Annotated in this window: 102 protein-coding genes and 1 tRNA gene (2 of these 103 only partly in view); 53 read left to right on the top strand and 50 right to left on the bottom strand. The window is 32.1% G+C overall.

What is annotated here, in order from left to right; all coding sequences use genetic code 11:
* From AB3G34_RS06475 to AB3G34_RS06465, 3 genes are all read right to left on the bottom strand, one after another.
* On the bottom strand, window positions 1-689 hold the 5' portion of the coding sequence (locus tag AB3G34_RS06475) for a potassium channel family protein (protein WP_367753189.1). Its footprint begins 22 nt before the window's first position; only the first 689 of its 711 coding nucleotides appear in the window; the start codon lies at window positions 687-689; its stop codon lies beyond the left edge, outside the window.
* A gap of 149 nt (window positions 690-838) precedes the next feature.
* Window positions 839-2,716, bottom strand: coding sequence for a glycoside hydrolase family 3 protein (locus AB3G34_RS06470; protein WP_369753837.1), 1,878 nt, complete (start codon window positions 2,714-2,716; stop codon window positions 839-841).
* Window positions 2,717-2,844: 128 nt separating this feature from the next.
* Entirely contained in the window at window positions 2,845-3,510 is a 666-nt protein-coding gene (locus AB3G34_RS06465; RefSeq protein ID WP_369753836.1) for a spermidine synthase, read from the bottom strand.
* Window positions 3,511-3,571: 61 nt separating this feature from the next.
* Here AB3G34_RS06465 and AB3G34_RS06460 point away from each other — a divergent pair, with 61 nt between their 5' ends.
* Window positions 3,572-4,123 carry a 1-acyl-sn-glycerol-3-phosphate acyltransferase gene (locus AB3G34_RS06460; RefSeq protein ID WP_369753835.1) on the top strand — a complete coding sequence of 184 codons (552 nt, stop codon included), beginning with the start codon at window positions 3,572-3,574 and terminating at the stop codon, window positions 4,121-4,123.
* A gap of 34 nt (window positions 4,124-4,157) precedes the next feature.
* Here AB3G34_RS06460 and AB3G34_RS06455 read toward each other — a convergent pair whose 3' ends face one another.
* On the bottom strand, window positions 4,158-4,607 hold the full coding sequence (locus tag AB3G34_RS06455; RefSeq protein ID WP_369753834.1) for a helix-turn-helix domain-containing protein: 450 nt from the start codon (window positions 4,605-4,607) through the stop codon (window positions 4,158-4,160).
* A gap of 310 nt (window positions 4,608-4,917) precedes the next feature.
* Between AB3G34_RS06455 and AB3G34_RS06450 the strand changes: the two genes are divergently transcribed.
* The 4 genes from AB3G34_RS06450 to AB3G34_RS06435 all read left to right on the top strand — a co-directional run bounded on the left by AB3G34_RS06450 (window position 4,918) and on the right by AB3G34_RS06435 (window position 9,842).
* Window positions 4,918-6,072: a M14 metallopeptidase family protein gene (locus tag AB3G34_RS06450; protein WP_369753833.1), complete on the top strand. Its 1,155-nt coding sequence runs from the start codon at window positions 4,918-4,920 to the stop codon at window positions 6,070-6,072.
* Window positions 6,073-6,149: 77 nt separating this feature from the next.
* Entirely contained in the window at window positions 6,150-6,629 is a 480-nt protein-coding gene (locus tag AB3G34_RS06445; protein WP_007139244.1) for an Lrp/AsnC family transcriptional regulator, read from the top strand.
* Between the two features lie 101 nt (window positions 6,630-6,730).
* Entirely contained in the window at window positions 6,731-9,316 is a 2,586-nt protein-coding gene (locus AB3G34_RS06440; RefSeq protein ID WP_367770014.1) for a phosphoenolpyruvate carboxylase, read from the top strand.
* Window positions 9,317-9,326: 10 nt separating this feature from the next.
* Window positions 9,327-9,842: a DinB family protein gene (locus AB3G34_RS06435; protein ID WP_369753832.1), complete on the top strand. Its 516-nt coding sequence runs from the start codon at window positions 9,327-9,329 to the stop codon at window positions 9,840-9,842.
* A 3-nt stretch (window positions 9,843-9,845) separates the two neighbouring features.
* On the opposite strand, the gene AB3G34_RS06430 is transcribed toward AB3G34_RS06435, so the two are convergent.
* The 7 genes from AB3G34_RS06430 to AB3G34_RS06400 all read right to left on the bottom strand — a co-directional run bounded on the left by AB3G34_RS06430 (window position 9,846) and on the right by AB3G34_RS06400 (window position 19,221).
* The gene (locus AB3G34_RS06430) at window positions 9,846-10,319 is read right to left on the bottom strand and encodes a DNA-deoxyinosine glycosylase (RefSeq protein WP_369753831.1); all 474 of its coding nucleotides are present in this window, start codon (window positions 10,317-10,319) and stop codon (window positions 9,846-9,848) included.
* A 7-nt stretch (window positions 10,320-10,326) separates the two neighbouring features.
* Window positions 10,327-12,441, bottom strand: coding sequence for a DNA helicase RecQ (recQ, locus tag AB3G34_RS06425; protein ID WP_369753830.1), 2,115 nt, complete (start codon window positions 12,439-12,441; stop codon window positions 10,327-10,329).
* A gap of 123 nt (window positions 12,442-12,564) precedes the next feature.
* Window positions 12,565-12,969, bottom strand: coding sequence for a DNA primase (locus tag AB3G34_RS06420; protein ID WP_369753829.1), 405 nt, complete (start codon window positions 12,967-12,969; stop codon window positions 12,565-12,567).
* A 9-nt stretch (window positions 12,970-12,978) separates the two neighbouring features.
* Window positions 12,979-13,950: a deoxyhypusine synthase family protein gene (locus tag AB3G34_RS06415; protein WP_367753167.1), complete on the bottom strand. Its 972-nt coding sequence runs from the start codon at window positions 13,948-13,950 to the stop codon at window positions 12,979-12,981.
* Window positions 13,951-14,045: 95 nt separating this feature from the next.
* The gene (locus AB3G34_RS06410; protein ID WP_367753165.1) at window positions 14,046-15,446 is read right to left on the bottom strand and encodes an arginine decarboxylase; all 1,401 of its coding nucleotides are present in this window, start codon (window positions 15,444-15,446) and stop codon (window positions 14,046-14,048) included.
* Window positions 15,447-15,734: 288 nt separating this feature from the next.
* A complete protein-coding gene (gene aroB / locus AB3G34_RS06405) occupies window positions 15,735-16,814 on the bottom strand; it encodes a 3-dehydroquinate synthase (RefSeq protein WP_369753828.1) in 1,080 nt (359 codons plus the stop codon).
* Between the two features lie 10 nt (window positions 16,815-16,824).
* Window positions 16,825-19,221, bottom strand: coding sequence for an O-antigen ligase family protein (locus AB3G34_RS06400; RefSeq protein WP_367770002.1), 2,397 nt, complete (start codon window positions 19,219-19,221; stop codon window positions 16,825-16,827).
* 163 nt (window positions 19,222-19,384) lie between these two features.
* Here AB3G34_RS06400 and AB3G34_RS06395 point away from each other — a divergent pair, with 163 nt between their 5' ends.
* Entirely contained in the window at window positions 19,385-20,554 is a 1,170-nt protein-coding gene (locus AB3G34_RS06395) for a proline dehydrogenase family protein (RefSeq protein ID WP_367769999.1), read from the top strand.
* A gap of 101 nt (window positions 20,555-20,655) precedes the next feature.
* On the opposite strand, the gene AB3G34_RS06390 is transcribed toward AB3G34_RS06395, so the two are convergent.
* Window positions 20,656-22,440, bottom strand: coding sequence for an ABC transporter ATP-binding protein (locus AB3G34_RS06390; RefSeq protein ID WP_367753158.1), 1,785 nt, complete (start codon window positions 22,438-22,440; stop codon window positions 20,656-20,658).
* A gap of 216 nt (window positions 22,441-22,656) precedes the next feature.
* Between AB3G34_RS06390 and AB3G34_RS06385 the strand changes: the two genes are divergently transcribed.
* Window positions 22,657-22,731, top strand: a tRNA-Val gene (locus tag AB3G34_RS06385).
* Between the two features lie 61 nt (window positions 22,732-22,792).
* On the opposite strand, the gene AB3G34_RS06380 is transcribed toward AB3G34_RS06385, so the two are convergent.
* Window positions 22,793-23,977 carry a PAS domain-containing sensor histidine kinase gene (locus tag AB3G34_RS06380; RefSeq protein WP_369753826.1) on the bottom strand — a complete coding sequence of 395 codons (1,185 nt, stop codon included), beginning with the start codon at window positions 23,975-23,977 and terminating at the stop codon, window positions 22,793-22,795.
* A gap of 151 nt (window positions 23,978-24,128) precedes the next feature.
* Window positions 24,129-25,478 (bottom strand): sigma-54-dependent transcriptional regulator, encoded by a 1,350-nt coding sequence (locus AB3G34_RS06375; protein WP_367769993.1) that lies wholly within the window; start codon window positions 25,476-25,478, stop codon window positions 24,129-24,131.
* Window positions 25,479-25,618: 140 nt separating this feature from the next.
* Here AB3G34_RS06375 and AB3G34_RS06370 point away from each other — a divergent pair, with 140 nt between their 5' ends.
* From AB3G34_RS06370 to AB3G34_RS06345, 6 genes are all read left to right on the top strand, one after another.
* A complete protein-coding gene (locus tag AB3G34_RS06370) occupies window positions 25,619-26,857 on the top strand; it encodes an efflux RND transporter periplasmic adaptor subunit (protein WP_369753825.1) in 1,239 nt (412 codons plus the stop codon).
* Window positions 26,858-26,918: 61 nt separating this feature from the next.
* Window positions 26,919-27,620 (top strand): ABC transporter ATP-binding protein, encoded by a 702-nt coding sequence (locus AB3G34_RS06365; protein ID WP_369753824.1) that lies wholly within the window; start codon window positions 26,919-26,921, stop codon window positions 27,618-27,620.
* 117 nt (window positions 27,621-27,737) lie between these two features.
* Window positions 27,738-30,161: an ABC transporter permease gene (locus tag AB3G34_RS06360; RefSeq protein WP_369753823.1), complete on the top strand. Its 2,424-nt coding sequence runs from the start codon at window positions 27,738-27,740 to the stop codon at window positions 30,159-30,161.
* Between the two features lie 2 nt (window positions 30,162-30,163).
* Window positions 30,164-32,605 (top strand): ABC transporter permease, encoded by a 2,442-nt coding sequence (locus tag AB3G34_RS06355; RefSeq protein ID WP_369753822.1) that lies wholly within the window; start codon window positions 30,164-30,166, stop codon window positions 32,603-32,605.
* Window positions 32,606-32,648: 43 nt separating this feature from the next.
* Window positions 32,649-35,066 (top strand): ABC transporter permease, encoded by a 2,418-nt coding sequence (locus AB3G34_RS06350; RefSeq protein WP_369753821.1) that lies wholly within the window; start codon window positions 32,649-32,651, stop codon window positions 35,064-35,066.
* Window positions 35,059-36,363: a TolC family protein gene (locus AB3G34_RS06345; protein ID WP_369753820.1), complete on the top strand. Its 1,305-nt coding sequence runs from the start codon at window positions 35,059-35,061 to the stop codon at window positions 36,361-36,363. Before AB3G34_RS06350 ends, AB3G34_RS06345 begins: the two co-directional genes overlap by 8 nt.
* A gap of 9 nt (window positions 36,364-36,372) precedes the next feature.
* Here the strand turns inward: AB3G34_RS06345 and AB3G34_RS06340 are convergent, their stop codons facing one another.
* The 6 genes from AB3G34_RS06340 to AB3G34_RS06315 all read right to left on the bottom strand — a co-directional run bounded on the left by AB3G34_RS06340 (window position 36,373) and on the right by AB3G34_RS06315 (window position 41,213).
* The gene (locus AB3G34_RS06340; protein ID WP_367753141.1) at window positions 36,373-37,305 is read right to left on the bottom strand and encodes a transglutaminase; all 933 of its coding nucleotides are present in this window, start codon (window positions 37,303-37,305) and stop codon (window positions 36,373-36,375) included.
* A gap of 21 nt (window positions 37,306-37,326) precedes the next feature.
* Window positions 37,327-38,178, bottom strand: coding sequence for a substrate-binding domain-containing protein (locus AB3G34_RS06335; RefSeq protein ID WP_369753819.1), 852 nt, complete (start codon window positions 38,176-38,178; stop codon window positions 37,327-37,329).
* Between the two features lies 1 nt (window position 38,179).
* Window positions 38,180-38,707: a GNAT family N-acetyltransferase gene (locus AB3G34_RS06330; RefSeq protein ID WP_369753818.1), complete on the bottom strand. Its 528-nt coding sequence runs from the start codon at window positions 38,705-38,707 to the stop codon at window positions 38,180-38,182.
* Between the two features lie 100 nt (window positions 38,708-38,807).
* Window positions 38,808-39,677: a nucleoside phosphorylase gene (locus tag AB3G34_RS06325; protein ID WP_369753817.1), complete on the bottom strand. Its 870-nt coding sequence runs from the start codon at window positions 39,675-39,677 to the stop codon at window positions 38,808-38,810.
* 67 nt (window positions 39,678-39,744) lie between these two features.
* Window positions 39,745-40,074, bottom strand: a complete 330-nt coding sequence (locus AB3G34_RS06320) for a translation initiation factor (RefSeq protein WP_367769964.1) — start codon at window positions 40,072-40,074, stop codon at window positions 39,745-39,747.
* 188 nt (window positions 40,075-40,262) lie between these two features.
* On the bottom strand, window positions 40,263-41,213 hold the full coding sequence (locus AB3G34_RS06315) for an isopenicillin N synthase family dioxygenase (protein WP_369753816.1): 951 nt from the start codon (window positions 41,211-41,213) through the stop codon (window positions 40,263-40,265).
* 174 nt (window positions 41,214-41,387) lie between these two features.
* On the opposite strand from AB3G34_RS06315, the gene AB3G34_RS06310 reads away from it, so the two are divergent.
* Window positions 41,388-43,364, top strand: a complete 1,977-nt coding sequence (locus tag AB3G34_RS06310; protein WP_369753815.1) for a thiamine pyrophosphate-dependent enzyme — start codon at window positions 41,388-41,390, stop codon at window positions 43,362-43,364.
* 69 nt (window positions 43,365-43,433) lie between these two features.
* The gene (locus tag AB3G34_RS06305) at window positions 43,434-45,182 is read left to right on the top strand and encodes a DUF885 domain-containing protein (RefSeq protein WP_369753814.1); all 1,749 of its coding nucleotides are present in this window, start codon (window positions 43,434-43,436) and stop codon (window positions 45,180-45,182) included.
* Between the two features lie 33 nt (window positions 45,183-45,215).
* Here the strand turns inward: AB3G34_RS06305 and AB3G34_RS06300 are convergent, their stop codons facing one another.
* Together AB3G34_RS06300 and AB3G34_RS06295 are read right to left on the bottom strand one after the other, a co-directional pair.
* Window positions 45,216-45,356, bottom strand: a complete 141-nt coding sequence (locus AB3G34_RS06300) for a hypothetical protein (protein ID WP_369754114.1) — start codon at window positions 45,354-45,356, stop codon at window positions 45,216-45,218.
* Between the two features lie 94 nt (window positions 45,357-45,450).
* Window positions 45,451-46,344: a LysR family transcriptional regulator gene (locus AB3G34_RS06295; protein ID WP_369753813.1), complete on the bottom strand. Its 894-nt coding sequence runs from the start codon at window positions 46,342-46,344 to the stop codon at window positions 45,451-45,453.
* Window positions 46,345-46,440: 96 nt separating this feature from the next.
* On the opposite strand from AB3G34_RS06295, the gene AB3G34_RS06290 reads away from it, so the two are divergent.
* Together AB3G34_RS06290 and AB3G34_RS06285 are read left to right on the top strand one after the other, a co-directional pair.
* Complete coding sequence (locus AB3G34_RS06290) at window positions 46,441-47,034, top strand: NAD(P)H-dependent oxidoreductase (RefSeq protein ID WP_369753812.1); 594 nt, start codon at window positions 46,441-46,443, stop codon at window positions 47,032-47,034.
* Between the two features lie 2 nt (window positions 47,035-47,036).
* Window positions 47,037-47,327, top strand: coding sequence for a putative quinol monooxygenase (locus AB3G34_RS06285; protein WP_369753811.1), 291 nt, complete (start codon window positions 47,037-47,039; stop codon window positions 47,325-47,327).
* A gap of 72 nt (window positions 47,328-47,399) precedes the next feature.
* Here the strand turns inward: AB3G34_RS06285 and AB3G34_RS06280 are convergent, their stop codons facing one another.
* Window positions 47,400-48,944 carry a hypothetical protein gene (locus AB3G34_RS06280; protein WP_367753122.1) on the bottom strand — a complete coding sequence of 515 codons (1,545 nt, stop codon included), beginning with the start codon at window positions 48,942-48,944 and terminating at the stop codon, window positions 47,400-47,402.
* Window positions 48,945-49,098: 154 nt separating this feature from the next.
* Here AB3G34_RS06280 and AB3G34_RS06275 point away from each other — a divergent pair, with 154 nt between their 5' ends.
* The 14 genes from AB3G34_RS06275 (at window position 49,099) to AB3G34_RS06210 (ending at window position 64,892) form a co-directional block, all read left to right on the top strand.
* Window positions 49,099-50,274, top strand: coding sequence for a 2-isopropylmalate synthase (locus AB3G34_RS06275; protein ID WP_369753810.1), 1,176 nt, complete (start codon window positions 49,099-49,101; stop codon window positions 50,272-50,274).
* A 23-nt stretch (window positions 50,275-50,297) separates the two neighbouring features.
* On the top strand, window positions 50,298-51,413 hold the full coding sequence (gene leuB, locus AB3G34_RS06270; RefSeq protein WP_369754082.1) for a 3-isopropylmalate dehydrogenase: 1,116 nt from the start codon (window positions 50,298-50,300) through the stop codon (window positions 51,411-51,413).
* A gap of 46 nt (window positions 51,414-51,459) precedes the next feature.
* Entirely contained in the window at window positions 51,460-53,133 is a 1,674-nt protein-coding gene (gene ilvD / locus AB3G34_RS06265; protein ID WP_367753118.1) for a dihydroxy-acid dehydratase, read from the top strand.
* A gap of 72 nt (window positions 53,134-53,205) precedes the next feature.
* Window positions 53,206-54,900: a biosynthetic-type acetolactate synthase large subunit gene (gene ilvB / locus AB3G34_RS06260; protein ID WP_367753116.1), complete on the top strand. Its 1,695-nt coding sequence runs from the start codon at window positions 53,206-53,208 to the stop codon at window positions 54,898-54,900.
* A gap of 4 nt (window positions 54,901-54,904) precedes the next feature.
* Window positions 54,905-55,432, top strand: coding sequence for an acetolactate synthase small subunit (ilvN, locus tag AB3G34_RS06255; protein ID WP_367753114.1), 528 nt, complete (start codon window positions 54,905-54,907; stop codon window positions 55,430-55,432).
* A gap of 10 nt (window positions 55,433-55,442) precedes the next feature.
* Complete coding sequence (gene ilvC / locus AB3G34_RS06250) at window positions 55,443-56,915, top strand: ketol-acid reductoisomerase (protein ID WP_367769946.1); 1,473 nt, start codon at window positions 55,443-55,445, stop codon at window positions 56,913-56,915.
* Window positions 56,916-57,440: 525 nt separating this feature from the next.
* The gene (gene acs, locus AB3G34_RS06245; protein ID WP_367769943.1) at window positions 57,441-59,348 is read left to right on the top strand and encodes an acetate--CoA ligase; all 1,908 of its coding nucleotides are present in this window, start codon (window positions 57,441-57,443) and stop codon (window positions 59,346-59,348) included.
* 110 nt (window positions 59,349-59,458) lie between these two features.
* The gene (locus tag AB3G34_RS06240) at window positions 59,459-60,583 is read left to right on the top strand and encodes an NAD(P)/FAD-dependent oxidoreductase (RefSeq protein WP_367769939.1); all 1,125 of its coding nucleotides are present in this window, start codon (window positions 59,459-59,461) and stop codon (window positions 60,581-60,583) included.
* A gap of 8 nt (window positions 60,584-60,591) precedes the next feature.
* Window positions 60,592-61,305, top strand: coding sequence for a methyltransferase domain-containing protein (locus AB3G34_RS06235; RefSeq protein WP_367769936.1), 714 nt, complete (start codon window positions 60,592-60,594; stop codon window positions 61,303-61,305).
* Entirely contained in the window at window positions 61,302-62,354 is a 1,053-nt protein-coding gene (locus AB3G34_RS06230; protein ID WP_367769934.1) for a type III polyketide synthase, read from the top strand. Before AB3G34_RS06235 ends, AB3G34_RS06230 begins: the two co-directional genes overlap by 4 nt.
* A gap of 23 nt (window positions 62,355-62,377) precedes the next feature.
* The gene (locus tag AB3G34_RS06225; RefSeq protein ID WP_367769931.1) at window positions 62,378-62,806 is read left to right on the top strand and encodes a 3-hydroxyacyl-ACP dehydratase FabZ family protein; all 429 of its coding nucleotides are present in this window, start codon (window positions 62,378-62,380) and stop codon (window positions 62,804-62,806) included.
* A gap of 69 nt (window positions 62,807-62,875) precedes the next feature.
* Window positions 62,876-64,150 carry a beta-ketoacyl synthase gene (locus AB3G34_RS06220; RefSeq protein WP_369753809.1) on the top strand — a complete coding sequence of 425 codons (1,275 nt, stop codon included), beginning with the start codon at window positions 62,876-62,878 and terminating at the stop codon, window positions 64,148-64,150.
* An 11-nt stretch (window positions 64,151-64,161) separates the two neighbouring features.
* Complete coding sequence (locus AB3G34_RS06215; protein WP_369753808.1) at window positions 64,162-64,416, top strand: acyl carrier protein; 255 nt, start codon at window positions 64,162-64,164, stop codon at window positions 64,414-64,416.
* Complete coding sequence (locus AB3G34_RS06210; protein ID WP_367769925.1) at window positions 64,413-64,892, top strand: 4'-phosphopantetheinyl transferase superfamily protein; 480 nt, start codon at window positions 64,413-64,415, stop codon at window positions 64,890-64,892. The genes AB3G34_RS06215 and AB3G34_RS06210 overlap by 4 nt, the downstream gene beginning before the upstream one ends.
* 6 nt (window positions 64,893-64,898) lie before the next feature.
* On the opposite strand, the gene AB3G34_RS06205 is transcribed toward AB3G34_RS06210, so the two are convergent.
* The 7 genes from AB3G34_RS06205 to AB3G34_RS06175 form a co-directional block, all read right to left on the bottom strand.
* Window positions 64,899-65,495, bottom strand: coding sequence for a PolC-type DNA polymerase III (locus AB3G34_RS06205; RefSeq protein ID WP_369753807.1), 597 nt, complete (start codon window positions 65,493-65,495; stop codon window positions 64,899-64,901).
* A gap of 2 nt (window positions 65,496-65,497) precedes the next feature.
* A complete protein-coding gene (locus AB3G34_RS06200; RefSeq protein ID WP_367769919.1) occupies window positions 65,498-67,414 on the bottom strand; it encodes a DUF294 nucleotidyltransferase-like domain-containing protein in 1,917 nt (638 codons plus the stop codon).
* A 536-nt stretch (window positions 67,415-67,950) separates the two neighbouring features.
* Window positions 67,951-69,318 carry an NAD-dependent succinate-semialdehyde dehydrogenase gene (locus tag AB3G34_RS06195; RefSeq protein WP_369753805.1) on the bottom strand — a complete coding sequence of 456 codons (1,368 nt, stop codon included), beginning with the start codon at window positions 69,316-69,318 and terminating at the stop codon, window positions 67,951-67,953.
* Window positions 69,319-69,504: 186 nt separating this feature from the next.
* Window positions 69,505-70,830: an L-fucose:H+ symporter permease gene (gene fucP / locus AB3G34_RS06190; RefSeq protein WP_369753804.1), complete on the bottom strand. Its 1,326-nt coding sequence runs from the start codon at window positions 70,828-70,830 to the stop codon at window positions 69,505-69,507.
* A 16-nt stretch (window positions 70,831-70,846) separates the two neighbouring features.
* Entirely contained in the window at window positions 70,847-71,779 is a 933-nt protein-coding gene (locus tag AB3G34_RS06185; protein WP_367769910.1) for a carbohydrate kinase family protein, read from the bottom strand.
* A 29-nt stretch (window positions 71,780-71,808) separates the two neighbouring features.
* Window positions 71,809-72,672: a sugar phosphate isomerase/epimerase family protein gene (locus AB3G34_RS06180; protein ID WP_367769908.1), complete on the bottom strand. Its 864-nt coding sequence runs from the start codon at window positions 72,670-72,672 to the stop codon at window positions 71,809-71,811.
* Between the two features lie 32 nt (window positions 72,673-72,704).
* Entirely contained in the window at window positions 72,705-74,087 is a 1,383-nt protein-coding gene (locus AB3G34_RS06175) for a carbohydrate porin (RefSeq protein ID WP_369753803.1), read from the bottom strand.
* Between the two features lie 401 nt (window positions 74,088-74,488).
* On the opposite strand from AB3G34_RS06175, the gene AB3G34_RS06170 reads away from it, so the two are divergent.
* On the top strand, window positions 74,489-75,226 hold the full coding sequence (locus tag AB3G34_RS06170) for an NUDIX hydrolase (RefSeq protein WP_367769902.1): 738 nt from the start codon (window positions 74,489-74,491) through the stop codon (window positions 75,224-75,226).
* An 87-nt stretch (window positions 75,227-75,313) separates the two neighbouring features.
* A complete protein-coding gene (locus tag AB3G34_RS06165; RefSeq protein ID WP_369753802.1) occupies window positions 75,314-76,543 on the top strand; it encodes a multidrug effflux MFS transporter in 1,230 nt (409 codons plus the stop codon).
* 8 nt (window positions 76,544-76,551) lie between these two features.
* Here the strand turns inward: AB3G34_RS06165 and AB3G34_RS06160 are convergent, their stop codons facing one another.
* The 4 genes from AB3G34_RS06160 to AB3G34_RS06145 all read right to left on the bottom strand — a co-directional run bounded on the left by AB3G34_RS06160 (window position 76,552) and on the right by AB3G34_RS06145 (window position 81,566).
* Complete coding sequence (locus AB3G34_RS06160) at window positions 76,552-77,832, bottom strand: NAD(P)/FAD-dependent oxidoreductase (RefSeq protein WP_367769897.1); 1,281 nt, start codon at window positions 77,830-77,832, stop codon at window positions 76,552-76,554.
* 97 nt (window positions 77,833-77,929) lie between these two features.
* Entirely contained in the window at window positions 77,930-79,267 is a 1,338-nt protein-coding gene (locus tag AB3G34_RS06155; protein ID WP_369753801.1) for a DEAD/DEAH box helicase, read from the bottom strand.
* 131 nt (window positions 79,268-79,398) lie between these two features.
* The gene (locus tag AB3G34_RS06150; protein ID WP_367769893.1) at window positions 79,399-80,943 is read right to left on the bottom strand and encodes a DEAD/DEAH box helicase; all 1,545 of its coding nucleotides are present in this window, start codon (window positions 80,941-80,943) and stop codon (window positions 79,399-79,401) included.
* Window positions 80,944-81,038: 95 nt separating this feature from the next.
* Window positions 81,039-81,566, bottom strand: coding sequence for a DUF6155 family protein (locus AB3G34_RS06145; protein ID WP_367769890.1), 528 nt, complete (start codon window positions 81,564-81,566; stop codon window positions 81,039-81,041).
* A gap of 102 nt (window positions 81,567-81,668) precedes the next feature.
* On the opposite strand from AB3G34_RS06145, the gene AB3G34_RS06140 reads away from it, so the two are divergent.
* The 4 genes from AB3G34_RS06140 to AB3G34_RS06125 all read left to right on the top strand — a co-directional run bounded on the left by AB3G34_RS06140 (window position 81,669) and on the right by AB3G34_RS06125 (window position 84,002).
* On the top strand, window positions 81,669-81,953 hold the full coding sequence (locus AB3G34_RS06140) for a DUF3817 domain-containing protein (RefSeq protein ID WP_367769887.1): 285 nt from the start codon (window positions 81,669-81,671) through the stop codon (window positions 81,951-81,953).
* On the top strand, window positions 81,946-83,202 hold the full coding sequence (locus AB3G34_RS06135; protein WP_369753800.1) for a mechanosensitive ion channel family protein: 1,257 nt from the start codon (window positions 81,946-81,948) through the stop codon (window positions 83,200-83,202). Before AB3G34_RS06140 ends, AB3G34_RS06135 begins: the two co-directional genes overlap by 8 nt.
* Before the next feature lie 166 nt (window positions 83,203-83,368).
* Window positions 83,369-83,608: a hypothetical protein gene (locus tag AB3G34_RS06130; protein WP_367769882.1), complete on the top strand. Its 240-nt coding sequence runs from the start codon at window positions 83,369-83,371 to the stop codon at window positions 83,606-83,608.
* 1 nt (window position 83,609) lies between these two features.
* Window positions 83,610-84,002: an ACT domain-containing protein gene (locus AB3G34_RS06125; RefSeq protein ID WP_369753799.1), complete on the top strand. Its 393-nt coding sequence runs from the start codon at window positions 83,610-83,612 to the stop codon at window positions 84,000-84,002.
* 6 nt (window positions 84,003-84,008) lie between these two features.
* Here AB3G34_RS06125 and AB3G34_RS06120 read toward each other — a convergent pair whose 3' ends face one another.
* Window positions 84,009-84,392 carry an acyl-CoA thioesterase gene (locus AB3G34_RS06120; protein ID WP_367769876.1) on the bottom strand — a complete coding sequence of 128 codons (384 nt, stop codon included), beginning with the start codon at window positions 84,390-84,392 and terminating at the stop codon, window positions 84,009-84,011.
* 68 nt (window positions 84,393-84,460) lie between these two features.
* On the opposite strand from AB3G34_RS06120, the gene AB3G34_RS06115 reads away from it, so the two are divergent.
* From AB3G34_RS06115 to AB3G34_RS06045, 15 genes are all read left to right on the top strand, one after another.
* Window positions 84,461-84,856, top strand: coding sequence for a glyoxalase (locus tag AB3G34_RS06115; RefSeq protein ID WP_367769874.1), 396 nt, complete (start codon window positions 84,461-84,463; stop codon window positions 84,854-84,856).
* 212 nt (window positions 84,857-85,068) lie between these two features.
* Window positions 85,069-85,782, top strand: coding sequence for an esterase family protein (locus AB3G34_RS06110; protein WP_367769872.1), 714 nt, complete (start codon window positions 85,069-85,071; stop codon window positions 85,780-85,782).
* Window positions 85,783-85,823: 41 nt separating this feature from the next.
* Window positions 85,824-86,771, top strand: a complete 948-nt coding sequence (locus tag AB3G34_RS06105) for a RimK family alpha-L-glutamate ligase (protein WP_367753063.1) — start codon at window positions 85,824-85,826, stop codon at window positions 86,769-86,771.
* Window positions 86,772-86,880: 109 nt separating this feature from the next.
* Window positions 86,881-87,987: a carboxylate-amine ligase gene (locus AB3G34_RS06100; protein WP_367753061.1), complete on the top strand. Its 1,107-nt coding sequence runs from the start codon at window positions 86,881-86,883 to the stop codon at window positions 87,985-87,987.
* 42 nt (window positions 87,988-88,029) lie between these two features.
* Complete coding sequence (locus AB3G34_RS06095; RefSeq protein WP_369753797.1) at window positions 88,030-88,860, top strand: type 1 glutamine amidotransferase; 831 nt, start codon at window positions 88,030-88,032, stop codon at window positions 88,858-88,860.
* A gap of 14 nt (window positions 88,861-88,874) precedes the next feature.
* Window positions 88,875-90,068, top strand: a complete 1,194-nt coding sequence (locus tag AB3G34_RS06090; RefSeq protein WP_367769867.1) for a hypothetical protein — start codon at window positions 88,875-88,877, stop codon at window positions 90,066-90,068.
* Between the two features lie 489 nt (window positions 90,069-90,557).
* Window positions 90,558-91,118, top strand: a complete 561-nt coding sequence (locus AB3G34_RS06085; RefSeq protein ID WP_367769864.1) for a gluconate 2-dehydrogenase subunit 3 family protein — start codon at window positions 90,558-90,560, stop codon at window positions 91,116-91,118.
* Window positions 91,119-91,220: 102 nt separating this feature from the next.
* Window positions 91,221-92,924 (top strand): GMC oxidoreductase, encoded by a 1,704-nt coding sequence (locus AB3G34_RS06080; protein WP_367753053.1) that lies wholly within the window; start codon window positions 91,221-91,223, stop codon window positions 92,922-92,924.
* Window positions 92,925-92,932: 8 nt separating this feature from the next.
* Window positions 92,933-94,099: a Gfo/Idh/MocA family protein gene (locus AB3G34_RS06075; RefSeq protein WP_369753796.1), complete on the top strand. Its 1,167-nt coding sequence runs from the start codon at window positions 92,933-92,935 to the stop codon at window positions 94,097-94,099.
* A gap of 27 nt (window positions 94,100-94,126) precedes the next feature.
* Entirely contained in the window at window positions 94,127-95,179 is a 1,053-nt protein-coding gene (locus tag AB3G34_RS06070; protein WP_369753795.1) for a sugar phosphate isomerase/epimerase family protein, read from the top strand.
* 43 nt (window positions 95,180-95,222) lie between these two features.
* A complete protein-coding gene (locus tag AB3G34_RS06065; RefSeq protein ID WP_367769855.1) occupies window positions 95,223-96,692 on the top strand; it encodes a Gfo/Idh/MocA family protein in 1,470 nt (489 codons plus the stop codon).
* A 10-nt stretch (window positions 96,693-96,702) separates the two neighbouring features.
* Complete coding sequence (locus AB3G34_RS06060; protein WP_369753794.1) at window positions 96,703-97,386, top strand: DUF1080 domain-containing protein; 684 nt, start codon at window positions 96,703-96,705, stop codon at window positions 97,384-97,386.
* 61 nt (window positions 97,387-97,447) lie between these two features.
* Window positions 97,448-98,683 carry an MFS transporter gene (locus tag AB3G34_RS06055; protein WP_367769850.1) on the top strand — a complete coding sequence of 412 codons (1,236 nt, stop codon included), beginning with the start codon at window positions 97,448-97,450 and terminating at the stop codon, window positions 98,681-98,683.
* Between the two features lie 11 nt (window positions 98,684-98,694).
* Window positions 98,695-99,591: a hydroxypyruvate isomerase family protein gene (locus tag AB3G34_RS06050; RefSeq protein ID WP_367769848.1), complete on the top strand. Its 897-nt coding sequence runs from the start codon at window positions 98,695-98,697 to the stop codon at window positions 99,589-99,591.
* Window positions 99,592-99,609: 18 nt separating this feature from the next.
* Window positions 99,610-100,485, top strand: coding sequence for a sugar phosphate isomerase/epimerase family protein (locus AB3G34_RS06045; RefSeq protein ID WP_369753793.1), 876 nt, complete (start codon window positions 99,610-99,612; stop codon window positions 100,483-100,485).
* Between the two features lie 36 nt (window positions 100,486-100,521).
* On the opposite strand, the gene AB3G34_RS06040 is transcribed toward AB3G34_RS06045, so the two are convergent.
* On the bottom strand, window positions 100,522-101,520 hold the full coding sequence (locus tag AB3G34_RS06040) for a phytanoyl-CoA dioxygenase family protein (protein ID WP_369753792.1): 999 nt from the start codon (window positions 101,518-101,520) through the stop codon (window positions 100,522-100,524).
* 157 nt (window positions 101,521-101,677) lie between these two features.
* Between AB3G34_RS06040 and AB3G34_RS06035 the strand changes: the two genes are divergently transcribed.
* Window positions 101,678-102,514, top strand: a complete 837-nt coding sequence (locus AB3G34_RS06035) for an AraC family transcriptional regulator (RefSeq protein ID WP_369753791.1) — start codon at window positions 101,678-101,680, stop codon at window positions 102,512-102,514.
* A gap of 12 nt (window positions 102,515-102,526) precedes the next feature.
* On the opposite strand, the gene AB3G34_RS06030 is transcribed toward AB3G34_RS06035, so the two are convergent.
* The 14 genes from AB3G34_RS06030 to hisD all read right to left on the bottom strand — a co-directional run.
* Window positions 102,527-103,201 (bottom strand): DUF4240 domain-containing protein, encoded by a 675-nt coding sequence (locus tag AB3G34_RS06030; protein ID WP_367769836.1) that lies wholly within the window; start codon window positions 103,199-103,201, stop codon window positions 102,527-102,529.
* Between the two features lie 59 nt (window positions 103,202-103,260).
* On the bottom strand, window positions 103,261-104,916 hold the full coding sequence (locus tag AB3G34_RS06025) for a M1 family metallopeptidase (protein ID WP_369753789.1): 1,656 nt from the start codon (window positions 104,914-104,916) through the stop codon (window positions 103,261-103,263).
* A gap of 50 nt (window positions 104,917-104,966) precedes the next feature.
* Window positions 104,967-106,181, bottom strand: a complete 1,215-nt coding sequence (locus AB3G34_RS06020) for an acetyl-CoA carboxylase biotin carboxylase subunit family protein (RefSeq protein WP_369753788.1) — start codon at window positions 106,179-106,181, stop codon at window positions 104,967-104,969.
* 5 nt (window positions 106,182-106,186) lie between these two features.
* Window positions 106,187-107,617, bottom strand: a complete 1,431-nt coding sequence (locus tag AB3G34_RS06015; RefSeq protein ID WP_369753787.1) for a M17 family metallopeptidase — start codon at window positions 107,615-107,617, stop codon at window positions 106,187-106,189.
* Window positions 107,618-108,754, bottom strand: coding sequence for an alpha/beta hydrolase (locus tag AB3G34_RS06010; protein ID WP_367753028.1), 1,137 nt, complete (start codon window positions 108,752-108,754; stop codon window positions 107,618-107,620).
* 138 nt (window positions 108,755-108,892) lie between these two features.
* Window positions 108,893-109,492 (bottom strand): bifunctional phosphoribosyl-AMP cyclohydrolase/phosphoribosyl-ATP diphosphatase HisIE, encoded by a 600-nt coding sequence (hisIE, locus tag AB3G34_RS06005; RefSeq protein WP_369753785.1) that lies wholly within the window; start codon window positions 109,490-109,492, stop codon window positions 108,893-108,895.
* Between the two features lie 63 nt (window positions 109,493-109,555).
* Window positions 109,556-110,311: an imidazole glycerol phosphate synthase subunit HisF gene (hisF, locus tag AB3G34_RS06000; protein ID WP_369753784.1), complete on the bottom strand. Its 756-nt coding sequence runs from the start codon at window positions 110,309-110,311 to the stop codon at window positions 109,556-109,558.
* Between the two features lie 33 nt (window positions 110,312-110,344).
* Entirely contained in the window at window positions 110,345-110,704 is a 360-nt protein-coding gene (locus tag AB3G34_RS05995; RefSeq protein WP_369753783.1) for a four helix bundle protein, read from the bottom strand.
* Between the two features lie 16 nt (window positions 110,705-110,720).
* On the bottom strand, window positions 110,721-111,452 hold the full coding sequence (gene hisA, locus AB3G34_RS05990; RefSeq protein WP_367769816.1) for a 1-(5-phosphoribosyl)-5-[(5-phosphoribosylamino)methylideneamino]imidazole-4-carboxamide isomerase: 732 nt from the start codon (window positions 111,450-111,452) through the stop codon (window positions 110,721-110,723).
* A 96-nt stretch (window positions 111,453-111,548) separates the two neighbouring features.
* Window positions 111,549-112,136, bottom strand: a complete 588-nt coding sequence (gene hisH / locus AB3G34_RS05985) for an imidazole glycerol phosphate synthase subunit HisH (RefSeq protein ID WP_369753782.1) — start codon at window positions 112,134-112,136, stop codon at window positions 111,549-111,551.
* 78 nt (window positions 112,137-112,214) lie between these two features.
* A complete protein-coding gene (gene hisB, locus AB3G34_RS05980; RefSeq protein WP_369753780.1) occupies window positions 112,215-113,351 on the bottom strand; it encodes a bifunctional histidinol-phosphatase/imidazoleglycerol-phosphate dehydratase HisB in 1,137 nt (378 codons plus the stop codon).
* 187 nt (window positions 113,352-113,538) lie between these two features.
* Window positions 113,539-113,964, bottom strand: a complete 426-nt coding sequence (locus tag AB3G34_RS05975) for a DUF2846 domain-containing protein (protein ID WP_369753779.1) — start codon at window positions 113,962-113,964, stop codon at window positions 113,539-113,541.
* Window positions 113,965-113,993: 29 nt separating this feature from the next.
* Window positions 113,994-115,043, bottom strand: a complete 1,050-nt coding sequence (hisC, locus tag AB3G34_RS05970) for a histidinol-phosphate transaminase (RefSeq protein WP_369753778.1) — start codon at window positions 115,041-115,043, stop codon at window positions 113,994-113,996.
* A 103-nt stretch (window positions 115,044-115,146) separates the two neighbouring features.
* On the bottom strand, window positions 115,147-115,343 hold the final stretch of the coding sequence (gene hisD / locus AB3G34_RS05965; RefSeq protein WP_367769802.1) for a histidinol dehydrogenase. It continues 1,087 nt past the right edge of the window; only the last 197 of its 1,284 coding nucleotides appear in the window; the start codon falls outside the window, past its right edge — the gene reads right to left on this strand; its stop codon occupies window positions 115,147-115,149.

Genomic DNA, 115,343 nt, shown 5'->3' with positions numbered 1-115,343 from the left:
AAATACCCTTTAGACTTTATTTTAGTAGAGAAAAAATTCAAAAATAGTACTACATATAATAGTACCAAAAGAGATTGCATACTCACCAAAAACTTACCAAAGGTTTTAACAGGATAGTAGTCGCCAAATCCTATGGTTGATGATGTTACAGTACTAAAATAAATAGCATCAAACCAATGATGAAAAGGTCTATTTAAATAATTATCGCAAGTATATAAAACGGCAAAAGCAAATACCATTTCTAGATAATTAAAGAAAAGTAACAACATTGATCTTTTGTACGAACGCGGTTTTGAAAATAAATCGGAAGCAAAAATCAAGGTTGGTATATACAAAACGGTTTCTAGCATTACATAAACCATAATGCCAAGAAGTAACGGGTTCGTTTGCCATTCATTCATTAAAATAGTAAGAGGAAGTGCTACCTTAAGCAAAACATAAAAATCAACAGCCAAATCTTCATATTCAGCCCCTTTTTTAGAAACTAAATATTTGATATAAATACCAGGAAAAAACAATTGAGAGGAGGAAAGAAACAAGCGCACAATTTTTTCAATTCCATTGTCATCCTGATGGTCGTTGTTCCAGATTGCATTTATATTTTGAATTCGTTTTTGAATAGGATTAAATTTTGGTTTTCCCATTTTGGCTACATTTCCTAAAAGTAGTTTCCGTACCGTTTTTTTCATCCAAATTTAGTTTTACTGTTCCTACCGAAAGTACAAAATAATTAGTTTAGATTCCATCTTTAACGTGTTGAATTAAAATCAAAAAAAATGCTTCATATTTATAGAGAAGCATTTTTTAGAAACATAATTAACTAACAACAATTAAAAATCTAATAACTCAATCCAAAACCAAAATGGTATAAAGGATCTTTAGAGTCATAAGGCACATCTTCTTTTTGATTTCTTACCGCTTCCATCGAAGACGGAAGCTCAAAAGGTAATTTTCCTTCGGGTTTAGCATTTCCAAAAATCACATCCAATAAGGCTGCATCGCTAGCGCCATAATTTCCAAAAACACCTTTGGCTGCAGCATTAATCTCAGGAAAAACAGCAGGACGATCTAAGTAAATATCAACAATAGTAGGAACTGTTTTACAAAGTGTAATTACGTCTTCTAGGTCTTTTCCTTTAAAATCTAAATCTCCGTGATGAAACCCTTTGGCAAAAGGATTATCAGTTTCTAATGGTACCCATGGAGTATTCAAGCGTATAATAGCAACATCTGCTTGTTCAGGAAGTGCTACAATAAGTCCATATTTAGAAGCTATTTTAGGATCAATATTTTTTACATAAATCTTCAATTTTGCCACAGCAATTAACGGAAGTTTAATGTCATTTTTTAATAAAGTCATAGAACGACGTTGTGTTTCGTTACCTAATTTTCTAAAATCGGCACGACCTACAATTTGGGTTGCTTTTTCTACATCAACGTATGGATTATCAAATAAACCTAAAGTAAATTTTTGTCTCAACAAACGTCTGATAGATTGGTCAATACGAGACTCTTTTATTTGTCCTTCTTTAACTAATTCAACTATATATTGCGGGCAATTTTCTCCACCAAATTGATCACAACCAGCTTCAATTATTTTTTTTACCCGTTCTTTTTCACTAAGGTTTTCAACCCCCCAAGCACGTGCCGGCCATACAACAGGACCCATTTGAGTATCAGTAACTAAACCCCAATCAGTACAAACTACACCATCGTATTTGTATTTATCACGTAAAAGTCGTGTAATAATGTCTTTGTTATAAGAGAAACCTACATTCTCAGAAGTTTGTTCCATTGGCACACCATAATAAGGCATAATTGCAGCTGTATGTGCATCGAAAGCCGCTTCGAATGGAATTAAATGATAATTGAAATTATTACCTGGATATACTTGTCCTTTTTGATATTGAAAATGAGGATCAAGTCCTTCTTTTTGAGGACCTCCACCAGAAAAGTGCTTGGTCATAGTTGCTACACTGTTTACATCTAATTTGTTTCCTTGAAAACCCAAAATGTACGCTTTAATCATTCGAGCAGAAAGATTGGCATCTTCTCCAAAAGTCCCACTAACACGAGGCCAACGCGGTTCCGTTGCTAAATCAGCCATAGGATGTAACGCTTCACGAATTCCAACAGCTAGGTATTCTTGACGTGCAATATCACCAAACTTTTGCATTAATTGAGTGTCATTAATTGCTGCAAAACCAAGTTGTTCAGGCCATTGTGAAAATCCATTTGCTTCCATAGCGAAAACATTATTACTAAAATAATGACGAGGATCTGATGCAATTGTTACTGGAATTCCAAGACGAGTACCTTCGGCTACTTTTTGAATGGCATTGTAGCCCATAGCTATTTCTTTAACATTGGGTGCTTGCCAATAATTAAAGTGATTCATTTTTTTATTTTCAATCAATTCACGAGGAGAAGGAAGCCGAGCTGCCATACCAGTTGCACCTTCTTTTTTATCAATAGTACCATCGGTGTTAATTAGCGTTCCGTTAATAAACATCATCCCCGCTTTTTCTTCTATATTCATTAAAGAAATCAAATTACTGATTCTTTTTTCGATAGGAAGTTTTATATTTTCATAAGGATCCATTTTTCCGTTTTTGTTTAAATCACGGTATTTAGGTGGATCAATAAATGACATTAATGAAATACTAGATAAAACTGTTAATGTCAAAACAGATTTTTGAATATTTATTTTTTTCATGGCACAAATAATTGACTTTTGTAGTTATACTAATCTATATGTGTTAGTATGACGCAAAGTACATTTAATTATTATAATAACAAAAAAAATATTAATTTTTTTATGTATCAATAAAAAGAAAGCAAAACTTATATTAATTTCTCGATAACGATTAGTTCATTATGATTTTCAACCCTGGGAATGGATTTGATTTTAAAATGAATAGTATCAAATTCAGCAATGTATTTCTCATTTCTTACGTTATCTTTTTTGTTTAAAAGCATTGTGTTGAAAAGAGCAAATCCTTTACTGTTTAAGAGGAAACAGATTCTATCAATAAAAAAAGATTCAAATAAAAAATTAGGCATTGTAGTATCTTGGAAGATGTCAATAATAATCAAATCATATTTATTTTTTGTTTTTAATACAAATTCAAATGCATCATCAATAATTATTTCAAGTTGGTCAATTTTATCTAGGTTAAAATATTGATTAGCTATTTTAATTATATCTGAATCGATTTCTACTCCTGTTATTTTACCTTTATAATCTATTTCATCAACCAAAGTTTTAATTACACTACCTCCTGCTACACCAAGTACTAAAATATGTTTCATAGGTGTAATGTTATGAAATCCTATATTTTTTAAACCTAATCTTAAAATGCGCTGTAAACTGCCATAAGAGTAGTTTGTGTTTTTCGAATCTAAAACTAATTCTCCATTAGCCCATGTAACTTCTAGTGATTTGCTTAAGGGAGATTTTTTTGTATGAATTTTTATAGGAATAATATAACTCAATATTTTTTTCAGCATCAATTGCAGTTTTTATCTAAATTAGTTTAAAATTATATACTTTGCACAAAATTACGTAGGAATGAAGAAACAAATATATAAATGTATATTTTTCAAGCTTATGGGCTGGAGAATTGTTGGCAGTATAGATGCAAATATAAAAAAGTGTGTGATGATGGTAATGCCACATACAAGCGCACATGATTTTTACTTAGGGATATTCACAAGAGGAATAACTGGTTTAGATATGAATTGGGTAGGTAAGAAAGAATTATTTCGTTTTCCTTTTGGTTATTATTTTAGATATATGGGAGGGGAACCTTTAGACAGATCTGGAGGATTAAATAAAGTTGATTCAATTGCTGCTATTTTTGAAAGAAGAAAAACGTTTCGATTAGCAGTTGCTCCTGAAGGGACACGTAAAAAAGTAAGCGAACTTAGGACAGGTTTTTATTATATAGCTTTAAAAGCAAATGTTCCAATAATTCCAGTCACATTTGATTTTGGAAAAAAAGAAGTCAATTTAGGCTTACCATTGATGCCGACAGGAAATTTAGATGTAGATATCGAAATTCTAAAAAAACACTTTATTGGAGTAGAAGGGAAAAATCCAGAATATGGATTTAAAATGTAATTGATGCTTTTGCAATTTTCAAAATACAAATTATTTATTGGGGTTTGAAAATTTTAAAAGTTCCATCTTTAAAAAAAAACACGATTTTATCCACATCTCCAGAAATGATTTCACTTTCAACATTTGGGAGACTTTCTTTATCATTTTCATTTTGAGAAAATAAGTTTTCAGGAATTGAAGATGCTGCTGTTGGAGTAGTGTGATTTAATTTTAATTCAGGAGTTACACTATTTTCAACTACTAGATCTTTATCTCCATTTTTTGGAAAACTTCCTTTTCCATTTAAAATCCAATACAAATCTACATCAGGATAGACTTCTAAAATTTTCAAAATAAAATCAAGACTTGGTTTGTTTCTTCCTGAGAGAAGGTGGGATAGACTAGATCTCTGTACACCAATTTTATCTGCAAATGTGGAGGCATTAATACTATAATAATCAAGTATAATTTCTAAGCGTTTAACAAAATCTTCCGTGTTTACCATTGTAAATTCATGTTCTAATTAGTAGGATTACAAATGTAAATAAAAAAGAGCTAAAAGACAATATTACATATGTAAATAGTAATAAATTGTATTTTAAAAGCAAACTAATACATTATATAAGTTAGTATAAATTACTGATTATAAGTTTGTATAATTTAAATTTAACACAAGTGACAAATGTTAATTATAGACAATTAAATCAGGAATCAAACACCAACAAAGCTGTTTACAATTATAAAATAAAGGTGAATTCGCAAGTTTACTTTTGTAAAAATAAAGTTGTTTACTTTTGTAAATTAAATATTACACTATGGATTTAGAACAATTATTCGTTGAAAATAAAGAAGCATCTATTGAAGGTAGGTATCTGACTTTAGAATCAATTGAGCCTTTATTAAATAAATTAAATTCGAAAAACCAACTTTCTATTATAGGAAAATCGGTTCTTGAAAAACCAATTTATAAATACCAAATTGGAAATGGAGATACCAAAATATTTCTATGGTCTCAGATGCATGGAAACGAAAGTACCACTACAAAGGCATTATTTGATTTTCTTAACTTATTAAATAGCAGAACTGATCTTGCTGAAAAATTGCTTTCTACTTTTACTTTTTATGCCATACCGATTCTGAATCCTGATGGAGCAAAGTTGTATACACGTGTAAATGCAAATTCAATTGATTTAAATAGAGATTCCCAAGATCTTTCCCAACCAGAAAGTAGGGTGCTTAGAGAGGCGTTTTTGTCTTTTAAGCCTGACTATTGTTTTAATCTTCATGATCAACGTACAATTTTTGGCGTAAGTGACACGGGTAAAGTAGCTACAGTATCTTTTTTAGCACCATCTTATAATGAAGAACGAGATATAAATGACTCTCGACTTAAGGCAATTAATCTTATTGCAGGTATTAATTCTGTATTGCAACAATATATACCTAATCAAGTAGGGAGATTCGACGATTCTTTTAATATAAATTGCATTGGCGATACGTTTCAGTCATTAGGAGTTCCAACTTTGTTGTTTGAAGCTGGGCATTTTAGCAATGATTATAATAGAGAAGAAACTAGAAAATACATTTTCATAGCGTTACTTTCGAGTTTTACGATACTTTGCGAAAACGATATAGTTATCAATAGAATTAATAATTATTTGAACATTCCTCAAAATAAACCCGTTTTTTATGATTTTATATATAAAAATGTCAAAATAAATTATGATGGTATTGAAAAAATAACGAATTTTGCTGCACAATACAAAGAAGAATTAATTGAAAATAAAATTTATTTTAATGCTTATATTGTAGAAATTGGCGAGTTGAAAGGTTATTACGGTCATTTTGAGTATGATGCTAAAGGTGCAGCGTATAAAGATGATTTAGATAATTTTCCGAAATTAAATCAAAAAGCTGATTTTTATTTAGATAAAAGCTTGAAATTTGTTAACGGATTGATAAAAAAATAATATTTTTAGTCTTTTTGTTGTTTTTATGTATATTTTTATACTTTGTTATAGCGAGTAATAATATTAATTAAAGAAATATGAGTAAGTTCCGTTTAGATGAAGTAGATCATCAGATTTTGGATATGTTGATCGATAATACAAGAGTTCCTTTTACAGATATTGCAAAAAAATTGTTGATTTCTGCAGGAACAGTTCATGTTAGGGTAAAAAAGATGGAAGACGCTGGAATTATAATGGGGTCTTCATTAGTACTTGATTATGATAAATTAGGCTATTCTTTCATTGCTTATGTAGGTGTTTTTCTTAATAATACATCACAGACCAAGTTTGTTTTACAACGTATCAATGAAATTCCATTTGTTACAGTAGCTTCTGTGACTACGGGAAAATTTAATATATTTTGCAAAATTAGAGCAAAAGATACCAAGCATGCAAAAGATGTTATTTTTATGATTGATGATATTGATGGTGTTTACAGAACCGAAACTATGATTTCACTTGAAGAAAGTATCAATGATAAAAAACGCTTAATGCATACTATTTTTAAAAATATGTAATTAAACTTGAATGCTATATTTTAAATATAACCTCAAGTTAGTTCTTGGGGTTATTTTTTTATAACTATTTTCTATTAAACCAAACCAACTATAACAAAATTATGTATACACTACCTAAAATTGAACGTTTCAATCAAAATGTTCTTTCAAAATACAACATTTACAATAGTGTTTTTATCACTTTACCATTTGATTCTATTGATAATACAGGAGTTTTACTTCCTTTATTTACGGAAGTTTGTGAAACAGGTTTTAAAAAGCAAGAAACTCCTAAAGAGATAATTGAATTTTTCTCTCAAAAATATTTACATAGCTCAGTTGAAGCCGATAAAATTGACTTAATGTTTCGTTTTATCCAGTATATCGAGCGTCAAATTGTATTATTTGATGCAGTTGAAGATGCTGCTTTTCCTATTGTTAATAATATGGAAGGGAGAGGGTCTTTAAGAGATATTAAAGAAAAAGCAGATGCTAAGGGCAAGAAAGAAGAACTGATAGATTTCCTTGAAAATTTCAATGTAAGGACTGTTTTAACAGCGCATCCAACTCAGTTTTACCCTGGTTCTGTTTTGGGTATTATTAATGATTTAACAGAAGCTATTCGCGAAAATAAATTACTTAATATAAAACATTTATTAGCTCAATTGGGAAAAACTCCATTTATTAAAAATGAGAAACCAAATCCCTTTGATGAAGCGGTAAGTTTGATTTGGTATCTTGAGAATGTATTTTATAATACATCAGGAGATATGGTTCATTACCTTCAAAAAAATGTATTCCAAGGTACTTCAATTCAGAATCCATTAATTAAACTTGGTTTTTGGCCAGGTGGTGATCGTGATGGTAATCCTTATGTAACTACGGATATTACATTGAAAGTAGCGGAACGTTTAAGAACCTCAATTTTGAAGTGCTACTACATTGAAATGAGAAACTTAAAAAGGAAGCTAACATTCTTTAACGTAGATGTTTTAGTTACTGAACTGGAACAAAAGCTTTACCGTTCTGTATTCTATTCTAAAGGGGAGATTTACATTACTTTGGATGAATTTAAAGCGCAGTTAAATAAGATTAAAGCTATTATTATTGAACAACATCAATCTTTGTATTTAGATGAATTAGATGCGCTTCTTATTAAAGTTAATTTGTTCGGTTTCCATTTTGCTACATTAGATATCCGTCAAAACAGTAGAATTCATGATGCTGTATTTAAAGATGTATTTGATTTCTATTTAAAATCGGATACTTTAGTTTTTCCTGAAAATTATTACGATTTAACAGAAATAGAAAAATTTGATGTTTTATCTAATGTAAAAGGAGATTTGAATCCGAATGATTTTGAAAACGAAATTACAAGATCAACTATTGAATCTATTCAAGCAATCAAAGTGATTCAAGAAAATAACGGAGAATTTGGAGCTAATCGTTACATTATTAGTAACAATGAAAGCGCACTTAATGTAATGGAGACATTCGCTTTGATTCGTTTAAGTAATTGGGAAACTCCTACAGTAGATGTTGTTCCTTTGTTTGAATCAGTAGATGATTTACTTGACGCGCATAATGTAATGGAAAAATTATACACTAATCCAATGTATGCTAAACATCTTGTAGATAGAGGAATGAAGCAAACTATTATGCTTGGTTTTTCTGATGGAACCAAAGATGGAGGGTACTTAATGGCCAATTGGAGTATTTATCAGGCCAAAGAAGCGCTAACTGCTATCTCAAGACAGTACGGTGTAGATGTTATATTTTTTGATGGACGTGGCGGGCCTCCAGCGCGTGGTGGAGGAAAAACACATAAGTTTTACGCTTCATTGGGTCCAAATATTGAAAACAAAGAAATCCAAATTACAGTGCAAGGACAAACAATTAGTTCAAATTTTGGGACTTTAGATTCATGTCGTCATAATTTAGAAAACTTATTAAGTGCTGGTGTTACGAATCAAGTATTTAGTAAAAACAAAAATATTTTATCTAGTTCAGAAAAAGAGGTAATGGACCATCTGGCCAACTTAGGATATCAAAAATACCTGAGTTTTAAAAATCACCCAAAATTCATTCCGTATTTAGAGCAAATGAGTACGTTGAAATATTATGCTAAAACAAATATTGGAAGCCGACCTTCAAAAAGAAGTAAGTCTGCTCAACTAGATTTTGCTGATTTAAGAGCAATTCCTTTTGTTGGTTCTTGGAGTCAGCTGAAACAAAATGTCCCTGGATTTTACGGAGTAGGTACAGCTTTAAAACATTATGAAGATACAGATCAATGGGAAAAGGTTCAAGATTTATATGACAATTCATTATTTTTCAAAACATTATTGGAAAATAGTATGATGTCCTTGGCTAAGTCTTTCTTTCCGTTAACGGCATATATGAAAAAGGACCCTCAGTTTGGTGAATTTTGGCAAATAATCTATGATGAGTTTTTAGAAACTAAACGATTATTACTAAAAATTGCAGGTCATACTGAGTTAATGGAAAACTATCCTGATGGTAAAGCATCTATTCAAATAAGAGAACGTATTGTATTGCCATTGTTAACAATACAACAATATGCTCTACTTAGAATAAATGAATTAAATAAAGAAAGTGTTGTTGATGAAAAGCTAATTAAAGTGTACGAAAAAATTGTAACACGTTCGCTTTTTGGAAATACTAACGCAAGTAGAAACTCCGCTTAATTAAAAAAAAATGAAAACAGATCAATTGCCTGTAAATGAATATTCGGAATTTAATGCAACTTATATTAAAGCGGCAGGAAATGTAGATATGATTGAAGAATTGGAAATTTGCCTTCATGATTTTATTCGTTTTGTACAAAATATCCCAATGGATAAATTTGATTACAGATATGCAGAAGGAAAGTGGACTATCAAAGATATAATTCAACATATTATTGATACGGAACGAATTTTTGCCTATCGTGCTTTACGAATTTCCAGAAATGATAAAACACCGTTGCCAGGTTTTGAAGAAAATTATTACGTTGATAATACAAATGCTAATGAAAGAAACCTTCAAGGGTTGTTGACAGAAATGGCTGTAGTAAGACAGGCTACGTTGTCTTTGTTTAAAAGTTTTTCAGAGGAACAATTGCTGAGAACTGGTACAGCTTCTAATACATCTATTTCGGTTCGTGCGATAGCTTTTATTATTATTGGTCATCAAAAACACCATCAAAAAGTTTATCAAGAAAGATATTTATAGCTTTTAAAAACAAGTAGACCAGATTTCAAGCTTTTTTTCAAAAGACATTGTATTAGCAGGACTAGTGGAAGGCATCACATAATAAGTGATGCCTTTTATTTGTCCAAATTTTTTAAGAAAGTATTTGTGACTTTCTTTACCGTTAAAGATTATTTTAGTAATTGTTGGGTAATTTTTAAATAGTGTAAAAAAATCATTTTCTTTTTGATTTTTTATGTTAGTATCTAAACTTCCATTTCTTTCACAATTTTCTAGAACATCCCACAATCCAATTTTGTTATTCTGTAATAATTTTATTTTTTCTTCGAAAACAACAGAAATCGGCAAACTATCCAAAAGTGTGTACATTATTTTCCAAAAATGATTTCTTGGATGAGCATAATATTCTTGTTTTTCAAGAGATGCAATTCCAGGCATGGTTCCTAGAATTAAAATTTCAGTTTCAGAATTGATAAAAGGGGAGAATGAAGTTATCATACAGGTTTTACTTATTACGATTCTCTTTTTCGATGATTGTTAAAGCGAGTCTTATTTTATCGTAAGCAATTTTTTCTTCAAAAAAATCAAAATATGGTTTTAAGGTAGCTGGGCTTTCTAGTTTTGTCTTGGCTTGTTTTACAAGAATTACTTCTTCTTTAGATACAAATTGAAATAAATCAATATTTGCACCATCTAAGTATAATTTAGCAACGTGCGACATAATAGTTCCTAATCCTAGATTTCTTTTTAAAGCTATTTCATCAGGCGGTAACCCGCTTTGAAACAAGGCAAGCGTTTCTTTATAGGTGTTAGATTCTTTCTTTGTTTTTACCTCTTTGTTTTTATGGAAGTCAATGATAGCTTTTATAAATACATCACCATATTTTTCTAATTTTACTTTACCTACACCATCAATTGCAATAAGTTCTTCATCGCTCATGGGTCTTAAAGTTTCCATTTGGCGTAAAGCCGCATCACTAAAAATCACATAAGCAGGAACACTTTCGTTTTTTGAAATTTCGTATCGCAATTTTTTTAATTTTTCAAAAAGAGAATTCGTACTGAACTTTGTTTTTGGTTCATTGACTGCAATTTTTTCTGTATTTGCTTTTACAACTGTAGTTAATTGTACTTTATCACCTTCAAATAAAACCTCACGTGCCAAAGAGGTTAATCTAATTTTGTTTTGTTGATGAAAAGCTATTTCACAATAGCCTTGATTGATTAACTGAATAATGTATTGATTCCAGTCATACCAGGAAATATCACTACCGACGGCATACGTTTTTAAATTCTGATACTCTTTTTCGAAAATATAAGCATTTTTTGAACCTCTTAAAAAGTCAACTATAACGGGAAGTGGCTCTGACTCTTTTAATCGCATAATGGCTGATAATGCTTTTTGAGCGATAATCGTTCCGTCAAAAAATTCGGGTGGGTTTTTACAAATATCACAATTTCCACAATTTTCAGGTACGAGTTCCCCAAAATAGGAAAGCAATATTTTTCTTCGACAACTTAAAGCATCTGCGTATTGCTTCATTCTTTCCAGTTTTGCGAGTTGCACTTCGGCGTTTAAGCCTTGAGATGCAAATTTTTGTAATTGGATTACATCGCCGTAACTTTCGAATAAAATGGTTTCCGAAGGTAGTCCATCTCGTCCTGCACGTCCAATTTCTTGGTAGTACCCTTCAATATTTTTAGGTAGATTATAATGAATGACCCAGCGGACATTTGACTTATCGATTCCCATACCAAAAGCAATAGTTGCGCAAACTACTTGGCAATCATCATTTATGAATTCATCTTGCGTTTTTGATCGAATTGTGTTTTCTAAACCAGCATGATAGGCTTTAGCATTTATACCAACTTTTTGAAGTTTTTCGGCTAATTCCTCGGTTGTTTTTCGGCTTAAGCAGTAAATAATTCCTGATTCAGATGGCTTTTCGCTAATGAACTCAATAATTTGTTTGACTCTGTCTAGTGCTGGTCGAACTTCTAAACTCAAGTTTTTTCTATCGAAAGAGGATATGAATAACTTGGCATTATTTAGGTTTAATTGTGTGCTAATGTCTTTACGTGTAGCTTTATCTGCAGTCGCAGTTAAAGCTAAGATTGGAGTAGAAGGGAAGCGATTTTTTAAGTATCCTAAATTGGTATATGCTGGACGGAAATCATGTCCCCAAGAAGAAATACAGTGCGCTTCATCAATCGCAATTAAGCTAATGGTTATTTGACTAAATGCATTTTCTAAATACGATAAACTCTCAGGAGCTACATAAACAATTTTTACTTTGTTGTCTTTAAGATTCTGGATATGTAATTGTTGTTCTCCATCTGTTTGGCTACTATTGATGTAGCAAGCTTGAATTCCGTTAGTTTTTAAACTATCAACCTGATCTTTCATCAAGGCAATTAGCGGAGAAATAACTATTGTAATTCCTGTAAACAAAAGTGCGGGTAATTGAAAGCAAATAGATTTTCCGCCTCCAGTAGGCATAATTGCCAATGTGTCTTGACCGGAAATGATTGAATTAATAATTTTTTCCTGATTGGGTCTAAATTTTTCAAAACCAAAATTTTCTTTAAGTGTATCGTGTAGTATCTGTGATGTAATCATAATAATGAGTAAACAAGAATGTAATGAATTTAGTAATAATGGAATCTTACATTTGAATTAAATAGTATTCGATTAATAAAAAAAAAGGAACTCAAATAAGAGTTCCTTTTTTTTTATAATGAATTAATCTTCATCATCGTCATCGTCGTCTTCATCAGAATAATCTTTTTTATCTGAATCTTCGTCATCCTCATCGTCATCAGTTTCAGGTTTATCGACAGCGTCGTCATCATCATCATCATCATCGTCATCATCTAAATCAAGTCCTTTTATTGGGATGATTGGTTCGATTTCGTCATCGATTTCGTCATCTTCGTCATAATTTTCAATTCTATCAGCAAGTTTCATACTTACTTTAACTAAATAAATAGTGTCCTCAGTACGCACTTCTACAGCTTCAATTAATTCGTTTTTAGCATTTCTAAAACGAATTATATCGGAGTCATCATAACCATCAGGAAATCGTTCTACTAAAAGATTTAAGATTTCATTGGTCAATTTTGCGTAATCAACAATTACTCTTTTCATAATAATATTCTATAAGTCTAATAAATAAGCGAAAATTAAAGGCGCTACAATAGTAGCATCTGACTCAATAATGAACTTTGGAGTATTAATATCTAGTTTACCCCAAGTTATTTTTTCATTTGGTACAGCTCCTGAATAAGAACCGTAACTTGTTGTTGAATCTGAAATTTGGCAGAAATAACTCCAAAAAGGAATGTCATGCATTTCCATATCTTGATACAACATTGGTACTACGCAAATTGGAAAATCTCCTGCAATTCCACCACCAATTTGGAAAAAACCGATTCCTTTGGCACTGTTTTTTGGGTACCAGTCTGATAGATAGACCATATACTCAATTCCTGATTTCATTGTAGAAGCTTTTAAGTCTCCTTTTATTACGTAAGATGCAAAAATGTTCCCCATAGTACTGTCTTCCCAACCTGGTACAATAATAGGTAAATTTTTCTCAGCGGCAGCATACATCCAGCTGTCTTTTAAGTCAATTTCATAGTATTCTTCTAATACTCCTGAAAGTAACATTTTGTACATAAATTCGTGTGGGAAATATCTTTCTCCTTTGTCATCAGCATCTTTCCATATTTTATAAATATGTTTTTGTAAACGACGGAAAGCTTCATGTTCAGGGATACAAGTGTCAGTAACTCTATTTAATCCTCTTTCTAATAAGTCCCATTCGTCTTGTGGTGTCAAATCGCGGTAATTAGGTACTCTTTCATAATGTGAATGAGCTACTAAATTCATAACATCTTCCTCTAGGTTTGCTCCTGTACAAGAAATGATTTGTACTTTATCTTGTCGAATAATTTCAGCGAAGATTTTTCCAATTTCGGCTGTACTCATTGCACCCGCCATACTCACCATCATTTTGGCACCATTTGCTAATTGTTGTTCGTATGCCTTAGCAGCATCTACTAAAGATGCAGAATTGAAATGCAAATAATGTTTTTCTATAAACTGACTTATAGGTCCTTTACTCATTGTGTTGGTTTTAAATATTTAAAAATCAGATACTTGAAAAAAATGTAGTTATCCAAATATAAGAAATTTTTAAATTGACTAATTGTATTTAATATTTATTTTTTATCGTAACCTAAAATTTTTAAAACATCATCTGAAGTTTGTTGTTCTGAAAAAACTTCTGTTGCCAAAATTCCATTTTCATCCCTATCAATTAAAATATGTTTGGGTTGAGGGATAAGACAGTGATGTAAACCTCCGTACCCACCAATGGTTTCTTGATAAGCTCCAGTATTAAAGAAACCAATATATAATGGTTTTTCTTTATTGTATTTTGGTAAATAAATGGCATTCATGTTTTGTTCTGAATTGTAATAATCATCACTATCACATGTCAATCCACCTAGTAAAACTCTTTCATAAGTTTCATTCCAACGGTTAACCGCTAACATAATGAAACGTTTGTTAATTGCCCAAGTATCTGGAAGCGTAGTTATGAATGAAGAATCGATCATATTCCATTTTTCTCTATCATTTTGTTGTTTTTGATACAAAATTTGATAAATGGCACCACCACTTTCACCTACTGTAAACGAACCAAATTCAGTAAAAATATTTGGAACATCAACCTCGGCTTCATCACAAGCAATTTTAATTTGATTGATAATTTCATCAATCATATATTGATAATCGTATTCAAATGCCAATGAGTTTTTTATTGGAAAACCACCACCAATATTTAATCCGTCCAATGTTGGACATTCTTTCTTTAGGGCAATATAAACTTTTATACATTTTACTAATTCATTCCAATAATAGGCATTATCATTAATCCCTGTATTGATAAAAAAGTGCAACATTTTCAGTTCTAACTTATCGTTTTCTTGAATTTGTTTTTTATAAAAGTTCACAATATTTTTATAACCAATTCCTAGTCTAGAAGTATAAAACTCAAATTTTGGTTCTTCCTCTGCAGCAATACGAATTCCAATCTTAAATTTCCCTTTAATTTCCGCTTGAAGCAAATCTAATTCTTCAAAATTGTCAATAATAGGAATCGTATTTTTATGTCCGTTATTGATTAAACGGGCAATGTTTTCTATATATTGATCTCTCTTAAAACCATTACAAATAACATAGGTGCTTTTATTTATTTTACCATTTGCCATTAAATTTTCTACAATATTAATATCAAAGGCAGATGAAGTTTCAATATGAATATTGTTTTTAAAAGCTTCATTCATGATGAACTCAAAGTGAGAGCTTTTAGTACAATAGCAATAATAATATTTAGCCTCATATTTATTCTTTTCCATCGATTTACGAAACCAGCTTTTGGCTTTGTTGATGTTATTTGAAATTTGAGGTAAGTAGGTGAATTTTAATGGTGTTCCATATTGTTCCACCAATTTCATTAAATCGATATTATGAAACTGAAGATTATCTTTGTTTAAAGTAAATTCTTCTTGCGGGAAATAATAGGTTTGATTAATTAAGTCTGTATACTTTGTATTCATTTGTTTTTGAGTAAATTATGAGATTAAATTGAAACGAAATTAATCTATAATTCAAACTCTTATATTGGCATAAATGATTTGTAATTTTTCGTGATCAACTTTTAAATACTGAAATAGATCAAAACTAAAGTTTCCTTTAATAGAATTGAAACGCTTCAACATTCTTAAAAAAGAAATATTGTTTCCACTCCAATTTTTACTAAAATTTATTCTGTTTTGATTTGTTTTCATTGGGGCAAATGTAAAAAATAATTTATACGTAATGCAATCCTTTTTGGTAAAAAATAATTATGATTTATAATCATTAAATGCACTAAGAATTAATTCATTTTCAACAGATTGATTGATTTTGATTTTTCCAATTCCTTCTATTAAAGCAAACTGAATAGTTCCATACTCATTTTTTTTGTCATGAATGAGCAATTCTAGTATAGGTTCAATGTCATTTTCATGAAATTCAATGTCATCAAAGATCGCTTTAATGGCTGTTTTTATTTGGTTGTATTCTTCTAAGGTAACTAATTTTTTTACAAATGAGATATAACTTTCTAAAATCATCCCTACAGCAATTGCTTCTCCATGTAATAAAGTAGTTTTTTGTTCATTTTCCAAAAAATAACTTTCGATGGCATGCCCTAAAGTATGTCCAAAGTTTAGTGATTTTCTAAGGTTTTTCTCCGTTGGGTCTAATGTTACAATTTCATTTTTAATTTCAACAGAACGGTAAATTAATTCGTCTAAATCAGCATAATTAATAGCTTTTAAATCTAGGAATTGTTCCCAATATTTTTTGTCATAAATCAAACCGTGTTTTAACATTTCTGCGAGACCAGAACGCATTTCGTTTTGTGGAACCGTTTCTAGATAGGCTGTGTCAATAAGTACCATTATAGGTAAATTGAAAACCCCTATTTGGTTTTTAATATTTCCAAGATCAATACCGTTTTTACCTCCTACAGAGGCATCTACCATTGAAAGTAGCGTTGTAGGAACATTAATGAAATCAACACCTCTTTTAAAAGTAGAAGCGACAAACCCACCTAAGTCGGTAACAACACCACCACCAACGTTAATAACAAGACTTTTTCTATCTCCTCCTAGTTCAGTCAATACATTCCAAATTTGAACACAAGTGTCGATATTTTTATTGATCTCTCCATTTTCAAATTCAATTATTTCAATCGTTAAATCGGTTTCTAAATAAGGTAAGAATTTAGGCAAACAAAATTCATTAGTATTACTGTCAACTATAATGAATATGGTTGAATATTTACTTTGTTTTAAATGTAAGTTTAAAGCTTCGTACCCTTTTTCATTGAAATGAATGGGGTGATTGCTTGCTTCTATGGTTTTTAACGAATTCGGCATATTAATTAATTTAGTTACAATACTGGACTACTAATGCTGCAGCTCCAGGATAATTTTTGTTCTCTGCCAATTTTAAATTTTGACAGCCTTTTTCTCTATTTTTTGTGTTCAAATAAGACGCTCCAAGTAAAAACTCAGTTTTCCCATCAGTTAGAGTTGGCGAATTTAAGGTTTTTTCTAAATAAATTATGGCAGTTTTAAACTGATTTAACTTAAAATAACAAATTCCTATATTCTGTGTAATTATTATATTTTTCGGATCATCTAATAATGCTTTTTTATAATATACTATAGCTTTGTCATATTTAGATTCGGTCCCATATTGATTGGCAATAGTGATGTTATTAGGTTTAACGGCTTCATTTTTAACTGGTTTTGATGATATAGTATTAGTCCTTAATCCATCATTTTGAAATGATTTTTTTCGGTTCAATAACGTTGTGTCGTTAGGAAATACCAATAATCCTGAATCAATAAATTGGATTAATGCTTTGTTTGAATATTGTGATTGTGCCAATGCACTAGAGGTATTAATCCAAATATTTGGTTTTTGAATGTACTTTGTAAATTGATTGTGGATTTGCAAAATTGCAGCTGTATCTTTTTTAATTGTTTCTACCACTATTGCTGTTAAATAATAGTCTTCACTTCGAGGTCTAATTTCAAATGCTTTTTTTGCATAAATATAAGCGCTATCTGTATTACCTAATTCTTTATAGATTCTATATTTATACCATTCCGTACGTCCTGTATGAGGATTAATTCTTTGTGAATTATTGAAATATTTTAAAGCTTCTTCATACTTTTTTTCCTTTAAAGAATAAATTCCAGCTAATTCAATATAAGGTTCTGAAGTTGTTGCTACGTTTGGAAACAAAGGGATTCTGTTGGCTATTTCACTTGCTGTAAATTGATATTTTGTTTCCTCTTGACTCAAATCAATTCGAGTTTCGTTTTCTAATCGATAGGCTTTAAAAGAGCTATAAGAAAAGTATAATGTACTAGTGCTTAGTAATATTAGAGTAATAGTAACTATTTTCTTAAAGTGAAATTCTTTAATTGTAGCTATTGGATTTGCATTTAAGATTGTCAATGCTAGAAAAAAGCAAAAATTAATTTGCATAGTAGGCCTGTACAAAGGAAAATTAAATAAGGCGTCGATTCCATAACTGACCATTAATAACAAAGCAAGGGAAGCTATAATTTGTGCTTCTTTTTCCTTTTCATTAAAAATATTTTTTAGGTTTAATAACAGTCCAAAAATGAAAATAAATAAGTAGACAATTGAATTCAAAATTCCGGTTTCGGCAGCAATTTCAAGAAAATCATTGTGTGGATGAGCGGAAATTTGCAAATCATTTGTCTGAGTTTTTTCGTAAGCAATTGATTCAATTTTCCAATTTCCGAGTCCTATTCCTAAAACAGGATTTTTTTTGATGATTTCAAAAGCATTTCCCCAATAGGTTAACCTTGCATTTTTTGAAGCATCTTTTTCTTTTGAAGAACTAATTTGCAAAACACGATTTGTAACCGACTTATATCTGTCATTGTTATTGCTTTTTTCGAAAATAATATTCGCAACAAAAAAGGCAATAAGAAGAGGAAGAATAATACTTATGTAATTTATATAATTTTGCTTTTTTTGATTATTAATTTTTAGAAAAACTATAATAAAAAGAATAATTTCAACAAACAAACTAATATAAGAAGCTCTCGAAGCGGTTAAGAAAATTAGTATTGTTGCCAAAAACAAACTCAAAACCAAAAGCCATTTTTTCCATTTTGTGAAGTGCGTAATCGCTAATAGTATAAATGGGATTTTGCCTGCTAGACTTGCGGCAAAAATATTGATATTACCTGTATTTCCTTTCAACATGGATAAACCATTTGTAATATCAGTTGATTTGGATGTTCCTATAAAATCACTTAATGCTAAATATGCTTGTGCAAAAACACTAATTGCAACTAATAAAGCAATTTTGTAAATTAAATCAAAATTATTGTAAAGTAACACAGAGAGGTTTATAAATAAACTAAAAACGGTAATAATTTGCATAAAGTTGACAACCGCTAATGAAAAATTATTAGCAGAAACTAATGAAATACTACATAATACTAAGAAGCCGATATAAGTCTTAAAAAGGATACTTTTTTTAAATACTGCTGCTAATCCGTTTGAAATTAAATCTTGATTTTTATAAAAAAATAAGCTTGTAATTATATTGATGACAGAAAGATATAAAAATTGAGGGGCTATAATTTCGACACTTCCAAATTGTGGAAAAAAGTCAATAATTAAAAAACTTACAATAAATAGGAGTAAGATGGTTTCGTAATAAACTTTATTGTCTGTATTAAATTCAATGTTTTCCCGATTTTCAGAACTAGGTTTGATTGGCTTAGTCATTTACTGTTTTTTATATAAGTTTACGTTTTTCAAATTTATTGAATATTTTTTCTTGAAGTACTTATTTAGGAAAATTATCATAAAAAACAATTATGATTAATTTAATGAGAAATTGACAAAGAAAAATCAAACTATATCTATATTTGTGCAAAAATATCAGCATATGGAAAAAATATTCAATAATACACAAGTTGCCTTTTCATTAAAAAGCGATACCGAACTGGATAGAGCTTATTTTCTTTTCAAAATGATTGCAAATCAGCCTTTAGTACGCATAGGAACTGCAGTTACTAATTTTGCTTTAAAAGCAAATCTTCCTGTTGAAGGATTAATAAGAGCTACTGTTTTTGACCATTTTTGTGGTGGTGTAAATGAGGAAGACTGCCTTTCTGTTGTAGATAAAATGTATACAAAAGGAGTTTCTTCAGTATTGGATTATTCTGTTGAAGGAAAAGAGGAAGAGGATCAGTTTGATGCCGCTTTAAAAATGACCTTGAAAACAATTGATTTTGCTAAAGAACGTCAAGCTATTCCATTTGCAGTTTTTAAACCTACGGGTCTTGGTCGTTTTGAATTGTATGAAAAAATAGGGGAGAAGCTACCACTGACTCCTGATGAACAAGAGGAGTGGGATAGAGTAGTAGCTCGTTTTGATTTGGTTTGTAGTGAAGGACATAAAAAAGATGTTGCCTTATTAATTGATGCAGAGGAAAGTTGGATGCAAGATGCTGCTGATGCATTAGTGACTGAAATGATGCGTAAATACAATAAAGAAAAGGCTATTGTTTTCAATACATTGCAAATGTACCGTTGGGATCGATTGGATTATTTGATGAAATTAAAAGAGCAGGCGGATAAAGAAGGTTTTTTTATTGGAATGAAATTAGTTCGTGGTGCTTACATGGAAAAAGAAAATGTTCGTGCTGAAGAAAAAGAATATCCATCACCAATATGCGCCACAAAAGAAGCTTCGGATGTCAATTATGATGCTGCAGTACACTATATGATTAATCATTTAGATACCATGTCAATTTTTGCTGGAACTCATAATGAATCGAGTACGTATACGTTGATGGAACTAATGAACGAGAAAGGAATTAAGACAAATGACAATAGAGTTTGGTTTGGTCAACTTTATGGGATGAGTGATAATATCAGTTATAATCTCGCAGACCATGGTTATAATGTTGCCAAATATTTGCCTTTTGGACCTGTGAAAGATGTTATGCCGTATTTAATTCGTCGTGCTGAAGAGAATACTTCTGTGGCTGGACAAACGAGCCGCGAATTAGAGATGATAAAAGCGGAACGTAAAAGAAGAAAAGGAAAATAAATTATATTTCACTGTAGCTTTTTCATTTTAAAAACACACACCCAATTTTATAAAAAAAACCATTTGTTTTAGCAAATGGTTTTTTTTATCATCAATCTTAACTAAGAATTACTAAACTGTAAGTTACTTAAGTTTTTATATTTACCGTTTTCTAGAGAAATTAGTTCTAGGTGCGTTCCTTGTTCTGAGATGATTCCGTTATCAAGTACCAGAATTTGATTGGCACTACGAATAGTAGAAAGTCGGTGCGCAATAATGATGCTTGTTCTACCTTCCATTAATATTTCTAAAGCTTCTTGAACAAGCTTTTCACTTTCGCTGTCTAATGAAGAAGTGGCTTCATCAAGAATCAATATACTTGGATTTTTAAGTAAAGCTCTAGCAATAGCAATACGCTGTCTTTGACCACCGGAAAGTTTGATTCCTCTTTCTCCTACTAATGTTTCAAATTTCTCTGGGAAACCTTCGATAAAATTAAAAGCATTCGCTTGTTTAGCAGCTAATAGAATTTCATCTTCACTTGCATCAGGTTTTCCGTAGGCTATATTTTCTCTAATGGTTCCTCCAAATAATATGACATCTTGAGGAACAATACTCATATTTCCACGAAGATTTTCTAAATCGTAATCGTATATATTTTTACCGTCAATTATAATTTCGCCACTATCAATATCGTAAAAACGTAATAATAAGGAAGCAATAGTTGATTTACCTGTTCCACTAGGGCCAACAATAGCGATCTTTTGTCCAAATTCAGCAGTGAAATTAACATTTTTTAAAACATTTATTTCTTTTCTTGATGGATAACTGAAAGCCACATTTTTGAAGGTGACATTTCCTTTAATTTTGTTTTTTACAGCATTTTGTACGGAATTAATTTTTTCAGGAGTTTCCTCCAATAATTCAAACACACGCTCCGTGGCACCAATTGCTTTTTGTATTTGTGCATACAATTCAGCAATACCTCCAAAAGAAGCTCCTACAAAAGTAGAATAGAGGACAAATGAAATTAACTGTCCCACACTCATCTCGCCACTAATACTCAACCGAACACCAAACCATACTACGGCTACAATAGCACCAAACAAACAGAAAATTATAAATGAAGCAAAATACCCTCTATATTTTCCGCCTTTAATGGCTAATTTTACTACTTCTTTTATTTTTCCGTCATAACGGGCAATTTCATACCATTCATTGGCAAAAGCCTTAACAATACTAATACCTTGCATGGTTTCTTCAACAATCACCTGACTTTCGGCTACTTGATCTTGTACGTTTTTAGAAAATTTTCGAATAAACCGACCAAAAATTACTGCAGCAACAGCAACTAATGGTACTACTGATAACATCAATAAGGTTAGTTTAAAACTTTCAGTCGCCAATAGAGCAACACCACCTATTATTAAAATGAATTGCCTTAAAAACTCTGCAATAGTTGAAGTTAGCGTATCTTGAATTTGTGTGATATCTGAGCTAATTCTACTATTCAATTCCCCAACACGTTTTTGAGAAAAGAAAGACATCGGTAGTTTTACCAAATTACTGTATAAGGACAAACGAAGGTTAGCCAATGTATGTTCAGTGAAATTGATAAACAATGACAATCTAAAAAATGAAAATATAGATTGCATAAAAAGAATACCTATTAAAAATAGTGCAATGGTATTAGCTTGAGCGTTGTCTTTATTTTTCACACAATCAATTAACAATCCCATTAATTTTGGGAAAGCTAAGGCAGTTGCTCCAGTAAGAAGTAAAAAGACTAATCCAACATAAAATTTCCAACGATGGTTACCAGCATATCGAAATATAAGGGTTGCTTTATTGAGAGAACTTGCAGTAATTTTTGATTTGGGTAAATCATTTTCTTTGAACCTTGCCATTATATATTGTTTATGACACAAATGTAATACTATAGCGTTTCATTACAAAAAAATTGTAGCCTTAGAAAATAGTATTAATATGTTGTAATAGAGTACTAAAGGATTTATTGCTTATTTTTTATTCATTTATTTTTAAATTTTGCTTGCAAATACAAATTCTAGATGTATATTTGCACACGCAATAACGAATAAGAAATTATTCTAATTGTAAAAATAGGGCGATTAGCTCAGCTGGTTCAGAGCACCTCGTTTACACCGAGGGGGTCGGGGGTTCGAACCCCTCATCGCCCACAAAACTTCTCAAGAAATTGAGAAGTTTTTTTTTGCTTTAACGTTTGTCGAAAAATTATAATCAATCTGTAATAAGACAAATAACAAAAGTAGTTTTTTCTTCCTCATTTTTATAAGCTAGATAGCCACCATGAGATTCGATAATATTTTTGGATAAGGTTAATCCAATTCCAGCGCCTTCTTTTCTTGTAGTGAAAAAAGGGAGGAAAATTTTATTTTCTATTTCGGGTTCAATGCCTTTTCCATTGTCTGATATTGTTATGAATGTCCTGTTTTCTTTGGCTTCAGCCGAAATAAATATCCGTTTTTGTGCTATTTCTTTTAAGGCATAAATACAATTGGTCAATAGATTGATAAATACTTGTTCCATTTGTTTTGAATCTGCTTCTAACCAATGATTAATAGTAATAGTATTTACAACTTCAATTCCTTCTTTTATGAATAAAGGAGTCATAATTTCAAAACTATTTGCAATGAGTTGTTGCAGTCTTATCTGTTCCTTTTTAGGTGATGGCAACATGGCAAGTTTACGGTAACTTTCTACAAATTGTTGCAAATGGTCACTACGGCGTAACATCGTTGCTACACTGGTTTTCATGTCTTCAAGATCATCCGAAGAAATGCTTTCTTGTTGTACTAACTCGTGTAAATTTTGCGAAAGCGAGCGAATAGGCGTAATGGAGTTTAATAGTTCATGTGAAATGACTTTCATTAAGTTCCCCCAAGCTTCTTTTTCTTTTTTCTCCACTACATTCTGGATAGAATCCAGTAAAATGATGAAATAATCTTGGTTGTAAATTTCACTTCTAGAGGTTTGCAGAACAAAAGTTTGTGTGTCTTGCTGGTTTACCCGTATTTCTAGTGAAGTCTTGATTTCTTGAAAATGGTGCTCTTCAATAATTTCGCATAAAGAAGCTAATTGATTCTTGAGGTATTTCCATTTTGAGACTTTGGGTACACTAAAATGTTTAGAAAAATAGTCATTCATCAAAAAGATATCCCATTCATTTTCTTGCTTTTGCAGTATTATAATTCCTGTTTCAACCGTATTTAAAATGGAGCGGTAAACCATATCTTTCGATATTTGTTCCTTTTTATCTGATTTTAACTTTTCATACAACTCAAATAATTTGATATAATTGTTATGTGATTTATGTTTTGAAAAATCAGCTGTGAAATCATTTTGCAGAATGGAAGTAATGGTTCTGTCATAAATTGAAAAAGCATTTTTTATGTAAAAAAACATTTCAGTTAGGAGTAACAATATTAAGACAACCGTAAATAAAGACGTAAATATTAAATCATTATGCAGTAGCCAAATCAAAAAGACAGAACACGCAAGAATGATTAGAACACGCAGAAATAAGAGTTGATATGTTTTTGAAGATTGGAACATATTAATGAGTACTGATGTTATATTTTTCTAAACGACGGTATAAAGCAGCTCTTGACAAACCTAATTCCTCAGCGGCTTTAGAAATATTATTATCATTTTTCAGCAATACTTTTTCAACAGTTGCTTTTTCTATTGAAGAAAGTTGGACGTCTTCAGGACTATTTTCGTACTGAGTAATTTCGTATAAATCAAGATCAGAAACAGTTATTGTATTGTTTTCACAAAGAATAACGGCACGCTCAATTCGGTTTTCCATTTCACGAATGTTACCGTTCCAGGCGTGTTTCTGAATTTGTTCTATTACTTTAGAATTAAAAATAATTTCGTCACGTTGGTATTTTTTAATCATTTTCTGTAAAAGATAATTGGCTAGCGGAATTTTATCTTCATCACGTTCTCGCAAAGGTGGAAGTATGATTTCCATAGTATTGATGCGATAGTATAAATCTTCTCTAAAGTTTTTATCAGCGACTTCTTGTTTTAGATTTAAATTGGTAGCCGTAATAATACGCACATTCAACAGTCTTGCTTTTGATTCGCCTAAACGGGTTACGGTTTTAGTTTGAATAACTTGTAAAAGTTTCGACTGTAAATGCAAAGGAACATTCCCGATTTCATCTAAAAAGATAGTTCCGTTTTGAGCCATTTCAAAACGTCCAGCAGTATCCACTTTCGCATCTGTAAAAGCGCCTTTTGCATAACCAAAAAGTTCACTTTCGAAAATATTTGAATTTAAAGAACCCAAATCAACGTGAATGAACGGATTGATTTTTCGTTCTGATTGACTAAAGATATGATGTGATAACACAAATTTTCCTGTTCCATTTTCTCCTAAAATCAGAACGTTAGCATCTGTTTTAGCGACTTTATCAGCTACAGCATACGCTTTTTTGATAGCTTCAGAATTTCCAATGAAATAATCGGTATCCATTTCAATTGGAGTAGGTTTCTTTTTCTCTTTTCGGGATTTATCAACGGCTTGTTTTACTACTTCAAGTAGTTTTTGGTTTTCCCAAGGTTTCAAAATATAATCAAACGCCCCCGCTTTTAAGCCTTCAACTGCTGTTTCTACCTTACCAAAAGCAGTCATTAAAATCACAACTGTTTTTGGCGAAAGCGTTTTTATTTCTTTCAATAAATACAATCCTTCTTTACCATCTTCAAAACCAATTCGGTAATTCATGTCCAATAAAACAACGTCTATCGTATTTTTGGCTAATAATTCGACTACGTTTTTGGGATTACTGAGGGTATAAATGTCTTCAAAATGCTTTTTAAGTAGCATTTTTGAAGCAAAAAGGATGTCTTCTTGATCATCTATTACTAGAATTGCGGCGTTGGTTTTCTTCATTAGTGTTCGGTTTCGGACAAAAAGTGTTCGGATATGAACACTTCAAAAAATCAATTTAAAATAAAAACTTCAAAATAAGGGAGTTACAAAGTTTAACTTTTTGGCACGAAAATCTCTTTACGTTCAGCAAATTAGCAACAATGGACACCATTATTAAAAGTAAAAGTAACAAAAAAAAACAGCTATTAATCGCATTACCTATTATCTTAGTTTTAGGATATGTGGTCTTTACTTCCGTAACTAAGAAAAGAAGTTTGAATGTGAAGAAAAGCGAAATTAGCATAAAAACAGTCGAAAATGATTTTTTTGAAGATTTCATGTCTTTTCAAGCTAAGGCCGTTCCTATCAATTCGATGCTGATTAATATTATAGAAGGTGGAGCCGTTCAGGAAATATTTGTTGAAAACGGTGATTTTGTGACTAAAGGGCAATCATTAGCACGTTTGTACAATCCCAACTCAGAGTTGGCTTATATGCAGCAAGAAACAGCAATTATAGAGCAAATTAATAATTTGAATAAAGCAAAACTCGATTTACGTAATCAAGAACTAAATTTAGGAAAGGATTTGTTATCAATTGAACACGATTTTCAAGATGCTAAAAATTTGTATGATGTAAATAAGAATCTTTTCGAGCAAGAAATCCTTGCTAAGAGTGAATGGGAGAAAACGAAGGAAAATTTTCGTTTTCAAAAAGAACGAATGAACATTATAAAACAAAGTGTTAGTAAGGAAAGACAAGCCAATCAGGTTCAAATAGGACAACTCAATCAATCCATAGATTTCATGAATAAGAGTTTGGATATTTTAAGAACCAATAAAAAGAATTTCCTTGTTACAGCACCTATTTCCGGAAGACTTTCTTCTTTTGAACCGATTTTAGGAAAAACCTATGCACAAAATACAAGTATTGGTTTTATTGATGATCAAAAAGGATATAAACTGGTTGCTGATGTCGACGAATTTTATTTAGATCGCATTTCAGAAGGACAAAAAGGAACGGTAAGTTTTGATAATAAAGAGGTTGAGGTTAAAATAACAAAAGTGATTCCTGAGGTAAAAGGAGGAAGGTTTCAATTAGAATTAGACTTTGTATCTTCGGAAAAATTAGATTTAAAACAAGGGTTAAGTTTTGGAGTGAAATTAAATTTATCTGAAAAAACGAAAAGTTTAGTGCTTTCTAAAGGTAGCTTTAACGAAGATACTAGTGGAAAATGGATTTTTGTGGTCAAAGGAAATCAAGCGGAAAAGAGATCCATCAAATTAGGTCGAGAAAATCCGTTGTATTATGAAGTTTTAGACGGATTAAAAGCGGGTGAAAAAGTAATTACATCATCGTATAAAGATTATAAGCAAGTAGAAGTTTTGAATTTAGAATAGAGTAGGCGACAAATAGACAAGAATAAAAATAAAAACAAACATCAATCAAAAAACGAACAGTATGATTCAAATTAAAAACCTTTCAAAAGTATTTAGAACCGAAGAAGTAGAAACGATGGCATTGAGCGAAGTTTCATTAACCATTAACCAAGGTGATTTTGTGTCTATTATGGGGCCTTCGGGAAGCGGAAAATCAACATTGTTGAATATTGTAGGATTGCTGGATAGTGCATCTAGCGGCAGTTATCAGTTGCTCAACCAAGAGATGATTGGACTTAAAGAGAAAGAAAAATCGAAAGCAAGAAAAGAGAATATTGGTTTTATTTTTCAAAATTTCAACTTGATTGACGAATTATCAGTGTATGATAATATCGAATTGCCATTAATTTATAATAAAGTTCCTTCGTCTGACAGAAAACAAAAAGTAGAAGCAATTGCCAATAAATTAGGGATTTCGCATCGTTTGAAACATTTTCCGCAACAACTTTCAGGAGGTCAGCAACAACGTGTAGCAGTTGCCAGAGCTTTGATAAATGATCCAAAAATTATTCTTGCCGATGAACCTACAGGAAACTTAGATAGTAAAAACGGAAATGAAGTAATGGAATTGTTAACCGATTTACACGCAAACGGTGCTACAATTTTGATGGTGACACACTCTGATTATGATGCATCATTTTCTCAAAGAACGATTTTAATGAAAGATGGTGTTGTCTCTTCTGAAAAGCACAATCAAAGGAATGTAGATGTTTTTAAAGTATAATCATGATAACTATCCTAATTTCAATCATCACTTTTGTTTGTGAGTTGCTTTGCAAAATACTATTGTAAGTAGCTTAAAAACATATCATCAAATCAAAATCAATATAATCAAAATCACATGATAATCAACTGGATAAAAATATTTATTTATCATTTAAAGCAAAACAAACTGTTTTCTTTTCTCAACGTTTTAGGATTGAGTATTGGTATTGCAGGAGTGATTTTCGCTACTTTATACTGGAATGACGAGCAAAGTTATGATGCATGGAATCCTGACAAAGACAACGTTTTTTTGGTAGCTAATCAAATGAGCGAAAATTCATTTTGGGCATCGAGTTCAGCACCAATAGGAGCTGCAATAAAAGAGAAAAGTTCAGAAGTAGCATCGTATTGTTATTTAAGTGGAAATTATGAAAGCGATATAATTCGGTTTAAAAATAAAAAAGTGCAATCGAGTAAAATCGTATCAGCACAAAAGAATTTTTTTGAATTTTTTCCTTTTGAATTTGTAGAAGGAAGTCAAGAATCAGCATTGCCAGATGAAAATAGTATCAGTCTCTCAGAAGATTTAGCATTGCAGATTTTTGGAAAGGAAACTGCTCTAGGAAAAGAAGTTCTTTTTCAGAATAAAAAATTGATAGTAAGAAGCGTTTATAAAATGGATAAAAAATCTTCTTATAATCCTTCCTGTGTAGTCAATTTCATTGATTTAAGAATTAGAAAAACAATTGACCAATGGGGGAATTTTCAGTTTGTATTATTTCTTAAAGTTAAAAATCCGGATAAAGTTTCACTTATAGAAAATGATTTAAAGAAACTTTATTATGATAACATGACGGTTCGTTATGCAAAAGAAAATGGAATTACTCCAGCGCAATACATTGAAAAATATGGAACTACCAAACCCTTTTTAGAACCCTTATCTACTGTTCGACTACATACTAAAACTGGTGGATTAATTGAGGAAAATGGCAATTTTCAGTTTTTGATGATTATGGTTGGATTATCAGTTTTAATACTTCTTCTTTCAATTGTAAATTATATCAATTCTGCAACAGCAAATGCAATAAAACGTGCTAAAGAAGTTGGTGTAAGAAAAGTTATGGGCTCTTCAAAAAGTAATATAATCCAGCAATTTGTTTTTGAAACAGGAATACTATCGTTGTTTTCAATTTTATTTGCTCTTGTAATTGTTGAGCTGTCGTTACCTTATTATAATGATTTTTTAAATAAAACTATCATTGTACAAGGCAGTCAATTTTATGTACAACTTATTATAATATTTAGTATTACAGTTTGTTTGGCAGGAGTTTTTCCAGCAATATATGTTTCTAATTTTGAAACTTTAAAGGTGTTGAAAGGCAATTTTGGAAGAAGTAAAAGTGGCGTATGGTTACGAAACGGAATGTTGATTTTTCAATTTTCAATTGCAACCTTTTTCATCATCGGTTCCTATATTGTTTATCAGCAAATAGATTATATGAATAGAAAAGATTTAGGTTTTAAAGCCAATCAAATTTTAAGTATATCGTATCGTAATGTTTATGGAGAGGAGATAACAGATGATTTTAGATTTGACCGTTACTCAACAATCAAAAATGAATTATTACGCATTCCGGGGGTAAAACAAGTTGCATCAGCTGGCTTTGCTTTTGGAGGATCTGCAAAATCAACAATATCGTATCAATATAAAGATTTAAGTGTGGATGGAGACAATATTCCGATTGATTTTGGAATGTTAGAAATGATGCAAATAAAAATTGTAAAGGGGAGGTACTTGAGTCCAAAATTTGCTCAGGATACTATTAATACGATGTTAATAAATGAAACTGCCACTAGACTATTAAAAGAGAAAAACCCAATTGGAAAAAAGGTGAATTGGAATGGTAAAGAGATAACTATCGTTGGAGTTGTAAAGGATTTTAACATAGGTAATCCTAGCGAAGCGATTCCTCCAGTGTCATTGTTTCATTTTAAAACAAATTCATGGACAACGTTTGCCTTAAATAATATTTATGTTGATGCAGATTCAAAAACGATGGATAAAACGCTTGCGGATATTGAGAAGTTTTGGTTGAAGAAAGTCGATCCAGATTATCCATTTTCGTATGATTTTGTAGATAAAGAATATAAAAGGTCTTACAGCAGTTTTGTAAAACAAAAAAATATGTTCTCATTATTAAATGTTGTGGTTATCCTCATTGCACTTTTTGGATTGTTCTGTCTAGCTTCATTTTCAATAGAAAGACGTATGAAAGCAATCGCTATCCGAAAAACGCTTGGAGCCGAAACTACTATTTTACTTAAAGAATTATCCAAACAATACATTGTTTTCTGTGTTGTTGGCTTTCTAATTATACTTTTTCCAACTTATTATTTGCTCAATAAATGGTTAGAGAATTTCGCTTATCGAATTGACATTTCAATCTATCCATTTATTATTGGCTTTATTGCCTTATTGTCATTGACCCTACTTGTGGTTCTTTCTAGAGCCTATCAGGCGACAAGAGTAGATGTCTTGAAATATTTAAAATACGAATAATCATGCTAAAGAGTTGGATAAATATATTTTTAAATCAAACTAAAAACAACAAGCTTTTTACAGCTTTGAATATTTTAGGTTTGAGTATTGGAATTGCAGGATTAATTTTTGCAACCCTATACTGGAATGACGAGCATAGTTATAATCAATGGAATCCTGAAAAGGACAATGTTCATATGGTTATAAATACCCTGAACAATGAAAAATGGCCCTATACGGTTGCCGCTATCGGGCAATATCTAGACAACGATCCCAATATTGAAAGTTATAATTATAGCTATAATTGGTACGATTCAGACTTGTTTAGCTATAACGGTAAAAAGCGAAAAATTGAAAAAGCGTTTAATACTCAAAATAAGTTTTTTGACTATTTTCCTTTTCCATTCCTTTATGGAAATGCTAAAAATGCTCTGAAGGATGAATCCTCAATTGCTATTTCGGAGAAAATTTACAAAGCTTTTTTCAACAATGAAAATCCTGTAGGAAAGCAAATTAAATTTGGAAAAAACTACTACACTATAAGTGGTGTGTACCAAAATGAAATGAAAAGTTCATTTGCACCTGATGTGGTACTTACGGATAATTTTAAAAAAGTTATTACCCCAAATTTGGACAAATGGGAGCTTTTTAATTTTTGCTTACTCCTTAAGCTTAAAGATAATGCTAAAAAGGAAGTTGTTGAACGTAAGATAGAAAAGCTTTTTATTGATAACGTAATTACACAAGAAGCAAAAGAGGCCAATATTACTTTAGAACAACAAATAAAGGAACACGGAATTGTAGCCATACATTTAGAACCCTTGATAGATGCGCGCCTTAATTCGGTATTAAATGAAAATTGGGGATATCCAGAAGGAATAGGAAATTACCAATACTTAATGATAATGATAGGGTTGTCCATTCTGATAATGATTCTTTCCATTATTAACTATGTCAATTTAGCTACTGCAGGAGCCATTAAAAGAGCCAAGGAAGTCGGTATGCGAAAAGTATTGGGCGCAAGTAAAAGAAATATTATCGTCCAATTTATTTCTGAAACAATTGTAATTGTTATAGTATCTATTCTATTAGCATTAGTAATTGTTGAGATTTCTTTACCCTATTACAATGAATTTTTAGAGAAAGATTTGAAAATTTATGGAGGTGAATTTTATTTACAATTGATCTTTATTTTCGGAATTGTCGTTTTCCTTGGCGGATTTTTCCCTGCGCTTTATATCTCAAGTTTTGAAACGCAAAAAGTTTTAAAAGGAAACTTCAACAGAAGTAAAACAGGAATATGGTTACGCAACAGTATGTTGGTTTTTCAATTTGCTATCGCTGTTTTTTTTATTGTTGGTTCGACCATTGTTTATCAACAAGTAAATCATTTAACCAATAAAAATCTAGGTTTTAAAGGTGATCAAGTAATTGAAATTGATTATCTGAAAAAGTTTGATACACAATCTGAAGCAATTTATAAAAAAGAGTTTTTTCAGGATTATTTGAAGGCAAAAGAGCAATTGACCAGAATGAAAGGTGTTAATCAGGTAGCTACAGCAAATTTTTCTTTTGGAAATGGCGCGCGATCTTCACGAGATTATTTGTACCAAAATGCCAACATTCAAGGCTTGAATATGGCCGTTGATTTTGGGATGATGGAAATGATGAACATCAAACTAACAGAAGGACGATATTTGAGTACTAAATATGCTTCGGATACCATTAATAATGTAATGGTTAATGAAACGGCAGTAAAATTATTAGGGATTAAACAACCAATAGGAAAAGAAATTGTTTCTGGTGATGGAGATAAATTCAAAATAATAAGCGTTGTAAAAGATTTTAATTTAAGAGGGCCGCAAGAAAAAAACTCGCCAATGGTGTTCATGCATTTAAAGACAATGCCATTGATGTCACAAGGCGTAAATTCAATTTTTGTAAAAGTAAATACAGATAATATTGAAATCACGATGAGCGATATTGAGCAATTTTGGACTACTAAAGTCGATACCGAATATCCGTTTTCGTATGAGTTTGTAGATAAGAAATACGCACGTTCTTATAAGGAATATGTCAAACAAAAAAATCTCTTCTCGTTACTGAATCTTGTTGTTGTTCTTATTGCCATTTTCGGATTGTTTGCTTTAGCTTCTTTTTCAATGGAAAGACGATTAAGAGAAATTGCTATTCGAATAACCTTGGGTGCTGAAACTACTACTTTACTAAAAGAGTTGTCCAAACAGTATGTAGTTTTTTGTGCAATGGGTTTTATTATCGGAGTGGTTCCAGCCTACTTTCTGTTACAAAAATGGCTAGATAATTTTGCATATCGTATTGATATTCAGTTTTTACCTTTTGCGATTGCTTTTGTTTCTTTATTGTTTTTGACTTTAGTAGTTGTTTTAGCGAAAGCCTATCAAGTAACCAAACTGGATGTTTTAAAATACCTAAAATACGAATAATTAAAACCAATAAAAGTCATTTATAACTAACCAAACTTAAATAATGTTATTAAACTATATAAAAATATTCATCTATCATTTAAAGCAAAACAAACTGTTTTCATTTCTAAACGTTTTCGGATTAGCCATTGGTATTGCAGGATTAATTTTTGCATTACTGTATTGGAATGATGAGCATAGTTATGATGCTTGGAATCCTGAAAAGGACAATGTTTATGAGGTTTTAGTGCAAGTAACAGGAATGCCCGTTTTTTCAGATTGCGCTTATTTTCTAAAACCTATTTTAGAGAAGGATGCTAATGTAGAAAAGGTAGTTTATGCTGATAGCTGGTACCAAAAGGATAAAATTATCTATAAAGGCAAGAAAGAAACAGTTGATAAAATTATTAATGTTGAAGCTGATTTCTTTTCTCTTTTTCCATTTGAAATTATAAAAGGAGATGCTGTTTCGGCATTAAAAGATGGTTCTAGCATTGCTATTTCAGATGTAATGGCTAAACTAGTTTTTGGTGACGAAAATCCGATTGGTAAACAAATAACAATTTTGGATAAAATGTTGGCAGTGCGTGCTGTGTATCATATTCCAGGGAATTCTTCAATTGCTCCAGATGTTATAATGAATACAATGAAGCAGTATAAAAGTGAAAATTTAACAGGACCTTTTATATTCAAGTTACTTCTTAAAATTAAAGACCCGTCAAAAATTGAGAATACACGCAAAAATTTAGAGAAAATGTATAGCCAAGATTTTGTTCGAAGAATTGCCAAGGAAGCAGGTTTTAGTTTCGAAGAAATGACTAAGAAAATTGGACATTTTGATGTAGTTATTGAGCCACTTTCAAAAGCGAGATTACATTCTATTGCAGATGGATATCCAGAAGGCAGAGGTAATTATCAGTTTTTGTTGATTATGGTTGGGTTATCCGTTTTAATTCTCATTCTTTCGATTGTAAATTATATTAATTTGGCTACAGCCAATGCGGTTAAACGTGCGAAAGAAGTTGGTGTTCGTAAGGTTGTGGGTGCTTCAAAAAGTACTATTGTACTTCAATTTATTTTTGAAACTGCGCTAATAAGTTTGTTTTCGATTTTGCTAGCATTAGTTATTGTTGAGTTGACTTTGCCGTATTACAATGATTTTTTAAATAAGAGTTTACGAATAATTGGCAGTCAGTTTTATCTGCAATTAATTCTGATTTTCAGTATTACACTTTTTGTGGCAGGAATACTTCCAGCCGTTTATGTTGCTAATTTCGAAACTTTAAAAGTTCTGAAAGGTAATTTTGGAAGAAGTAAAAACGGAATCTGGTTACGTAACGGAATGTTGGTTTTCCAGTTTACCGTGGCTACCTTCTTTATTGTAGGTTCTTATATTGTGTATCAGCAAATCGATTATTTAAGCCATAAAGATTTAGGTTTTAAAGGAGATCAAGTGATTGCCGTATGTTTGAATTTTCCTAAGTCGGATTATGAAGTGGAAAAGGTAGGGCAAAATATCTACAATAAATACAGTACAATAAAACAAGAACTAGTTAAAATAAAAGGTGTCGAACAAGTTTCTACAGGATTGATTTCATTTGACGGTTCAGATGATTCATTAGGAGGTATATTGTACAATGATGAACTTTTTAAAGCACGAACAATTGCAGTTGATTTTGGTATATTCGAAATGATGAAAATAAAACTAGTAGAAGGAAGATCTCTTGATCCGAAACGCGCTTCGGATACTATTAGTTCTGTGTTGATTAATGAAACAGCACAAAAGTTGATGAATCTTAAAGATCCTATCGGAAAAGAAGTAATTATCAAAGAAAGAAAATTAAAAATCATAGGAGTTGTTAAAGATTTTAATTTATTAAGTCCTGAAGTTGAGGTGTCAGGGATGTTTTTTTATCATCTTAAAACGGTTGATATAGCTCAAAATATTAATAAAGTTTACATAAAACTAAAATCGGATAATATTGAAAGCACGATCGCTGATATTGAAAAATTATGGAGTAAAGTCGATACCGAATTTCCTTTTAAATATGATTTTGTAGACAAGCAATACGCCCGAACCTATGAATCCTACGTGAAGCAAAAGAATCTATTTTCCTTGCTGAATGTAGTTGTAATTCTAATTGCACTTTTCGGATTGTTCGCTTTGGCTTCGTATTCGATACAAAGGAGAATGAAAGAAATTGCTATCAGAAAAACCCTTGGAGCCGAAACCAATTTATTATTGAAAGAACTCTCTAAACAGTACATTTTGTATTGCATCATCGGTTTCGCAATCGCAGTATTTCCCGTTTATTATTTACTAAACAAATGGTTGGAGAACTTTGCTTTCAGAATTGATATTAGCCTATTCCCATTTGTGTTTGGATTTGTCATATTGCTACTTCTTACACTTTTGATAGTGCTTTCAAGAGCCTATCAAGCAACTAAAACAGATGTTTTAAAATATTTAAAATATGAATAAGAAACCATTTTTAACGTTAGCCCTTTTTTTAGTTTTTGCATTAGTAAGTGGTCAGGAAAATTCTTGGCCGCTTACCAAATGCATAGAAACGGCTTTGCAAAATAATATCGAAATAAAAATTAGATTACTCGAAGTAAAAAGGACTCAAAAGACACAAAACTCGGTTTTAAACCGCATGTTGCCGTCGGTTAATTTGTATGGAGAACAGAGTTATAATTTTGGTTCTACCATTGATCCTTCTACAAACGGAAGAGTAAGTTCGAACATTCAGAATGATAATTTTTATTTGAATGCTAAAACAAATCTGATTGATTTCAGTGCTTTTGCAAATGCTAAAAAAGATAAAATTAGTATTGAAATCGCAAAAGCAGAAAAAGAAGTCGTTGAAAACGAATATAAATTGCAGCTTTTAGAAAGTTATTATCAAGCACTTTATACGCAAGAATTATTGAAAATTCAGAAAGAACAATTGCATCAAGCTTCTTTCAATTTAGATCGAATTACTAAAGAAGTCGCAATAGGAAGCAAGCCTCAAAGTGATTTGTACGATATGCAATTGAGTTTTTCGGAAGAAGAAAATAGTTATATCACATCTCAACAATTGTACGGAATACAAAAACTGCAATTGTTTCAGTTAATGAATGTTTTAAATGTGGAAACAGAAACTGTTGTTCTGGAAGTCTATTTTGATGAAAACAATTCGGATGTTGTTGCAAACACGAATTATAATCCAAAAATTAAAAGAGCCGAGTTTCAGCACGAAAACAACTTAAAATTGATTAGTTTACAAAGAGCCAATAATTTACCAGTTCTTTCGGCTTATTACGGCTATTCAACTTTTTATTACAAAAACATCAAGGATGCAAATGGTTTAACAGATTCTTTTTCGAATCAATTGGCTGATAATAAAAGCCAGCAAGTGGGCATGCAATTAGCAATTCCAATTTTTAACGGATTCAGAAATAACAAAAGAATAATAGCTTCTAAAATTGAAAGTCAAAAATCAAAATTGGTTATCGAACAAGAAAAGCAAGAGTTGGATAAACAAGTTACACTAGAAGAAAAAAACAAAAGCAACTATTTGCAACTAGAAAAAAAGTTGAAAGAGAGACGAAAATATGCAAAAGCTTCGTTTACAACGATGCAAGCGAAATTTACAAATGGTAGAGTTGAAGCTATTGTTTATTCATCTGTAAAAAATCAATTTTTAAGAGCTGAATATGATGTGCTGAAAAACAATCTTCAAATTCAATATATCCACTTAAAAATTAATCTCTTGAAGAATAATGTTATTTAAACTAATCAACTAATTCAATGTCAACGCACCCAATATTTCTTCGGATAGGAAAGGTCCTCCTGGATATTTAGCAGTGTAGTCAAGGTTGAGCCATACTTGGCCCCGTTCATCAATATGGTAATGAAGCTGCTTTTTATAGCTTTCTTTTTTAAACAAAATATTTTTTATCAAATAATTTACGGTTTCTAAATCATTCATAGTCCCAATTAATATTTCGGGATAGATATGCCCTTTGGTATGAATCAATCTTGGTGTGCCACCAATAGCTCTTACAGCCGCAGCCATAAGAATGGAGTGGTCGTCACAATCACCTGAAAAGTAATCTAATGATTCACTGGCTGTAGCAATGTAATCGCCATCTTTTGGGTCACTTACATAGTTCCAGCGGCCATTTATTTCCTTAAAAACAGCAAAGCATTGTATAATCGTTCTATAATCAGAATATCCATTTACATTTTTAAAGTATTTTGATGTCGCCATGATGGCAAAATTACGAACTTTAGGATTTTTGTATTCTATTGCATTGATAATCTTTGATTTATTGGGAAATGGGAGGAGTTTAGAAATAATGATGTCTTGTGGATTTGGATTGTCTGACATGGTGTAAATCATCGAGTCATAATCCTCATAAACACTATTAAATCCATAGTTCCCTGAAGCAGTTCCATAAAATAAAACTAAAATATAGAGAAAAATGCATACGATAATTATGGTTCTTAACAATCTCAATATGAGTTGTATAAGAATGATAATGACTAAGAAAAGTAAAATTCGATCAATATTATAGGCCCAACTGAGTTCAATTAAATTCTGATGAGCAATTATAAATAGAGGAACAGCAATCAAAATATTTAAGACAAAAATAATTACATCATCCCAAGGCTTCTTAACCTTAAGTTTTTGTTTTATATTTTGTAAAGAAATATTTTTAATGTTTATCATAGCAACCACAAAGTGTAAAAACTAGATTGCTTTTACAATTTCATCAAAAGTACCTTTTTTATCAATGATTTTAAGTTGAAATAATTGATTTTGAATATTGTTTAACAAATTTTTTGGTAATGCGTCTTGAGACCATTCAGTTAAGGATAACCATTCTTGAATATCAGCCGTTTTTTGATGGTATTTTGTTGCCAAAGTTTTATCAATATTAGAGATGTTTTTAAACCCTTCAGTTTTTTTATTGATGACTTCGAGAATCGATTTAATAATTTCAGGTTGTTTTTCTAGAATTTCATCACGTACAGCAATAACGAAACAAGGCCAAGGAGTAGGGCAGTCTCCAACACTTCTAAAAACCCCTGAATCTACCAATGGTTTGGTCATAAACCGTTCCCACATAAAATAATTAGCAGCACCAGCTGTTAAAGCTTCAACAGCACCATCGATGGTATTGATGATTTCAAATTGTAAATCATTGGTTTTCCAACCTTGATTATTGGCATTTACATATGCCATTAGTTGTGAGCCAGAACCTAATCTTGAAATTGCTACTTTAGTATTCTCTAAATCAGAAACAGTTTTATATATAGAATTCGCAGCTACATGTATTCCCCAAATTAATGGTGATGCTACATAAACTTGAACAATTTTGGATGGATTTCCTGCAACAATATCTTTGACGATTCCTTCCGTTAAAATAACAGCAATATCGGTTTCTCCTGATCTAAGCATTTGACACATTTTACCAGTCCCTTCAGGAACATCTGTCCATTTTAAGTTAATGTTTTGAGCTTCAAATTCGCTGTTATCGATGGCTAAATGCCAAGGTAAATTGAAATGTTCTGGTACTCCAGCTATTTTTATTGTTGTCATTTTAATTGTTTTTTTTATTTAATTTGTACCAAACGCAAGAAATTCCATTCCAATCGAATTCATTTTTTAGTTGCATTCCTATTTTTTCAAGAATGCTACGAGAAGCGGCATTGTCAATATGAGCAGATGCATATATCGTTTTGATATTCATGGTGTTGAATCCATAGTCTAACCAAGCTTTGGCCGATTCATATGCATATCCTTTTCCCCAATACTGTTCTATAAATCGGTACCCAATTTCGTAAAAATTAACATGACCATTTTCGGGTTCTGTGATGTACTTAATTCCCGACCAACCAATAAATTGATTTGTCTCTTTCAGAATTACTGCATAACGACCAATTCCGTTTTCAAGGTATTGATTTCGAATATTCTCAATATATTTTCTACTTTCTTCAATTGAAACCACAGGATTATTACCTAGAAACTCATGTACCTTAGGATTCCTGTCTAAAGCGAACATTCCTTCAGCATCTGATGGGAGTAATTCTCTTAATATTAATCTCTCGGTTTCAATACAAATGTTCATGTGTACTCTTTTTTAGCCCTGATAGGAGCGATATCCTCTTGTGGTAGCGATAGCGGACACAAGAGATATAGCGGATAGCAGGTAATAGCTCCTAAATCAATTAAAATGTAGCGATTTTATCTAAAGTATAAGCAATCAATTCATCGACTGCTTTGTAAGGATCTTCGCTAAAAGTTCCCGAAGCGCGATTAGCAATTATAGCATTTAGCGATAGGGCATTGTGTCCTAAAAGCGCCGAAAGGCCATATATTGCAGCGGTTTCCATCTCTAAGTTGGTAATCCTATTTTCTTCAAATTTAAAATTATCCATTTTAGAATTTAGCTCTTCATCTTGAATGTTTAAACGCAATACACGTCCTTGCGGTCCATAGAAACCACCAGCTGTTGCTGTGATTCCTTTGTGTATTTTGTCGCTTTCAATTATTTTTTCTAATACCTCAGAACAGGCAATTACATACGGTTTTCCCTTGCGTAAATCCCAATTCGTATGACTTACAAAAGCATCTTCCATGGTTTTATTAGAAACTTCGTCAATCAAGTAGGAGCGGAGCATGTTGTCCAGACCTAAACCAAACTTAGACATCACAAAACTATCTACTGGAATATCTGCCTGTAAAGAACCCGAAGTCCCAATACGGATAATATTTAGTGTAGTTAAATGGTCTTTTGGTTTGCGCGTTTCTAAATCGATATTGACTAGGGCATCTAATTCGTTAATTACGATATCTATATTATCTGGACCGATTCCGGTTGACATTACAGTAATTCTTTTGCCTTTGAAAATACCAGTTTGGGTTTTGAATTCTCTTTTTTGGGTAGAAAATTCAATGCTGTCAAAAAACTGAGTAATTTTCTCTACCCGGTTTTGATCCCCTACAAAGATTATATCATGTGCGATATGTTCTGGTTTCAGATTCAAGTGATAGACACTTCCATCTGGATTTAATATTAATTCTGATGATTGTATCATTAAGATTTTTGTTTAAAGTTTACGGTTTCAAGTTGCTCAACTGAGCACTAAATTACTGAATCCTTTTTTAGCCCCCAACACGTTTTACTTTGAAGCCTTTTAATTTCAATATTTCCATTATTTTATCACGGTAATCTCCTTGAATAATGATAGAATCGTCTTTAAAAGTACCACCAACGCTCAGTTTTGTTTTAATTTCTTTAGCTAAGATTTTAAAATCCTCATCGGTTCCTTCGTAACCTTCGATTATTGTGGTGGCTTTGCCTTTTCTTTTTTCGAATTTACAAATCATTGGTTCTTTTTGAACATATAATTCATGTGGCACTTCTTCTATTTTTTCTTCTGGGCCAGGTTCGTGATTAGGGAAAAGGTTTTTTAATTGGTCTTGTAAGTCCATATTTTATTTTTTAATTGAAATTGGATAATTGAAGATTTAGAAAAATCTTTAAGGAATATAATTAATCCGCTTAAATCCGTTTAAAGCTGCGTTATCCGCGTTCTATTTCTTTTAATTTAATATTTATAAAAAGAAAAAAGACATTAAGTAAACTCAATGTCTTTTATTACTAGAAGTAAAATTAGGAATTATTTTTTGATTAATCCTAAATCTACTAAACGTTCGTATAGGTAATCACCAGCAGTAATATCTTCAAATTGTTTAGGATGTTCTGCATCAATACAGTTTTCTAAACAATTCAATGGCATATCACTTACAGGGTGCATAAAAAATGGCACCGAATATCTTGAAGTTCCCCATAATTCTCTAGGTGGATTCACCACTTGGTGAATGGTAGATTTCAATTTGTTATTCGTGTGACGTGACAACATATCACCTACATTTATTACTAATTCATCTGGTTCAGCAATGGCATCAATCCAATCTCCGTCGTGGTTTTGAACTTGAAGTCCTTTTCCTTGCGCTCCCATTAATAAGGTGATCAAGTTGATATCACCATGAGCAGCAGCGCGAATAGCATTTGCAGGTTCTGTAGTAATAGGTGGGTAATGAATAGGTCGTAAGATTGAATTTCCATCTTTGGCATAATTGTCAAAATAGAATTCGTCTAAACCCAATCGCAATGCTAATGCTCTCAAAACGTAAACTCCCGTTTTTTCCAGCATTTGATACGCTTCTTTACCTACAACATTAAATCGAGGTAATTCTTTTACTTCGACATTTTCAGGATATTCTGAAGCATATTTTGAATTTTCACTCACATACTGACCGAAATGCCAAAATTCTTTCAAATCTCCTTCTTTTCTTCCTTTTGCATGTTCTGTACCAAAAGAAACGTAACCACGCTGACCTCCAATACCTGGAATCTCATAACTGCGTTTCGTTTCTAAGGGTAAAGAGAAAAAATTTCTAATTTCACCATACAATTCTTCTACCAATTGATCATTTAAAAAATGACCTTTTAGTGCTACGAAGCCAATATCTTCAAATGCACTTCCGATTTCATTTACAAATTTTTGTTTACGTGTCGGGTCATCCGACAGGAAATCACGCAAGTCAACACTAGGAATGTTTTGCATACTTTAAAATATTTTTTAATAACTTAGAAGGCTTCAAAAGCCTAACTACCACAAAGGTATTGAATAATTTTAGAAAAGAATTTCAAAAGTTATAAACAAAATAAAATAATATAACAAATTTAATCAAAACTGTTATATTTTTCTATCTTTGAATTGCCTAATAAAACTATAAAAATGAACTTTGATAGACAAAACCTTACTGACGAAACCTTATTAGATTTATACAAAAGAATACTTAAACCACGACTTATTGAGGAGAAAATGCTTATTCTCATTCGTCAAGGAAAAGTATCTAAATGGTTTTCAGGAATTGGACAAGAAGCCATATCGGTAGGAGTTACTGCCGTTTTGGACCCTGATGAATACATTTTACCAATGCATCGAAATCTAGGTGTATTTACCGGTAGAAACATCCCTTTATATCGTTTATTCTCGCAATGGCAAGGAAAAGCAAATGGATTTACTAAAGGTAGGGATCGAAGTTTTCACTTTGGGACGCAACAATACAAGATTATTGGAATGATTTCCCATTTAGGGCCACAACTAGGAATTGCTGATGGAATCGCCTTAGCCAATAAACTAAAGAAAAACGGAAAAGTTACTGCCGTTTTTACAGGAGAAGGAGCAACCTCAGAAGGAGATTTTCATGAAGCTTTGAATATTGCTTCAGTTTGGGAATTACCCGTTCTATTTGTCATTGAAAACAATGGATACGGACTTTCGACTCCTACTAATGAGCAATACCGCTGTGAAAACCTGGCTGATAAAGGGATTGGATACGGCATGGAAAGTCATATTGTAGATGGGAATAATATACTTGAAGTGTATAATTTATTGTCTGAATTGAAAGCTTCCATGAAAATAAATCCACGTCCCATTTTGCTAGAATTCAAAACCTTTAGAATGAGAGGGCATGAAGAGGCAAGTGGAACTAAATATGTACCACAAGAATTAATGGATCATTGGGCAATTAAAGATCCTGTTGAAAATTACCGAAAATATTTAAAAGAAAATGGAATCCTAAATGATGATTTTGACGAAACTTTACGTTCCGAAATCAAGAAAGATATTGATGAAGGTTTGGCTTTGGCCAATGCTGAACCAGAAATAGAATATTCAGAAAGTGAAGAATTAAATGATATATACAAACCATTTGTATATGAGCAAATTAAACCTTCTGAACAAAAAGAAAAAATACGATTTATAGACGCGATTTCAAGCAGTTTAAAACAATCTATGGAGCGTCATGATAACTTGGTTATTATGGGGCAAGACATTGCTGAATATGGTGGAGCTTTTAAAATAACAGATGGATTTGTAGCACAGTTTGGAAAAGAACGCGTGATCAATACGCCTATTTGTGAAAGCGCTATAGTTTCGGCTGGAATGGGATTATCAATCAATGGACACAAAGCAATTGTAGAGATGCAATTTGCCGATTTTGTTTCGACTGGATTTAATCCAATTGTAAATTTGTTAGCTAAATCGCATTACCGCTGGTTAGAAAAAGCCGATGTTGTGGTGCGTATGCCATGTGGTGGTGGAACCCAAGCTGGACCATTTCACTCCCAAACGAATGAAGCTTGGTTTACTAAAACACCAGGATTGAAAGTGGTATATCCTGCTTTTCCTTATGATGCTAAGGGATTATTAAATTCTTCAATCAACGATCCAAATCCAGTTATGTTTTTTGAACACAAACAACTGTATCGTTCCGTTTACCAAGAAGTACCTACAGACTATTACACTCTGCCATTAGGGAAAGCTGCTTTATTGAAAGAAGGGAGTCAAGTAACTATCATTTCTTTTGGAGCTGCAGTCCACTGGGCTTTGGATACATTAGAAAAAAATCCATCTATTTCAGCTGATTTATTGGATCTAAGAACGCTACAACCACTGGATACTGAAGCTATTTTCAAATCAGTGAAGAAGACGGGAAGAGTCATTATTTATCAAGAGGATTCTATGTTTGGAGGTATTGCTAGTGATATTTCGGCAATGATAATGGAGGAATGTTTTAAATACTTGGATGCTCCTGTGAGGCGAGTAGCAAGTTTAGACACACCAATTCCGTTTACAAAAATACTGGAAGATCATTATTTGCCGAAAGGCCGATTCGAAAAAGAGTTAGTAGCGCTTTTAGCTTATTAATATTAGAATAAAAAATGCCGTTCATTGAACGGCATTTTTTATATCTTTATTTTTTTGAAATGACTTAATATGAAAAAAATACTTTTCCCAATTCTATCACTTCTTCTCGTGTTTTCCTGTAATAAAAAGCCAAAAACAACAGAAGGAATCAACTTAAATGAGAAATTCGAGCATTATAAAAAAGGATATGTAACCACTTTATGGGATGTTTATCCAGATTGGGCATCTAGTCAAGGGTATCATAAATTAGATAGCGTATTGGTCGCTTCAGATTCGGTTTACTTAAAAAAGCAGTTAGACTTTGCTCATTCACAACTAGATTCCATTCAAAATTATCCACTAGAAAATCTTTCAGATCCTAATATAATTGATTATTATATTATCAAAAATCAGCTACAAAGCACTATTTTTAAAATAGACAAACTTAAATCTTATCAATGGGATCCCTCTGAATACAATGTATGTAGTGCCTTTGCATCGATATTAAGTGGGAAATACGATTCATTGGAGTCTCGATTACATAATTTTAATTTAAAAATGAATGGAATTACGGCCTACTATGAAGCGGCCAAAATAAATATTAAAAATCCAACTTTAGAACATACAGCACTTGCCATTACTCAAAATCTAGGAGGAATTTCTATTTTTGAAAAGGATTTAAATACCGCTTTAAGCAAAAGCAAATTAGGAGATTCAGAGAAGAAAGAAATAAAAGACAAGGCTAAAGTAGCGGTTAACGCAATTGTTACCTATACGGATTGGTTGAAAGATTTAGATAATAAAACACCTCGTTCTTTTAGATTGGGAGCTGATTTGTACAAAGAGAAATTTGAATTAGACATTCAATCGAGTTATAAGGCGGATACCATTTTTAAAAAAGCAGTGGATCATAAAAAGGAGTTGCATCAAAAAATGTATGCTTTGGCCGACAAATTATGGGTAAAATACATGAAAGAAACTCCGAAGCCAACTGATAGTTTATTTCTTATAAAAACCGTAATAGATAAGATTTCGTTACAACATACTACACCTGCTAAGTTTCAGTCGGCTATAGAGAAGCAAATTCCAGAACTGATGGCTTTTGTAAAAGAAAAAGATTTACTTTATATAGATCCGTCAAAACCTTTACTAGTGCGCAAAGAACCGGCTTATATGGCTGGAGTTGCTGGCGCTTCCATTTCGGCACCAGGACCATATGATAAAAATGCAAATACCTATTACAATGTGGGAAGTATGTCTGGTTGGAGCGCTGATAAATCTGAAAGCTACTTAAGGGAATACAATGATTATGTATTGCAAATTCTAAACATTCATGAAGCCATTCCGGGGCATTATACGCAACTGGTCTATAGCAATCAATCCCCAAGTTTGATTAAATCTATTCTGGGTAATGGAGCTATGATTGAAGGTTGGGCTGTATATGCAGAACTGATGATGTTAGAAAATGGCTATAAAAACTCAGATGAAATGTGGTTGATGTATTACAAATGGAATTTAAGAACAACTTGTAATTTAATTTTGGACTATAGTGTACATACTAAAAACATGAGCAAGGAAGAAGCAATGCATTTGTTAGTAGTAGACGCTTTTCAACAACAAGCAGAAGCAGAAGGGAAGTGGAATCGTGTAAGTTTATCGCAAGTTCAATTATGTTCTTATTTTACAGGATATACTGAAATATATGAATTTAGGGAGATGCTAAAAAAAGAACAAGGAGCTCACTTTAATCTAAAAAATTTCCATGAAAAATTTCTGAGCTATGGCAGTTCTCCTGTAAAATTCATAAAAGAACTGATGCTAAAAGACCTTAAAAAATAACTCATTTATGATATGTAGGTAAGTTTTAGAATTCTAAAACTTACCTAAAATCCAATATAGAATTATAAATATAAGAATAGTTCCAAAGCAACCACCACCTAATTTCTTGGCACCATAGCCAGCTAAAATTGTTTTAAAAAAGCCATTCATATCTTTTAGTTTTAATGTTTTCATAAAATTAATAATTTATTGAATACAAAAAAGAAGAACAGTAAATATTGAAACAAATAGCTAAATTTATATAAAAGAAACAGGGAGTTATATTGGTTTATTCTAATTCCATAAAAATTTTCTTTATCAAATTAATCTCTTCTTCATAGATCGTTTTTTTTCGGGTAGCAAAGTATAGAATGTTTTTTAAAGGTGTTTTTCCTTCCCAGATAATCTTTACGGAACCATTTTCTATTTCTTTACGACACAGAAAATCGGGAACCACAGCCAATCCTTTACCACTGCTTAAACAACGGACTATCGAGTTTATGTTTGGAACAATATAATTTGGTCTAAAATCAGGGTATTTATTGAAATTTAACTGCCAAAAACGGCGTAAATGCTCCATGTCTCCAGTAGTTCCATACCATTTTTGTTGTTTTAGCCAAAGTTCCAAGTTTTCAATACTTTGATTTTGTTCAATTTCTTTGAATTCCTCGTTATCAATTTCATTTCCGCCTACAAGAACAATCGTTTCAGATGAAAATGCTTGGTATTCAATCGCATTTTTAATAACCATTTGGGGGGTAATTATTAAATCCAAAATTCCTTTTTCAAGATTTTCTACCATTTCAGGATATTCACCGAATTGGATTATAACATTAAAAGGTAGCGCTGAGATGTACTGCTCTAGTGTAATTTGAAATGTTTCAAAACACATTCCTACACTAATTGTTGGTGTGTTTTTTTCGGTACTTCTTTGAAAATTTTTTTCTGCTTCTTCGAGTTTTGTTAGCGCATCTATTATAAAATTATAAAGGACTTTTCCTTTTTCGGTAGGAATCATTTTTCTTCCAGTCCTGTCAAACAATTTGTAACCTACATAATTTTCAAGAGAACTTAAATGTAAGCTTACGCCAGGTTGCGAAATAAACAAAACTTCGGCTGCATGGGTCAAAGTTCCAGTTTTATATATTGCTTTAAAAGTACGGTACCATTCTAAATTGATCATATTCTATTATAATTATAATACAAAGGTATGAATTAAGTTATTTTTATAATAGTTATGACTGCTTTAAATTTGCATCATAAATTATTCAACAAAATTATGAGAAAAATATTTATAATCAATGGTGGTCAAAAATTTGGTCATTCAGGAGGTCGATTTAATGAAACAATTGCAAATGAAACGGCTTCGTTTTTTCAAAATCATTCGGATTTTGAAATAAGAACTACTAATATTAATGAGGAATATAATCCTGTAATCGAAGTTGAAAACTTTGTGTGGGCGGATGCTATTATATATCATACCCCAATATGGTGGTTTCAATTGCCACATGGTTTTAAAAAGTATATAGATGTTGTTTTTACCGCTGGACATGCCAAAGGAATTTATAGAAGTGATGGGCGATCATCAGAAAACCCAACAATAAACTACGGAACTGGTGGAATGCTTCATGGTAAAAAATACATGATAACTTCATCTTGGAATGCACCTAAAGAAGCCTTTACTTTGCTTGGAGAATTTTTTAATCAACAAAGTGTTGACGATGGAGTTTTATTTGGTTTTCATAGAATGAACGCTTTTACAGGAATGAAACCCTTACAAAGTATTCATTTTCATGATGTTGAAAAAAATGCCGATATTGAAAAAGATCTAAATTTGTATCAAAAACATTTAACTAAACTATTTTTAAATTAATTATGAAAATACATTTAACAGTACTACTTAAAAGTAAAGCAGAAAACATAGAAGAATTAAAAAGTAAATTGAAAGAATTGGTTATTCAATCAAATAAGGAAGTGGCTTGTTTGCAATATGATTTACATCAAAGTAAAAAAGATCCTTCAGTATTTATTTTTCATGAAATTTGGGAAGATCAGGACGGATTAGACATTCATAATAACCAAAGTTACATTAGAGATTTTTTTGCAATATCAAAAACACTTTTACAAGATACGCCTATTGTTCATAGTACTTCAAGGGTAGAGTAGGTAATTAAAAAAAAATAAAAAAGCACTTTTGAAACGTATTCAGAAGTGCTTTTTTCATGGAGAAATTTTTAATTAACGATTGATTAATTTGGCTTTTTCTTTCATAATATCAGCTATTTTTCTATTTTCAATTTTGCTTTCTAGCCAAGAAATAATATCTAAGTAGAGAAAGGCTCTTTTTTCATAAGTGTTTTTTTCCAATTCAATAAAACGTTCTCTCATTTTTATAAATTCCTTTTTAATATCACCTGGATATAATGAATTTAAATTCTTCAAAAATCGAATAATTTCTTTTTGCACTTCATGCAAATCATTCATTTTTAATAAGAATTTATAAGTTGATTTTAATTGAGTTTCTAAATTAAAGTCTTTACCCATTTCATAATGAACTATCAAATAAAGCAAACGCGCAAAGCACATCAAATCTTCACGCATGATAAGATTCTTATTGTTTATTATTTTTTCCAAATAGTAAATTGATTCTGCATACTTTTCTGTGCCAAAATAAATACAAGCAATTTTATAATAAAACATCATTTCGTGATGTTCATCAAGGTGTTCATTGTGAATTTGAATTTTTTCCAAAATCTCTGGAATTAAGTATTCACTTTCATCAAATGTACCTTCTAGAATATGATAGTTTAATTTATTATTATATAAATACAAAAAAGAAAGAGATGCAATATTGTCATTTACTGGAAAACGAGAATCATGAATTGTTTCTTCTAATAAATCAAGGTATTTTTTAAACTTTGATTTGTATTTCAACATGAAAAATGATTCTAATAAATAATGGTTTCCTTTTAGGAAAAAGACAGGATTTAAAAAAATCATATTGGGATTGTCGTAGAAAAGAGTTACCCATTTATAAGCATATTTATAACTGGCTAAAAAATCTTGAACTAAAAAACTACGCCATAGATTCGCATTGTAAAACCAATATTTTTCACGAAAGCCAAATTTGTTTTCATCAAATTTAGAAATGTGTTTATTAAAATAATCGTCTATATATTTGTATTCTTCATCACTTTTCACGTATCCAGTTTTAAGCATGATACCATAGAGTTGCAAAGATAAATTAGATAATTTACTGGATATAGTGTTGCGATAATTCAGTTCTTTGGCTTGAATTACTAATTCATCTGCACGTCCTTGAATACTTCGGGTGATATATTGGGATTCGATTAGTTTCTCAAATTCAACAATTTCAAAAGCCATGTATTTTTCATCATTTTCAATGGCTTGTTGTTTTGTTTTATCTAATATTTTTAGACTTTGTTTGTAAAGTCCTTTGTTGTAAAGAATTGCAGCGAAATCAATTTGCTCCCTTAATTGATAACGAATGTTTTGGCTAGGGATGTTCAGTCTAATGCTTACTAAAATTTGCTTATATAAATAGGACTTGAGATTTGATAATTGTACTTTTTTAATAATCCCACTTTTCAAAATAAGTTTCTCATCATAGACTTCAGATTTGTCTAAAATGTTAAATAATTCTATGAACTTTGTATTTGAACTCGTCTCAAGTCTGCTAGCAAATATCTTAAATTGTCTTTTTTCAGACTTTGAAAGGGATTTTATTAGTACAAATAAGAAATCTTTTTGATGGTTAGCCATTGTAAAATATAGAAGCTTAATTAGTTGTTTTTCAGTTACTTACAAAGTATTTGTATGCTTTATAAGCAGTATATTTCATTAAATTGAGTTTTATTTTAAAGTAATGAAATCTATTTTTGTTATCGAGATGTGAAATTACATTAAATAAATGAAAATGAATAGAGAGAAAGTTCAAATTTTTGATACCACTTTAAGAGATGGAGAACAAGTCCCTGGATGTAAATTAGACACCAATCAAAAACTAATTATAGCAAATAGATTAGATGAAATGGGTGTTGATATTATAGAAGCTGGGTTTCCTGTTTCAAGCCCAGGTGATTTTTTATCTGTTTCTGAAATCAGTAAAGTTGTTAAAAACGCTACTGTTTGTGGATTAACTAGAGCTGTTAAGAATGATATTGATGTTGCAGCAGCGGCTTTAAAATATGCAAAAAAACCTCGTATCCATACTGGTATTGGTACATCGAATTCACATATAATCCATAAACTCAATACAACAAGAGAAGATATTATTATAAGAGCAAAATTTGCAGTTTCTCATGCTAAATCATATGTAGAAGATGTTGAGTTTTACGCTGAGGATGCAGGTAGAACGGACAATGATTTCTTAGCTCGAGTCTGTGAGGAAGTGATTAAATCCGGTGCTACTGTATTGAATATTCCGGATACAACAGGATATTGCTTACCAGAAGAATATGGTGCTAAAATAAAATATTTAAGAGAGAATGTTAAAGGAATTGAAAATGTAATTCTGTCCTGTCATTGTCATAATGACTTGGGAATGGCAACAGCAAATTCTATTTCAGGAGCAATAAATGGAGCTAGACAAATTGAATGTACTATAAATGGAATTGGGGAAAGAGCTGGAAACACAGCACTTGAAGAAGTGGTAATGATTTTTAAACAACATCCTTACTTAAATTTATATACTGATATTGACACAAAACAATTAAACGAAATGAGTCGTTTAGTTTCTGAAAGTATGGGTATGATTGTTCAGCCGAATAAAGCGATTGTAGGAGCCAATGCTTTTGCTCACAGTTCTGGAATTCATCAAGATGGTGTGATTAAGAACAGAGCAACATATGAAATCATGGATCCACTTGAAGTTGGTGTAAATGAATCTTCAATTGTATTGACTGCCAGAAGTGGAAGAGCAGCATTAGCTTATAGAGCAAAAAAAGTAGGTTATGAACTTACTAAAGTGCAATTGGATATTATATATATCGAATTTTTAAAATTTGCTGATATTAAAAAAGAAGTTTTAGATGATGATATTCATCAAATTATTGAAGCGTGTAAAATACAAAGTGATTTAATCAGAAATTAATAATCTTTATACCTAATCATATGATAAAATTAAAAATAGCCGTATTAGCTGGTGATGGTATAGGACCAGAGGTAATTTTACAAGCCAAAAAGGCATTAGGTGCTATTGCTTTAGTATTTGGTCATGAATTCACTTTTGAAGATGCTTTAATTGGGGCCGTTGCTATTGAGAGAACTGGAAAACCATTACCAGATCAAACTTTAAATTTGTGTAAAAATACAGATTCAATTTTGTTTGGTGCCATTGGCGATCCTATGTATGATAATAATCCAGAATCTAAAATACGTCCTGAGCAAGGTTTATTAAAACTGCGTAAGGAATTGGGTTTATATGCGAATATTAGGCCTATAAAAGCATATCCAAAATTAATGGATGCATCTCCTATTAAAAAAGAAATTCTTCAGGGAACGGATTTTGTAATTTATAGAGAATTAAATGGAGGAATGTATTTTGGTGAAAAGAAAATAAATGAAGAGGGAACTTATGCTTCAGATTTGTGTGAATATAATGAAGATGAAATTTCGAAAATAACTCATTTAGCATTCAAATCAGCTCAAGAAAGACGCAAAAAAGTAACATTAGTTGATAAAGCTAACGTATTAGAAACGTCACGTTTATGGAGAAAAGTAGTTCAAAGAATTGCAAAAGAATATCCAGATGTAACTCTAGAGTTTTTATATGTTGATAATGCAGCAATGCAATTGATATTGAACCCGAGACAATTTGATGTATTACTAACTGATAATTTATTTGGTGATATATTATCTGATGAAGCTAGTGTAATTGCAGGTTCTAAGGGATTGATGTCATCTGCTTCAGTAGGTGAAAAATATTCGCTTTTTGAACCAATTCATGGAAGTTATAATGAAGCTAAAAATAAAAATTGTGCTAACCCAATTGCGTCAATATTATCAGCTGGTATGTTATTAGAACATTTTGGACTTATAAAAGAATCATTATCTGTTTTTGAAGCAGTAGAAAAAGCCATAGTTAATCAAATTGTAACAATTGATTTAAAAGTGGATTCTAAATTTGGTACTAATGAAGTGGGTGATTATATTGCAAACTACATACTTAGCAAAGGCGATTTATATTTTAAAATGGATAATGTAAATTTAGGGCAGTCAACAATTGTTTAGTCCTGAAAATTAAATTAAAAAATACTTATACAAATAGACATATAAAATGGAATTAAATAAATATAGTAAAACCATAACTCAAGATGAAACTCAACCGGCCTCACAAGCTATGTTGTATGGAATTGGTTTAACAGAAGAAGATTTAAAGAAAGCACAAGTTGGAATTGTTAGCATGGGTTACGAAGGAAATACCTGTAACATGCACTTAAATGATTTGGCTAAAGATATAAAAACGGGTGTTTGGGCAGCCGATTTAGTTGGTTTAATTTTTAACACTATTGGGGTAAGTGACGGTATCTCTAATGGTAATGAAGGTATGCGTTTTTCATTGGTTTCTAGAGATGTAATCGCTGATTCTATTGAAACAGTTATGGGAGCACAATGGTACGATGGTATGATAGCAGTTCCAGGTTGCGATAAAAATATGCCGGGCGCTTTAATGGCTATGGGTAGAGTAAATCGCCCTTCTATTATGGTTTACGGTGGATCAATTCATCCAGGAAAGTGGAAAGGAGAAGATTTGAATATTGTTTCGGCTTTTGAAGCATTAGGAAAAAAATTCAGCAACACCATTACACCAGAAGATTTTAAAGGAGTAATTCAAAATGCTTGTCCAGGTGCAGGTGCATGTGGTGGTATGTATACTGCAAACACGATGTCATCAGCAATAGAAGCTTTAGGAATGAGTTTGCCATATAGTTCTTCTAATCCTGCTTTGAGTCCAGAAAAGAAACAAGAATGTGCTGATGCTGGTCGCGCCATCAGAATATTATTAGAAAAAGATATTAAGCCTAGAGACATCATGACTCGTAAAGCATTTGAAAATGCTATTACAATTGTTGCTGTTTTAGGAGGTTCTACAAATGCGGTAATGCATTTAATTGCAATGGCGCATTCAGTTGATATTGAAATTACTTTAAAAGATTTCCAAGATATTAGTGATAAAACTCCATTGCTAGCTGATTTAAAACCAAGTGGTAAATATTTAATGGAAGACTTACATAATGTAGGTGGTGTTCCAGCAGTAATGAAATATTTATTGAAAGAAGGTTTCTTACATGGTGACTGTTTGACAGTAACAGGGAAAACTATAGCGGAGAATTTAGCATCAGTCCCTAATTTAAATGATGGTCAAGATGTAATACATGAAATTCATAAAGCATTAAAACCAACAGGAAATATTCAAATTTTATACGGAAATCTTGCAGAAGAGGGTTGTGTTGCCAAAATTAGTGGTAAAGAAGGAGAATATTTTGAAGGAACAGCGATAGTTTATGAAAATGAATTCGATGTAATTACAGGGGTACAAGCTGGAGAAGTTAAACCGGGTAATGTAGTCGTCATTAGGTATTGTGGTCCAAAAGGAGGCCCTGGAATGTCAGAAATGCTTAAACCAACATCAGCGATTATGGGAGCTGGTTTAGGAAGTTCAGTTGCTTTAATTACTGATGGTAGATTCTCTGGTGGTTCACATGGTTTTGTTGTAGGACATGTTACTCCCGAAGCTTTTGAGGGTGGAGGTATAGCTCTCGTCAAGGACGGTGATACTATTACTATCGATGCTGTGAAAAACACTATTAATCTAAAAATAACAGAGGATGAGTTTGCAGCTCGAAAAGCAAGTTGGGTTCAGCCTGCTTTAAAAGTGAATAAGGGAGTTTTACTGAAATATATACGATCAGTTTCAAGTGCATCTGAAGGATGTGTTACTGATAAATAATTTACAAAAAAAAAGTGGAATAGTTTGAATTTACTATCTCTCATTTCACTTCGAAAACAATATATATAACCAATGGGAACAAATAAAATATCAGGCGCCGAAGCCGTTATTAGATGCTTATTAGAAGAAGGAGTAGATTTGGTTTATGGTTACCCAGGTGGTGCTATAATGCCAGTTTATGACGAATTATATAAATTTAAAGATCAATTACATCACGTTTTAGTTCGTCATGAACAAGGTGCTACTCATGCTGCTCAAGGTTTTGCAAGAGCTACTGGAAAAGTGGGTGTTGCTATTGCAACTTCAGGACCAGGAGCGACAAACTTGGTAACAGGAATTGCCGATGCTCAAATTGATTCAACACCTATGGTGTGTATTACAGGTCAAGTTGGAAAACATTTATTGGGTTCAGATGCTTTTCAAGAAACAGATATTATTGGGATTTCGACTCCGGTAACTAAATGGAATTACCAAATTACTGAAGCCTCTGAGATTCCAGAAATCATGGCAAAAGCATTTTATATTGCTAGATCTGGGCGTCCAGGACCTGTTTTAATAGACATTACAAAAAATGCTCAATTCGATGAATTTGAATTCAGTTATAAAAAATGTACCGGAATTAGAAGTTATGTTGCTGTTCCAAAATTAAAATTAAAAAAAGTGGAAGCTGCTGCTGCTTTAATTAATAGTGCTAAAAAACCATTTATCGTTTTTGGTCAAGGAATTATTCTTGGTCAAGCCGAAGAGTTGTTAAAAGCATTTATTGAAAAATCAGGGATTCCTGCTGCTTGGACTATTCTAGGTCTTTCAGCTTTACCTACCGATCATGCATTGAATGTGGGTATGTTAGGAATGCATGGAAATTATGGTCCAAATGTATTGACTAACGAATGCGATGTTTTAATTGCTCTAGGGATGCGATTTGATGATCGTGTAACTGGAAATTTAGAAACGTATGCTAAACAAGCAAAAGTAATTCACTTTGATATTGATCCTGCTGAAATTGACAAAAATGTAAAAACTGAAGTAGCTGTTTTAGCTGATATCAAAGAATCTTTGGCTGCAATTCTACCTTTAATTGAAGAGAAAAAACATGAGTCTTGGCATAATGAATTCAAAAAATTATATCAAATAGAATTAGATACCGTAATCAATGATGAGTTAAAACCAAAGAAAGAAGGAATTTCTATGGGAGAAACTATTGAAATGATAAATAAACATTCTAAAGGAGATGCAATTATAGTTCCAGACGTAGGTCAGCATCAAATGTTTGCTTGTCGTTACGCTAAATTTAATAATTCTAAAAGTATTATTAATTCAGGTGGATTAGGAACAATGGGATTTGCACTACCTGCGGCAATTGGTGCTAAAATGGGAATGCCAGAACGTGAAGTAGTAGCAATTATAGGAGATGGTGGTTTTCAAATGACAATTCAAGAATTAGGAACTATTTTTCAAACGAAAGTTCCTGTGAAAATTGTAGTCTTGAACAATGAATTCTTAGGAATGGTTCGTCAATGGCAACAATTGTTCTTTGATAAAAGATATGCTTCTACAGAAATGATAAATCCTAATTTTATAGCTATTGCAGAAGGGTATTATATCAAAGCAAAAAAAGTAACTAAAAGAGAAGATTTAGATGCAGCTGTAGCCGAAATGATGGCTTCAAAAGAATCGTACTTCCTTGAAGTTATGGTAGAAAAAGAAAATAATGTATTCCCAATGATTCCAACAGGAGCTTCTGTTTCTGATATCAGATTAAGTTAATATTATGGAAAATCAAACATTCACTATTTCTGTTTATTCAGAAAATAACGTTGGGCTATTAAATAGAATATCAGGGATATTCTTAAAGCGCCATATTAATATATTGAGTTTAAATGTTTCAGAATCAGAAATTGAATCTGTATCTCGATTTATTATTGTAGTCAATACTACTGAAAAGTGGGTTCAGAATATTGTAGGTCAAATAGAGAAGCAAATTGAAGTTATTAAAGCATTTTATCACATTGATGAAGAAACTATTTTCTTAGAAAATGCTTTGTTTAAAATAGAATCTAGTTTATTATTTGACGAAAGACAAATTCAAAATATTATAAAAGATAGTAATTCTGAAATAGTTACAGTTTCAAGAGACTTTTTTGTGATTTCAAAATCAGGAAAACGTTCTGAAATTGAAGAGTTATATCAAAATTTAAAACCTTTCGGAATCATGCAGTTTGTGCGTTCAGGAAGAATATCGATTTCCAAAGAAAAAATGGAAATTTCAGCATTATTAGAAGAATTAAAACAAAAATAAAAATTAAAAAATGGCAAATTATTTCAATTCATTACCACTTAGATTACAATTAGAACAATTAGGCGTTTGCGAATTCATGGATCAATCAGAATTTGCTAATGGAATCGAAGCTTTAAAAGGTAAAAAAGTAGTTATTGTTGGTTGTGGAGCTCAAGGTTTAAATCAAGGTTTGAACATGAGAGATTCAGGTTTAGATATTTCATATGCATTACGTGCAGAAGCTATTGCTCAAAAAAGAGCTTCTTTCATGAATGCTGCTGATAACGGTTTTAACGTAGGGACATATGAAGAATTAATCCCAACTGCTGATTTAGTTTGTAATCTTACTCCAGATAAACAACATACTGCAGTTGTAACTGCTATCATGCCATTGATGAAACAAGGTTCCACTTTAGCCTATTCTCATGGTTTTAATATCGTAGAAGAAGGAATGCAAATTCGTAAAGACATTACGGTTATTATGTGTGCTCCAAAATGTCCAGGTTCAGAAGTGCGTGAAGAATATAAAAGAGGTTTTGGTGTTCCAACATTAATTGCTGTTCATCCTGAGAATGACCCAAACGGTTTTGGTTTAGATCAAGCTAAGGCTTATGCTGTTGCTACAGGTGGAAACAGAGCAGGAGTATTGCGTTCATCATTTGTAGCTGAAGTAAAATCAGACTTAATGGGAGAACAAACTATTCTATGTGGATTGTTACAAACGGGTTCTATTTTATGTTTTGATAAAATGGTAGCTGAAGGAATTGATGCAGGATATGCTTCAAAATTAATTCAGTACGGATGGGAAACAATTACTGAAGGATTGAAATATGGTGGAATTACAAACATGATGGATAGATTATCTAATCCAGCTAAAATTGCTGCTTTCAATGCGTCAGAAGAATTAAAAGATATTATGCGTCCATTGTTTCAAAAACACATGGATGATATTATCTCTGGTCACTTTTCTAAAACAATGATGGAAGACTGGGATAATGATGATAAAAACTTGTTAGCTTGGAGAGCAGCTACAGGAGATACAAACTTTGAAAAAACACCAGCTGGAGACATTGTAATCTCTGAACAAGAATACTATGATAATGGAGTATTAATGGTAGCAATGGTTAAAGCAGGAGTAGAATTAGCATTTGAGGCTATGACTGATTCAGGAATTATTGAAGAGTCTGCATATTATGAGTCATTACACGAAACTCCATTAATAGCTAATACTATTGCAAGAAAGAAATTATTCGAAATGAACCGTGTAATTTCTGATACAGCTGAGTACGGATGTTATTTATTTGATCACGCTTGTAAGCCATTAATAGCTGATTACGTAAAAAATGCACCATCTAACTTAGTGGGTCGCCCATTCAACGATGGAAACAACGGAGTTGATAACAAACAATTAATCGAAGTTAATAGCATAATTAGAAATCATCCAGTTGAAGAAGTAGGAGCTTGGTTAAGAGAATCAATGACGGCTATGAAAAAAATAGTATAGATTAAAATTAGGAATTGCCGCACATGAGGGTGTGTTGGGATTGGCACTGTATCATTTATTTTTCATGTATTTTGAATTAGTAAACAACTTATTAAAACTTAATGATCAATATGGTTGCTTATTACATTCACTTAACTGGTTTGATAATTAGTTAAGTGGAGTAATTCCTTTTTAATTAAAAAAATAAAGATTTAAATCAATTTAAAATTGATTGATTCAAAGATTATAGTAGCGAAAGTGGTGTATTATATTTAATTATTTTGAATAGTGGAATGTTATAAATGCAACATATTTTTGTATTATTAATTTAATTGTTACAATTATTGTTAATTAAAAAAAGGCGAAGTAAACTATTTACTTCGTCTTTTTTGCGTTTACTGTTTTATTGGAATTGTACAGTTTTTAAGGTATCTTTAAAAAAACACCTGTTTTAATTATTTATGTGTAATTTACCCTGATAATTAATCAAATAAAAAATTTTTGGAATAGAGTGAGATTTAATACTTTTATAAAAAAATATATCCCATGAGTTATTATAAGATCGAAAATTTAGAGCAATACTTCAAACATTATAACAAATCTGTTCGAGAACCCCGAAAATTTTGGGGTAAGATAGCGGAAGAGAATTTTACATGGTATCAACAATGGGATAAAGTTGTGGAATTTAATATGGCCGAAGCAGATATAAAATGGTTTACTGAAGCAAAGCTAAATATGACCAAAAATTGTATCGATAGACACCTAAATAAAAGAGGAGAAAAAACTGCTATAATTTTTGAACCCAATAACCCCGATGAAGAGGCATTGCACATAACCTATAATGAATTGCATCAACGTGTTTGTAAAATGGCAAATGTTTTGCGTGAACAAGGAATAAAAAAAGGGGATCGGGTTTGTATCTATTTACCAATGATTCCTGAATTAGCAGTTTCAGTTTTAGCTTGTGCAAGAATTGGTGCTATCCATTCAGTTATTTTTGCAGGATTTTCATCTTCTGCAGTAGCAAATAGAATAATTGATAGTGAAAGTAAAATGGTTATTACTTCTGATGGAGGTTACCGTGGAAATAAAACTATTGAATTAAAAGGAATAATTGATGAAGCATTAGAAAATTGTCCCTCTGTAGATACGGTATTGGTTGTTCAAAGAACAAATACTGAAATTAAAATGAAACAAGGTAGAGACATTTGGTTGCAACCCTTGTTGGATATTGCCTCTGATAATTGTGTTGCAGAAATAATGGATTCCGAAGATCCTTTATTTATTCTATATACTTCTGGTTCTACTGGAAAACCAAAAGGGATGGTCCATACAACCGCTGGTTATATGGTTCATACAGCCTATACTTTTAAAAATGTTTTTAATTACGAAGAAAATGATGTTTTTTGGTGTACAGCTGATATAGGTTGGATTACGGGACATTCTTACATCCTTTATGGACCACTTTTAAACGGTGCTACAACAGTTATTTTTGAAGGAATTCCATCTTATCCTGATTTTAGTCGCTATTGGGAAACAATAAAAAAACACAAAGTAACACAATTTTATACCGCTCCAACTGCCATTCGCTCTTTGGCAAAAGAGAGTCTAGAATACGTTCAAAAATATGATTTAGATACATTAAAAGTGATTGGTTCTGTCGGTGAACCCATAAACGAAGAAGCTTGGCATTGGTTTAATGATCATGTAGGTGGGAAACGTTGTCCTATCGTAGACACTTGGTGGCAAACTGAAACAGGCGGAATCATGATTTCTCCTTTGGCATTTGTTACTCCTACAAAACCAACCTATGCTACACTTCCATTACCAGGAATTCAGCCGGTATTAATGGATGACAAGCGAAATGAAATTGAAGGAAACCAAGTAGTTGGAAGTTTATGTATCAAGTTTCCATGGCCAGGAATTGCACGAACAATATGGGGTAATCATCAACGATATATAGACACTTATTTCTCGGAATACCCAGGTAATTTTTTCACTGGTGACGGTGCTTTACGTGATGAAGTAGGGTATTATAGAATTACAGGCCGTGTTGATGATGTAGTTATTGTTTCGGGACACAATCTAGGGACAGCTCCTATTGAAGATGCCATTAATGAGCATCCTGCAGTGGCAGAAAGTGCTATAGTAGGATTTCCACATGATGTAAAAGGGAATGCTTTATGTGGTTATGTTATTTTGAAAGAAACAGGAGAAATTAGAAATAAAGAAAACCTTTTCAAAGAAATCAATCAACACATTTCAGATCACGTAGGACCAATTGCCAAATTGGATAAAATACAATTTGTTTCTGGTTTGCCAAAAACTCGTTCTGGTAAAATTATGCGTCGAATTCTTAGAAAAATAGCTGCTGGTGATTTTACTAATTTCGGTGACACCTCTACATTATTAAATCCTGAAATTGTAGAAGAAATTATAAATGAAATAAAATAAAATATAGATTTTATTTTTTAAAATTATTAAAACTGTTTCAATATATGAAACAGTTTTTTTTATTTAATAAAAATTAGTATTTGCATGAAATAACCTAAATTAGCATGGATATGAAAACAAATTCTGCTGTAATTATTGTTGGTGGTGGATTAGCAGGGCTGACTGCTGCCATTCATTTGTCTAAAATAGGAGTAGAAGTTATCTTAGTTGAAAAAAATGAATATCCAAAACATAAAGTATGTGGCGAATACATTTCCAATGAAGTCTTACCCTATTTAAATTGGCTTGGTATAACTATTTCAGAATTGAATCCAACCGCGATCAATAAATTACAGTTTTCGACTTCCAGCGGAACTATGATTTCTTGTGAGTTACCGCTGGGAGGTTTTGGAATTAGCAGGTTTGCTTTAGATGAATTTTTATATAAAAAAGCAGTAGTAAATGGTTGCTTGGTTATTCAAGATAGTGTCCAAGATATTATTTTTAAAGAAAATCAATTTACAGTTTCGACAGTAAATAATACTATTTTAAAAGCAGATATTGTTATAGGGGCTTTTGGGAAACGATCCCTAATTGATCAAAAATTAAACAGGAATTTTATTCAAAAAAAATCTTCTTGGCTAGCCGTAAAAGGACATTATTTGGGTAGTTTTCGGGAGGACTTAGTAGGTTTACATAATTTTGAAGGAGGCTATTGTGGTGTTTCAAAAGTAGAAAATAATCAGATTAATATTTGTTATTTATGTAATTATGAAACATTTAAAAAATACAAAAACACCGAAGACTATCAAAATAATGTAATCGCAAAGAACCCTTTTTTAAAAAATATTTTTGGTACGAGTACCCTTCTTTTTGAGAAACCGCTAACGATAAGCCAAGTTTCATTTGATAAAAAAAAGGCAGTTGAAAATCATATTTTAATGATTGGAGATACTGCTGGGTTAATCCATCCTTTGTGTGGAAATGGAATGGCAATGGCTATTCATAGTGCAAAAATCGCATCTGAATTGGTTATTAAATATTTAACTAAAGAAATTAAATCTAGAGATGAATTAGAGCAAAAATATCTGAAGCAATGGACTACCAATTTTAAAGCAAGATTGAAAGCAGGGCGATTTTTATCTGCAATTTTGCAACAACAAAAACTATCTGATATGCTACTGCGTATATTAGTTGAATTTCCTTTTCTTTTAACCATAATTATTAAGAAAACTCATGGCAAACCTATTTTATAAATGAATAAATGTTTTTAAACACTAAGCACCGAACTGATAAGGAAGAGATAATGGATGATTTCACCATGGAAGGGGAAATTTTGCGTGAAGCATTAGATAAAATCGCAAAAATAAACCAGCTATTGGGCGGAAACACGCTAACTTTACTTGGAGTTGAAAAATTACTCTCTAGCCTTGTTACTGACAAAGAAATTACAATTGTAGATGTGGGGTGTGGCAATGGAGACATGTTACGAACATTGGCTCAATATGCTAAAAAAAACAATTTAAATTTTAAATTAATTGGTGTTGATGCTAATAATTTCACCATCAATCATGCAATCAATTTATCAGTTAATTATCCTAATATAAGTTTTATTTGTGAAGATATTTTTGGCGAAGTTTTTAATGAATTAAAATATGATATTGTTTTGTGCACTTTGACATTACATCATTTTAAAAAAGAAGAAATTGAAAAAATACTTCCTGTGTTTTATGCCAATGCTGATTTGGGAATCGTTATAAATGATTTACACAGAAGCAGAATTTCTTATAGATTATTTCAATTATTGTGTGCGACATTTCAATTAAATGAAATGTCAAGAGAAGATGGATTAATTTCAATACTAAGGGGTTTTAAAAAAGAAGACTTAATTGGATTTTCAAAAAAATTAAATTTCAGAAACTATACCATTCAGTGGAAATGGGCTTTTCGTTACCAATGGATAATTTTAAAAATATGAGTGTTAAAATACATACCGTTGCTAAGCAACTTCCAAAATATTCAAGAACAACGGAAGAAATTATACCATTTCTAGACAATTGGTTGACAGGACAAGACGAACGTTTTATTCGAAAAGTAAAAAAAATATTTGAAGGAGCAGCAGTTGATACCCGCTATTCAATTATGGATCCGATAGAGGTTTTTACTAAAACATCATTTGAGGAAAGAAATGATATCTATACTCGCGAAGTCATTGATCTAGGTGAAAAAGTACTCGAAAAAGCATTGTTGAAATCCAAGTGGAAACCAGAAGATTTAGATTATATCATTACGGTGAGTTGCACTGGAATTATGATACCGTCTCTCGATGCCTATTTAATTAATAAATTGAAACTGCGTCAAGATATTGTTCGGCTTCCTGTTACTGAAATGGGTTGTGCTGCAGGAATTTCGGGAATTATTTATGCCAAAAATTTTCTTCAGGCAAATCCCGGTAAAAGAGCAGCAGTTATTGCCGTGGAAAGTCCAACGGCTACTTTTCAATTGGATGATTTCTCTATGGCAAATATCGTAAGTGCTGCCATTTTTGGTGACGGTGCTGCTTGTGTGCTGCTTTCATCATTTGAAGAGGATGAGGGACCTGAAATTGTGGCGGAAGAAATGTATCATTTTTATAATAATGAACACATGATGGGGTTTAAGTTAACCAATTCAGGTTTGCAAATGGTATTGGATATTGAAGTTCCTAATACAATTGCTTCTCATTTTCCTGCAATCATTCATCCGTTTTTAGAAAAAAACAACTTAAAAATTGATGATATTAATCATTTAATATTTCATCCTGGAGGAAAAAAAATTGTGCAAACAGTGGAAGATTTATTCTCTAGCTTAGGCAAAAACATCGATGACACTAAAGAAGTACTGCGATTGTATGGAAACATGTCTAGCGCCACTGTATTGTATGTTTTGGAGCGATTTATGGATAATAAGCCAGCAAAAGGAGAAAAAGGATTAATGTTGAGTTTTGGCCCAGGGTTTTCGGCACAACGTGTTTTACTGCAATTTTAGAAAATTCATTAAAAGAATTAGTAATGACAAATCAGGAAATTATATCAAAATTGCCCTATTCAAATCCCTTTTTATTTGTAGACGAATTATCGTCTGTTAATGAAAATGGAGTAGAGGGTTGTTATACATTTGATGAAAATCTTGATTTTTACAAAGGGCATTTCAACAATTTTCCTGTTACTCCCGGTGTAATTTTAACGGAGGTTATGGCGCAAATAGGATTGGTTTGTTTAGGTGTTTTTTTATTAGACTTAAACTTTAATAAAAATACTTCAATTGCTTTAACTTCAAGTAATATAGAATTTTTAAAACCTGTTTTTCCTAAAGAAAAAGTCACCGTTATTTCAGAAAAAATATACTTTAGATTTGGAAAATTAAAATGCAAAGTAAAAATGAAGAATGAGAATGGAGACCTTGTTTGCATGGGAGAGATTGCCGGAATGATCACCTAATTGCCTAAGTAAATAATTATATAATGCAGTTTTTATAAAACTAAATAAAACGCTATAAATAGATATAAAATGAGTAGGAGAGTTGTCATTACGGGTCTTGGTGTTGTTGCTCCAAATGGAGTAGGACTTGAAGCGTTTACTCATGCCATCAAAAATGGAATTTCTGGAATCAAAAAAGATGCAGAATTAGAACGCCTACAATTTTCGTGTCAGATTTCTGGAAAACCGGAGATTACAACCGATTTGGCATTGAATTATTTTACAGAATTAGAATTGCGAAATTTTAATTCTTCAGGAATTTTATATGGTGTTATAGCGGGGATAGATGCATGGAAAGATGCTGGTTTAGAAATACAAACGAATGAAGATCCCGATTGGGATAGCGGTACTATTTTTGGAACTGGAACTTCTGGAATTGAAAAGTTTAGAGAAAGCATCTATAAAATTGATGATTTTCAGACTCGTAGATTAGGCAGTACTGCTGTTGCACAAACGATGAACAGTGGAATCAGTGCTTATCTAGGAGGAAAATTAGGCCTTGGAAACCAAGTAACAACTAATTCGTCGGCATGTACTACTGGGACTGAGAGCATCATGATGGCCTATGACCGAATAAAATCGGGTCAAGCAAAACGAATAGTTGCAGGAAGTACAAGTGATTCCGGACCCTATATTTGGGGAGGTTTTGACGCGATGCGTGTTTGCACTTTTAAACACAATGACAGCCCAGAAAAAGGATCGCGTCCAATGAGTGCTAGTGCTTCAGGTTTTGTTCCTGGCAGTGGAGCAGGAGCATTAGTGATAGAAGATTTAGAAACTGCTTTAACACGAGGTGCAAAAATTTATGCAGAAATAATAGGCGGGAATATTAATTCTGGTGGGCAACGTGGTTTAGGAACAATGACGGCTCCTAATCCAATAGCGGTTAAAAAATGCATTACAACAGCGATCAAAAATGCAGGAATTGAACCAAATGAAATTGATGCTTTAAATGGTCATTTGACGGCAACTTCTAAAGACAGTTTAGAAATTCAAAATTGGAGCGAAGCCTTAGGAAGAAATGGAGTAGATTTTCCTTATATAAACTCTTTAAAATCAATGGTTGGTCATTGTCTATCTGGAGCAGGAAGTATAGAAAGTGTAGCTACTGTTTTACAATTGCATCAAGGTTTTGTTTTTCCAAATATAAATTCTGAAGATTTACATCCTGAGATAATAGACCTAATTGATTCCTCCAGAATTCCACAACAATTAATAACTACTGAACTGAATGTAATTGCAAAAGCAAGTTTTGGATTTGGGGATGTTAATGGTTGTATCATTTTTAAAAAATACAAAACTTAAAAAAATTATATATGAACGAAGCAGCTATTTTAGAACAATTAAAAAAAATCATTATGCCTTTTGTAAACAATGAGAAAGCTTTTGATTCTTTTTCGGAAGAAACTGATTTTATAAAAGATTTGAATATCAATTCAGCTAATTTAGTCGATATTATTTTGGATGTAGAAGATGCATTTGACATTCAAATTGATAATGAATCCATGGAAAAAATGCTTGATGTAAAATCAACATTAGAAATTATTAGAACAAAATTATCAGAAAAATGATTGGTAATGACATCGTAGATTTGGCTTTAGCCCAAAAAGAAAGTAACTGGAAACGGCCTGGATTTTTGCAAAAAATATTTACGTTAAAGGAACAACTTTTGATACATAATGCCCAAAATTCGGAGAAAATGGTTTGGAATTTATGGAGTAGAAAAGAGGCAGCATATAAAATTTATAATCGCGAAACGGGTATCAGAGCCTATATTCCTACTCAATTAGAATGTATTTATGAGAATGCTACTTTGGGAAGAGTAATTTGTAAAGGGAATACTTATTATACAAAAACACAAATTATAGGGGATAAAATTCATACTATTGCCGTTGCCCAAAAGTTGTTTTTCAACCAGATTGTATATTTAGAACCGAACAATCAATTGGATAAAATAAATGGCATTCCTTTTTTTACTGATGAAGATATCATAAAACCCGTTTCAATAAGCCATCACGGGCGCTATAAAGCTATCATTTCACTATAAAACTGGTTACTTAATTTTAAGTCTTGATTTTAATTTTAAAAATAATAATGCAATTTTATAGGCATCTTCTGAAGAGGAAATTCGATCACTTTTTGGAATTTTATAAAAATGGGATAATTCATCCAAAGAAGATTTTTTATCAGTAATATCATGCAGTTTTCGATGCATAATATCAATGTCTAAGGCTTCATTTTTTAATCGGCCACAACCTAGTCTTTCTAACGCAACATTGATCATTTCTACATCAAAATCAATGTGATGTCCTACTAATACAGCATTCCCAATATATTCAATAAAGGATTTAATAGCATCAGATTCTCCTAATTTCGGCATTTTACTCTCAACAATAAACTCATTTGAAAGTTTGTTGTCATGAAAATATTTGTATTGTAATAATACATTTTCAAAGCTGTCCCCAATATGAACACTATCATCAATTACAGCGAAAGCACCAATTGTTAAAATCACATCATCATGTAAATTTAATCCAGAAGTTTCGGTAGAAAAAATCACATATCGATTTGATTTCTTAACAAACTTTGAAAGGTATGTTTTCCAAAATTCAGGAAATTCTTTATTGATATTTTTAATCCAGTCTAGCATATTTATGAAAATTGAGTCATTTGAAATGTGTCTTTAATCAAGTCCTCCAATTCTTTCATTGGAGCTAATGCATTTTTAAGTTTTTCTCTATCTGTTTTTGACAATTCTTCTAAGTTGATATACTGTCCAGAATTATCATTTTTCAAACCTTCTAATGCTCTAAATTTAGACAAAACTAAGAAAGCTTCGGCACATTCTAGATAAATTTCAGCATGTTTAGGATTGGTAATAGCTAATTGTTTAAAACGAATGTATGTATTATTAATTCCTTTGATATTATGACTTAATGTAAATAAACGGGCGCCATCAATTAGTGGCATTAATGCACGTGTCTTAATATCAAATTTATCTTTATTAGGACCTTCTTCTTCTACATTAAATTTCTTAAAAAAGGTCAATGGAGAATTGTTTCTTAAAGCATCATTCCCTAAAAAGTCATAAAATAAAACATTATTTTCAGCATTTTTATATACTACATTATTAATTGCATCTTCAATTTTTTGTTCGCCAAAAACAATTTCATAATCAAAAAATATACTGCTTAAATCACTACTGTTTTCGGCTGTAGTATTCATCCAACTGTTGTATTGTTTTGTCCAATCTGAAAGGGACTTACACCAAAGCATATTGCTAGCCATATGTCCATTTGGACACAATTGATATCCTACTTTTTCTAAAATTAAAGTAGCTTTTTTTGCTAAATTAAGGAAATAGTCTTTTACGGCTCTATATTTTTCAGGAGCAACATCTTCAAAAATTAAAATACTGTCCTGATCTGTGGGTAATAATTGCTCTTTTCTTCCTTGACTACCAATGCTTAACCAGGCAAAACGAGCAGGAGGGGAGCCCAAATCTAAAATTGATTGCTCCACAGCGCGTTTTAAAATAGCAAAATTGATTTCGCTGGCAATATTTGAAATATGCGTAAGTGGAATGTTTTTTTGAATCGATGTCTGAACAATGTCGTCCAGTCTTAATCTGATTTGTTTTAGTTCTTTAGCTGTTTGGGAACGTTTTATCTCTTTGATTAAAACCCCAGGATTATTGGCTTGGGCTACCACTAAATCATGTTCCGAAATCACTCCTTTTACAATTGATTTGTTTGAACCATCCAGTGTTACGCATAAATGAGTGACGTTATTTTTTAACATTAATAATTGTGCTTCTGCCAAGGATACATTTTCAAGAACCGTAATTACAGGGGATGACATTACTTTATCAACAGAAATAGTTATAGGATATCTTCCTGTAGCAATTTTAGATGACATATCCATATCAGTAACAATACCAATAGGAATATTATTTTCACAAATTACAGCATTATTGATTCTCATTTCAGCCATTAACTGAGCAACATCTTTGACAATATTGTATGGAGCAGTAATTAATGGAGAGCTGTTATAAGATAAAGTCTGGAAATATTGCATTTCAGACTGTTGTACTGAAGAGAAACTAGTATCAGAAATTAGGTTTCTATGTGCATTTTCCTTAGTATTTGTGCTTCTTGAATTGACTGCAAAATTCTCTAGTAAAAAATTTAAAACATCTGAATTATTAGCTACAAAAGGCCTAAAAACAGCTATCGGTATAGCGTAAACAATACTTTCTTCACGTGCTTTTGCCGTCATCATGTAGTTGTTTTTTGCAAAAAAAGGACGCAAACCAAAAATAGCACCTTCATGACATTTATTCAAAATTGTTTCTTCGGCATCGGCAATTACAGATAAATTAATTAAACCGGAAGCCACCACATAAAAACTATCATGTAAAGCTTCATCAATTTGAAATAAGGTTTTATTAATTTCTAAATTGACTACTCGAATATTTGCAGAAATCTCTGATAACTCTTGAAACGTGAGTGCATCAAATGGAGCGTATTCTTTTAAAAAATCAGCAATGTGTTCTGCAATTGAATTCATATTTTTTGAATAATTATATTTAGCAAAATTAATAAATTAATGATGCAAATAACAGCGTAAATCTAGGTTATATATTAAATTTTGTGAATTTGTACTTTGGTTTAATTTAATTAATGAATTATGTACTAAAAGGAGAAGACTAAGTCAAAATTGTACTTTTTAATTATATCAATTGGCACAAGTAGTTTTACTGAGGAATCTTGCAGAATGGGAAGTTTGTATATTTTCTATTTTACATAATATAAATTATAGTTCGTTTTACATTACCCATAAATAGTATAGGCTGCCACCAATTTGAATGATTCTAATTGTTTTATAGAACAATCCACTGCAGCAACTTAATTCTCTTCGTAAATTGCTTCATTTATTTTTTGATATTCCGTGCCATGTTCAATAAATTTTCAAATACGCGATTCTCAGCGATTGTATATTATTAGAATAAAATGTAAAACCGGAAATTTTAATTCTATATATTTATAAGGATTTAATTTCTATCAAAAAATTGATTACACCATACTGTTTAAAAAGGTATCACTTTAATTTATCCAAATCGTTTTGGTATTCACAAATTCACGAATTCCATACGCAGCAAGTTCTCTCCCATAGCCACTGTTTTTTATACCACCAAAGGGTAATCTTGGATCAGAAACAACTAATTTATTTACAAAACTACTTCCAGCCTCCAATTGCAATGCAAGCCTTTCCCCTCTTTCTTTATTGCCAGTAAACACACCCGATCCGAGACCAAAAACAGAATTGTTAGCTAATTCAACCGCATGAGCATCATCTTTTGCTCTTATTACAGATGCTACAGGACCAAATAACTCATTATCAAAACCTTCCATTCCTGGCTCTAAATCTGCCAAAATAGTGGCTGGATAATACGCTCCATTTCTATCTGGAATTTCACCACCTAATACCAATCGGCCTCCTTGAGCTACAGTTTTTAGAACTTGTTCGTGAAGTTGATCACGCAAGTCTGTTCTAGCCATCGGGCCGTAATACGTAGCTTCATCCGTAGGTTCGCCCATTTTTGCAGCTTTCATTTTCTTTGTGAATAAGGCTAGAAATTCATCATAGATTTCATCAAGGACAACAAATCTTTTAGCAGCAATACAGGTTTGTCCGTTATTTTGTAATCTTCCTAAAGTAGCCATATCAGTCGCTTCTTCCATGTCAACATCATCAAGAATAATATAGGCATCGCTACCTCCTAATTCCATCACTGTTTTCTTTAAATTTTGTCCAGCAATCGAAGCAACAGAACGACCTGCTGGTTCGCTTCCAGTAAGCGTCACAGCCATTATATTTTTGTCTTCAATAATATCTTTTACCAATTTTGAATCGATGTTTAAGTTGGTAAATGTACCTGTAGGAAATCCTGCTTTTACAAATGCATCTTCCAGCGCAAATGCACAACCTTGAACATTTGAGGCATGTTTTAAAACACCCGTATTTCCTGCCATCAAAGCTGGAACTGCAAATCGTATGACTTGATAAAATGGGAAATTCCAAGGCATAATAGCTAAAATTACACCGATGGGCTTAAAAGTAACATAACTCTTTGTAGCTTCAGTCTTTACGATTTCATCTGCCAATAGTCCTTTGGTATGATCCGCGTAGTAACGGCATACTAATGCACATTTTTCTATTTCTTTACGAGATTGACCAATTGTTTTACCCATTTCTCTAGTAGCTAATTGCGCATATTCTTCCTTATTTCCCTCTAGAATTGCAGCCAATTTATGCATCAATTGGGCGCGTTCTTCAAATTTTTTTTGCTTCCAACTATCGAATGTTTTTTTTGATTGGGTAATTTTTTCTTTAGCTTCATTTATTGTGATGCGATTATACTCCGCTATTTTTTCTCCAGTAGCTGGATTTATAGTTATAGTACTTACCATTATTTATATTTTTTGAGATTCCTTAATTATTATTCTAAACTAAAGTATAAAAATAAAGAAAAGCACTCCAAAAAAAGAGACTGTTATGATAATTAATTCCCAATTTTTGATGATACAAAACAAAAAACCCGAAATAGCCTTATAGTCTGTTTCGGGTTTTTAATTAGTAAATAAACGGATGAATTATTATGCCTTTTTTGATAATTGATACGTACTGTATCCGTAATGAGCCACTACAGCTAAACAAATTAGGGGTAGAATGAAAGAAAAATTCACTTCAGGAATGAATCCAAACAGTTTGATATCTGCAAATCCAGGACCTCCCATATCTAGCATAGATCCTTGTAAAACGGGCATCAAAGCACCACCAACAATGGCCATTACTAAACCTGCAGAACCAATTTTGGCCTCATCTCCCATATCTTTCAATGCAATTCCGTATATCGTTGGAAACATAATTGACATGAATATGGAAATACAAATTAGCGAAATTAATCCAGGCATTCCTTGTAGTACAATAGCGCCTGCTGCACAAATTACTCCTCCAATGCCAAATACCATCAATATTTTGGATGGGTTTAAAGTTTTCATTAAAGCCGTTCCAATCCATCGTCCCGATAAAAATAAAAGCATTGCAGCAATATTGTAATAGGTTGCTGTTAAATGTAATCCAAAGGTATGATTGATATTATCAACATATTGAAAAATAAATGTCCAACACATGATTTGCGCTCCAACGTAAAATGCTTGTGCTAAAACGCCGTGTTTGTAATTTTTATTGGCAAATAATTTTTTGAATGATTCCGCTACTGACATTTTATCTTCGTGAGCTGTGGTAGGCATTTTAGTAAAAATGATAATGATTAAGATGATCAAAACAAAAAGTCCTAAACCAATATAAGGAATACTGATTACACTCAAATCATTTTCACGAATACTAGCTAACTCAGTTGAAGATAAAGCATGATACGCTTCCTGGGTGTAATCATCAGATTTTATTTCTTTGATTACTAAAAACTGGGCCATAATTAATCCCGTTATAGCACCAATAGGATTGAAGGCTTGCGCTAAATTTAAACGTTGGGTTGCTGTTTCTTTATTACCCAGGAATAAGATTAATGGGTTTGAAGTGGTTTCAAGAAAAGCTAAACCACAGGTAATTACCCATAATGAAATAAGAAAAAAAGTATAGCTCTGGTAATGAGCTGCTGGATAGAATAAAAAAGCACCTGTTGCATAAAGGATTAGTCCTAATATGATACCTGATTTATAGCTGTATTTTCTAATGAATAATGCAGCTGGCAATGCCATAAAGAAATACCCAAAATAAAATGCAAATTGCACTAATGACGCCTGCGTATTAGAAAGTTCAGGCATTACTTTTTTGAAAGTAGAAACCATGGGAGTTGTCAAATCATTAGCAATTCCCCACAGCGCAAATAATATGGTTATAATTACAAATTGAAAAATTAATTCTTTACTTACTACGGGTATTTTTTTTGTTAAATTCATTGGTCGGTTTATATAGTTAATTGGTAGTTGATGTTTTAGCAAAACGGTTTACTTGCTCAAATCCAGACAAGAAAACATCAATTTCTGTTGGAGAAATTACAGGGTTTGCTCCTTCATTTTGAGCAACGATGGCTCCAATGGCACTAGCAAAATTAATAGCGTGTTGTGGATCTTCACCATTCAATAATTTAATAATTAAAGCGGCTAAGAATGAATCTCCTGAACCTACCGTATCTACTACATTCACCTTGAAACCACAGTTGTGATAAAATTTATTGTTGCAATACAAAACGGCTCCGTGTGATCCTAAAGTCACACAAATGGTTTTCGTATTGGTTTTCTTCGCAATGAATAAGATGTTTTGCTCTAATGATTTTTTATCTGATTGTAAGTCTTGACAAATTTCATTTAACTCATCATCGTTAAACTTAATAAAATCAGCTACTTGCAATAATTCTAAAACATTCGATTTAGTATAATGTGGCACCCTTAAATTGACATCAAAAACGCTATATTTGGCTACTTTTAATAATTCTTTTAAAGTATTATTGGATACAGAATCTCTTGAAGATAAACTTCCATAGACAAAAAAATCAGCACCTTCAACCAGTTGTGTACTTGTAGTTGAAACTTCGATTTTATCCCAAGCAGCAGGATAATTAATATCATAAGATGCATTTCCTTTTTCGTTCAAAATTACATTTACCACTCCCGTAGCATAATTTTCTTTTACTTGAACGCTTTCAGTATTTACTCCTACTCCATTCAAATAATCCACTACTATTATTCCATTGGCATCATTCCCAACGGCACTTATCATAGCGATTTCTCCACCTAGTGAGTTTAATCTTGAAGCAACATTTAATGGGGCTCCCCCAATTTTTTTGTGTTCCAAAAAAACATCAAAAAGTACTTCACCAAAACAAACTCCTTTTAGCCTTTTTTCCATTTTATTTATTTTTTATTTATTTTTATTTTTTATTGAATTAATTGATTTTCATTGTACCAGAGGGCTACTTTTTCTTTCATAAATAGCAGACTGCCTTTGGCAAGATCTTCTGAATTGTATTTTGAAGGCCTCCACAAAGAAGTAGGTCCTACTAAAGCAGTGATTTCTGATGAGAAATTTTCTAGAACTAATGGTCCTTGGTAATTGATTTTGGCTAATGCCTTAAAAAAATCATCCCAATGTACATTTCCTTCTCCTGTCATTCCACGATCGCTTTCGGTAATATGAACGTGTTTCAAGCGGTCACCTGCAACAATAATAGGATCGTAAAAATTCATTTCTTCTATGTTCATATGAAAAGTGTCCAAATGCAAACCAATATTAGTAGTATTGATTTCTTCAATCATTTGCAACACTTCATGAGCCGCAGTAAAGACATAGCTTTCGTAACGATTAATCGGTTCAATCGCTAACGTTATATTTTGCTTCTTGGCGTAAACTGCCAATTCAGTAAAAACTTGACGAATAATGACTTTTTCATCAACTGTACATTGTTTTCCTGTAAAGGTCCCAATGGCCGAATGTAAGACACCACCTAAAAAATCACCTTCCAGCTCCCCTACTTTATCCAATGCTTTTGTAATCAAAGCCAAAGCATTTTCTGGGTATAATGGAATATGGGAAGCTTTGGGCAGATTCAGAGACAAACGTCCTTGAATTCCATGTTCATCCAGTTGCTTCTTAGTTGCTATGGCATCAAAATCTAATGATGATGGCAAAGAAATTTCAAGCATGTCAAAGCCATATTCTGCTGTTTTTTGTATGGCAAATGTTCCTCCTTCAGCAGTCCATCCGGGAATGAATGATAAAATACTAGTTCCAAAAATTGGCATATGTATCTATTTTAAATTATTTTTCTATTGAATTAAAACAACCACCACTCTGTTTTTACCCCTAAATAAGAACCCCATCGTTTTTGATTTACCAGTAAAAAAGAGGAGTAATTATGGTCTCTTGCAAAATCATTGTATCTGGCCACTGTATAAACCAAACGAATGTGCGGACGACTCCATGGATCCCGCTGTCCTAAAGGCACAATTGTAGGTGCGAGAGAAAATTTCCACATGCTTGCTTCTGGATTATCTCCGTCTTTTCTAACAGCATAATGTAATTCTTGAAGAATGTGAAACCAATCGGTCACATAATAAAAATTACGCATTCCAACTACCAAGTCGGTTTTTTGATTGTACAATTGTGTCCCATCGAAATAGGTGTCTTTATCAGTACTACTAGACCCACCTTTACTTCTTGTGAAAACACCATACCCATTGATGCTAAATTTTTTAGAAATATTTAATAAAAAGTGTTCCACCATCGTAAATGAATATGCACCATTGTATTTCCCTGCCGCATCTGGAGCTCCATAAGTAGCCCAAGTAAAAGTGTTTCCGTTATCACCACCATTCGCAATCCCGGTACCATAACGTGCCGATATTTGATTGAAAGAACCAGGCATAACGGTTTTAAACGGACTGTTGTATTTAATTCCAGCTACAAAACCGTTATCCGACGCATATTTAATACTGGCTTCATTAGAACTAGCTGATGCATAGTGAAATTCACCCAAAAGCTTTATGGTATTGTCGTTTTTAAATTTAAAACTGTGTTCCCCAATCCAAACCATTCTTTGACGAATAGCTGCATTTGTAGCACCCGCGACAGTAACTTCATAGTTATAAGGATAAATAGAACCTGTATTCGAAGAAGCAGGCATTAACATAGTCAGTTCTGTGGTTTTATGGCTTACACCAAAACCTTGTGAAGAATGATCATCAAAATAAAAATAATCACTGATGTGTATATCATCATAACGACGAAAACGGGATCCTGCCCAAGCAGACCATTTACTTCCCATAATATTAGTTGCTTCTACATAAGCCTCAGGAAGAATGAAAGTTAGTCCGTTTTTAGTTTGAGTGCTTGTATTTCCAATAAATTGTCCATTATTAGAGTACATTCCTAAACGCATTTGAAAAGTAACATTGGTACTTTCTTTCCCTACTAGTTTAGGTGTAAAGTGAAATGCAGGTAAAATATCGATATAGTCAGTTTGCTCCATTCGACCGCCCAAAGAGCCTTGGCCCGAAAGATTTAATGGTCTCCATTGGTTCCCTTCCCCATTTGGCGAAAGCCCAACACCAATTCGACCTGTAGTTCCCATAGAAAAGTTGGAATTTGTTATTACAACTTGTGAATACGATAACATAGCAGAAAAGGATAATAAAAATGTAGCAACGGTTTTTTTCATGACTTAGGGCTTGAATATTTGTTTATTTTTTTGTGTTCGCTTCAGTTTTTCGGCTACAATTAGTTTTTATTTATTAGCAATACTAAATCGAAATAGTTTTAACATTTGTATTAAACGTCAAAATGACTATTATTTTTCAAAAGTATATTTAAATTATTATATATGCTAAAAAAAAATACTTATATTTTGCTATTATTTAAATTAATTAGGTTTTATATGTATATATCGCATATAAATATATCTAAATTTCAAATTATAGATATAACGTACTAATGACGTTTGTATAAATATAGATAGACTTATCCATTCCTATCTATATTCATAATAAAATCCTTAAATTTGTTTTTTGAAGTATTTTAATTTTATTAAAAAACGTACAAACCATTTTTATTTTTCTACTTATGCAACCCCAAATAATTCCCAATATATCAGTTGACTGTGTCATTTTTGGCTTTGACTTTAATACTAAATCCTTAAACGTATTATTGATTGAACGTTTTTTAAAATCGGAAGTCAGTAAAGAACCACTTGTAAATGATTATGTTCTAACTGGATATCATACACTTGAAAATGAAACTATAGATGAAACTGCATCAAGAGTATTAAAGGAGCTAACGGGGCTTGACAATCTTTATAAAAAACAGTTTAAAGTTTTTGGTGACCCAAACCGTTTAATGAATGAAAGAGATATTATTTGGGCAAAAAATCAAAATTTTAATCAACGAACTATAACTATTGCTTATTATTTTTTATTACAAACACATGAAGTTAATTTAGAGACTACTAAGCTTAAAGTACAATGGTTTCCCATAAATAATTTACCCGCACTTGGATTTGATCATAAAACGATAATTAATGAGGCTTATGCTGATTTGAAAGAGAAATCGATGTACAAACCCATTATTTTTGAGTTGCTTCCAGATAAATTTACTATTAAAGAGTTACAAGATACATACGAATCTATATTAGGTACTGAGATTGACAATCGTAATTTTAGACGAAAACTAATTACAAAAAAATTCATTGTTAAATTAGACGAAAAACAAGTTGGTACATCTAAAAAGCCATCGAATCTATTTATGTTTAGTGAGGCAATTTATCAAAAAGCTTATACTGAGAGTTATTTAATAAACATTTAAATAAATTGGTAGTTATTTTAATACTTTAAAACGTATCAATTTTAGGGCAATAATTATTTACCTTTGCAAAAAATTAAAGCTCTTTTTATGTCTAAAGCTCGTTATTTCAAATTAATTCTAATTTTAGGTTCTCTTACTGCATTGGGACCCTTTTCTATAGACATGTATCTACCAGGATTTTCTGGTATCGCAAAAGATTTGAATACTACAGTAGCCAATGTTTCCATGACCTTGTCCAGTTATTTTATAGGAATTTCAGCAGGGCAATTGCTTTATGGTCCTTTATTAGATCGTTTTGGGAGAAAAAAACCATTGTTTATTGGATTATTGGTTTACATATTAGCATCATTAGGTTGTGTTTATGTAACTAATATTGACACTTTTATTGGTTTACGATTCATTCAAGCGATAGGAAGTTGTGCTGCTACAGTTGCTTCTGTTTCGATGGTTCGGGATTTATTTCCTGTGAAAGATATACCTAAAGTTTTTTCTTTATTGATGTTAGTAGTTGGGCTATCGCCAATGCTAGCACCTACAATTGGAGGTTATGTTACAGCGTATTATAGTTGGCATACTGTCTTTTTTATATTAATGTGTATGGGAATATTAATTCTTTTGGCCTCACAGATAGGCTTGCCAAATACATATGAACCAGATACCTCTATCTCATTAAAACCAAAGCCTATTATTACTAATTTCATAAGTATTGTAAAAGAGCCTCAGTTTTATACCTATGCTTTTACTGGTGCAATTGCTTTTTCTGGATTGTTTACTTATGTAGCTGCTTCTCCTATTTTATTCATGGATATTTTTAATGTGGATGCCAAAACATACGGTTGGATATTTGCATTTATGTCATTGAGTTTTATAGGTGCAAGTCAACTGAACTCATTGCTATTAAGGAAATTTTCAAGTGAGCAAATGATTTTTGGCGCATTGATTACACAATCAATAATTAGCGTTGTATTCCTTCTTTTGGCAATAAATGGTCTTTTAGGATTATATACAACAATTGCAATGTTATTTTTATTCTTAGCCTGTTTAGGGATATCTAACCCAAATACAGCAGGTCTTACACTTGCTCCTTTTTCAAGAAATGCTGGAAGTGCATCGGCATTAATGGGTGCCATCCAACTGGGGTTAGGGGCTTTGGCTTCTTTTGCAGTGGGTGTTTTTGTAAAAGATTCAATTACGCCTATGGTCGTAATAATGGCTTCAACAACTATTGCTGCCTTTTTAATTTTGATGGTAGGAAAAAGAAACATTAAAAAAACCATTGCAACTTCTCCTAATGAAGAAATTGCAATAATTCATTAATTGGGATTCTAGATTTCCTTTTTATCTACTTTAATTTTTTTATCGGGTCTAATGATCATACGTAGCGAATGGTCTTTTGCAAAATAAGCAATCATCCAGTTGAAGAATGTCTTTACTCTATTGCGGTAGGTTATCAAAGAAATAAGATGGATAAACAACCAGATTATCCAAGCAAAGAATCCCTTGAAATGCATTTTTGGCTTGGGTAAATCAACCACTGCTTTGTTCTTTCCAATGATAGCCATCGAGCCCTTATCATTGTATTTGAAAGGAATTAGCATCTTTTTGTTTAACATTAATTTGAAATTGGCAGCTAAGTTTAATCCCTGTTGAATAGCAACTTGCGCTACTTGAGGATGACCAGCGGGAAAATTAATATCGGTTAATTGAATGCAGGTGTCTCCAATGGCATAAATAGCATCTGTAGCATTTACTTTATTAAAAGCATCAGTTGCCATTCTTCTTCCACGACCATAACTTTCAGCCGGCATTCCTTCAAAAACTTTGGCAGAAACTCCTGCCGCCCAAATTAAATTTTTAGTTTGAATTGTTTCTCCATTGCCAAAATATACGGTGTCGTCAACATAATCTACAACAGTTGTATTAAGTTTTACAACCACACCTAATTTTGTAAGTGCATCTAGTGTGTCTTCCTGTGAGGCTTTACTCATGGGCGATAATACAGCATTAGATCCATCAACTAAATAAATATTACTGGCTGTAGTACTTAATTCAGGATATTCTTTTAATAAAATATTTTTTCGCATCTCAGCAAACATACCCGAAACTTCAACACCAGTAGGACCACCTCCTGCAACTACTATAGTTAATAATTTTCTACGCTCACGCATGTCTTTGCAAATGGCCGCTTTCTCTAGATTTTTCAATAAGGTATTGCGCATTACAATGGCATCATTCAAAGTTTTCATTGGAATGGCATTTTTTTTGACATTTTCCATTCCAAAATAACTCGTTTCTGCTCCAGTTGCAAAAACTAGGTAATCATAGTTTAGTTCTCCATTATTGAGAATAATTTTTTTCTCAGCTGGAACTACTTTAAGTAAATTTCCTAAGCGAAACTTTAGATTTTTTTTTCCTGCAAAAAACTTTCTAAAAGGGTAACTGATACTTGATGGTTCCAAAAAAGCGGTAGCGACCTGATAGATTAGCGGCGGAAAAAAATTATAATTATTTTTATCTACTAATGTGACATTAATATCTTTATGATTCAATAGTTCTTTAGCAAGATTCAATCCTGCAAAACCTCCTCCAATTATTACAATTTCCATTTATACTTGTATATTATTTATAATAAAAAACACCCATAAAATTAAGCAATTTATGGGTGTTTATGAAGGTATAAATCTGAAAAAAACAATGTGATTTTTATGTTCTTTTTAGTTTTTTAACAGGTTTCTCTTGAATTTGATTTTTGTTTTGTAACAAATAATTTGCTAATAATTTCTCAATCAATTCATCCTTAGTTAAATGATGAAACACCGTTTTGATTTTGGTCTTTAATTCCGCATCAACCTCATGATTGGGTTTGGTTTTAAAAATTTGTTTCGCCCATAACAACGTATTGTTTTCTTCGATACTAAGCGTACTCGGTTTTTTAAATTTGGTAAATTTTATTCCGAGTTCTTTTTCAAAATCATCTATTTCTTTTTCTTCTTCCGGTTGTAATACGGTTAAAGAAAGTCCTTTTGCTCCTGCTCTTGCGGTTCTACCAGAACGATGAACATACGCTTCGTAAACATCTGGTAAGTGGTAATTTACTACATAGGAAACTTCTTTTACATCGATACCCCTTGCAGCCAAGTCAGTTGCTACTAATATATTAATGTGTCCTTCACGAAATTGCTCCATGATTCGGTCTCTGATTCCTTGAGATAGACTTCCGTGCAATGCTCCTGATGAAAAGCGATTGATCGCTAAATTTTTAGCTAATTTATTCACGGCCGCTTTGGTCTTGCAAAATATGATTCCGCGTTCTCCTTCTTTTGAATTCAGAAAATGCATTAAAACATCTAGTTTTTCAATTGGATCTACCACAATGTATTCATGATCGATACCTTGATTACCAATAGTTTCCATATTGGCACTTACTTGAACTACGTTTTTATTTAAATAGTTCTGAATCAATTGCTTGATAGTACCTGGCATGGTTGCAGAGAATAAAAGTGTCTTATGACTTTTAGGTAATTCGGCAATAATTTCGTCTAGGCTTTCTTTTAAGATGGTTACCATTTCATCGGCTTCATCAAGAACAAGAAATTTTGTTTCCTGTAAGTTAACCGCTTTGCGCTGAATCAAATCAATTAAACGACCTGGAGTAGCCACAACAATATGTGTAGGCTGAGAAAGTCGTTCTATTTGTGGCTTGATTGGAATTCCTCCACAGGTTGCTGCAATAGAAACTTCGGGTAGGAATTGAGCAAAAGCCTCTAAGTTTTTAAAAATTTGGTGACCTAGCTCTCGTGTTGGTGCAAGTATTACGGCCTGTACTACTGGAGAAGCAGTATCTATTAATTGTAAAATAGGCAATCCAAAAGCGGCCGTTTTTCCAGTTCCCGTTTTTGCTAGTCCAACTAAATCAGTAGTGTTTGATAATAGTAACGGAATTGATTTTAGCTGAATTTCTGTTGGTTCAACAATTTTCAATTCGGTAAGCGCTTTTAAAATAGGTGCCGAAATTCCTAAATCAGAGAATTGTTTTGACATTTTTTTGGATTTGTTATTTTATAAAAAATAGTTGTTTTGTAATCTAGTTTCTAGCCCTGATGGGAACGATATCCTGTAGTGGCGGGGTTCGCCACTACAGATAAAGTGTACAGCAGGATTAGCTCCTTATATTAATCTTCATCAGGTTCGTTCATGATTTTCTCACGATACTTTTTCCCAATTAATAAAGTCATTTTTAGCTTATAATCATCAACAAGCCATTCGCGGTAGTTTTTACTACACTGACTTAAACATTTAGAATAGCGCTTGATACGGCAATCGATATCTTCATCTAACTCTCTTGATAATGATTTGGCTTCTTGTAAAGTCTCTGTATTGTCGACACACATCCCAGCATGTTGCTCGAGTGATTTATCCAAAACGACTTTAGAACGTAAATTTTGAGAAATAATTAGTTTGTGTTCTTCATCAACATCAAAAGTTACTTCGGCAGTTTTACTGAATTTAGCACGTAATTCTGGGGGCATTGCATATTTGAAATACAATTCGATTTCCGTATCATCACGAAGATTTTCAAGATAGAATTCAGGTGATTTAAAAATATGTTGCCAGTTTACAGGTTCACTCCACAATCCAAAACGGGCCGCATTATTCCCTAAATCAATAACGGTAAACATATCTTTATTAGGCAGTTTTCTAGAACCACGACCAATCATTTGATAATATAACGTCAGTGATTTAGTCGCTCTGTTTAAGATTATGGTTTCAACTGTAGGCTCATCAAAACCTGTAGTCAAAATTCCCACAGAGGTTAAAATAGCGTCCGGTGTATGCTTGAACCAATGTAAAATATCTTTACGTTCTTCGGTATTGCTGGTGTTATCCAGATGGCGTATAGGGTATCCTGCTTCTCTAAATGTTTCATAAACATATAAAGAGGTATTGATTCCATTATTGAAAATTAGTGTTTTCTTACCTAAAGATTTCTCCGTATAAGCATGCAGTAATTTTTCTTGCATGGCCATATTCGTATATAAATCATCGGATGATTTTACGGTGTAATCTCCATTGATTCCTACTTTTAAAGATGTTAAACCAACATCATAGCTGTAGGTTATGGCTTTCGCCAAAAATCCATTCTCAATTAGCGAACTGATTGTATCTCCTACGATTAATTCATCGTAGCTTTCATGCATGGGTAATTTTATATTAGAACTCAATGGAGTTGCGGTAACTCCTAATATAAATGCATTTGTGAATGAACTCAATAATTTACGGAAAGAGTTGTAATGGGCCTCATCAATAATTACTAAACCTACATTGTCAAGGTGTAGTTTTTCATCATTAATACGGTTTTTTAAAGTTTCAACCATGGCAACAAAACAAGAATACTCATTTTGATCAGGAAGTTCTTTTACTTTACTATTGATTATTTTGTTTTTAACTCCAAAACCTTTTAACATTTTTGAAGTTTGTTTACACAACTCAATTCGATGCGTTAAAACAACTACTTTTTTCTCATGTTTGGTCAAATAACGACGTACAATTTCAGAGAAAACCACTGTTTTACCACCACCAGTAGGCAATTGATATAACAAGTGATGTTGTTTTGGGGCATTATCTATGCGTTCAAAAATAGCGTCAATATCGCCTTGTTGATATGCATAAAGTTCTTTTTTGTCTTCTTTTTCTATTTCTATAGTATTTTCAAACATTGTTTTTGTTGGGTTTTTGCAAAAATACACCTAAAAAACAGTTTTTTCGTCAAATATTCTTTAAAATATAATAGGATGTTTAATTATAAGGTGTATTAGTATTCAAAACGCTCTACTATTGCGTTAAATTCGGCTTGATTTTTCCATCGTTGGGCTACGGTTTCATTATGAATAGCTTTAATTCTTCCCATAAAATCGGCTAGTATACCATTAGCAATCAAAAATACCACTGCTTGTTCATACGAATTAAGCATACTTTTAAAGAATAATTCTTGTTTTATGAGATGTTCTGCTGAAAATGCTTGCGCAATTTCAATATTATAAAGCATTACATCGGCAATCACGTAGGGATCAACACCTAGAATAATAAAGTGTTTGATGTATTTTTGAGCTACTGAACGCCTCATTTTTGGCTTCTTACCCCTTCCAGAAGTTTTTACAGGGAAGTATTCATTGGAAATTTTGAGTTTACATTCCTGCAAGAGGGTATCTTCTTTGGGGTTAAAAACAAAATTATAATAGACTTTTACAGGAGAGAACTTTTCGTACAACTCGATAATTTGCTCTTCGAGTTGTTCTTTATTTAATTCGTTTAGGTATTTTTTTAAATCACGTTTACTCATTATCAAAGTTTAAGAATACAAAAGTAAATTACTTTGTGATTGATTAGGGTGTAAATCGATGTTATTACTTAATTTTGCCTGATATAAATTAAAATTATTTAAATGTTCAAGATTTTTAAGATTACAGCCATTCTAGAAGGGATATCCTATTTGACTTTATTTTCTAATATGCTTTTTATCAAGCCGAACCATTTTGAACTGTATCATACGCTTTTATATCCAGTAGGAATGAGTCATGGAATCCTATTTATTGGTTATATTTTATTGGCAATTTTATTAAAAAAGTCTCAAAAATGGGATTTAAAAACTTTTATCATTATATTAATTGCTTCTTTAATTCCTTTTGGTACTTTTTATGTAGAAAAGAAATACTTGGAAAATGTATAAATTTATAGAAAAAATATTTCAATTACTCTACCCTATTTTTCGAAAATGGGGCATGAACTATACATTTGCATCGTACATAAGTTTAATTTTTAATATTGCATTATTATGCTTTTTGGCATATAGTATCTATGTGGTTTTCAGGTTGGTTTTAGTTACTATAATGGTTTTTATTGCCCAGAAGACAAAAACCCAATTTGACGATTTATTAGTATCTAATAAAACAGCTAAATACATAGCGCATTTAATTCCGTTATTGTTTATCTATAAATCAGTTCCAATTATTCTTGATAAATATGAATATTGGGAAAGTGTTTTTGGAAAACTAGTTGGAATTTATATCGTATTTCTGATTTTATGGATTATACGAACCATTTTTAATGCTTTAAGAGATTATTTAAAACTGAAGCCTAGATACAGCGATAAACCTATTGATAGTTTCATTCAGGTTATTATGATTGTACTTTGGATGGTTGGTATTACCGTAATCATATCAAAATTATTTGATTTTAAAATCTCGGAATTATTTACCACTTTGGGAGCTGTTTCTGCTTTAATTATTTTGATTTTTCGAGATATTATTTTGGGATTTGTTGCTAGTGTTCAAGTATCTATAAACGATATGATTCGGATAGGAGATTGGATTACGATGGATAAATTTGGAGCCGATGGAGATGTAATTGAAATTAATTTAACTACTGTAAAAGTTCGAAATTTTGATAATACTACCACAACTATCCCTACATATAGTTTAAGTTCTGACTCTTTCCAGAACTGGCGTGGGATGCTAAATTCAGATGGAAGGCGTATTAAGAGGCATATTCTTATAAAAGCAAGTAGCATTCGTTTTTTAGGTGATGACGAACTAAATGATTTAAAAAGTATTGCACTTATCAGTGATTATATTGACACCCAAAAAAGAGATATTGACAGCTTCAATGCTACTAATTCAATTGATAAATCAACTATAATAAATGGTAGAAACTTGACCAATTTAGGACTATTTAGAAAATACATAACACAGTATTTACGCAACCATCCTGCGTTGAATCAAGAGATGCTTTTAATGTGTCGTCAATTGCAATCCACAGCACAAGGAGTGCCTATAGAAATTTATGTTTTTTCAAGTGATAAAAGATGGGAAAGCTATGAATATGCAATGTCGGATATTTTTGATCATATATTCTCTTCAGTTAAATTTTTTGATTTAGAATTGTCTGAATTTAATTTGGATAATAAGATTAATAAATAGTTGCGACTTTCCTCTAATTTCAGCACATGAGCAGGAAGAAAAGCAGGAATGATACGAGAAGGACGTGGACGACAAGTTTTACCATTAAAAACAGGATGGTCCGATAATTTTGAATACTCCCTCTTAGAAACAGATAAAAGGAAATCGCTTAGCTAAAAAAAATACTATGACTACCACAGATTGGGTTGGATTTATTGGAGTAACAATTCTATTAATCGCTTTCTTTTTAAATCTAAATGACACTATAAAAAAAGAAAGCATAATTTATCTTTCTTTGAATTTCGTAGGTGCAGGGATTGCTTGTTTTGCTTCTTTATTATTGCATTATTTGCCTTTTATTATTTTAGAAGGTTCTTGGACGTTAGTATCAGCATATGGTTTATTACACTACTTTAGAAAAAAATAAAATGGCTGGAGAAAAAAATTTAGAAACATTACTAAAAAGCATGAAACCCCAACATAATATTGGGGACTATGTGTTTTGTATCACTGATGATCTTAAAAAAATTAGACTAGAAGAAATAATTTTAATATTCAAAGAGCAAGAAGGAACCACCGTAATTATAAAAAAAGAGCTCGCTGATCGATTAAATTTAGACTATTCATTTATTGCTTCTTGGATTACCTTGACGGTCCACTCGTCCTTAGAAGCGGTAGGATTAACAGCTTCTTTTTCAAGTGCACTCGCACAAGATGGCATTAGTTGTAATGTTGTTGCTGCATTTTATCATGACCATATATTTGTCGACCAAAAGGACATACATAAAGCCATGGAAATTTTAAATCATTTTTCCCGTTAAAGAATATTAAAGACGATCTTTTACAAATTCAATCTCTTTTTTTCCGTGAGCTGCTGGTTTTCCATCACTGCCTAAATTGACCATTGTAGTACTATCTATTGAAATGATTGTCTCCCGAGTCATCATATTTCTAGCTTCACATTTTAAGGTAAGTGATGTATGACCAAATTTCACCACGTCAATTCCAATTTCAATAATATCTCCTTGTTTTGCTGAACTTCTAAAATTGATTTCAGACATATGTTTTGTAACTACTCTTGAGTTTTCTAGTTGTATGATGGTGTATAAAGCTAATTCTTCATCAATCCAAGCTAATAATTGACCTCCAAATAATGTTCCATTTGGATTTAAGTCTTCGGGTTTTACCCATTTTCTGGTATGAAATCGCATGTTTTTTATTTAATAATGCTAAAGTAACATTTCCATGCTTATTTTTATTTAATTTTAAAGAAAAAAAGATGAACGAAAGAGCAATTTTTTTAAAGGAATTACGAGGAGAAACAATAGGAACAGTGGGTTTAAGCTCCTCTTCTGACGAAGTGTTTCAAAATCAGGTGCTACGCCCTATTTTGAAATTACAAAATGATTTATTCATCGCTTCTTTTAAGAATTATATCACTAAATATAAAAATGATTTCTACTCCCAGTCAACAGAGAAGAAATTAGCACAAATAGAAAATGCTATTCAAAAAGACATCAAGTATCGCAATGCCTTAAAAGGGATGGTTATTGGGTTGTTTACTATTGATGAATATGTAATATACATAAAAAACTCATCGAGTCTTAATAAAAGAATGATGGGAATGCTTGTGGAAAGATTAAAGAGTCAAATACAATTATTTGAACAACCTTAAAAGGCAAAACTAACCCAATATAGTTCTAGTTAATAAATTCACTATAGATTTATTAATTACATATTATTTAAAAAAAACAGCTTTTAGGAGTCTGTTGCTATTGGATTCTTTGTTTTCATTATTCGTTCTGTTTTTTATAATAAAATTAAAATTTGACACTTTATTTATGTCTATTTTACATTTTTTTTCATTATAATTGTTAAAACAAAGTTATGAAAGAGGAATATTTCAAATGGTATTCTCCAAACCTAAATAGAGAGATTGAAATGTTAGTATTTGGTCATTCGGGCTATCCAGTGATTTTATTTCCAACATCTATGGGAAGTTTTCATGAGAACAAAGATATGGGACTCATCGAATCGGCAAAATGGTTTATTGAACAGGGATTAATTCAAATTTATTGTCCAGACAGTATTGATAAAGACAGTTTTTACAATAAACAAATTCACCCAGTGCATCGCATAGAAAATCATGTTTGGTATGACAAAATGATTTGTCATGAAATTGTGGAAAAAGTAAAAAACAACACTCCATCAGGTAAAGTGGTAGTTGCTGGTTGCAGTTTTGGTGGTTATCATGCAGCAAATTTTGCTTTTAGACATCCAGGATATGTAAGTCATTTATTTTCTATGAGTGGCGCTTTTGACATTAAAAGTTTTATGGACGGATTTCATAATGACGATGTATTTTACAATAGTCCTTTAGATTACTTATATGGTCTAGAAGATTATGAATTATGGAACATGGATATTGTTTTAGGGACTTCAAATTGGGATATCTGTTATGATGCTAATCTAAAATTAAGTAAAGTACTTAGTGATAGAAATGTGCATCATTGGCTGGATGTTCGCCCAGATAGACAGCATGATTGGCCAGTTTGGAAAGAAATGTTTCCACATTATTTATCAAGAATAAAATTTTATTAGTCCTACTATTAAATTAACTAATCAAGAAAAAATATATTAAAATGAAAAAAATCGGAATTTTATTTGGAATGGAAGATACCTTTCCTCAAGCATTTATTGACAGAGTTAATTCAAAAAACGAAAAAGATATTATAGCTGAAGCGGTTGGTATAGATATGGTCGTTCAAAATAAAGACGGTGAATACGCAGTAATAATAGACCGAATTTCACAAGATGTTCCTTTTTATAGAGCGTATCTAAAAAACGCTGCTTTAACTGGAACAAATGTGATTAATAATCCATTCTGGTGGAGCGCAGATGATAAATTTTTCAATAATTCATTAGCCGATACTCTTGGTGTACCTTTACCTAATACAGTACTCCTTCCTTCGGCAGAACATCCTACAGACACTACAGGAAAATCATTTAGAAATTTGAAATACCCAATGAACTGGGAAGCTATTTTTGATTACATAAAATTTCCTGCTTATATGAAACCGTATGCTGGTGGTGGCTGGAAAAATGTGTATCGATTAGAAAATAAAGAAGAATTTTGGGAGAAACATCAGGAAACAGGGCAACTCGTAATGATGCTTCAAGAAGAAATTGTTTTTACTGAATATTTTAGAGTCTATTGCCTAGGCTGCAAAGCAGTGCGCATTATGCAATATGAACCTAGAAATCCGCATCATTTGCGTTATGTAATTGATGGTCCACCAGTAGATAAAAAACTTCTAGCAACCATAAAAGATTATACATTAAGACTTTGTAAAGGATTAGGTTATGATTTTAATACGGTTGAATTTGCTGTACGTGATGGAATTCCTTATGCAATTGATTTTGGTAATCCAGCTCCTGATGCAGAACTAACATCAGTTGGTGCTGAAAATTTTGAATGGGTGGTAGAAGAATCAGCAAAAATGGCTATTGCTGCCGCAAAAAAACAAAAGCCAGGAAAAATGAATTTGACTTGGGGAACTTTTATGAAAGAAGCTGTTGCAATAAAATAGTATGTCATTAAATCCAATTCCCTAGCCCAGATAGAAGAGAAAATCCCATCTCGTTTTTCACGAGATGGATTGTATCGAATAGCTGGAAAATGCTCCTAAAAAAATAGAAATGAAAAAATTACCTGTTTTTACACTTGGTGTTGAAGAAGAATATCAAATTATAGATCCCGAAACAAGAGACTTACGCTCCCATCTATCAAAAATTGTTGATGGAGCTAAAATTATACTAAATGAACAGGTAAAAGCAGAAATGCATCAATCTGTTGTGGAAGTAGGGACTAATATTTGCAAAAATGTTGATGAAGCGGAGAAAGAGATTAAGTTTTTAAGAACTAAAATTGTTGAATTAGCTGATAAGCAAAATTTGATTGTTGGTGGTGCTGGAACCCATCCTTTTTCTAAATGGCAAGACCAACCCATTACAGATGATCCCCGTTATCACACGATTGTAAATGAATTACAAGATGCTGCTCGATCCAATTTAATCTTTGGAATGCATTGTCATGTAGGTATCGAAAACAGAGAGATTGGATTGCAATTAATGAATCAAGCTTGCTATTTTCTTCCGCATATTTTTGCGCTATCAACCAATTCCCCTTTTTGGGAAGGTCGACAAACAGGGTACAAATCGTTTCGAACAAAAGTTTTTGATAAATTTCCACGAACCGGTTTACCAGAATATTTTGATTCGGTTGCCTCTTATGATAACTTTTTGGAGACTTTAGTAAAAACAAATTGTATTGATAATCCAAAGAAAATTTGGTGGGATTTACGCTTGCATCCTTTTTATGATACCATTGAATTTCGTATTTGTGATATGAGTTTAACAGTTGAGGAGACGATGTGTATAGTATCTGTAATTCAAGCTGTTGTTGCTAAATTGTATAAATTAAACTTACATAACATGAGCTTTAATATTTATAGATTAGCGCTAATAAAAGAAAATAAATTTCGTGCTGCTCGCTATGGAATTGAAGGACATATGATTGATTTTGGACTTCAAAAAGAAGTTGAAACAAGAATGCTAATTTTAGAATTACTTGAATTTGTTGACGATGTAGTTGATGAATTAGGAAGTCGTGATCACATTAATTATGTTCATGAAATTTTAAAAAATGGAACTGGCGCCGCAAAACAGTTGGCCGTTTTCGAAAAAACAAATGACTTGACAAAAGTGGTTGATTTTATAACTGGAGAATTCACAAAAGGATTATAAAATAATAGATTAACTTTGCGGATTATTTATAAAGATTTAAAAATGAGCAAGAAAAAGATAACAATAGCACTTTTAGACATGTATAATGGTGAGCCCAATCAAGGCATGCGTTGTATTATTGATGTTATTAGTAGATTTAATCCTATTGTAGACTTTAAAATATTTGATGTAAGGGGAAAATGTGAAATACCTGAAATAAACCTGTTTGATATTTATATTTCTACTGGTGGTCCGGGAAATCCGTTAATTGGTGATGGAACTTGGGATACGAAATACTATGAATTCATTGATGCTTTAACCAAGTGGAATACCGAAAATGAAGTAAAAAAGCATGTTTTATTTATTTGTCATTCTTTCCAAATGGCTTGTAAACATTTTGGTTTGGCCGAAATAACAAAAAGGAATGATACTTCATTTGGCGTAATGACGATTCATAAAACAAAAGAGGGGCTTTTAGATCCACTTTTTCAAGGGTTAAGCGATCCTTTTTATGCAATTGATTCTAGAGATTATCAAGTAGTTCAGCCTAAGCTAAGTGTATTTAAGAAAAATGGAGCAAAGATAATTTCATTAGAAAAAATTAGAGATCATGTTCAATATGAACGTGCTATAATGGCAGTACGTTTTACAGATTATTTTGTAGGAACACAATTCCATCCAGAGGCCGATCCTATTAGTTTTGTTTCCCACTTAAGAAATAAAGAAGCGAAGGATAAAATTAGAAATATGAAAGGGAAAAGAAAGTTTAGAAATATGCTTGAAGACCTACTGGATGACGATAAAATATACAGAACAAACGAAACCTTGATTCCAAATTTTCTTCGAACTGCAATAAACGACTTGATAAAAACAAAAAAAATCATGTCTAATTAATCACCCCAAATCTTATGATTCCAAAGTATCGAAAATTATTTAATGAACAATTTACAGATAAAAAATATCAGGAATTTAAAGATGATATTGCCTCTGATTTTGATTACGAACCTACTTTTCGATTAGGAGAAACTCCTTTTTTTATATCTAAAGATTTAAAAAAACAATTAATCGAAGGCTCGAATGAAGTTATAGCTTTAATTCAGAGTAAAGACTTTAAAAAGCTAACTGATAAATCATTAGAACTAAATCATAAAGTTCCAAATGAAGATAATCACACGACTTTTTTAGCGATTGATTTCGGAATTTGTGAAGAAGATGGAATCATTATTCCTAAATTGATAGAAGTACAAGGATTCCCATCTTTGTTTAATTATCAAGTTAATTTATTTAATAAATTTAAGAAACATTATCCATTTATAAATGAACTAACTCCATTTATTACTGGAATTACTGAAGAAGAATACATGCAAAATCTCGAAGAAGTAATTTGTAATAATTACCCTAAAGAAAATGTTATTCTGCTTGAAATTGAACCTGAAAAGCAAAACACTAAAATCGACTTTTATTATTGCAAAAGAGATTTAGGTATACCTATAGTTTGCGTTACGGAACTGATTAAAAAAGGAAAGCAACTTTTTTATAAAAATAAAGAAGGTAATGAGATTCTTGTAAGAAGAATTTACAATCGAGTGATTTTTGATGAATTGGATTTGCGCACTGATTTAAAATTAAATTTCCATTTTTCAGACGATCTTGATGTAGAATGGGCAGGACATCCCAATTGGTTTTTTAGAATAAGTAAGTTTATCTTGCCTTTCTTAAAAGGGAAATACTTTATAGAGACTACACTCTTAAGTGAATTAACTGAAATACCAGAGGATTTAGAAAATTATGTTTTAAAACCATTATTCTCTTTTTCTGGATCTGGAGTGATTTTTCATGTGAAAAAAGAAGATATTGAAGCTGTGGTCGAAAAAGAACTTTATATACTTCAGAAAAAAGTAAATTACATGCCCATAGTTCAATCACCAGAGGGAAAAGTAAAGGCAGAAGTCCGTGTTCTTTGCACTTGGAAAAAAAATGATGTTGCACCTACTCTACTTTGCAATTTGGTTCGATTAAGTCGTGGAGAAATGATTGGCGTAAAATTCAATAAAGATAAGAATTGGGTTGGTGGTACTATTGGACTATTTGAAAAGGAATAATGTTAACCTTTAGCTACTACAATCTGTTTAATTATCTATTATTTTGTTGTTGTTTTTTCCAAAAAAAATCTTTTTTATCTAACTAAATTAACCCTATTTTTCCGTATATTCCTATTAGTAAAAAAACAGGAAGATTTTACTGCTTAATAATTTAGTTTAAATGTCATTTTAACGCAATGAAATCCATGAAAATCCAAAAACAGACCTTTTTCGATTTAAAAAACAGTCAAAAACAGCCATAAATTGCATATTATATCGTTTTCGAAGATGTCATTTGTTCAATAATAATGCATTTACTGCTACATAAATCAATTTCATTTGCTATTTAATAGTTATTTTTTAGTGTTTAAACAATTATTTTGAAAATACTTTAATTCTTTAATATTTTAACATAAAAAAAATGATGCTTCTTTTTTTTTCTTTATTATTGTATAGCTTTGATAAACTCATGATAATCAACAATACTAATTACTATTAAAAAATCAGCAAATGGATAGACGTAAAGCAATAAAAAACTTGGCACTTGTACTTGGAGGTGTCATCTCTGCTACAACAGTGGGGATTTTAATTAAGGATTTTGTTATTCCTGAAAATGACGACAAAAAATTCTCTTTTTCAGCAACAGATGAAGATTTTCTATCTGAATTCGCTGACTTATTGATACCAACAACTAAAGCTTCGCCTGGAGCGAAAGCAGCAGGTTTGGGTGCGTTTATTCCTATGATGATTAATGATTGTTATCCAGCCGATTTGCAACAAACTTTTGCAACAGGTATGAAAGAAATGCAAGATAAATGCATGAGTCAATTTAATAAAGACTTTAAATCGCTATCAATAGAAGACCGGACTAAAATTGTTGAAGAAACAAGAAAAGAGTCATTAGTTGATATTAATAAACCAAGCTTTTTTATTATCGCTAGAGATTTAACCATTTTAGGATATTTTTCATCAGAAATTGGGTGTACTCAAGCACGTGAATATTTGGCTGTTCCTGGAAGATATGATGGAAGTGCTGAATACAAACCTGGGCAAAAAGCTTGGGCAACATAGTAAACCTTTCAAAAATAAATTTCGTATCCATTATATGGAGGATACAAAATAGTACTTTTTAAAAAAATAATCTTCACATTAATCAAATTTAATAGCGCTGGAATGAATATAAATACAAATTTAAAAGAAGAGAATACTTATGACGCAATTGTTGTAGGTTCAGGTATAAGCGGTGGTTGGGCTGCAAAAGAACTAACCGAAAAAGGATTAAGAGTTTTGATGTTAGAACGCGGAATGAACATCGAACACATCAAAGATTACGATTCTGCAATGAAAAACCCATGGGAGTTTAAGCATGCGGGAAAACATACAGAAGAAGAAAAAAGAACACATCCAGTACAAATTAGAGATTATCCATACCAGGAAGCGAATGAAAAATGGTGGGTTAATGATTTAGAATGCCCATATACTGAAGACAAAAGATTTGATTGGTATAGAGGGTTTCACGTTGGTGGAAAATCTTTAATGTGGGGACGTCAAAGCTACCGTTTTAGTGATCACAATTTTGAAGATAATGCGAAAGACGGTCATGGTAATGACTGGCCTATTCGTTATAAAGATATTTCTCCATGGTACGATTATGCAGAGAAATTTGCAGGGATAAGTGGTCAAAATGAAAATTGGCCTTTACTACCTGATGGGCATTTTTTACCTCCAATGGATTTAAATTGTGTGGAGAAGTCTGTTAAAGAAAGAATGGAAAAACATTACAATAGAACTAGAATCTTAACTATTGGACGTACTGCTAATTTAACTGTTCCTCATAATGGACGTGGAAGCTGTCAATATAGAAATTTATGTAGTCGTGGATGTCCTTTTGGTGCTTACTTTAGCACACAGTCCTCTACTCTACCTGCAGCGATGGCTACTAACAGATTAACGGTTAGACCTTACTCTATTGTAAATCATATTATTTATGATAAAGACACTAAAAAAGCAAAAGGAGTAATGGTTATTGATGCAGAAACTAATGAGACAATGGAGTTTTATGCTAAAATTGTTTTTGTAAACGGTTCTACATTAGGTTCTACTTTTATCTTATTAAATTCTACTTCTGAAGCACATCCAGAAGGTTTAGGAAATGCTAGTGGACAATTAGGTCACAACTTAATGGATCACCATTTTCGTTGTGGAGCTTCAGGAACTGCCGAAGGTTTTGAGGATAAATACACTTATGGACGTAGAGCCAATGGTGTTTATGTACCTAGATATCAAAATGTAGGTAATGATAAAAGAGATTATTTAAGAGGTTTTGGTTATCAAGGTGGTGCTAGTAGAAACCCTTGGCATGAAGAGGTTGCTGAATTATCATTTGGTGGTGATTTTAAAGACAAATTAAGTCTTCCTGCGAACACATGGAATATGGGATTAGGTGGTTTTGGAGAAATGTTACCTTACTACGAAAACAAAGTATATATCAATCATGATAAAAAAGACAAATGGGGCCAACCTGTTTTAGCTATTGATTGTGAATACAAAGAGAACGAGAAAAAAATGAGAATTGACATGATGAATGATGCTGCAGAAATGCTTGAAGCTTCAGGAATTAAAAATGTTCAAACTTATGATAACGATTGTTACCCTGGAATGGCAATACATGAAATGGGAACTGCGAGAATGGGTAATGACCCTAAAACATCCGTTTTAAACAAATGGAATCAAATGCATGAAGTAAGTAATGTATTTGTAACAGATGGTTCTTGTATGCCTTCTATTGCATGTCAAAATCCATCATTAACATTCATGGCATTAACAGCACGTGCTTGTGATTATGCAGTTAAAGAATTAAATAAAGGAAACATTTAGGATTATAAATGATGAATAGAAAATTAAAAATGGGTATGATCGGCGGTGGCCAAGATGCTTTTATAGGCGCAATACACCGCTTAGCAGCCAATATGGACGGTCTTATTGAATTAAGTTGTGGAGCATTAAGCATAACACCCGAAACAGCAATTGCTTCTGGTAAAGCGTTATTCCTTCCCGAATCCAGAACCTATACTTCTTATGAAGAAATGATCAAAGCGGAAGCCAACTTACCAGTTGGTGAGCGCATGGATTTTGTTACTATTGTTACTCCTAATTTTGCTCATTTTGCTCCTGCAATGATGGCACTAGATTATGGTTTTAATGTTGTAATCGAAAAACCAATTACTTTTTCTTTGGAAGAAGCAAAGCTATTGGAACAAAAACTGGAAGAAACTGGATTAATTTTGTGCTTGACACATACCTACTCAGGGTATCCAATGGTAAAGCAAGCTAAGGCAATGCTTAAAGAAGGCAAACTAGGAAAAATTAGAAAAGTTTGGGTAGAATACCCTCAAGGATGGTTAAGTAAATTATCTGAAAGAGAAGGAAATGCACAAGCTGCTTGGCGAACAGATCCAAAAAAAGCAGGAAAAAGTTCTGTAATGGGAGACATTGGAACTCATGCTGCACATCTAGCTGAATACATTACTGGTTCAAAGATTACAGACATCTGCGCTGAATTAAATACACTTGTCGAAGGACGTGTAATGGATGATGACGGAGCTGTAATGTTGAAATTTGATAATGGAGCTAAAGGAGTTTTAATGGCTTCTCAAGTAGCTGCTGGTGAAGAAAATGCTTTAAAAATTAGAGTCTATGGTGAAAAAGGCGGAATCGAATGGTTGCAACATGATCCCAATACTTTGATTGTAAAATGGCTTGATGAACCTACTCAAATTTTGAGAGCGGGTTCTAATTATGGTCATCTATCATCATTTGCGACTCATAACTGCCGAACTCCAGGCGGACATCCAGAAGGATATTTGGAAGCATTTGCCAATATCTATCGCAATTTTGCCTTAACATTAGGCTGCAAATTAGACGGTATAGAACCTACCCCAGAAATGTTAGATTTTCCTTCTATTGAAGATGGATTGCGAGGAATGGCATTTATTGATAGTGTAGTAGCATCTGCTAATTCAGATAAAAAATGGTCGCCTTACATATTATAAAATCTAAGTAGACAAAAAGAATAAAAAATGACAACAATACAAGGTCCAGCAGTATTTTTAGCACAGTTTATTAGTGATGAAGCCCCTTTTAATTCTTTAGACGGAATTTGTAAATGGGCTGCAGATTTAGGTTTTAAAGGCATCCAAATGCCTACGTTAGATACTCGGTTTATTGATTTACAAAAAGCTGCTGAAAGCAAAACATATGCAGATGAATTAAAAGGAAAAATTGCTTCCTACGGTTTAGAAATAACCGAATTATCTACACATTTACAAGGGCAACTTGTTGCTGTTCACCCTGCTTATGATGATTTATTTGATGCATTTGCTCCAGCAAATGTGCATGGAAAACCAAAAGCAAGACAAGAATGGGCAGTGCAGCAATTAAAATATGCTGCAAAAGCATCTCAAAATTTAGGTTTAAATGCACATGCCACTTTTAGTGGTTCTTTGCTTTGGCAATATTTTCACCCTTGGCCACAAAGACCAGCAGGTTTAGTTGAAGAAGGATTTGCTGAATTAGCAAAACGTTGGTTGCCTATTTTAAATGAATTTGATCAAAATGGTGTGGATCTTTGTTATGAGATTCATCCTGGTGAAGATTTATTTGATGGAGAAACCTACGAAATGTTCTTGAAGGCGGTCAACAACCATTCAAGTGCATGTATTTTATATGATCCTTCTCATTTTGTACTACAACAATTAGACTATATCCAATACATTGATTTTTATCATGAAAGAATAAAAGCATTTCATGTAAAAGATGCCGAATTTAATCCAACTGGGAAGCAAGGAACATTTGGTGGATATCAAAGTTGGGCCAACCGTGCGGGGCGTTATCGTTCTCCGGGAGATGGCCAAGTTGATTTTAAAACTATTTTCAGCAAACTTTCTCAATATGATTTTAAAGGTTGGGCTGTAATGGAATGGGAATGCTGTATAAAAAATCAAGAAGATGGTGCTCGTGAAGGTGCTGAGTTTATAAAGAATAATATAATTAAGGTCACTGATAAGGCCTTTGATGATTTTGCTTCGGTAAATAGTAGTCAAGAATTTAACAGAAAAATATTAGGGCTTTAAATTTCTCATTTATTCAATCAATAATTAAAATCTTTCGATCAGCATGAAAAAAGAAAAAGTTAAAAAAATTGAAGAAAGTAAAATCATAAATAATCGACGTGATTTTATAAAAACCAGTGCTTTAGCCGCAGCGGCATTTATGATTGTTCCTAGACATGTTTTAGGAAGAGGATTTGTTGCTCCTAGTGATCGCTTATTAATTGCGAGTATTGGTGTAGGCGGTAAAGGACAGTCAGATATTGCCATGTTCGATAAAAGTGGTAAAGCTTCAATTTCTTTTCTTTGTGATGTTGATGATAGAAGGGCAGCAAAAACGGTTAATGCGTTTCCAAAAGCCAAATATTATAAAGACTGGAGAGAAATGTTTGATAAAGAACACAAAAATTTTGATGCTGTTTCAGTAGCAACACCAGATCATAACCATGCTATTCAAACCCTTGCAGCAATGCAGTTAGGAAAGCATGTCTATGTTCAAAAACCGTTAACTCATGATATCTATGAAGCTAGAATTCTAACTCAAGCTGCAGCGAAATACAATGTAGTTACTCAAATGGGAAATCAAGGTGCTTCAAATGATGGTACTCGTATAATGAAAGAGTGGTATGACGCAGATTTGATTGGAGACGTCCATACTGTTTATGCTTGGACTGACCGTCCTGTTTGGCCTCAAGGTATCCCCTGGCCTACTAGTAAAACTGAGATTCCAAAAGAATTAGATTGGGATTTATGGTTGGGTACTGCTCCTCAAAAAAATTATGTAGATAAACTGGTTCCTTTCAACTGGAGAGGATGGTGGGATTATGGAACGGGTGCTTTGGGTGATATGGGTTGTCATTTAATTGAAGCTCCATTTAGTGTTTTAAATTTAAAATACGCCAAAGATGTTCAATGTAGTGTTGGATCAGTATATGTAGATGAGTTTAAAAGAGGGTATTTCCCTGAAAGTTGTCCACCATCAAGTCATGTTACATTAACATTTCCTAAAACCAATAAAACCAATGGAGACGTTACTTTGCATTGGATGGATGGAGGTATTCAACCTGAAAGACCATTAGAATTAGAACCAAATGAAATTTTTGGAGATGGTGGAAATGGTACTTTATTTGTTGGGACTAAAGGTAAAATGATGTGCGATACATATGGTAGAAATCCGAGATTACTTCCATTAACCAAAAATGAAAATTTAAATATCGCTCAAAAATACTCTAGAGTTGTTGACGGTTCAGAAGGGCATTATAAACAATGGATTGAAGCAGCAATTGCGGGTCACGGAAAAAAAGAGTTAAGTTCTCCTTTTGAAATTGCAGGCCCATTGACAGAAGCCTTATTGATGGCAAATTTAGCCATAAGAGGCTATGATGTGCAAAAAGAAGTAGGTGGGAAAACTAAATATCCAGGACGTTCTGTAAAATTACTTTGGGATAATGATGCCATGAGAATCACCAATTTTGATGATGTGAATCAATTTGTAAAAAGAGAATACCGTCAAGGTTGGAACAATCTAACTTTGTAAATATCCCATTATGATAAAGAAAATAGTATTATCACTAGGCTTAATCTTCATTATGCAAAATACTCAAGCCCAAAAAAAAATCACTCGCCTGTTTGATGGTAAAACAACAAATGGATGGCATTCTTATGGAAAAACAAACGCAGGTGCTGCATGGAAAGTGGATAAAGGGGTTCTACATTTTGATCCTTCAGCTGCTGAAAATGGTCAAGGAGGAGATCTTGTTACGAATAAGGAATATTCTAATTTTCATTTAAAGTTAGATTGGAAAGTAGCTCCTAAATCAAATAGCGGAATTATATTTTTCATCCATGAAGATCCTGCAAAATACAAGAATACATACGAAACAGGTTTAGAAATGCAGGTTTTGGATAACGAGGGTCATCCTGATGGAAAAATTGACAAGCATAGAGCTGGAAACTTATATGATTTGATTAAAAATGATATTGAACCTGTAAAAGCTGTTGGAGAATGGAATACAGCTGAAGTAATTTGCAACAAAGGGAAACTTACTCTAATATTAAATGGAGTGACTGTTGTAAAAACTATGTTATGGGATGACAACTGGAAAAAACTAGTTGCTGGAAGTAAATTTAAAGCTTGGAGTGATTTTGGAACATTTAAAACTGGAAAAATTGCTTTGCAAGATCATGGTGAAAACGTCTGGTTCAAAAATATTGAAATAAAAGAATTATAATCCGGAATGGATTTAAAGAGTAAGAAACTAAAAACAAAATATATAAACTAACCAATAATCAATGAATACTACAATACGAATAAAACTATCAATAATGATGTTCCTAGAATTTTTTATCTGGGGTGCGTGGTTCGTAACATTAGGAACCTTTTTAGCAAGTAATTTAAAAGCCTCTGGAGCTGATTCAGCTGCAGTTTTTTCAACACAGTCGTGGGGTGCAATCATAGCACCGTTTATTATCGGATTGATAGCTGACCGCTATTTTAATGCTGAGAAAATATTAGGAATTCTTCACCTTGTGGGTGCATTTTTAATGTATCAAATGTATATGTCGGATGATGTTAGTGTATTTTATTATTTTGTTTTAGGATATATGATACTATTTATGCCAACATTGGCCCTAGTAAATTCAGTATCGTTTAATCAAATGACTGATCCTGAAAAAGAATTTTCAAACATTAGAGTTTGGGGAACAATTGGATGGATCTTAGCAGGTTTATCAATTAGTTATTTGTTTCATTGGGATTCTGTAGAAGGGGTTTCTAGTGGAATGCTAAAAAATACATTTTTACTTGCAGGAATAGTATCATTAGTATTAGGTATTTTTAGTTTTGTGTTACCAAAAACACCTCCAAAGGTTGCTTCTACTGAGAAAATTAAAATTGGTGATTTATTAGGGTTTGACGCCTTAAAATTATTAAAAGATAAAAACTTTGCTGTATTCTTTATTTCTTCAATTCTTATCTGTATTCCATTGGCGTTTTATTATCAAAATGCGCATCCTTTTTTGACTGCAGCAGGAATTGATAATCCAACAGGGAAAATGGCTATAGGTCAAGTGTCTGAGACTTTATTATTGCTTTTGCTTCCAGTGTTTTTTACAAGATTCGGATTCAAGAAAACAATTTTATTAGGAATGCTTGCTTGGGCAATTCGTTATGCTTTGTTTGCTTATGGTAATGGGGATAACTTGAGTTTTATGCTTATTATTGGGATTGCATTGCATGGTATTTGTTATGATTTCTTCTTTGTGGCTGGACAAATTTATACCAACTCAAAAGCGGGAGAAAAATATAAAAGTGCTGCACAAGGCTTAATAACTCTTGCTACTTATGGAGTTGGTATGTTAATTGGTTTTGCAGTTGCAGGATGGATTACAGATAATTACAAAATGATTGATGGTGCAATTAACTGGCAAATGGTTTGGATTATTCCTGCTGCAATTGCTTTTGGTGTATTTTTATTTTTTGCTGCTTTATTCAATGAAAAAAGTAAAAATAAAGTTGAAGCAGCCTAAATATAATTTTTATGAGTAATCAAATAAATAGAAGATCTGTAATAAAAGGAATCCTTGCTGGAACTGCAGTATTAGGATTTCCATCTGGCTTTTCTGCTATGGCCAATACTAAAGAGGAAGTAAGTAATATGACATCTGGTATATTAAAAGGAAAATTAAATCATTCTGTTGCCCGTTGGTGCTTTAATGATTTTGATATTGAAACGCTTTGTACTGAAGTAAAAAAAATGGGAATCACTGGAATTGATTTAGTGGGCCCTAAAGATTGGCCAATATTGAAAAAACATAATCTAGTTTCAACAATGTGTAATGGTGCTGAACTCAATTTAGTAGATGGTTTTAACGATTTGCAATTTCATGAAGCGCTTATTAAGAATTATACTGAAATGATTCCGTTAGTTGCTGATGCAGGATATAAAAATCTAATTTGTTTCAGTGGAAGCCGAAGAGGTAAAACGGATGAAGAAGGTTGGCAAAATTGTGTTACTGGTTTACAAAAGTTAATTCCGCTGGCCGAAAAACACAATGTTACCTTAGTGATGGAGCTTTTAAATAGTAAAATTGACCATCATGATTACCAATGTGACAGAACATCATGGGGAGTAGAATTGGCTAAACGATTAAATACAGAAAACTTCAAATTACTTTATGACATCTACCATATGCAAATTGATGAAGGTGATGTAATTAGAAATATTACTGATAATCATCAATATATTGCTCATTTTCACACTGCTGGTGTTCCCGGCCGACATGAAATTGACGAGACTCAGGAGCTAAATTATGTTGCAATTATGAAAGCAATCGCAGCAACTGGTTATAAGGGATTCATTGGTCAAGAATTTATACCTAAAAATGCTAACAAATTAGAATCTTTGAGAAAAGCGATTCTAATTTGTGATATCTAATAAACTAAAAACAAACTCATGATAAAAAGAAGAGATTTTTTAATAAATAGTGGCTTGGCGCTAAGTGCATTAGCCATTGCCCCTTCCTTTGCATTTGCTGCAAAAAAGAAAGCGATTGGAATTCAATTATGGACATTGAGAGATACTTTTCCAAAAGATGTTAAAGGAGTATTGGCTCAAGTTGGAAAAATAGGATTTAACGAAGTGGAAACTTTTGGTTTTTCTCCCACAAAAGGTTTTTTTGGGACATCAGTTAAGGATTTCAAAAAAATGCTTTGTGACAATGATTTAAAAGCAACGAGTAATCATTTTGATTTTAATGGTTATATAGAAAATGGTAATACAGATGTAATTAAGTCCTACACTGAAGCAGCTAATATATTAGGTAGTGAATACATTACTGTTCCTTATGTTGTGGAGAACTTAAGAGGTAAAACTGGGGATGATTATAAAAAATTAGCCTTAAAAGTTAATAAAGCAGCCGAAATTTGCAAGGCCGCTGGTTTAAAATTAGCATATCACAATCATGATTTTGAATTTACTAAATTCGGAGCAACTAATGGTTATGAAATTTTACTAAATGAAACTGATAAAAAATTAGTTGATTTTGAAATGGATTTATATTGGGTAGTACGTGCAGGCCATGATCCATTGCAATTATTTAAAGAACATCCAGGCCGTTTTAAAATGTGGCATGTAAAAGATATGGATAAAGCCAATCATGAATTTAATGCTGTGATAGGAACTGGAACTATTGACTTTAAATCTATTTTTGCTCAATCGGAACTTTCTGGAATGAAACGTTTCTTTTTGGAACATGAAAGTAACTACATTCCTAATCCAATAGAATCTGCAGCTGCTAGTTATAATTATATAAAGAACAACTTAATATAAAGCCACAAAAAAGGGATACTTTTCGTATCCCTTTTTTTATTCCCATTTATCAAGTCCTAATAATTTTTTACCTAAATCGGTCAATTCTGCAGTTTCATATTTAGTTTGTTCCCATTTGCGTGGATCTCCCGGAAAAGCATATCCTTCAGGTGCCACCCTATTTTTCCAAGAATTAATACGCCATTGTTTAAGCTCTTCATTATCTTCTTCTGCTGGCATCATAGAAATATATTGTGCCATTCTCACTTTATCCTTTGTTATATTAGGCCGTATCCCATGTGGCTGTGTACTATTGAAAATTAATAAATCCCCAGCTTCCATTTTTACTTTTACAAATTTATCTTCTAATCCTGTTACATCTGGTTTAAAACGGTTACGATCTTCGGGTTGTGTTAATTTCCAGGTATCATAATTGCGATATAAATCAGGAATACATTGAAAACCTCCCATATTTTCATCCGTTTGATCAGCTAAGGCAAGAACTCCTTGAACGTTTTGTGGCTTGGTGTCAGGATCATAATCCCAATGAATAAATCCTTTAAAATCAAAACCAGGTCTGATTGGCAAATTGAGATTAGCTCTATCAATAGTCACCCATAATTTCTCAGTTCCCCAGATATCAACAAATGCGTCATATACTTTCTGCATTTGTCTATTATCCCACTGGTATTGGTGATTGTACACTTCGACCATACCACTATTAGTAAGTTCTTTCATTTGCATTTCGGCTCTTGGTGGAGCGTACCAAGTTTCGGGGTCATTTTGATTTTTTTCTTCAAATTCCCATAAAAAGTCAGCCATCTTTTTAGCATTCTCCTTTGGAACAGCATTTTTTATCACAATATATCCGTTCTTTTTCCAAAATTTCCAATCTTCTTCTGTTAATAAACGTAAGGGCTTCCCATCAGAACGATCATTCAATTTTAAAGTACTCGATTTTGCCGTTGAAGGATTTCCAGGAATGTCTTTATGAGCATTATTATTTGCCATCGTAGGCACCATATTTGGTGTCATTGTTTTTTCCTTATTTTCCATTATTTGAATATTTAGTTATTATTAATAATTCAAAATTATAAAAAATGAATGCCATTAATTTCTACAAAATTCTCTTCTATTTGTACAATATTGATTTGTTTACTACTTTTAATCGTTATTATGTATATTTTTGAACAATTAATAGTTTTAAATAAAAATGAAAATAGTTTTTGAAGACATAAAAAGATTAGCAGGAAGCTCATTCCGAATATTAGTAAATCCAAAATTGAACGATTTCTATTATTGGCATTTTCACCCTGAATTTGAACTAACTTTTATCGTTGCCCCAAGTGGAACAAGACGTGTAGGAAATCATGTGGGTAATTTTGAAGGAAGTGACTTGGTCTTTATAGGATCTAATATTCCACATTTGAATTTCGATTATGGAATAAAAACAGAATATGAAAAAGTAGTTTTACAAGTAAACGAAGATTTTTTCAAAAATGATTTGGCAGTTACTCCTGAGTTAGCATCAATTTATCAATTCTTTGAGAATTCTAAAAGAGTGATTTGTTTTAATGGAAAAATCAAAGATACAGTTGGTAAAAGACTCCAAAAATTACATTTATTATCTCATTTCGAGCAATTTATAGAAGTATTGAGTCTATTTCAATTACTTGCAAATTCTACTGAAATGACACTTTTACATGATGTTCCCTTTGAAAACATGTATAATAACAAAGAGCAATTGCGATTGAAAATTGTTTACGAATTTATTGAAGAAAACTTTCAAAGACCCATTTCATTAGAAGAAATAGCCGAAAAAACGAATTTATCTAAAGCTGCTTTTTGTCGCTATTTTAAAAAAATGACGCAATTAACTTTTATAGAATTCCTTAATCAGTATCGAATCGAGCAAGCTAAAAGGCTGTTAAAAAGCGATAAAAATGTGACAGAGACCTGTTATGAATGTGGATTTGAAAGTTTATCTTATTTTAATCGAATTTTTAAAAAGGTAGTTGGTAAAAACCCTATTCAATTTAAGAAAAAATAATTGTTTGTTATTTTATTTCCAAAGATTTTTAAATAAAATAGGGCAAATTACTCCCATAGTATTAGGTTCGTCGACATTCCATGAAAATTTCAAAACAGGGTAATTTTCATCATTTGTAACAAATCTATCGTAATCTATATAAGAGAATAATTCTTTATCGGTTTTGTTTTTAAAAGCATTCATCGCCACATACCAAAAACCTTCAAACTCATAGTTCTCCTGCCCTTTTGTTACTAAATTAATTAGAGCATCAGGATTATCTTTTACTTTATAGAATGCATCTTTTCCCTTAGCAATTAACCAACATCTAAAATATTCAAAACCACCATCAGAACAACCACCGTTGATAATATATGCTGCACACCATAAATTTTCATTATAAGTGTCAAAAAGAAGTTTGTCAGTTCTTAAACGAAAACCAATCATTTCTTTTGGGCTTAACTTTTCAATTTCTGAAATTAAAAAAAGCTCTTGGTCCTCTTGGTTTGTAGTTTGTTTTATTGAGTTTTCAACTATTGTCCAATATAAATCCTCATTAAGCATTTCACTTGACTTAGCGATTGCTATTGTATCACCCAAAGTACTGGTGTTCGCAATTGCTAGATCTTGATTCTTAACATTAGTTTGACCCATTGCAAAATGACTAACAAATAATAAAGAAAACAATTTTATGGCTGAATTTTTCATGATTTGAAAAGTATTTTACAGTTGATTATTTTAAAAAACTGAGGTAAAATTAGCAAAATTTATTCTGAAATATCAAATCCTGCTACATAAAAATCCTTGTCTATTTGTAATTTTTTTATTTTGAATTCAGCAGTTTCAGTACTCCATTCAGTATTAGGTTTTAACCATTTTTCTTTTCCATCAATTAAAACTTTTACTGGCATATTAAATCCTTTTACACAATTTGTCCAACGAAAACCCAATTTGTTTTCTTTGAAATAATATTCTAAAGTTGGAATATGAGTATCTCTTAAGTATTGATTAAAAACGGTTGATAAGTCAATTCCAACTGCTGTTGTCAAATAATCTTCAATTTGTTTTGTAGTTACTGTTTGATGGTAAAAAGTACTGTTTAATCCTCTAAGGATAGAACGCCATTTTTCATCATTATTTACAATTTGGCGAATTGTATGTAACATATTTCCTCCCTTAGGATACATATCGCCAGAACCTTCATTGTTTACATCGTAATTTCCAATGATTGGCTTATCATTCTTAATTCCTTTTCTTGTACCTCTAACATACTCGGCTCCCGCTTCTTTTCCATAATAATATTCTACAAAAAGACTTTCTGCATAATTGGTAAAGCTTTCATGGATCCACATATCAGCAATATCTCGATATGTTATATTATTAGCAAACCATTCGTGTCCCGATTCATGAATAATTATAAAATCAAATTTTAGACCCCAGCCAGTTCCACTTAAATCTCGACCTCGATATCCATTTTTAAAACCATTACCATATGTAACGGAACTTTGATGTTCCATTCCTAAATAAGGCGCTTCAACAAGTTTATAACTATCTTCATAAAAAGGATAAGGGCCAAACCAATGTTCAAAAGCTTTAAGCATGCGCGGAACGTCTTTGAATTGCTCTTTGGCTTTAGCCAAATTATCTCTCAATACATAATAACTGCAATCTAGATCTCCTTTTTCTCCTTTGTATTTTTCAGAAAAAGTAACATAATCCCCAATGTTTATGTTGACTCCATAATTATTAATAGGGTTTGAAACATACCAATTGTACGTTTTTGTTCCATCTTTTAATTTTTTTACGCTTAGTAAACGGCCATTGGAAACATCCATCAAATTTCCTGGCACATTTACGCTAATCAGCATATTTTCCACTTCGTCATACATATGATCTTTATTGGGCCACCAAACACTGGCTCCCAATCCTTGACAAGACGAAGCTATAAATAAATTATTGTTAGAATCTTTTTTCCAAGTGATTCCTCCATCCCAAGGTGGATTTACTGCAACTTTTGGTTTTCCTCCGTAAAAAACAATAAGTTCTTTTGTGGCACCAATAATTTGTGGTGAAACTAAATCAATAAAAAAGGCATTTCCTTCTCGGGTATATTTTAGCGTTTTGCCATCTTGAATTACTTTATAGATTTCCATTGGATTTTGTAAATCTACCTGCATCTTATTATACTCTTCTAATACTTTATATGTAATAGTGTTAGACCCTGTAATTGTGCTATCTGAAGGATTAACTTTAATATCTAAATGATACTTTTTCACATCCCACCACGCTCTCTCTTTTGTAATACTTCCTCGTAAAGTATCCTGTCTAGTAAATTGTAATTCAGACTTTGATAAAAGACCTTGAGCCGTACTATTTTGTAAAAACAGTAAAAATAAAAAAATGGATGCGAAATACTTTTTCATGAAATTGTGAGGATATAAATATTTTTTTTGTAGTTTTTTAAAACTGAGAATTAATGAAGTTTGACTATTTTTTCTTGTTTTAGGACTACTGAAAAATCAGCTAATAAGCGATCAACATAGTCATTTAGTAACTCCAATATTCTTTCATTTTTATCAGATTGTACAATTAAACCGGCATGATACTCTAAAGGAACTTTAAAACAAACTTCGGGGTCTGAAAAAGAAGATAAATCAGGGTGCTGATATTTTGATAAAGTCAAAACGATACCAGCATATTCTTTTTTTACTTTTGGTAATTTATATTTTTTTCCTTTTACCAAAGCGTCCTCAATTGCCGCCCACTCTTTCCATAAATTAATATTAGAAGCTGCAGCAACCATTTCTGCTAAATGGGCACCTCCTACTCTAGATGACGTTTCTAAAAAGTAGATTTCACCATCTTCATTGCATTTTATAAATTCAGTATGTGCAGCACCATGTTTTAAACCAAAACCTTTCATGACTTGTTCATTTACTTCTTTAATTGCTACATCATCATCAGAACCATACGGGATATTTGAACTTCTAAATACACCTCCACCTTGTGAAATTTCCATGGGTGTAGCTAAATATTTAGATGTTATGCTAAATATTACTTTTTTATCTAAAATTAAACTGTCACAATGGTATACATCTCCAGGTTTAAATTGTTCTAATAAATATTTGAAACGATTATTACCCATTTCGTTGATATGTATCCATAAAGTTTCTTTGTCATATACTTTAATTATCCCTGAAGCTGAAGCTTCTGAACGTGGCTTTAAGACCCACGGAGCTGGAACAGTATCCGCAAATGTATTGATATCATGATCATTGAATAAGGAACAAAATGCGGGATTTGGAATTCCACAACTTTTTGCTCTCATGCGCATGGCTAATTTATCTCTAAAATAACGACCAGTGGTTTGACCCATCCCATCAATACGCAAGTTTTCCCTAAGATATGTTGCTTTCTCAACATCATAATCATCCAAAGCAACTATGGCATCTATTTTATTGGATTTCATTAAATTACCAACACCTAATAATAAATGCTCTAAATTCCAATCGGTATCTTGGCCCTGCATATAAAAAGTTTCTTCTATAGCTTCATGTGGCCAAGGTTTATCTCTTAATTTTTCACTGGTAATTAGGTATACTTTATTTCCAAGACTTTTTAAATGAGTCAAAAAATCGGCTCCTTTGAAATAGTTCGAAATACAAATGAAGGTTTTAGCATTTTCCATAAGCTTTATAAATTTTCAATGAATTTAGTTAATAAATGAACACCATAGGCAGTAGCATGTTTACTTTTTGCAAATTCATCATCCCCAAATGCAACTCCAGCAACATCGAGATGCGCCCACGCTGGGTGTTCTTGAGTAAAAAATTCCAAAAATTTGGCAGCACTGATCGCACCTGCTACTGGTTTTCCACTATAATTTTTAACGTCAGCGATGTCACTTTCAATATCTTGTTTATACACATCCCAAAGTGGCAATGGCCATAAACGCTCTCCTACAGCATCTCCTGCTTCTTGTATTTTTTTAGAAACAACTTCGTTATTGGTAAATAAAGCACCACATTCATACCCTAAAGTACCCACACTACTGCCGGTAAGAGTCGCAACATCTACAATATACTCAGGTTGGTAATTTTTGATTAAATAGGATAAACCATCTGCTAATATAAGTCGGCCTTCTGCATCTGTATCAATAATTTCAATTGAATTCCCGCTATAACTTTGAATCACATCACTAGGTAAAAAAGAAGTCTTATCTACTGAATTTTCAGCACATGGTACAATTGCAGTAACTTGAACTGGTAATTGCAAATCGGCTATCAACTGCATGGCGCCAAATACAGCAGCTCCACCTGCCATATCACATTTCATATGGACCATTCCTGCCGTTTTAATATTTAATCCCCCTGTATCAAAAGTGATTCCCTTTCCTACTAATCCAACGTGTTTTAACTTTTCTGCATTTTTCTTTGGAGTGTAGCTCATAATGACAAACTGTGGTTCATTTTGACTTCCTTTTCCAACAGCCAAAAAAGCACCTAAACCTTCAATTTTTGAAGCTTCTAGACCCAGCACTTTAATATCAAATCCATATTTAGTCCCTTTATCTTGCGCCCAACTAGCTAAATATTTTGGAGTTACTTTATTTGGAGGTAGATCTACTAGAGCTAATGTTTCTAATTGTGCTTTAGCGATTTTTATTGCTTTATTTATCACATCTGAAAAATCCTTGGTCGATACAATTTCCAATTCAAAATTAGTATCCAAAAACGGATGATCTACTTGTTTTTTATAGTGTCCTAAGTTATATGTACCTAAAAGTAATCCAGATACTACTGCTTCTACTTGTTCGTCGCTGAATTCTTCTGGAATATTTAAAGCAACTTGTTTAGAAAAAGATTCTTTTTCTTTAACTGCAATTCTACGAAAAGTGGTCTTTAAAGATTTATAATCAATTGATTTTCCTAGTCCAATAAAAATAAAAGTAGTATCGTTTTTCTCTGCCAGATAATGCGTATCTTTTTTACCATAAAAAACTTTAGATGAAATGGATAAATCACCAAATTGGATTGGAATTAGATTTTTCGGATTGGTTTCAAAGACAGGTATTAACACCGATCCTGCAAAATTTTCTAAACTAGCAATTTTCTTTGTTTTCATTTAATTTTCTTTTGTGTTAAAAAAAAGCCATTCAATAGCTTTAGGAAATTCATCACTCCAATAAATTTCGTTATGTTTCCCTTGTTTATTAATACTTAAATTGATTTTCATTTTATCCTTAACAAATTCACTTGCGATGATGCGCTCTTTGAAATTTTTTACATGAGAAACCATTGTTTCACTTTCATCTCCACCAGCATACAAGTATATTTTTGTATCTGAATTATTTTCATCATCAACTTTAATTTTTAAGTCTGGTTTAACCCATAAGGAAGGAGAGAAAATCATTAAGCGACCAAATACATCTGGATATCTTAATCCACTAAAAATACTAATTAGTCCGCCCATAGAGCTTCCTCCTATTCCTGTGTTTTGACGGTCTTTTTTTGTTCTAAAATTGGTATCAACAAATGGTTTTAAAGTTTCTATTAGAAATTTTATATATTTTTTTCCTTGTCCTTTTCCTAAAACGGTTTTACCTACATTGTATTCTTTAATACGATCTTCTTCAGCGTGTTCAATAGCAATAATAATGATTTTCCCAATTTTATATTCGGACATTACAGCCAACTTTTTATCTATTTCCCAATTGCCATATTCTGCCTCTTCATTAAATAAATTTTGAGCATCCTGCAAATACATTACGGGGTAACTTTCACTTGAATTATCGTAATCATGTGGCAATAATGCCCATATTTTTCTCGTTTTATTTAACTGAGGAATTTCAAATTCATCCGATATTAAAACAACTTGCGGTAAATAATTTTGTTTAAATGGAAGCCAGTTTTTCCTCCATCTAATTACATGTTCGTTCTGAATTCCAGTATGTTTATTAGTCTCTCTATTTTCTGTACGATTTCCGCTTAGGTCAATTTCTACTTCACTCCAATCTCCTTTTGTGAATTTATATAGAAGTTTTTCAGGATAATTATAATCATGAGTAAACTTATAATGATATAATCCATTACCTATTTTCTCCATCAAAAACTCTTTGTCTTGGGTAAGCCAATTATTAAAATTACCTGAAATATATACTGGTCGCGAATCATCTTCGTCAGTAGTTAATATGATATGTAAACCGGTTTTTATAATAGTATGATTTAAGTCTTCAGTTTCTATTGTATTGTCAAAATTCATAATATGTAATGTGGTATTTCTTTTAAATAAAAGTAAATATAGTGGATTGCATAATCAAAAAAAAGAAAAAAGAAAACCCAATAATGAATCGCTTCATTATTGGGTTTTATTATATTTAAATTAATAAGAAAAACTGCTCTATTTTTGACGACTTTTCAATACTTCAACAACATCATTGAGTTGAAATCCTTTGGCTTGCAGTAGTATTAAATAGTGAAAAAGTAAATCAGCACTTTCACTCAAGAACAAATCATCATTATCATCTTTTGCCTCTATAACAACTTCTATTGCTTCCTCACCTACTTTTTGAGCAATTTTGTTCATTCCTAATTTGAACAATGAAGCTACATAGCTTTTCTCTGAATCAGCATTTTCACGACGTGTTTTAATCGTTTCTTCTAAATGCGAAATAAATCCATAATCCGCTTTGTTTTCGGTTTGCCAGCAGGTATCTGCACCAGTATGACAAGTAGGTCCAACTGGTTTTGCTTGAACTAGTAAAGTATCACCATCACAGTCATTTTTTATATCAACCAAATTTAAAAAGTTACCACTTTCTTCCCCTTTTGTCCAAAGTCTTTGCTTAGAACGACTGAAAAAAGTTACTTTTTGAGTTTCAATTGTTTTTTGATACGCTTCCTCATTCATGTAACCCAACATTAAAACCGCTTTAGTCTGACTGTCTTGTATAATGGCTGGAATTAATCCGTATGCACTTTTTGAAAAATCTATGTTCATGTTATTTTATTTAATGATTGAAAAATTAAAAGATTATCAAATCTGACGTCTTTCCTCTTTCTTTTATAATCTTACTTCGATGTTGTGTTTTTGAAGTTCTTGCTTCAAAGTTCGGATTTCAATTTCTTTAAAATGAAAAACGCTTGCTGCCAATGCTGCATCTGCTTTTCCTTCTATAAAACTGTCAACAAAATGCTGTATGTTTCCTGCGCCTCCTGATGCAATAATAGGAATATTAACCAAGGTAGATAATTTAGACAAAGCTACATTAGCAAATCCATTTTTAGTTCCATCATTATCCATTGAAGTAAACAGTATTTCTCCTGCACCTCTCTCGGCAACTTCTGTAGCCCAATCAAATAAATTCAATTCAGTAGGCACTTTTCCACCAACTAAATGTACAATCCATTGCCCGTCAATTTGTTTTGCATCAATGGCAACAACAACACACTGACTTCCAAATTTTTGTGCTAAATCATTGATTAGTTGCGGATTTTTTACCGCAGATGAATTAATAGATACTTTATCAGCACCATTTTGCAATAATATTTCAACATCTTCAACAGATGAAATTCCCCCACCAACCGTAAACGGAATATTAATAGTCGAAGCTACTTTGCGAACTAAATCAACCAATGTTTTTCTACGTTCTTCAGTTGCAGAAATATCAAGAAAAACCAATTCATCAGCACCTTCATCTGAATAAATTTTGGCTAATTCCACTGGATCACCAGCATCGCGTAAGTCAACGAAATTTACGCCTTTTACGGTTCTTCCATTTTTAATATCGAGACAAGGTATTATTCTTTTTGTTAACATGTATAGTAAGTATTAATTAATAAGGATGAAGTATTAAGTTTTCTTCTGATTATTTTTAGCAGAGATGATAATGCTTTTTATCAGTTTTAAAACTTCAACGCCATCGTTATGTAAACTCTCAAATTCTTCTTGTGAAAGGTATTTTGTTGCTTGTAAAAGTTCTAACCAGTATAAAGTTTCGTCTGCCTCTTTTTGAGAAATTCCCATTTTATGAATGAAATCAGCTCTACTTTCCGCATTTTTAGCTTCGCGAATGTTTGCACCTATTGAAGTACCAGAGCGCAAAACTTGTTTGCTCATGACATATTCATTTCTAGAAACTAAAGTCTTGTAGAGGTTGACCATTCTAATCGCAAATGAAAAACTCTTTACCTTGATTATATCTTCTCCCATACTTACAACTTAATCCTTATGACTTACTACTTATAACGTAGTTCTCCAATTGTTTCAAACTAATTCGACCTTCATAAATCGCTTTCCCAATAATAGTTCCTTCGCAACCCAATTCGGCTAATTTAGGTAATTCATCAAAGGTAGAAATTCCACCAGACGCAATCAATTTTATTCCTTTGGCTTCTGCTAAAATTTTTGCATACAGATCAAAACTCGGACCTTCTAGCATCCCATCTTTTGCAATATCCGTACATATAACGTACTGAATCCCTTTATTTTGATAGTCCTGAATGAATGGAACCAAATCTTCATTAGAATCTTCTAACCAACCAGAAACTGCTACTTTTTCGTTATTGGCATCTGCTCCAAGAATGATTTTATCCGCACCATACTCTGCAATCCATTTTTCGAAAATAGCTCTATTTTTTACAGCGATACTTCCTCCTGTAATCTGGTTAGCACCACTTTCGAAAGCAATTTTTAAATCGGCATCCGATTTCAATCCACCACCAAAATCAATTTTCAAACTAGTTTGAGTTGCAATTTGTTCTAATATTTTATAGTTGACAATTTTACTCGATTTGGCTCCATCTAAATCAACCAAATGTAAATATTCTATTCCATGTGCTTCGAATGATTTTGCAACCTCTAGCGGGTTTTCATTGTATATGATTTTAGTATTGTAATCGCCTTTTGATAAACGAACACATTTTCCTTCGATGATATCTATAGCTGGTATAATTCGCATTTTTTATAATTTAAAGATTTAAAATTGAAGAATTTAAAGATTAGCAATTTTGAACGTAGAACTACTCCATCCAGAATTGCTTAATCATTACATCTTTCAATCATTTAATTTTAGAAAATTCTCTAGAATTTGCTCTCCTACATCACCGCTTTTTTCAGGATGAAATTGAGTACCGTAAAAATTGTTTTTTTGTAATGCCGAGGCATATTCAACTTCATAATTAGTTGTTGCAATGGATTCAACGCAGTCAGGGGCATAAAAACTGTGTACTAAATACATATATTCATTTTCTGCAATTCCTTTAAATAAAGGGGACTTCAGGTTATAAATAGTATTCCATCCCATTTGTGGCACTTTAACTTTTGGAGAAAATTTTAATACATCAACATCAAAAATTCCTAATCCCTTTGTATTTCCTTCCTCCGATTTATTACACATCAATTGCATTCCCAAACAAATTCCCAATACGGGTTGAGTCAAAGTAGGAATTAAGGTTTCTAAGCCACTTGCTAACAACATTTTCATCGCTGAACTTGCTTCACCAACACCTGGAAAAATTACTTTATCGGCAGCTTTGATTTCCTCAGGATTATTACTCAAAACCGCTTTAAATCCCAATCTTTCGATGGCAAACATAATGCTTTGAATGTTTCCTGCTCCGTAATTTATGATTACTATTTTCATTGTTTTTTTGTTTCAAGTTTAAAGTTTAAGGTTTAAAGTTCTACATAGAACCTGAAACTTTAAACTTTAAACAAATTTTTACAACATCCCCTTTGTCGATGGCAAAATCATTTTTTCGGTGTCGCGTTTTACGGCAACTTTTATCGCTTTGGCGAAAGCCTTAAAAATAGCCTCAATTTTATGGTGCTCGTTTTGTCCTTCGGCTTTGATGTTGATATTTGCTTTAGCTCCATCTGAAAAAGATTTAAAGAAATGCAAGAACATCTCTGTTGGCATTTTCCCAACCATTTCACGTTTAAATTCCGTTTCCCAAACCAACCAGTTTCTACCTCCAAAGTCAATAGCAACTTGTGCTAAGCAGTCGTCCATTGGTAAACAAAAACCGTAACGCTCAATACCCAGCTTGTTTCCTAATGCTTTCGCAAAAACTTCGCCTAGCGCAATTGCCGTGTCTTCTATGGTATGGTGCTCATCTACTTCCAAATCTCCTTTTACAAGAATTTCCAAGTCCATTTGGCCGTGACGCGCAATTTGGTCTAACATATGATCAAAAAAGGCAATTCCAGTTTCGATTTTGCTTTTCCCCGTACCATCCAGATTCAAATTAATGTAAATATCCGTTTCATTTGTTTTTCTTGATATTGTAGCGGAGCGTGCTTCTAATTTCAAAAACTCATAAATTACTTTCCAATCAGTGGATTGTAATGTAATAACGTCATCTAACTCCTCACGTTTCGAAGCAATCTCACCACTTCCTGCCCCTTCGCTGGTGTTCATAAAAATCGCTTTTGCACCTAGATTTTTAGCCAGTTCTACATCAGTCAATCGATCTCCTAATACGAAGGAATTTGCTAAATCATAGGCTGGATTATCAATATACTTTGTTAGCATTCCTGTCCTTGGCTTGCGTGTTGGTGCATTGTCTTCTGGAAAAGACCGATCTACAAAAATATCGTCAAATAAAACACCTTCGTTTTCAAAAGCTCTCAAAATGAAATTTTGTGTAGGCCAAAAAGTATCTTCCGGAAAACTGTCCGTCCCTAACCCATCTTGGTTAGTTACCATCACTAACTCATAATCCAATTCTTTCGCAATTTTAGCCAAATATTGAAATGATTTTGGATAAAATTCTAATTTATCTAAACTATCTAATTGGTATCCTTCTGGTTCTAAAACAATCGTTCCATCACGATCGATAAAAAGTACTTTTTTCATTTTTATATAAGCTTTTAACTGTTAGCTTTTAGCTAGTTGTGTTTGTTTTATTGTTTTTGGCGTGTCCCTGCGGGTCGGGCTATTCGTTCCCGCTTTTTTTATCTTGAAAAAACAAGATAAAAAAGAGCTTCACTACTATCCCTCACGCACTTTCAATCCAATTTATTTTATTTTTAAAACCTTGGAATTAAAGACACTTAGTATCTTCTTCCATTATTTTCATTTTTTGCGTTGCCGTATTTTCGGTTACTTCTTCACAATAAATGTTATTAATAAATAATCCCGTTTCAAATACCAATTGTACATAGGTAATTTTGCCTGCTTCAACTTGGACTTCAAACTTCTCCGCTTTCTCTTTAGATTTTTTTCCTCCAAATTGTACAGAGCATTCATGTTTACCAACAGGAACTTCGTGTATAGAATATTTTTTATTATTTAGTTTACAAACAAATTCTCCATCAATAAAAGTTTTAAAAGCAACTGCTGACCCTTGAAAACCAGTAGAGCGTAGAAAATAAATTTTACCCGTTTCAGTGGTCTTACTTTCTTGAGCTTGCATCGTAATATTAAAACTTAATGACATTAAAAGTACAATGATTAGTTTTTTATACATGTTGTTATTTTTAGTTTGATTATTTAAAATTAGCTTATCGCTAATAGTGCTTCCATTAATTTTTTATTTTCTTCTGCTGTTCCAATGGTTAAACGCAACGTGTTTTCACACAGTGGTTGGGTAGTTCTGTTTCGAATAACAATCCCTTTTGCGATTAATTCATTATAGCGTTTAGTCGCATCATCCACTTTAATCAACACAAAATTAGCTTCGGTTGGGTATATTTTAGAAACAAATTTCACCTCTTTTAATACTTTAAGTAAATCATCTCTTTGTATTATAATAGAGTCTATCTCAAGTTGAATTTTTTCGTTATCAGCTAGTCTTTCTAATGCTCTTTGTTGCGTTAATTCATTCACATTATACGGAGGTTTTATTTTGTTTAAAACCGAAATTATTCCAGCTGAAGCATAACAAATACCTAAACGAATTCCTGCCAAACCATAAGCTTTTGAAAGTGTTTGTGTAATGATTAAATTTGGATATTCATCTAATTCATTTAACCAACTTTGTTTTTTTGAAAAGTCGATATACGCTTCATCGATAACTACTAATCCATTAAAATTTTGAAGTAATGTCACTATACTTTCATCAGAAAAAGAGTTTCCTGTTGGGTTGTTTGGCGAACATAAAAAGATTATTTTAGTATTAGCATCTACAGTATCTAGAATGGAATCTATCTCTGGTTGGAAATCAGTAGAAAGTAATACTTCTTTATTGGTTACCGCATTAATATTGGCTAAAACCCCATACATTCCATATGTAGGCGGTAAAGTAATTACATTATCTTCTTTAGGCTCACAAAAAGCTCTAAATAGCAAATCCAATACTTCATCACTTCCGTTTCCTAATAAAACTTGATCGATTTTTAGGTTTCTTTGTTTGGCTAAAACTGCTTTCACGCTGCTTTGTTGTGGATCGGGATACCTGTTTACACCATTTTGATACGGATTTTCATTGGCATCCAAAAATATCATTTGAGCCACATCAAAATCTTTAAACTCATCACGAGCCGATGAATACGGCTTCATGGTTTTGACGTTCTCACGAACTAAATTATTTAAATCGAAATTTTCCATTTTCTTTTGTTTTTAGAGGAAAGAAATTAGAATCAAGAGTTAAGAGAAAAGACTTTTATACTGTGCCTCCTTCTCTAATATCTTGTTTCTTGCTTCTTGTCTCTTATTCTAAACTCTTCAATCTTAGTGTCACCGCATTCTTATGCGCTTGCAGCCCTTCGGCTTCTGCCATAATTTCAATGGCGTTACCAATATTTTGAATTCCCTTTTCAGAGATTTTTTGAAAAGTCATTGATTTAGTAAAACTATCTAGGTTTACTCCGCTATAATTTTTAGCATAACCATTTGTTGGTAAGGTAT

The sequence above is a fragment of the Flavobacterium sp. WC2409 genome, assembly GCF_041200085.1.
Lineage (GTDB): Bacteria > Bacteroidota > Bacteroidia > Flavobacteriales > Flavobacteriaceae > Flavobacterium.
This window is presented reverse-complemented; position numbering and strand designations above follow the sequence as displayed.

Excerpts from the sequence above, each read along its gene's own strand:
- AB3G34_RS06185 (WP_367769910.1), bottom strand. The coding sequence starts at position 71,779 with ATGGAAAAAAGGCTAAAAGGAGTTTGTTTTGGTGAAGTACTTTTTGAT.
- AB3G34_RS06365 (WP_369753824.1), top strand. The coding sequence starts at position 26,919 with ATGATTCAAATTAAAAACCTTTCAAAAGTATTTAGAACCGAAGAAGTA.
- AB3G34_RS06055 (WP_367769850.1), top strand. The coding sequence starts at position 97,448 with ATGAATACTACAATACGAATAAAACTATCAATAATGATGTTCCTAGAA.
- AB3G34_RS06025 (WP_369753789.1), bottom strand. The coding sequence starts at position 104,916 with ATGAAAAAGTATTTCGCATCCATTTTTTTATTTTTACTGTTTTTACAA.
- AB3G34_RS06335 (WP_369753819.1), bottom strand. The coding sequence starts at position 38,178 with ATGACAACAATAAAAATAGCTGGAGTACCAGAACATTTCAATTTACCT.
- AB3G34_RS06340 (WP_367753141.1), bottom strand. The coding sequence starts at position 37,305 with ATGATAAACATTAAAAATATTTCTTTACAAAATATAAAACAAAAACTT.
- AB3G34_RS06100 (WP_367753061.1), top strand. The coding sequence starts at position 86,881 with ATGAAAAAATTACCTGTTTTTACACTTGGTGTTGAAGAAGAATATCAA.
- AB3G34_RS06105 (WP_367753063.1), top strand. The coding sequence starts at position 85,824 with ATGAAAAAAATCGGAATTTTATTTGGAATGGAAGATACCTTTCCTCAA.
- AB3G34_RS06215 (WP_369753808.1), top strand. The coding sequence starts at position 64,162 with ATGAACGAAGCAGCTATTTTAGAACAATTAAAAAAAATCATTATGCCT.
- AB3G34_RS06035 (WP_369753791.1), top strand. The coding sequence starts at position 101,678 with ATGAAAATAGTTTTTGAAGACATAAAAAGATTAGCAGGAAGCTCATTC.
- AB3G34_RS06395 (WP_367769999.1), top strand. The coding sequence starts at position 19,385 with ATGGAAAAAATATTCAATAATACACAAGTTGCCTTTTCATTAAAAAGC.
- AB3G34_RS06280 (WP_367753122.1), bottom strand. The coding sequence starts at position 48,944 with ATGGCTAACCATCAAAAAGATTTCTTATTTGTACTAATAAAATCCCTT.
- AB3G34_RS06380 (WP_369753826.1), bottom strand. The coding sequence starts at position 23,977 with ATGTTTTTTTACATAAAAAATGCTTTTTCAATTTATGACAGAACCATT.
- recQ (WP_369753830.1), bottom strand. The coding sequence starts at position 12,441 with ATGATTACATCACAGATACTACACGATACACTTAAAGAAAATTTTGGT.
- AB3G34_RS06455 (WP_369753834.1), bottom strand. The coding sequence starts at position 4,607 with ATGGTAAACACGGAAGATTTTGTTAAACGCTTAGAAATTATACTTGAT.
- AB3G34_RS06065 (WP_367769855.1), top strand. The coding sequence starts at position 95,223 with ATGAAAAAAGAAAAAGTTAAAAAAATTGAAGAAAGTAAAATCATAAAT.
- AB3G34_RS06180 (WP_367769908.1), bottom strand. The coding sequence starts at position 72,672 with ATGCCAATTTTTGGAACTAGTATTTTATCATTCATTCCCGGATGGACT.
- AB3G34_RS06460 (WP_369753835.1), top strand. The coding sequence starts at position 3,572 with ATGAAGAAACAAATATATAAATGTATATTTTTCAAGCTTATGGGCTGG.
- AB3G34_RS06170 (WP_367769902.1), top strand. The coding sequence starts at position 74,489 with ATGCAACCCCAAATAATTCCCAATATATCAGTTGACTGTGTCATTTTT.
- AB3G34_RS06015 (WP_369753787.1), bottom strand. The coding sequence starts at position 107,617 with ATGAAAACAAAGAAAATTGCTAGTTTAGAAAATTTTGCAGGATCGGTG.
- hisF (WP_369753784.1), bottom strand. The coding sequence starts at position 110,311 with ATGTTAACAAAAAGAATAATACCTTGTCTCGATATTAAAAATGGAAGA.
- AB3G34_RS06045 (WP_369753793.1), top strand. The coding sequence starts at position 99,610 with ATGATAAAAAGAAGAGATTTTTTAATAAATAGTGGCTTGGCGCTAAGT.
- AB3G34_RS06165 (WP_369753802.1), top strand. The coding sequence starts at position 75,314 with ATGTCTAAAGCTCGTTATTTCAAATTAATTCTAATTTTAGGTTCTCTT.
- AB3G34_RS06345 (WP_369753820.1), top strand. The coding sequence starts at position 35,059 with ATGAATAAGAAACCATTTTTAACGTTAGCCCTTTTTTTAGTTTTTGCA.
- AB3G34_RS06435 (WP_369753832.1), top strand. The coding sequence starts at position 9,327 with ATGAAAACAGATCAATTGCCTGTAAATGAATATTCGGAATTTAATGCA.
- AB3G34_RS06090 (WP_367769867.1), top strand. The coding sequence starts at position 88,875 with ATGATTCCAAAGTATCGAAAATTATTTAATGAACAATTTACAGATAAA.
- hisC (WP_369753778.1), bottom strand. The coding sequence starts at position 115,043 with ATGGAAAATTTCGATTTAAATAATTTAGTTCGTGAGAACGTCAAAACC.
- ilvB (WP_367753116.1), top strand. The coding sequence starts at position 53,206 with ATGGGAACAAATAAAATATCAGGCGCCGAAGCCGTTATTAGATGCTTA.
- AB3G34_RS06080 (WP_367753053.1), top strand. The coding sequence starts at position 91,221 with ATGAATATAAATACAAATTTAAAAGAAGAGAATACTTATGACGCAATT.
- acs (WP_367769943.1), top strand. The coding sequence starts at position 57,441 with ATGAGTTATTATAAGATCGAAAATTTAGAGCAATACTTCAAACATTAT.
- AB3G34_RS06375 (WP_367769993.1), bottom strand. The coding sequence starts at position 25,478 with ATGAAGAAAACCAACGCCGCAATTCTAGTAATAGATGATCAAGAAGAC.
- ilvN (WP_367753114.1), top strand. The coding sequence starts at position 54,905 with ATGGAAAATCAAACATTCACTATTTCTGTTTATTCAGAAAATAACGTT.
- AB3G34_RS05975 (WP_369753779.1), bottom strand. The coding sequence starts at position 113,964 with ATGTATAAAAAACTAATCATTGTACTTTTAATGTCATTAAGTTTTAAT.
- hisB (WP_369753780.1), bottom strand. The coding sequence starts at position 113,351 with ATGAAAAAAGTACTTTTTATCGATCGTGATGGAACGATTGTTTTAGAA.
- AB3G34_RS06085 (WP_367769864.1), top strand. The coding sequence starts at position 90,558 with ATGGATAGACGTAAAGCAATAAAAAACTTGGCACTTGTACTTGGAGGT.
- AB3G34_RS06150 (WP_367769893.1), bottom strand. The coding sequence starts at position 80,943 with ATGTTTGAAAATACTATAGAAATAGAAAAAGAAGACAAAAAAGAACTT.
- AB3G34_RS06010 (WP_367753028.1), bottom strand. The coding sequence starts at position 108,754 with ATGAATTTTGACAATACAATAGAAACTGAAGACTTAAATCATACTATT.
- aroB (WP_369753828.1), bottom strand. The coding sequence starts at position 16,814 with ATGCCGAATTCGTTAAAAACCATAGAAGCAAGCAATCACCCCATTCAT.
- AB3G34_RS06330 (WP_369753818.1), bottom strand. The coding sequence starts at position 38,707 with ATGAACATTTGTATTGAAACCGAGAGATTAATATTAAGAGAATTACTC.
- AB3G34_RS06410 (WP_367753165.1), bottom strand. The coding sequence starts at position 15,446 with ATGAATACAAAGTATACAGACTTAATTAATCAAACCTATTATTTCCCG.
- AB3G34_RS06420 (WP_369753829.1), bottom strand. The coding sequence starts at position 12,969 with ATGAAAAGAGTAATTGTTGATTACGCAAAATTGACCAATGAAATCTTA.
- AB3G34_RS06430 (WP_369753831.1), bottom strand. The coding sequence starts at position 10,319 with ATGATAACTTCATTCTCCCCTTTTATCAATTCTGAAACTGAAATTTTA.
- AB3G34_RS06030 (WP_367769836.1), bottom strand. The coding sequence starts at position 103,201 with ATGAAAAATTCAGCCATAAAATTGTTTTCTTTATTATTTGTTAGTCAT.
- AB3G34_RS06325 (WP_369753817.1), bottom strand. The coding sequence starts at position 39,677 with ATGATACAATCATCAGAATTAATATTAAATCCAGATGGAAGTGTCTAT.
- AB3G34_RS06400 (WP_367770002.1), bottom strand. The coding sequence starts at position 19,221 with ATGACTAAGCCAATCAAACCTAGTTCTGAAAATCGGGAAAACATTGAA.
- hisA (WP_367769816.1), bottom strand. The coding sequence starts at position 111,452 with ATGCGAATTATACCAGCTATAGATATCATCGAAGGAAAATGTGTTCGT.
- AB3G34_RS06470 (WP_369753837.1), bottom strand. The coding sequence starts at position 2,716 with ATGAAAAAAATAAATATTCAAAAATCTGTTTTGACATTAACAGTTTTA.
- AB3G34_RS06305 (WP_369753814.1), top strand. The coding sequence starts at position 43,434 with ATGAAAAAAATACTTTTCCCAATTCTATCACTTCTTCTCGTGTTTTCC.
- AB3G34_RS06050 (WP_367769848.1), top strand. The coding sequence starts at position 98,695 with ATGAGTAATCAAATAAATAGAAGATCTGTAATAAAAGGAATCCTTGCT.
- AB3G34_RS06210 (WP_367769925.1), top strand. The coding sequence starts at position 64,413 with ATGATTGGTAATGACATCGTAGATTTGGCTTTAGCCCAAAAAGAAAGT.
- AB3G34_RS06445 (WP_007139244.1), top strand. The coding sequence starts at position 6,150 with ATGAGTAAGTTCCGTTTAGATGAAGTAGATCATCAGATTTTGGATATG.
- AB3G34_RS06295 (WP_369753813.1), bottom strand. The coding sequence starts at position 46,344 with ATGATCAATTTAGAATGGTACCGTACTTTTAAAGCAATATATAAAACT.
- AB3G34_RS06075 (WP_369753796.1), top strand. The coding sequence starts at position 92,933 with ATGATGAATAGAAAATTAAAAATGGGTATGATCGGCGGTGGCCAAGAT.
- AB3G34_RS06275 (WP_369753810.1), top strand. The coding sequence starts at position 49,099 with ATGAATAGAGAGAAAGTTCAAATTTTTGATACCACTTTAAGAGATGGA.
- AB3G34_RS06450 (WP_369753833.1), top strand. The coding sequence starts at position 4,918 with ATGGATTTAGAACAATTATTCGTTGAAAATAAAGAAGCATCTATTGAA.
- AB3G34_RS06310 (WP_369753815.1), top strand. The coding sequence starts at position 41,388 with ATGAACTTTGATAGACAAAACCTTACTGACGAAACCTTATTAGATTTA.
- AB3G34_RS06195 (WP_369753805.1), bottom strand. The coding sequence starts at position 69,318 with ATGGTAAGTACTATAACTATAAATCCAGCTACTGGAGAAAAAATAGCG.
- AB3G34_RS06320 (WP_367769964.1), bottom strand. The coding sequence starts at position 40,074 with ATGGACTTACAAGACCAATTAAAAAACCTTTTCCCTAATCACGAACCT.
- hisIE (WP_369753785.1), bottom strand. The coding sequence starts at position 109,492 with ATGAACATAGATTTTTCAAAAAGTGCATACGGATTAATTCCAGCCATT.
- AB3G34_RS06440 (WP_367770014.1), top strand. The coding sequence starts at position 6,731 with ATGTATACACTACCTAAAATTGAACGTTTCAATCAAAATGTTCTTTCA.
- AB3G34_RS06120 (WP_367769876.1), bottom strand. The coding sequence starts at position 84,392 with ATGCGATTTCATACCAGAAAATGGGTAAAACCCGAAGACTTAAATCCA.
- AB3G34_RS06110 (WP_367769872.1), top strand. The coding sequence starts at position 85,069 with ATGAAAGAGGAATATTTCAAATGGTATTCTCCAAACCTAAATAGAGAG.
- AB3G34_RS06290 (WP_369753812.1), top strand. The coding sequence starts at position 46,441 with ATGAGAAAAATATTTATAATCAATGGTGGTCAAAAATTTGGTCATTCA.
- hisH (WP_369753782.1), bottom strand. The coding sequence starts at position 112,136 with ATGAAAATAGTAATCATAAATTACGGAGCAGGAAACATTCAAAGCATT.
- AB3G34_RS06350 (WP_369753821.1), top strand. The coding sequence starts at position 32,649 with ATGTTATTAAACTATATAAAAATATTCATCTATCATTTAAAGCAAAAC.
- AB3G34_RS05995 (WP_369753783.1), bottom strand. The coding sequence starts at position 110,704 with ATGGGAGAAGATATAATCAAGGTAAAGAGTTTTTCATTTGCGATTAGA.
- AB3G34_RS06135 (WP_369753800.1), top strand. The coding sequence starts at position 81,946 with ATGTATAAATTTATAGAAAAAATATTTCAATTACTCTACCCTATTTTT.
- AB3G34_RS06205 (WP_369753807.1), bottom strand. The coding sequence starts at position 65,495 with ATGCTAGACTGGATTAAAAATATCAATAAAGAATTTCCTGAATTTTGG.
- AB3G34_RS06175 (WP_369753803.1), bottom strand. The coding sequence starts at position 74,087 with ATGAAAAAAACCGTTGCTACATTTTTATTATCCTTTTCTGCTATGTTA.
- AB3G34_RS06300 (WP_369754114.1), bottom strand. The coding sequence starts at position 45,356 with ATGAAAACATTAAAACTAAAAGATATGAATGGCTTTTTTAAAACAATT.
- AB3G34_RS06390 (WP_367753158.1), bottom strand. The coding sequence starts at position 22,440 with ATGGCAAGGTTCAAAGAAAATGATTTACCCAAATCAAAAATTACTGCA.
- AB3G34_RS06225 (WP_367769931.1), top strand. The coding sequence starts at position 62,378 with ATGACAAATCAGGAAATTATATCAAAATTGCCCTATTCAAATCCCTTT.
- AB3G34_RS06415 (WP_367753167.1), bottom strand. The coding sequence starts at position 13,950 with ATGAGTAAAGGACCTATAAGTCAGTTTATAGAAAAACATTATTTGCAT.
- AB3G34_RS06220 (WP_369753809.1), top strand. The coding sequence starts at position 62,876 with ATGAGTAGGAGAGTTGTCATTACGGGTCTTGGTGTTGTTGCTCCAAAT.
- AB3G34_RS06230 (WP_367769934.1), top strand. The coding sequence starts at position 61,302 with ATGAGTGTTAAAATACATACCGTTGCTAAGCAACTTCCAAAATATTCA.
- AB3G34_RS06125 (WP_369753799.1), top strand. The coding sequence starts at position 83,610 with ATGGCTGGAGAAAAAAATTTAGAAACATTACTAAAAAGCATGAAACCC.
- AB3G34_RS06160 (WP_367769897.1), bottom strand. The coding sequence starts at position 77,832 with ATGGAAATTGTAATAATTGGAGGAGGTTTTGCAGGATTGAATCTTGCT.
- AB3G34_RS06315 (WP_369753816.1), bottom strand. The coding sequence starts at position 41,213 with ATGCAAAACATTCCTAGTGTTGACTTGCGTGATTTCCTGTCGGATGAC.
- ilvC (WP_367769946.1), top strand. The coding sequence starts at position 55,443 with ATGGCAAATTATTTCAATTCATTACCACTTAGATTACAATTAGAACAA.
- AB3G34_RS06020 (WP_369753788.1), bottom strand. The coding sequence starts at position 106,181 with ATGGAAAATGCTAAAACCTTCATTTGTATTTCGAACTATTTCAAAGGA.
- AB3G34_RS06040 (WP_369753792.1), bottom strand. The coding sequence starts at position 101,520 with ATGGAAAATAAGGAAAAAACAATGACACCAAATATGGTGCCTACGATG.
- ilvD (WP_367753118.1), top strand. The coding sequence starts at position 51,460 with ATGGAATTAAATAAATATAGTAAAACCATAACTCAAGATGAAACTCAA.
- AB3G34_RS06070 (WP_369753795.1), top strand. The coding sequence starts at position 94,127 with ATGACAACAATACAAGGTCCAGCAGTATTTTTAGCACAGTTTATTAGT.
- AB3G34_RS06360 (WP_369753823.1), top strand. The coding sequence starts at position 27,738 with ATGATAATCAACTGGATAAAAATATTTATTTATCATTTAAAGCAAAAC.
- AB3G34_RS06200 (WP_367769919.1), bottom strand. The coding sequence starts at position 67,414 with ATGAATTCAATTGCAGAACACATTGCTGATTTTTTAAAAGAATACGCT.
- AB3G34_RS06370 (WP_369753825.1), top strand. The coding sequence starts at position 25,619 with ATGGACACCATTATTAAAAGTAAAAGTAACAAAAAAAAACAGCTATTA.
- AB3G34_RS06465 (WP_369753836.1), bottom strand. The coding sequence starts at position 3,510 with ATGCTGAAAAAAATATTGAGTTATATTATTCCTATAAAAATTCATACA.
- AB3G34_RS06235 (WP_367769936.1), top strand. The coding sequence starts at position 60,592 with ATGTTTTTAAACACTAAGCACCGAACTGATAAGGAAGAGATAATGGAT.
- AB3G34_RS06240 (WP_367769939.1), top strand. The coding sequence starts at position 59,459 with ATGAAAACAAATTCTGCTGTAATTATTGTTGGTGGTGGATTAGCAGGG.
- AB3G34_RS06130 (WP_367769882.1), top strand. The coding sequence starts at position 83,369 with ATGACTACCACAGATTGGGTTGGATTTATTGGAGTAACAATTCTATTA.
- AB3G34_RS06115 (WP_367769874.1), top strand. The coding sequence starts at position 84,461 with ATGAACGAAAGAGCAATTTTTTTAAAGGAATTACGAGGAGAAACAATA.
- AB3G34_RS06095 (WP_369753797.1), top strand. The coding sequence starts at position 88,030 with ATGAGCAAGAAAAAGATAACAATAGCACTTTTAGACATGTATAATGGT.
- AB3G34_RS06285 (WP_369753811.1), top strand. The coding sequence starts at position 47,037 with ATGAAAATACATTTAACAGTACTACTTAAAAGTAAAGCAGAAAACATA.
- fucP (WP_369753804.1), bottom strand. The coding sequence starts at position 70,830 with ATGAATTTAACAAAAAAAATACCCGTAGTAAGTAAAGAATTAATTTTT.
- AB3G34_RS06145 (WP_367769890.1), bottom strand. The coding sequence starts at position 81,566 with ATGAGTAAACGTGATTTAAAAAAATACCTAAACGAATTAAATAAAGAA.
- AB3G34_RS06060 (WP_369753794.1), top strand. The coding sequence starts at position 96,703 with ATGATAAAGAAAATAGTATTATCACTAGGCTTAATCTTCATTATGCAA.
- AB3G34_RS06140 (WP_367769887.1), top strand. The coding sequence starts at position 81,669 with ATGTTCAAGATTTTTAAGATTACAGCCATTCTAGAAGGGATATCCTAT.
- AB3G34_RS06355 (WP_369753822.1), top strand. The coding sequence starts at position 30,164 with ATGCTAAAGAGTTGGATAAATATATTTTTAAATCAAACTAAAAACAAC.
- AB3G34_RS06155 (WP_369753801.1), bottom strand. The coding sequence starts at position 79,267 with ATGTCAAAACAATTCTCTGATTTAGGAATTTCGGCACCTATTTTAAAA.